We start from the raw sequence: 111,183 nt of genomic DNA on the forward strand, positions 1-111,183 counted from the left end.
TCCGGAAAACTCCACATGGGACACGTCCGCAACTACACGATCACCGACGCGTACGCGCGATACCGTCGGATGCGTGGCGACGACGTGCTCCACCCCATGGGGTGGGACGCCTTCGGCTTGCCCGCCGAGAACGCGGCCAAAGAGCGCGACACGAACCCACGGGAGTGGACGAGAGACTGCATCGACACCATGCGCGAGCAGATGCGGTCGATGGGGTTCGGCTACGACTGGGAGCGCGAGATCGCCACCTGTACGCCCGAGTACTACCGCTGGAATCAGTGGCTGTTCAGCCAGTTTCACGAGGCGGGGCTCGTCGACCGGCACGAAGCCGAGGTGAACTGGTGTCCCTCCTGTGAGACCGTGCTCGCGGACGAGCAGGTCGAAGGCGACGACGAGCTGTGTTGGCGGTGTGACACGCCGGTCGAGGCCCGCGAACTCGACCAGTGGTTCCTCGAGATCACCGCGTACGCCGACGAGCTGTTGACCGCCATCGACGACCTCGACGGGTGGCCCGCCTCGGTTCGACAGATGCAGCGGAACTGGATCGGCCGCCAACACGGGACCACACTGGAGTTCGAGGTGGCGGGCCACGGCACCGTCGAGGCGTTCACCACCCGGGTCGACACGATCTACGGCGCGACCTGTTTCGCGCTCGCACCCGACCACCCGATCAGCGAAGCGCTGGCCGCCGAAGACGACGCAGTCCGTCGGTTCATCGAGGAGGAGGCCGACCCGGAGGGCGACGAGCCGAACGGCGTCGAGACCGGACTCACCGCGACGAATCCCGCCACGGGCGCTGAGATCCCCGTCTTCGTCGCCGACTTCGTCCTCTCGGACGTGGGGACGGGCGCGTTGATGGCTGTCCCCGCTCACGACGACCGCGACCACGCGTTCGCGACGAAGATGGGCGTCGACATCGAGCCCGTGGTCGCGCCCGAGCCCGACGACTGGGACGGGTCGACCGCCGGATCCGGAGACGATACGCTTCCGGAGGCTCCGGACGTGAGCGAGACGGCGTTCACGGACGACGGCGTCGTGATCGACTCCGGCGCGTACAGCGGGCTCGACAGCGAGACCGCACGCGAGCGGCTGACCGCGGACCTCAAGCGCGCCGCGGCGAGCACCCAGTACCAGCTGCGCGACTGGGGTATCTCCCGCCAGCGCTACTGGGGGACCCCGATCCCGGTCGTTCACTGTGACGACTGCGGACCGGTGCTCGTGCCCAATGACGAGCTCCCCGTCGAGCTGCCGGCGTTCGTCAACACGACCGGCAACCCGCTCGACGCGGCCGACGAGTGGAAACGGACGACGTGTCCGTCCTGTGGCGAGCCGGCCACCCGCGAGACGGACACGATGGACACGTTCGTCGACTCCTCGTGGTACTTCCTGCGATACGTCTCACCCGGGCTCGAGGACGCCCCCTTCGACCTCGAGCGCGCGAACGACTGGATGCCGGTCGACCAGTACGTCGGCGGGATCGAACACGCGGTGATGCACCTGTTGTACTCGCGGTTTTTCACCAAGGTGTTGGCCGACGAGGAAGGGCTCGACCACCGCGAGCCGTTCACGAACCTGCTCGCACAGGGGATGGTTCAGCTCGACGGCGAGAAGATGTCGAAATCGAAGGGGAACGTCGTCTCGCCCCAGCGGATAGTCGAGGAGTACGGCGCGGACACGGCGCGGCTGTTCATGATGCAGGCGGCCCAGCCCGAGCGCGACTTCGACTGGTCCGAAGAGGGGGTGCGGTCGACCCACCGATTCCTCACGCGCCTGCGTGAGGCCGTCGAGCGGTACGCAGCAGCGAAGCGGGGCGGCGAGGGGGGCGGCACCCCGGCCGACGACCGCGACTCGGCCGACGACCGCGACCCGGCCGCCGACCGCGATCCGACCGACGAGTACGTCGCCGCCGAGATCGACGCGGCCGTCGCCATCGCAGGCGCGGAGTACGACGACCTGACGTTCAACGTCGCTCTCCGAGAGGCACAGGACCTCGTCGGGACGCTCCGCGGGTACCGCGAGTACGTCGACCCGCACCCGACGGTGTACGAGCGCGGCCTCGACGCCGCAGTTCGGCTGCTCGCGCCGGTCGCTCCGCACCTCGCCGAGGAGCTGTGGGAGCGGCTCGGTCGCGACGGCTTCGTCGTCGACGCCGACTGGCCGACTGCATCCGTCGACCGCGAGACCGTCGACCGTCGCCGTCGGTTGGTAGAAAAGACCCGTGAGGACGTCCGCGACATCGTCGACGTCGCCGGCATCGACGACCCGGAACGAATCGACGTCGTCGTCGCACCGGACTGGAAGTACGACGCCCTCGAACTCGCGATCGAGAGCGACGCCGACAACCTGATCGGCGAGCTGATGGGGGAGGCACACATCCGCGAGCAGGGCGACGCGGCCGCCGCCTACGGACAGGACCTCCAGGCGACCCGCGAGGCGCTCCAGTACACGCTTACCGGCGACGAAGAGTACGCCGCGCTACAGTCCGCGGGGTGGCTCATCGAGCGCGAGTTCGACGCCGCGGTCGTCGTCGCGCGGGCCGACGACGCAGCGGACAACGTTGCGCGGAAGGCGGAGCCGGGACGGCCCGCGATCGACATCACGGAGTAGCGACCCCCGGAAGGATTTACGCCCCGCCCTCGTCGGCTGTGGTATGAGCGACCGAGAACCCGGGGCGCACGACGCGGCACACGCCGACGAGATCGACGCCGAAGACGCCTGCGCTGGCGACGAAGACGATCCGTACGCGGCCGCGACGGCGGCGATGGCGCGGGGTGAGTTTACCGAGGATCCGGTCCGGGTGGCCGCCCGGTTGGACGCCGCCGACCCACTCGCCGAACTGGCCGATCGGTTCGTCGTTCCCGACGACCGGCTCTACATGGACGGCAACTCGCTCGGGCCCGCGAGCGACGCCGCACTGGCGAGTCTCGAGCGTGTGGTCGACGAGTGGCGCGACCTGCTCATCGGTGGGTGGACCGACGCCGACCCGCCGTGGTTCGACGTCGGCGAACGACTCGGCACGGCGCTCGCACCGCTGGTCGGCGCCCGCCCCGAGGAGGTGGTGGTCGGCAACTCGATCACGGTGAACATCCACACCCTCGTCGGGACGTTCCTCGACGCCCTGCTGGCCGGGGACGGACCGAGCCGGGCCGGTCACCCCGCGGCCGACGGGACGTGGGACACAGCCGTCGACCCGGCCGTGGTGGTCAACGAACTCGACTTCCCCTCGGACCACTACGCGATCCGCGCCCAGCTCCGCCAGCGCGGGATCGACCCCGAAGCGAAGCTCCGCGTCGTCGAGAGCCGAGACGGACGAACGATCGACCCGCGAGACGTCGAGGCAACGCTCGAGGCACACGACGACGTCGGGATCGTATTCATGCCGACGGCGCTGTATCGGTCGGGGCAGTTGTTCGACGTCGACCGAATCGCGACCGCGGCACACGCTGCCGGCGCGTACGCCGGCTTCGACGCCGCCCACTCGGTCGGGGCAGTACCGCACGCCTTCGACGACGCCGGCGTCGACTTCGCGATGTGGTGTACGTACAAGTACCTCAACGCGGGGCCCGGCGCCGTCGGCGCGCTGTTCGTCGCAGAGCGACACCACGGACGCACGCCCGCGCTCGCCGGGTGGTGGGGCCACGAGAAGGCGACTCAGTTCGAGATGAACGCGCAGTTCACGCCCGCCGGGACTGCCGGGGCGTGGCAGATCGGCACCCCGCCGCTGCTCGCGGCTGCCCCGCTCGAGGGCGCCGTCGAGATCCTGCGAGAGGCGGGCATCGACCGACTCCGTACGAAGTCGCTCGCACTCACCGACTTCCTCATCGCGCTGGTCGACGACCGGCTCTCCGAGGTTTCGATCGGAACGCCGCGCGACCACGACGCCCGCGGGGGCCACGTCGCGCTGGAGCACCCAGACGCGAGACGACTGAGCGAGGCGCTGACCGACCGCGGCGTCGTCGTCGACTTCCGGCCACCGAACGTGGTGCGGGTGTGTCCGGCCGCGCCGTACACCGGTTTCGCGGACGTCCTCGAGGTGGTTGACCGCATCGAGGCGATACTCGAAACGGGTGCCCACGAGGCGTACGCCGCGAGTGGCGGTGGCGTGACGTGACCGAGACGTGAACGTGACGTGACCGAGACGTGAGCACGGGCGACGCGAGGCGTGTGCAGACCGGGCGACGGGCTTAATCCGCGGAACGCCCAATGATCGGCGATGGCTGAACCGGCAGGGATGGGCGCGTTCACCCACCTCGGGTCCGACGTTCGAGGCGCACTCTCCGACCGGGGGTTCACCACCCCGACGGAGCCACAGCGCGAGGCGATCCCCCCGCTCGCGGCCGGCGAGAACGTCCTCGTGTTGGCGCCGACCGGAACCGGAAAGACAGAGACGGCGATGCTTCCGGTGTTGGACGCGATCCACGAGGCACGGGACGCGCCCGGCGACGAGCCACGCGAGGGGATATCGGCGCTGTACATCACCCCGTTGCGGGCGCTCAACCGCGACATGATGGACCGGCTTGCGTGGTGGGGCGATCGGCTCGACGTCGAGGTCGCGGTGCGTCACGGCGACACCTCACAGTACGAGCGGTCGACGCAGGCAGACGACCCCCCGGACGTGCTCATCACGACACCAGAGAGCCTCCAGGCGATCCTGACCGGGTCGAAGATGCGGGTCGCGCTCGAAGCCGTCGCCCACGTCGTGATCGACGAGGTACACGAGTTGGCCTCGGCCAAACGCGGCGCACAGCTCACCGTCGGGCTCGAGCGCCTCCGGCGGGTCGCCGGTCCGTTCCAGCGGATTGGACTCAGTGCGACGGTGGGCTCACCCGACGCGGTCGGTCGGTTCCTCGTCGGGTGTGGTCGGCGCGATCCGGACCGACCTGGCGACCGCGCGTTCGAGACGGTCGAAGTCGCTGCCGGCAGTCGGACCGACGTGCGAGTCTGTGACCCGCCGATAACCGATCGGGATTCCCAACTCGCTGGTGAGCTCGCGATCGACGAGACCACCGCGAGTCACGTCCGGACGATCCGTGAGACGGTCCGCGAGCACGCCTCCACGCTCGTCTTCGTCAACACGCGACAGACTGCGGAGGCGCTCGGGTCGCGGTTCAAGACGCTCGAAGAGCGCGATCGGGCGGCCGGCGAGGACCCGCCGACGATCGAGATCCACCACGGGTCGCTCTCGAAAGACGTCCGGATCGACGTCGAAGACCGATTCAAATCCGGTGCGGTCGACGGGCTCGTCTGTACGTCCTCGATGGAACTCGGCATCGACGTGGGCCGTGTCGACCACGTGGTCCAGTACGGGAGCCCCCGCGAGGTCGCCCGGCTGCTCCAGCGCGTCGGGCGGGCGGGACACCGTCGCGACCGTGTCTCGCGCGGGACGGTCGTCGCGCAGGGCGGTGACGACACCCTCGAAGCGATGGCGATAACCCGGCGGGCCGAGGCGGGCCTCGTCGAGCCGGCGTCAATTCACCACGGCAGCCTCGATACGGTGGCCAATCAGATCGTCGGCGTCGTCATGGATGAAGGCGACATTCACGCCCGGACGGTGTACGAGACGATCACGAACGCCTACCCGTTTGCCGACCTTACCGAGGCGACATTTCAGGAGGTCGTCCGCGAGCTCTCGGGGAACCGATTGCTGTGGCTCGATGAGGAGTCGGATACCCTCTCGACGTCCGGCGGAACCTGGCAGTACTTTTATGCGAACCTCTCGATGATCCCCGACGAGTCGACCTACGAAGTGTACGACCTGTCGTCGAGACGCGGCATCGGCACGCTCGACGAGCGGTTCGTCGTCAACTTTGCTGGACCAGGCGAGACGTTCATTCAGCGCGGCGAGATGTGGCGGATCACGGAAATCGACGAGGAGGAAGAACGGGTCGAGGTGACGCCGATCGACGACCCGACCGGTGAGGTGCCGTCGTGGATCGGCCAGGAGATCCCGGTTCCCGAGCCAGTTGCCGCCGAAGTCGGGCAGATCCGTCGTGCGGTCGCCGACGCGCTCGCAGCCGGGTCGACACCAGAAGCAGTCGCGAGCGACCTCGCCGAGCGCTATCCAGTCGACGAGCGAACCGTCGCCGCGGCGATCGAATCGATCGTTGACCACGTCGAGGCGGGACACCCGGTCCCGACCGACGAGCAGGTCGTGATCGAAGCGAGCGCGCGCACCGTCGCGGTCAACGCCACGGTCGGTCACGCGGTCAACGAGACGCTTGCGCGACTACTCGCCGCACTCGTTGGGCAACGAACCGGGTCGTCGGTGGGGATGGACGTCGGTCCCTATCGGGTCGAGTTCGAGGTGCCGGGCGGGGTCGGACCGAGCGCGTTCCGGGCGGTCCTCGAGACGACGGATCCGGACGGGCTCGCCGCGTACCTCGAGATAGCCCTCGGCAACGCCGACGCCCTGAAGTTCACCCTCGCGCAGGTGGCCGCGAAGTTCGGCGCGGTCAAGCGGTACCGCGAGGGGCGGGGGCGCTTCGGCGGCGATCGACTGCTCGCCGCCTTAGAGGACACGCCCGTCTACGAGGAGGCACTCCGAGAGGTGTTTCACGCCGACCTCGCCGTCGAGGAGACGGCGGATCTGCTCGCGGCGATCCAAGCCGGGGACCACGGTCTCGCGACTGCCCGCGAGCGAACGCCGATCGGCACGGCGGGGCGGTCGGCGGGAACGGAATTCCTCGTGCCCGAGAACGCCGACGCAGACGTGATCGAGACGGTCCGCGAGCGCATCCAGAACGACCGGGTGATCCTGTGTTGTTGTCACTGTCACGAGTGGGATCGAACGACGAAGGTGCGGCGCGTTCGCGAGCAGCCCGAGTGTCCCGCGTGCGGATCGACGCGGATCGCCGCGTTGAACCCGTGGGACGACGAGACCGTCGCGGCGATCCGTGCCGAACGAAAAGACGACGAACAAGAGCGGCGCACGAAGCGCGCACACCGCGCCGCGAGCCTGGTGCAGACGCACGGAAAACAGGCGGTGATCGCGATGGCAGCCCGTGGCGTCGGCCCGCACAACGCCGCCCGTATCATCAATCGACTGCGCGAAGACGAGACCGAGTTCTACCGCGACGTGTTGCGCCAGGAGCGGGAGTACGCCCGGACGAAGTCGTTTTGGGACTGATCGGACGATCGCACGCCGCCTCGATCGCGTCACCGGTGGACGAACGTCCAGTAATCGTGTGCTGTCCGGAGATGTACGTCAGTAACGATTGTTATAGAACGAGGATCGTCGGGAATGGACACGACCCTTCGACACTCTTGGACGGCGCGTGCGGAATGTGCCACGATCCGGTAGCGGCTGACATATTAGCTGACTGATCCACATGTTTATGTACTTGCTGACGAAAGCTGACTTCGTTCCATGGCTAGTTCAGACCCGGAGATGGACCGACGAGCGTTTTTGAAGGCGACCACGGCCGGCAGCGCGGTCGGCATGACCGCACTGGCGGGCTGTACCGGCGGCGGTGGTGAAGGCGGTGAGGGCGGCGACGGCGAGAGTGGCGACGGCGGCAGCGGTGGCGAAAGCGAGGGCGACGGTGAGAGCGTCGAGAGCAACCTGCCGACGTACACCTACACGAACAACGCACAGGCATACAATCCCCCACGACACGACGCGATCAACCTAATCGCGACCCAGTTCGACGAGGAACTCGGCTTGGACGTCGAAGTCGACGTCCTGGAGTGGGGAACGCTGTACAGCCGGGTGACCGAAGAGTACGACTACAGCTTCTCGACGTGGCACACGTTCTTCGTCTCCGAGCCGGTGACGGAGCTGAACAACCTACTCAACTCGGGGAACACCGACCCCGGACAGGGCAACTACTCGGGGTACGCCAACAGCGAGGTCGACGACCTCATGACCAGCTATCTCGGTGAGCCCGACGCCGACACCCGCGTCGAGCAGGCCCACCAGATCCAGCAGATCCTGATGGACGAGGTGCCGATGATGCCCATCGCACAGATGCCACAGGCGGCCATCTTCAACAACAACCAGGTGAGCAACTGGCAGGCGGACCTCGCGAACGGGTTCAACTCCTACTGGACGATGATCAACCTGGAGATGGAAGGCGACGAAACCGTCCTGAAGGGATACTGGCCCGAGACGCTCTCGACGATGAACGTGCTCGGTCACAACGACGAGAGCAAACACGTCTACCAGTTCAACATGATGTACGACTACCTGGTCCAGCTCAACAACAACGCCGAGCCGGACCCGGAGGTCAGCCTCGCGACGGACTGGAACCGGGTCGACGAGACCACGATGGAGTACACCATCCGGACGGACCACTCGTGGCACGACGGCGAGGACCTCACCGCCGAGGACGTCGCGTTCTCGTACAACTACATCAACGAGAACGAGGTGCCGCTGTACTCCACGCAGTCACAGTACCTCGAGAGCGCGGAAGTCGTCGACGAGGAGACGGTCCGAGTCAACATGGCCGAGCCGCTGGGGCCGTTCAACCTCGCGGTCGCCAACCTGCTGCCCATCATCCCCGAGCACAAGTGGGCCGACCGCGAGAACCCCAGCCAACAGAACATCCAAGAGCCGGTCGGCAGCGGCCCGATGATGTTCGACTACTGGGAGCAGGGCAGCGAGTTCGGGATGGTTCGGTTCGACGACCACTTCGCGCCCGTCGACTTCGAGCGCCGGTTCTGGCGGGTCATCCCCGAGGCGTCGACCGTGTGGGAGAATCTCATCAGCGGCGACCTCAACTACGAGCCGTTCGGGCGCATCGACCGGCAGCTCGACCAGAACCAGTCCAACGAGAACATCGGGACCCAGTTCAACGTCGCGCCGACGTTCTGGCACTTCACGCCGAACGAGCGCCAGACGGGACTGGACGACCCCGAGATGCGGAAGGCGCTCGCAGAGACCATCCCGCGGACGGCCATCGTCGACCAGCTCCTCTTCGGCTTCCCGGACCCCGGATTCAACGTCGTCTCCCCTGCGTTCGGACCGCTCCACACCGAGGACGTCACCGAGTACGAAGAGAGCGTCGAGGCCGCCCGCACCCGCCTCCAAGAGGCCGGCTACAGCTACGCCGACGACGGCACGCTCATCGCCCCGAGCGAGTAACCACCCACACCACCAGTTCGCCACACCCGACACCCACACCACCAGCCGTGATCAACCACCATGGGAAAAGCTAGTTTCGTCCTCAGACGTACGCTCCAGCTCGTCGTGACGCTGTGGGCGGTCGGAACAGTCCTCTTCGGGCTGTTCCGGCTCATGCCCGGCGACCCGACCTCGTACGTCGTCTCCTCACAGATGACCCAGGAGGCCCGCCAGCGGCTCATCGAGAGCTACGGCCTCAACGACCCGCTCCACGTGCAGTACATCCGGTTCCTCGAGAACCTCCTCGCGTTGAACTTCGGGCAGTCGTTCCACTCGAACCAGCCGGTCACCGACGTGATCGCGACGTACCTCCCGAACACCCTGGTGTTGATGCTGACCGCGTTCGTGATCGCGTACGTGCTCGGGATCACCCTCGGCGTGCTGTCCGGGTGGTACCGTGGCTCGCGGTTCGAACGGACGACGGTCGTCACCGCGCTGACCGCCCGGAGTGTACCCACCTTCTACGTCGGGCTGATCGTGTTGTGGATCTTCGGGGCGACGTTCAACGTGATCCCGATGAGCGGGATGACGAGTCTCGGCACGGGCGGGCAGAACACCGGCTTTTTCGACATGGTGTTCACCGCCGACTTCCTCAAACACCTCGCCGCGCCCGCGTCGGTGTTGGCGTTCTACTACATGGGCTACCCGCTGTTGATCATGCGGTCGAGCATGCTCGAGGTGCTCTCGGAGGACTTTATCGACGTCTGCCGGGCGAAAGGCCTCACCGAGCGGACGATCATGTTCAAACACGCAGCACGCAACGCCCTCCTCCCCATCGTCACGGCGGCAGCGATCGCGTTGGGCTACGCCGTCGGCGGGAGCGTCCTCATCGAGACCGTGTTCGCGTGGCCGGGAATCGGCCGTGAGATGGTCAGAGCGGTGCTCAGACGCGACTTCCCCGTCGCACAGGGGACGTTCATCGTGCTCGCGTCGACGATCATCTTCCTCAACTTCGTCGCGGACCTGGCGTACGGCTACCTTGACCCGCGCGTGACGTACGACTAACAATGGCACAAGAAGAACAATCGGGCCGGTCGATATACACCGACCTCGACGAGACGACGGGCGGCGAAGAGATCGACAAGTGGCGGCGGACGCTCCGCCTCTGGCGGGAGACGCTGAACGAACACTGGGGGTTGTTGACCGACGAGCTGTCGGTCAGGCTCTCGATGCTCACCGTCGCCGGGTTCGTGCTCATCGCGATATTCGCTCCGTTCATCGCGACCCACCAGCCGCTCCAGCGGCAGTACCAGGGCGAGGCGGGCATCATCATCGACAAGTGGGCCGAGCCGTCGCTTCTCGGTGCCGACAGCGGCTACCTGCTCGGGACGACCGCCGAGGGGTTCGACATATTCAGCCAGCTCGTCTACGGGACACGCGCGGCACTCCTGGTCGGGCTCATCGCGGCGGTGTTCACCGCGGGTATCGGCACGCTCGTCGGGCTCGTCGCCGGCTACTACGGCGGGCGGGTCGACGACGCGCTGATGCGGATCGTCGACTTCCTGTACGGGATGCCGCTGTTGCCGACGGTCATCGTCCTCGTCGCGGTGTTGGGACCGAACCTCTGGAACATCATCCTCGCGCTCATCATCCTGCAGTGGCGCTCTACGGCGCGGGTCATTCGGTCCCAGTCGCTCTCGCTCCGCGAGCGGCCGTTCGTAAAGGCCGCCGAAGTCGCCGGCGCGGGCGACTGGCACATCATCAGTCGGCACCTCGCGCCCAACGTGCTCCCGATGACGTTCCTCTACGGTTCCTTCGGGATCGCGTGGGCGATCCTCGCCGAGGCGGGCGTCTCGTTCATCGGCCTCGGCGACCCGAACACGGTGTCGTGGGGAACGATGCTGCAGGCCTCGCGTGCGTACTCGGCGCTCTCGTTCGGCGCCTGGTGGTGGTTCGTTCCGCCTGGAATCTGTATCGGGCTGCTCGTCATCAGCGGCTTCCTCATCGGCCGTGGCTACGAAGAGATCACCAACCCTAAGTTACAATGAGTCAACTCGAAGTCGAAGACCTCGAAGTCTACTACGAGACCGAAGACGGGCCGGCCCAGGCGGTCGACGGCGTCTCGTTCACGCTCGAAGAGGGCGAGAACCTCGGTATCGTCGGCGAGTCGGGCTGTGGAAAGACCACGCTCGCGAAGTCGATCATCGGCATCCTCCCGGACGCGGGGTACGTCAACGACGGGAGCATCCGGTTCAAAGGCGAGGACCTGACGACGCTTTCTGAGCCGGAGCGACGCCGCCTCAAGTGGGAAGAGATCTCCATGATCGCCCAGTCGGCGATGAACTCGCTCGACCCGGTGTACACGATCCGCGAGCAGATCGTCGAGGCGATAGAGACGCACCGACCGGGCACCGGCCGGGTAGAGTCGACCGAGATCGTCACCGAGATGTTCGAACTCGTCGGGTTAGACCCCGAGCGCGCAGACGACTACCCCCACCAGTTCTCCGGCGGGATGCGTCAGCGGGCGATGATCGCGATGGCGCTGGCGCTCGAGCCCTCGCTGATCTTGGCCGACGAGCCGACCACCGCGCTCGACGTGATCATGCAAGACCAGATCCTGAAACGGATCGGCACGATCCAAGACGAGGTCAACTCCTCGATGCTCGTGATCACCCACGACGTGAGCGTCGTCGCCGAGACGTGCGACCGCGTCATCGTGATGTACGCGGGCAAGATCGCCGAGGAGGGACCCGTCGAGGAGATATTCGGCCAGCCGTACCACCCGTACACGATCGGGTTGAAGCGGGCGTTTCCGAACATCCGCGAGTCGAGCCAGGACCTGCTCTCTATCGCCGGCTACCCGCCGGAGCTCGTCGACCCGCCCGAGGGGTGTCGGTTCGCCGAGCGGTGTCCGATGGCGACCGAGAAGTGTCGCACCGAGGAGCCGGACGCACAGTACCACGAGGGGCTCCGCTCGTACTGCCACTACGCCGACCAAATCGACGCGGAGCTGCGCCCGTACGCCGACGACCCGACGACGTGGAAACAGACGGCCGCGGCGACGGACGGTGGGGTGGAAGAATGAGCGGGCGCGACGTCCTGTTGGAGGTCGAAAACCTCGAGAAACACTTCAAAGTCAACCAGGGGTGGATCGCGAGCATCCTCGAGTCGATCGGCGGCGGCGAGCCGGAGTACGTCCACGCGGTCGACGGCGTGAGCTTCGAGCTGCGCGAGGGCGAGACGCTCGGGTTGGCCGGCGAGTCCGGGTGTGGAAAGACCACGACGGGCATGTCGCTGGTGAAGCTCCACGAACCGACCGGCGGGGACATCGTCTACGACGACACGCGGCTGTCGGAGGCGACGGACGCGGAGGTCACCCGGTTCAGACAGAACGCACAGATGATCTTCCAAGACCCCTTCGAGAGTCTGAACCCACGGATGACGGTGTACGACACCGTCGCCGAGCCGTTGCGGATCCACGACGTCCGCAACGAGACGGCCCGGGTCGAGCGCGCGCTCGAATTCGCCGAGTTACAGCCCGCAGAGCACTACTTCGACCAGTATCCCCACGAGCTCTCCGGTGGGCAACGACAGCGGGTCGCTATCGCCCGGGCGCTCGTGTTGGACCCCGACTTCATCGTCGCCGACGAGCCCGTCTCGATGCTCGACGTCAGCCTGCGCGCCGGCGTGCTCTCGCTTCTCGACCGGATGACAGACGAGTTCGGGCTCTCCGTGGTGTACATCAGCCACGACCTATCGCTTCTCAGACACATGTGCGACCGGCTGGCGATCATGTACATGGGGAAGATCGTCGAGAAGGGGCCGACCGATCAGGTGATCGAGGACCCACAACACCCGTACACGCGGGCGCTCATCGACGCGGTACCCGTCCCGGACCCAGACGTGGGCCGCGAGCGAGTCGAGTTGCAAGGAGAGGTCGGCGACGTCATCGACGTGCCGAGCGGCTGTCGGTTCAAAGACCGCTGTCCGTCGTACATCGGCGACGTCTGTGACCAGGTGGTGCCGCCGCTCGAAGCAAAACGCGAGTTCGAGCAGGCGGTCGCGTGTCACCTCTACGAGAGCGCCGAAGGGTACGACCCGTACGCCGAGATGGATGGCCCGCGTGCGTCGGGAACAGCGGACAGCGCCGAGTCGACACCAGCCGACGACTAACGCGAGGCCGAAAGCGGCGCGGAGAGCCGTACGCCGGGGGCCGTCACCGCGAACGGCAGCCGAGATTTGTGTTTCTCACAGACGCCCGTGACCGTCTCGCGAGTGACGCCGATGTGCGAGAGACTCGCGAGGACGCTCGGATCGTACTCGAGGGCGAGAGTCTCGAGCCGGCCGGCCGGCGTTCCGTCGACGAGCCGGTATCCCTCGGCGATCGGGAACGACGCGGTGCCGCGGTCGGGGCGGTCGGTGGTCATCTCGTCGATGTCTTTCGCGTAGAGGACGCTCGCCGGAAAGACGCCGGCGCGCTGCACTCGCTCGAACTCGTCGCGGAGCCACGGGGTACCGAACCGTTCCACGTAGACGTCGGCACCGTCACGGAGGGTCGTCGCGTCCGCGTCGCCGGGGGCCACCTCGAGGTGACGGGCGTGGATGCGCGGGGGCTCGGTGAAGCCGAGGCTGGGAACGCTGTGGCCCGCCGGCTCCGTCTCGTGGTCTGCCGCAGCGGTCGTGTTGTGGAGCAGCCGACGGACCGTGCCGTCCGCGACGAGCGTCACGGGTGTAGTCGGTCGCACCTCGGCGTCGTACGCTCGCGCGGCCCACGAGCCGGCACGGACGGTGTCGTCGATCCGAAGCGCCGGGGGGCCGATCTCGTCGCCGACGGCGTACGGGCTCAGCCCCATGTAGCGGGCGTCGGCCTCGAGCGCGTGTGCGACGAGGTGAAAGAGCTGTCCGGCAGCGCGAGGACTCAACGCGACGGTCGACTCACCGGAGACGAGCGACCCGTCCGCGTCGACCGACGCGCGGTCGGCGTCGACGAGCCGCTCGAGGTCGTCGGCCGCCGCCGCGATGCGGTCGGGGATCGTCTCGAGGAACGCCGCGCCCGCCGTCGAGCCGGCGTGTCGGCGAACCTTCGGGCCGTCGACGGGAGTGAGGCTGAACGCCAGCTGCGCACGGTCGAGCGTGGTCTGCACGACGCTCCCGGTGGTCGTTCCCATCGCCTCTTCGATGTGAGCGTCGGTGTAGTCGACCCAGCGCCGCTCGAGTGCGAGGCCCTCGGTGTGAGCGAGGCCCGCATCGATCGCGTCGACGACGTCGTCGACGTCGACCGTGTCGAGACCGGTCTCGGCCCAGCCGCCGTGGGTCGCGCGGTGTCTCGTGTACGCGTCGAACCGCCCGGGCTCGGACTGAGCGAGCACCTCGCCGCTGCGGATCGCCCGGTCGGCCACGTCTCGAAGGCTCTCGTCGTCGAGCGAGGTCGTGTAGCGGTAGTCGGCGGCACCGTTCGCGAAGACCCGCAGCCACACGCCCGTCTCGGTGAACGCGGTGCGGTTTCGGGGACCGTCGCCGGTGACGACGAGGTCGGTCTTCTCCTGGTAGACGCCGCCGACCTCCGCGTACGCCACCGCGTCGTCGTCCTCGAACTCCTCGAGCAGGCGGTCCATCGCGTCCAGCGCGGCCTCGCGGTCGTCGCTCATCCTGAGACGCTACGCCGGTCCCGTACATGAAGCCGGTGGAGACCGGCGGGCCTCGATCAGCGGTCGTGGCCGTCGGACTGTGCCTCCGCTTCGGCCTCGTATCGCTCGGCGAGACGCTTCTCGCGGCGTTTCTTCCGGTACTCCCAGTAGCCGGCGACGAGGACGAGAACAGCGAGTGCCCCGCCGCGAAGCGGCGCACCGGTGAGCGCGAAGTAGCCGAACGCGGCGACGGCGAACGCGAGCGAGAGTCCGAGCGTCGCTTTCGCCCACCGCTGGCTGGGAATACGGAGACGGCGCACGGCCAGGAACGTGTTAGCTCGCGTCGCCGTACGTCTCTTCGAGGTACGCGACGATGTCCGTGCTCTCTGGCATCCCCTCGACCCCGTTCGCCTCGTCGACGAGGACGGGAACGCCGGTCTGGCCGCTCACCGCCTCGACTTCTGTTCGCTCGTCGTGGGCTCTCGGGACGCTCACCGACTCGTACTCAAGATCGAGCTCGGCGAGCGTCTCTCGCACCGTCGCACAGTACGGGCAGCCGGACAGCTCGTACAGCGTCAGGTCTGTCATCGAACCGTCGTAGATCCTACGAGGATAAAGAAGTCCGTGATCGGTGCGCGGAGCGCGCACGACCGCGGGGCGCGTCCACGTGCGTGTCCGGTTAGAGGATGAGCCCGCGGGTCTGGAGCACGTAGTAGCCGGCCAGGAGGACCGCGATGACGTACTGGCCGAGGCGGACCTCGTCGTACTCGCCAACGGCGATCTTGATGAGCGGGTACGCGATGATCCCAGCAGCGAGGCCGTCGGCGATGGAGTAGGCGAACGGCATGACCGTGACGGTGAGCCCCGCAGAGACGGTCCAGGCGGGGTCCGACCAGTCGACCTCGGTGACGCCGCGGAGCATCATGACGCCGACGACGATGACGGCGATGAACGAGGCGTACGCGGGGATCGCGGCGACGACCGGAATGGCGACGAGCGAGACGAGGAAGCCGATGGCGACGACGAGCGCGGTGAGGCCGGTTCGGCCGCCCTCTTCGACGCCCGTCGACGACTCGATGTACGTCGTCACCGTCGAGGTGCCGACCATCGCGCCGACGGTTGTCCCCACCGCGTCGGCCATCAACGGCCGGTCCATCTCCGGGAGGTCGCCGTCGTCGTCGAGGAAGTCACCGAACTGTGAGACGCCGATGAGCGTTCCGGCGGTGTCGAAGAAGTCGACGAAGAAGAACGTGAAGACGACGAGGGTGAAGGTGAGCGGCTCGATGTTGGCGAGCCCGTCGACGAACGCGCCCGCGAGGGGCGTGATGTCGTACTGAGCGGCCGGCAGCGACTCGGGGGTGACGACGCCACGTTCGAAGACACCGCCGAGCGTGAGCGCCCAGCCGGCGAGCGCGGTCGTGAGAATGCCGATGATGACGGCACCGGTCACGCCGCGGGCCCAGAGGCCGAACGTGAGCGCCAGGCCGAGGACGCCGAGGATCGACCACGGACTCCCGAATATTCCGCCGAGCGTGACGAGTGTTGCCTCGTCGGGCACCACGAGTTGGAGCTCCTGGAGGCCAATGAACAACAAAAAGAGCCCGATGCCCGCCCCGACGGCGCGTTTGACCGGTTCGGGAAAGAGCCGGATGACGTACTTACGGGCGCCGACGACGGTCAACAAGATGAAGAGGATCCCCTCGACGAAGACCGCGGCGAGCGCCGTCTGCCACGGAACGCCGAGGCCGAGCACGACGCTGAACGCGAAGAAGGCGTTGAGCCCCATCCCGGGTGCGAGCCCGAAGGGACGGTTGGCGTACAGCGCCATCACGAGCGTCGCGGCTGCCGAGGCGAGGATCGTCGCGATGGCGATCATCTGGACGACCTCGATGAACTCGTACCCCGGTATCTGGACCGCCTCGGCGAGAATGAACGGGTTTACCACGATGATGTACGACATCGCGAGGAACGTCGTGATCCCGGCGACGACCTCGGTCCGGAGGTCGGAGCCGTGCTGTTCTACGTCGAACCGCGCTGTCACGGAATCTGCGAGCCCCATTGGGTAATCGTGTATACTTAGCCGTCTAAATATAATGCTTTCTACCTCAAATAGCCAGGTGTACGCATATGTGAATATTTGTACAGATGGCGCGGCTCGTATGGGTGATAAATTGGTCGAACGTGGATACCGAGACGGGCGTCGTGGCCGACCTCCCGGTCAGGTACGCGCCACTCGGGAAGGCACCCGCCGGCCGGTCACTCGAACGTCGTGAGCGCGCCGACCGGTGCGTCGGTGATCTCACGGGCGCGCGAGAGTCCCTCATCGCCGACCGCGATCAGCGTGAACACGCCAGCGATGTCGGCGTCGGCCTGCAACGCGATGTCCAACAAGAGTTCTTGTGTCTCACCAGAGCGGATCAGGTCGTCGACGACGAGGACGACGTCTCCCGAATTGATGGCGCGCGCAGGAAGGTAGTATGTGAGTTCGATGCCGGAGGCGAGCCGCTGTCGCGACTCGATGAACTCCTCGACGGCGGTTTCTTTCGACTTCTTGGCGTACGCGAGGCGGGCGTCGAAGAACGACGCCATCGCCGCGCCGAGTGAGATCCCGTCGGTGGCGGCGGTCAACACGACGTCCGGCGTGGTGAACGCGAACGACTCGGCCGCGACCGGAGCGACGAGGTCGAGAAACGACTGGTCGAAGACGACACCGGAGTTGTCGACGTAGCCCTCGTCGTCGACGGCGACGCGCGCGACGAGTTCGTCGGCGAGGGCTTCGCGACCCACGTCTGCGACGATGGTTCGAGCGCGCCCCGCACCCGGGAGCACGTGGCCGTTCACGTACCGGTTGAGGTCACCCGGCGGGAGCCCGGTGAGCGACGAGAGCTGCTCGTAGGTCCGCGTCTGCTTTAGCGTCCGCAACACGGCGACCGCCCGCAGCTGGAGGGCCGCCTTCTCTGCGCGGTTCATACCGATGATCGTGATCACACAACTATGAATACAGCGATGTGTCCTGGCGGGTCAGGTCCCCACGGGTGTGGGTTCAGCGCTCGCGGACGACCACGAACTCGGCCAGGTCGCGCAGGTACGCGAGCGCCTCCGTCTCCGGCGGGTCGGCCTGTTCGAGGGCGGCCAGCGCGAGTTCGGACTGTTCGCGCGCCCGCTCGTCGACTTCGGCGGGCGTGAGCGAGGTGACCTGCACGACGCTCGGTCGGTCCATCTCCGCGTCCTGACCGGTTGGCTTGCCGAGGTCTGCGGCGTCCGCGGTCGCGTCCAACACGTCGTCGCGCATCTGGAAGGCGACGCCGACCCGCTCTGCGTACTCGCCGAACGCGTCGATGGCCGCCGGCTCTGCGCCCCCGGCGAGGGCGCCGAGTTCGGCCGCGGCGCGGAACAGCGCGCCGGTCTTTCGGCGGGCCAGCCGCATGTACTCCGCCTCGGTGGACGGACGGGCGGCGAGTTCGGTCGCCTCACCCTCGCCGAGCTCGACCATCGCCTCCGCGACGGTGCGCATCGCGCGGTCGTGACTCGAAAAGAGCGCGAACGCCTCGCCGAGCAGCCCGTCGCTCGTGAGTATCGCCGGACCGTACCCGAACTCGGCCCACGCCGACGGGGTGCCACGCCTGACGTCGGAGCGGTCGATGATGTCGTCTATCACGAGTGAGGCGTTGTGCACGAACTCGATCCCGGCGGCAAAGTCGACGGCGTCGTCGGGGTCGCCGTCGAACGCCTCACAGGCGAGGATCGTCACTGCCGGTCGGACGCGCTTGCCACCGGCGAGGACGACGTGGGCGAGCTCGTCCGACAGCTCGTCGGGCTCGACGTCTCCGATCACCGACTCGAGCTCGTCTTCGACCAGCGCGACCCGGCGCTCCAGGTACTCCATCTACCGTTCTGAAGGGCCGACCGCGCAAAGGCCTGACGGAACGTGACCGCTCGCGAGGGACACGACGAGCTACCGGAACCGTACCCCGAGGTCGCCGACGCCTTCGGTGTTGCTCGCGATGTTGATCATGAGTGGTGTGAGCCCCTCGATCTCGGTCGCGTTCGCGAGTCCGCCGGCGTCGAGGGCGCGAAGCCCATCGATCTCCTCGGCGAGCTCGGCGACGGTGCGTTTGGCCGACTCGTCGTCGCCGACGACGAGCGTGTCGATCCCCAACTCGGCGTCGAGGTCCGCGAGCCGACCGGCCGCGAGGCTGTGGAACGCACCAACGACCGGGACGCCGTCCGGCACCGCGCCGGCGGCGATCTGCGTGACCGAACCCGCACTCGGCTGGTGGTAGTGAACGCCGTCTTCGTCGCGCTTCATCCCGGTGGCCGGCGAGATCACGATGTCGCCCGGGTCTAAGGCATCGGCGACGGACTCCACGGTGTCGCCGACGTGGTACGGCGGGACGGCGAGCACGGCGATCTCGGCACGTGCCGCTGCCGCTGTGTTCTCCATCCCGACGACCGTTCGATCGACGCCGATCGACGCGAGCGTCTCCGTGTACGCCGTCGCACTCGCCGCTGCCTTCGACGCGTCTCGCGAGCCCACGATCACGTCGTGGGCGGTGTCGGCGGCGAATCGGAGCGCGAGTCCCTCACCGATGTCACCCGTACCGCCAAGGAGCGCGATGTCCATACCGGTCGTCGACGTGGAACGGCCTTATCGGTTCCGCGACCGGAGAACCTCGCCGCCCGTACTCGCCCGTCGAAGCGACCGCCTCACTCGAGACGGACCGTCGAGGCGTCCGCGTCGACCACCCGTCGGAGTCGGTCCCACGAGAGCGACGCCCTGGCGGTCACCGTCTCCGCGGCGATCGCTCCACACGCGTTGGCGACGACGAGCGGCGTCCGATAGGCGTCGGGGTCGGCCGGGACCGCCCGGGCTTCGCTCGCCGGATCACCGAGCGTCGCGGCGAGGAACCCGGCGGCGAACGCGTCGCCCGCCCCGGCCGTGTCGACCGCCTCGGCCGGAAATCCCTGGTGGTGGACGGCACCCTCGGGGGTGTGGACCGTCGCCCCGCCGCCACCGTGAGTGATCACGACGACGTGGTCCGTCGGCGCTCGTGGGTCGACGTCGGTCCCAGCCGCGACCGCGTCCGCCTCGCGGTCGTTGACGAAGAGGAGGTCGACGGCAGCGATCGCGTCGTCGTACGCCCGGTCGCCCACGCGCCGACCAGGGTCGAAGCTCCGAGGCGTACCGTGGTCACCCGCCGTCGTCGCCAGCGACGCCGCGGTCTCCGGTCGTTGACCGGTCAGGTGGAGGTGGTCGGCGTCCGCGAGCACCGCGTCGTCGAGGCCGGCCGCAGCGAACGACTCGTTTGCCCCCTCGTTGGCGAGCAGCGACACCGCACCGGCGGCGTCGACGATGACGTACGTGACGGAGGTCTGTGCGTCGGGGTCGACGAGGACGTGACCGGGGTTCACACCCGCGCCTGCGAGCTCACGGAGCGCGACCGCGCCGGACTCGTCGCCGCCGACGCTGCCGAAGACGACCGCATCTCCGCCGAGGCCGACGAGCCCCACGGCGACGTTCGCCGCGCTCCCTCCGCCGGACTGCTCGAGCCGTTCGATCTGCGTCTCGCCGTCGCCCGTCGGCAGCTCGTCGACGTGGATCGTCACGTCCCAGTTCAGGTGACCGGCGGCGACGACCGTCGGTGGGTCGGTAGACAGCGCGCGCTCCAGCCGATCGACCGCGTGCTCACGCATCGTACCGACCGAAGCGCGGCGTCCGCGGTGAGCGCCCGGGGGCCGGACCCACGTCGTGAGTCGACAAGCAGCCGACGAGAGACGATATCATACCGACGGGTCGACCCGACGACACTTAAACGTGGGTCGACGACACCGGGCGCGTCCCGACCCGCCAGCGGCCGCGATGGTACCACACGGCCCTCCGGACCCGACAGCATATATACGACGACGGATCCAGTCGGTCCGTGCGCTGACCATCGACCCGGTCCGGGCGAGGCGGGCGTCCGGCGACCCGGCCGGGAGCACCGCGGCGTCGCCGGCTGTTCGCCACCGTCACTCGGCTCACTGTTCGTTCATCGCCTCGCTGGCGATGTTGCGACCGCGTGCGTTGAGTGACACCTCCTGACGGGTGCGAACGAGTTCGACGATCTCGAGGTCGACGAGCCGGGTGAACGTCTCTTCGACGTCGTCGACCTCGGTCCCGAGGAACGCGGGGATCTCGAACGGCGAGACACCAGAGTACAGCGCCATCAACACCTCCCGGTCGCGACTCGAGAGCTCGACGTTCGCCTCGCTCCTAGCGGTCCCCTTGCGGAGCCACGCCTCGACGAACCGCATCTGTCGTGCGTCTCCGCCGAGATGCGTCTCGACGCTGGTGCCGTCGTCGTCGGTGTGGGCCACCTCGAGTACCGGTCGTTTGCGGTCGGCGACCGTCCGCTCCGTCGCTTCGAGCCCGCTGACGTCGTTGAGGTCGAACCGGACGAAGGCACCGCTCTCGAGCGCAGCGCTCAACCCGTCCTCACTGAGGCCGAGCCGTGCCCGCTCCCAGTCTGCGTCGCTCACCACCCCACCGACGACCGCGGGATGACGGACGAGCGGCGTCGAACCGTCGAGCAGCGCGCGGTAGACGTCGCGCTCGAACGCCTCGTGGTCGGCCGCAGCGACCAACAACACCCGCTCGTCGAGCTCGAAGCTCACGTAGTTCGAGACGCGGGCGATCGTCTGGTTGGCGTCGTGACGGCCGCCGAGCCCGTCGACCCGCGAGAGCGGCACCGTCTGCCGTCCGTCGTTGCCGGCGAGCACGAGTCGCCGGTTGGACAACAACACGCGTCCAGGGGTCCACGCGACGTCGGTCACCGCCCGACCCTCGCGGACGGCGACGGCGAACCGCGCGCGGGTGTCTGCGAGCTTGTACTCGCGGTCCGTGCCCGACATCTACACGCCCCCCGACCGGAGCGCCGTCACCGCCGAGAACGCTCGTTTGCGGACCGCCGGGCTCTCGTCGTCGGTCAGCGCCTCGATCCGTTCGAGCGTCTCACGGCCACCAATTCGCCCAAGAACGAACACCGCGTTCGCCCGCACCGACGCCGGGTACTCGGGATCGAGTCGGTCGAGTAGCCGGTCTTCGACGACTGGGCCGCCGAGCGCGGCGAGACTCGTCGTCGCGAACCGGGCCGTCTGTGCGTCGTCGTCACCGAGCGCCGCAACCAGCGCTTCGACGGCTGCGCTCGCGCGCGGATCGGCTATTCGGCCGAGTATCCACGCCGCGTTTCGACGCTGGCGCGTCTCCTGGCCCGCATCGAGAATCTCGACGAGCGGGTCGACGACGCCGTCGTCGTCTACGTCACGGAGCGTCTCGACGACTTGATCTCTGATCGCGTGGCTCCGTTCCGTCGGCGCGTTCGAGAGTAGTCCGAGCAGCGAGTACACCGCCGCCTCACGCACGACCGGGCTCGGGTCACCGAGTGCGGCCGCGAGCGGCTCGACCGGACGAGCGGTGCTCGCACCACCGAGCGCACCGGCCGCCGTCCGACGGATCGACTCGTCGGCGTCGTCGAGGAGGTCGACGAGGGGGTCGAGCGCGGCGTCGGTCCCGATGCTCCCGAGCGCGTTGGCAGCCGCGCCTCGGACCGGAGGAACGTCCGTGAGCCGGTCGACCAACGCGGGCACGGCGCGGGGGTCGGCGATGGTCCCACACGCTCTACAGGCGCGTCGTCGTACTCGCGCGTCTGGATCGGAAAGCGCACCCGTGACGGCGGACACGACACTCGGGTCGTCGAGTCCGGCGAGCGCGTGCACCGCCGCGATCCGGAGCTCTGGTCTGTCGGCGTCGAGCGCTGCGGCGAGCCGACGCGCGGTGACCCACTCGGCACCCGCGTCGTCGTGTCCAGTGAACGCCGCGAGGAGCTGTTCGACCGCCGCCTCACCGACCGCCGCGAGCGCGTCGACGGCGACCGCACGCGTCGCCTCGTCTGCGTCGTCGGTCGCCACGCGAAGCAGCGCGTCGATGGACGCCTGATCGGTCGCCTCGACGAGTTCCCCGAGGTGCTCGGCCGCACGGCGCCGAACGACCGCACGCTCACTCGCGAGCGCGTCTCTAAGCCGCTCGACGTCGCCCTCGCGGGCGTACTGGTACAGTGACATTAGCGTCTCCGAAACACGCGTCGACGTTTGTCGATCGGGTCGTACTCGTGGGCCAGCTCCGGCGGGACGCTCTCTGTCATCCCGATCGCGAGCACCCCGTCCGGGGCTATCGACGCGCCGAGCGTGTCGAAGAGCGCCGGCTTGTGCTCGGTCGCGATGTAGATGAGCAGGTTCCGACACAGCACGAGGTCGAAGGGCCCGCGTGCCCCCTCACGGATCAGGTCGTGCGTGTCGAACTCGACGAGTCGGCGCGGAGCGCGTCGCACCCGGAAGGCGTCGCCGTCCTGCTCGACGAGTCGGGACGGGTTCGAGAGCGGCGCGAGTTCGGCGGCGACGTCGGTCGTCCGGGTCGTGTGATAGACGCCCTCTCGGGCGACTGCGAGGGCGTCCTCGCTGATGTCCGAGCCGAGGACGGTCACGGCCTGTTCGTCGATCTGTGAGTCGTCACACGCGAGCATGGCGAGCGAGTACGCCTCCCGACCGTCTGCACACGGTGCCGACCAGACGCGGACTCGGCGCTGCTCGGCGGTGAGTTCTCGGAGCACTCTGCGTAGCGCGGTCCAGAGTTCGGGATCACGGAAGAACGCCGTGACGTTGATCGTGAGTGCGTCTAACAGCGCCTCCCGTTCGGTGGCCTCCTCGCGGAGCAGCCGCTCGTACTCTCGGTGTGAGTCGGTGCCGCGTCGCCGCATTCGGGCGGTGATACGGCGGTCGAGGTACGACTCGTTGTAGTACCCCGGCTCGAACGGCACCGAGTCGTCGATCTCTTCTAACACGCCCTCGAAGGCAGATCGGGCAGTCATAGGCTCACCACGTCGAGGATACCCACGACGTTTCCGTCCCCGAGCACGGCGGTCCCGCCGAGTCCCGCGGTTCCAGAGAGCGGCCCGTCGAGCGGCTTCACGACCACCTCTTCTTGATCTAAGACGGCGTCACAGTGAAGTGCGACCCGGCGCGTGTCCGAGCGAATCCGAACGAGCATCCCGTCGGTGTGCACGGCGTCGGCCTCGCCCGACGAGTCGTGCTCGCGTTCGTCGTCGACGCCGCCGTCGGGTGCGGCCGGAGCCGTCGCCGTGTGCAGTGGCCGACCCGCGCTCTCAACTCGGCCATTGGCCGTCTCGAGCCGCTCGGCGAGGCGGACGACCGGGTAGAGGTCGTCGTCGTGTCTGACGACCTCGTCGCCGTGGACGGTCTCGACGCCGTCGGCGGCCGACACCTCCGCTATCGACTTGATCGGGATGCCGTACTCGGTGCCGGCGACGTCGACGAACATCACGGTCACGATGGCGACGGTCACGGGGAGCCGAAAGCGAATCGTGGTGCCGGCGCCAGGCTGGCTCTCGACCGAGACGGAGCCGTCGAGGTCTCGGACGGTGGTGCGGACGACGTCCATGCCGACGCCCCGTCCGGAGACGTCGGTGACGGCGTCGGCCGTCGAGAGCCCCGGGTGGAACACCAAGTCGTACGCCTCCTCGTCGGGCATCGACGCGGCCGTCTCCGCCGAGACGATCCCCTCGTCGACGGCAGTCGTTCGAAGGTGGTCGGCGTCGAGTCCGCCGCCGTCGTCTGCGACCTCGATGACGACGTGGTCGCGCTCACGGTCGGCGGTGAGTCGGATCGATCCGGTCCGGTCTTTACCGGCTGCTGCACGCGCGTCCGGCGGCTCGATGCCGTGGTCGACCGCGTTTCGAAGCACGTGGACGAGCGGGTCGCGCATCTCGGTGAGGATCGTCCGGTCGAGTTCGACGTCGGCCCCCTGGAGCTCGAACGAGACGCGCTTGTCGAGGTCGCGAGCGACGTCACGGACGAGTCGTGGGAACGTGTCCGCGACCTGCGAGAAGGGGATGAGCCGCATGTTCATCGCCGTGTCCTGGAGACTCGCGGCGAGCTTGTCGAGCTCCGCGAGCGCCTCCGCGTCGGCGTCGACGGCCTCGAGTTCTCGATGAAGCTTGATCCGGCTCGTCACGAGCTGTTCGACCAGTCCGTACAGCTCGTCGACCTGGTCGACGCCAACTCGGATGGACGTGATCTCGTCGGGGTCCGGGGCTGCCGGGGTCTCGGCGGGCGCGTCGTCCTCGCTTTCGCTCCCTCCGGCGGCGTCGACGGACGGGCCGTCGCTCGGCGTGGTCGGCCCTCCGGAGACGCTTGGATCCTCAGGGACGCCAGCGTCGTCGACTGCCGCGACCTGTGGAAGCGTCTCGAGTTCGGCGGCGATCCGGCTCGCGTCGGCATCGGCGACGAAGACGTCGAAGCCGTCGTCGTACTCGCCGTCTTCGAGGGCCGAGGGCGCCGGATCCGTCGCGTACGCGTCAGAGGCGTCGGCGAGCGCGCGAAGCACGAGCGACGCGTCGACGCCCGGCATCGAGGACGTCGCGGTCCTCACCGTGAGGCAGGCCGGCTCGTCGAGTCCGGCCGAAACGAGGCCGTCCGCGTCGCCGTCGACGAGATCGGTGGATGCGAGCGTATCGCCGGAGACGTCGACGGTCGCCTCGTCGCCGGGAGCGTCCGTGGTCTCCTCGTCGTCGGGCGGATCCGCGGTCGCCTCGTCGCCGGAAACGTCGGCGGTCGCCTCGTCGTCTGTCGACCGTGCGCGTCGCAACCGTGCGGCGATCGGCGTCGGGTCGGTCGTCACCGCGCCGTCGTCACGGATCTCTCCGAGCAACGCCTCGACCGCGTCGACGCCCTCGAACAGTAGGTCCATGAGCTCGGGTGTCACCGCCCGCTCGCCGGCACGCACGGCGTCGAGGAGGTCCTCGAGGGCGTGGCCGAGCGACGAAACGTCGTCGTAGCCCATGGCGGCCGCGTTCCCCTTGAGCGTGTGTGCGACGCGGAAGACGTCGTCCATCGCGGCCGCATCCGTCGGGTCCGACTCGAGTGCCAAGAGCGCGTTGTTGAGCGCCGTGATGCCGTCGTCGGCCTCGGCGAGGAAGGCGTCGCGGTGGGGGTCCATCAGGCGACACCTCCGAAGATGGCGTCGGCGACGTCGTCGAGGTCGCGGACGTCGTCGACGGCACCGGTCTCGACGGCACGCTTCGGCATCCCGTACACGACGCAGCTGTCCCGACTCTGTGCGATCGTGTGGGCCCCGGCGGCCGCCATCGCCCGAATTCCGGCGGCGCCGTCGTCACCCATCCCGGTGAGAACGACCCCGACGAGCGGGTCGTCGACCGCGGCGGCGGCCGTCCGCATCGTGACGTCGACCGCCGGCGTGACCCCCGTGTCGGCCGGCTCACGAAGTCGCACGCGGAGGCGTCCGGCCCGGTAGCTGTCGACGACGAGGTGTGCGCTCCCGGGCGCGACGAGCGCCTCACCAGCCCCGATGCGGTCGCCGTCGCCTGCCTCGTGCACCTCGTAGGCACAGGCCTCGTCGAGCCGCGTCGCGAACCGGGCGGTGAAGCCGGCCGGCATGTGCTGGACGACGAGCACCCGGCAGTCGGCCGCGGGGAGCGCGGCGAGCACCCGCTCGACGGCCTTCGGGCCGCCGGTCGACGCGCCGACGACGACGGTCAGGGGCGCGTCGAGGTCCTCGGGAGACGAGCCGGGCTTCGTCGAGGGCGGCCGAGGTGTCGAGTCGTCGGTGGCGTCTGCAGCCGGCGGCCGAGACGCCGTCGACATCGCGTCGAGGTCGGCCGTCGCGACGGACCGAACCGCGGCCGCCAGCCGGTCGGCGTCCCGTGAGACGCCCGCAGAGACCTCACCGCCGGGCTTCGTGAAGACGTCGACGGCACCGCGTTCGAGCGCCTCGAACGTCGCGTCCGTCCCGTCTGCGGTGTGTGCAGACAACATCAGGATCGGCGTCGGGACCGTCGCCATCACGCGTTCGACCGCTTCGATACCACCTACTCCGGGCATCTCGACGTCCATCGTAACCACGTCGGGTCGGGTCGTCTCGATCACGGAGAGCGCCGCGGCTCCGTCGCCGGCCTCGCCGACGACGGCGACCCCGGCGTCGGTGAGGATGTCGCCGATCAGCTGACGCATGAACGGCGAGTCGTCGACGACGACGACGCGCGGTGCGTCAGCGGACGTGGAGCGCCGGTCCGTCGATCTGCTCATAGACGGTGTCGCGCCGGGGCCGGGCATAAACCCACGCCCACGAGAATCAGGCGTGATAATTCGGGAGGCACCGTTATGTGGTGGGTCGACGCGAACGGAGGTATGGACGCTACAGACGACGTCGACGAGGAGCCGACGAAGGTGCTCGAGTTCGCGCTCGGCGACGAGACCTACTGTTTAGACATCGGCGTCATCGACGAGATCGTCGACGCCGGCGACCTGACTCGCGTCCCGAACGCGCCGCCACACGTGGAGGGGGTGATGGACCTTCGAGGCCGAACGACGACCATCGTCGACCCGAAGACGCTGTTTTCGATCGACGCGACGGGGACACGGGAGCGCATCGTCGTCTTCGACGACGAGCAGGTACGAGCGGGCGGCACCGTGGGCTGGATCGTCGACGAGGTGTTCCAGGTCAGAGACGTCGAGCCAGCAGCCGTCGACGACGGGACCGCGGCCGACGATCCTGGCGTCCACGGGATCGTCACTGCCGACGACCGATTCGTCGTCTGGGTCACACCGAGCGTCACCGCCGAGACGACCGACGTGGCGACGCCGACGTGAGCGTGGCCGTCACCGTCGAGGCCGCCACCGCGGTGCCGGCGGCGCTGCCCGCGGTGCCGATCGTCGGGCGTGCCGCGACGGTTCGACCATGCCCCGGGGCGGCACGCGTCGACGCCCACGTCGGAGCGACGAGCGGTCTCGGAACGGTTTTACCCGGGACGCCTGAAGTGTAACCCATGGATACGGTTCCCGACGCTGTCGCCGCGGCCGACAGCGTGCTCGTCAGCGGGCCACCGATGAGCGGGAAGTACGACCTGTGCGTTCGACTGCTGGCCCGGTGGGCCGACGCGCCGATCCTCGTCTCGACCGGACGCACCGCAGAGACGGTTCGAGACGACTACGAGCGACTGACCGGGCGGTCGCCGGACGACCTCGTCGTCGTCGACTGTCAGAGCAGCCAACAAGGTACTGACGGCGACGACACCGCGACGACGAAGTACGTGAAGAACCCGGGCGATCTCACCGCCATCGGTGTCAAGTTCACCGACGTCGTCGAGTCCTCCGCGGGCACCGACCGTGCGGTCGGCGTCTACTCGCTCTCCGAACTCCTCCAGTACTGGGACCCGGACCGGATCTACCAGTTCACCCGCGTGTTGGCCTCACAGGCCTCCGGGCAGGGATGGCCGTTCGTCGGCGTCGTCGGCTCGACGGCGCACGACGAACGGGTCGTCCACACGCTGTACGAGCCGTTCGAGACCGTCGTCGAGACGCGCGTCGACGACGACCGCGAGTTTCGCGTCCGCGACCGACTCGGGGAGCCATCGCCGTGGACGCCACTTTGAGCCGGAGTGAGCACCGTTCGCTCACCCGATAAGATCGAACTCGACGGCAACGGACGGTGACGCCGGGAGTCCCCAGTAGACGAACCGGTGTGACCCGGGCCCCAGCGGCGGACAGACGTCGACGGCCTCGCCGGGGCTGGCGGCCGCGATGCCCGCTTCGGTGAGCTCGAACGACCAGCTGTACGTGTCGCCCCCCGCGAGCGTCTGGGGGTCACCGGCGAGGTCAGGGGCCGTCTCGGCCGTCGTGCCGCGCACGTCGCGCCACCCGGCCGCGGTCTCGCGCTGTATTGCGTACGCGTGTTCGCCACGGGTGGTCGCCGGCTGGTCGCCGGCGTTTCGGAGCACGAGCCGGAGCGACTGGCCGTACGTCTCTGCGGTCCCCTCCGTGGCGAGTTCGAGGCTCGTCGACGACGTCTCCACCGTGCGCGTCACGATCGAGTCGCCGACCGGCGGCGAGAGCCGGACGAAGTCGTCGTCGGCACACGACAGCGTCGCCGGCGTGCCCGTCGGGCCCTGTGGACCGTCTCCGGCGGCGGTGTCGAGACAGCCTGCAACGCCGCCGAGCACGGCCGTCGAGAGGGTCACGCCGACCGTAGACAGGAGCTCGCGTCGGTGTCGAGTCACACGTACCGTACGACGTGGACCGGCTTGAACCCGACGAGTGTACGGCGACCGTCGACCGGAGCCGACACCGAGGCGAGTCGTTCGGAACCGATTTCCCGTCCGGCAGCACATGCTCGCGTATGGAGCTGTTCGGATCCAGCGGCATTCGCGGGGTCGCGCTCCGGTACCTGACGCCGGAGCTCGTCCTCGACATCGCGAAGGCGGCCGGGTCGGTGTGGGGAGCCGACCGCGTGGCCGTCGCCCGCGACACCCGCACCACGGGGGAGCTGTTCGCGAACGCGGCCGCGAGCGGCCTCGCGGCCGTCGGCTGTGATGTCGACCGGCTCGGCGTGGTCCCGACCCCTGCTGTCGGGCAGTACTGTGAGGCAACGGCGCGCCCCTGTGTTCTCGTGACGGCCTCACACAACCCGCCGCAGTTCAACGGCGTGAAACTCGTGGGGGCCGACGGCGTCGAGCTCTCCGTCGACGTCTTAGAGCGCGTCGAACGGCGGGTGCTCGACGACGACTACGCCACGGCGGAGTGGGAGGCCGCCGGGAGCGAGCGCCACGTCGACGGGGTGAAAGACGGCTACGTCGACCAGCTCGTTGACGCGGTCGACGGTGATGCGATCGCCGACGCGGCCCTCTCCGTGGTCGTGGACCCCGGTCACGGCGCGGCCTCGGCGACCTCGCCGCGGGTCTACCGCGAACTCGGGTGTGCAGTACGAACGGTGAACGCGACCCCAGACGGGCACTTTCCGGGGCGGGAGTCGGAGCCAGTTCCAGCCAACCTCACCGCGCTCTCGCGGCTGGTGGCGACCACCGACGCCGATGTCGGGATCGCCCACGACGGAGACGCCGACCGAGCCGTCTTCGTCGACGAGACTGGTGCGGTCGTCGACGGGGACACCTCGTTCGCGGCGCTCGCCGACGACACGCTCACGCCCGGCGACGCCGTCGTCAGCGCGGTCAACGTCTCACAGCGGCTGGTCGACGTCTGTACGGCCAACGACGCCGACCTCGAGTTGACACCGATCGGTGCGACGAACATCATCACGCGTACGCGTGAACTCGACGATCAAGACGTGCACGTTCCCATCGCCGGCGAGGGAAACGGCGGGGTGTTCTTTCCTCCGTACCGGCTCTCACGAGACGGCGCCTACATCGGGGCGCGCTTCCTCGAGCTGCTCGCCGGGGCCGGTGGCGCCAGCGTCAGCGAGGTGCTCGCTCCGTACACCGACTACCACTTCGTCCGGGTCAACGTGTCGTACGACGACGCCGCCGAGCGCGACGAGATGCTCGCGGCCGCCCGGGCCTTCGTCGAGGCCGCGGACGCGACGCCGAACACCACGGATGGATACCGGCTCGACTACGGCGACGCTTGGGTCCTCGTGCGACCCTCCGGGACCGAGCCGAAGATCCGGATCTACGCGGAGTCGAGCGACGCCGACCGCGCCGAGACGCTCGCTGCGGAGATGGAACGCGCGGTCGAGAGTGGTCGAGCGTGATCGTCGGAGCCTGACGTATCCGTGCGAACTCGTCTCAGCGGTCGAGCGCCGCGAGCGTCTCTGCTGCTTCTCTCGCCGCAGCGAGCCGCTCGCGGGCCCGCCGAGGGTCGTCGGTTTCGGCCGCAGCCTGGGCGAACCGCGTCAGCGTCTCGACGACGGCGTCGCGGGCGGCCGTCACGTCGCCGACGTCCGCGCTCGCCCGTCGAGCCCCGGCACCGCTGGCCGGTGGTGTGACGGCCGCGTCGGATTCGGGTGGGGTGGACTCCGGTTCTGCTTCCGCGACGTGTGATGTGGGAGCCGTCGGCTCGCCTGTGGCGGCGCCGTCTTCCGTGGCCTCGGAGACGGCACCGGAGACTGGAGACTCGGCGTCGGCCGGGGTAGTGACGTCCGCGTCTCTCGTCGTCGTCGCGCTCCCGGTTGCGTCGTTTTCGGCGGTCCCCGCCGCGTCGGTGGTACTCTCGCCTGCGTCGCTCTCGGCGGTGCCCGTCGCGTCGTCGTCTGCGGCCGCCGGCGTCTCGACGGGGACCTCGTAGCCGTCCTCGGTCGCGTGACACGTCGGACAGAACTCGTGGCCCTCGTGACGGAAGATCGGGTCACCGCACGTCTCACAGTGGCGATTGGTCATCGTGGCGCCCTGCAGGAGTAGCTCGGAGAGCCGCTGGGTGTGTTCGCGTTTTCGTTCGTCCTCGGCGAACTTCTTCCGGAGCTTCTCGCGTTCGGCCTCCTTGTCGAACTCGTCGCTCATGAGCGACCGGACGGGGCTCACGAGCAAAAGCTCGGCGGGGTCGGCCGACCGGCGCTCACTCCTCGGTGATGGTTCGTTCGGCGTCGGGGTCGAGTTCGCCCGCGTGGATCTTCGCGCCGTCTTGGGCCACCTGTCGGCCGAGCACGGCACACTTGATCCGCATCGGGGAGACGTCGACTCCGAGCAGATCGGTGACGTCGTCGGTGTCGAGCCCGTCCAACTCGTCGGTCGTCATCCCGTGCAGCTCCTCAGAGAGCATACTCGCGGCTGCCATCGAGATCGCACAGCCGTCGCCGGTGAACCGGACCGCCGCTATCGTCTCGCCGTCGTCTGCGAGGTCGACCTCCATCTGGATCGTGTCGCCACAGGAGGGGTTCTCGCCGACGTGGGTGAAGTCTGGGTCCTCGAGTTCTCCGTAGTTTCGGGGGTTCTTGTAGTGGTCGAGGATCTGCTGCCGGTACATGTCCGAGCCAAGTCCCATTGCTGTCCGAGCTAGGCCTGTCGCCGGCAAAAGCGTTCCGTCGAGTGAGAGTCGACCGCGTCAGCGACTCACGCGAAGAGGTCGCGAGCCGCGGTGACCGCCTCGACGAGCGCGTCGACCTCCTCGACGGTGTTGTAGACGTAAAACGAGGCGCGCACGGAGGCGGCCACGCCGAGTTTGTCGTGCAGCGGCTGGGTACAGTGGTCGCCCGCGCGGACGGCGACGCCGTAGTCGTTGAGGATACTCGAGAGGTCGTGCGCGTGGACCCCGTCGACGTTGAACGCGACGAGCCCGCCGCGCTCGTCGCCGCCGGGACCGTAGATCTCGACGCCGTCGAGGTCGCTCAGTTGTTCGTGTGCGTACTCAGCGAGCAGCTCCTCGTGCGCTTCGATTCGCTCGAGACCGATCGACTCGAGGTAGTCGATCGCAGCTGCGAGGCCGATCCCTTGGGCGATCGAGGGCGTCCCAGCCTCGAACTTCCACGGCAGGTCCTCCCACGTCGACTCCTCGAAGGTCACCTTCCGGATCATCTCGCCGCCGTAGAGGTACGGCTGCATCGACTCGAGCAGCGCCTGTCGACCGTAGAGCACGCCGATGCCGGTGGGGCCACACATCTTGTGCCCCGAGAACGCGAAGAAGTCGACGTCGAGGTCGACGACGTCGACCGGGCGATTCGGCACCGACTGCGCGCCGTCAGCGAAGATGAGTCCGTCGTGTGCGTGGGTCATCGACGCGAGCTCGCGGATCGGGTTCACCGTCCCGAGCGTGTTCGAGATGTGGACGACGGACACCATGGCGGTGTCGTCGTCGATCTTCGCCGCCGCGTCGTCCATGTCGAGGGTGCCGTCGGCTTCGACCTCGATGTAGCGGACGTCCGCGCCGGTGCGCGCGCCTATCTGCTGCCAGGTGACGAGCGAGGCGTGGTGTTCCATCTCGGTGAGCACCACGTTGTCCTCGGGTCCGAGCGTCTCGAGTCCCCACGCGTACGCGACGAGGTTCATCGCCTCGGTCGTGTTCTTCGTGAATATCACCTCTTCGCGGCCCGCAGCGCCGATGAAGTCGGCGACGGTGTCGTGGGCATCCTCGTAGGCCACCGACGCCTCTTGGCTCAGCTGGTGGATGCCGCGGTGAACGTTGCTGTTGTAGGTGCGGTAGTAGTCCGCGATCGTTTCGACGACCGGATCGGGCGTATGCGAGGTCGCCGCGTTGTCGAGGTAGACGAGGTCGACGTCGTCGTCGGGCCCCTCGCCCGGAGTCGTCGGGTCACCCCCGACCGATCGCTCGAGGATCGGAAAATCCGCGCGGAGGGCTGCCACGTCGAACGGATACTGTTCGGGTGCTTCCATTGTCGACATAACGGGCTCTACCACTAACACACCTTCGGTCCGGACGGTGAGCGCGACGGCGCGGGAACTGGTGCGTTTTTGAACGCCGAGCGTCTCCGTGGAGGTATGACCGAAACGCTCACGCTCGCGACCCGGGGCTCTGCGCTCGCGCTCCGGCAGGCCGCGACCGTTCGCGACGCGCTTTCGACCCGCCGTCGCGACGTCGAGATCCGCCGGGTCGAAACCCGCGGCGACCAGATCCCAGACGAGCTGATCCATCAGCTCGGGCGGATCGGGGCGTTCGTCCACGCCCTCGACGAGGAGGTGCGCGCCGGCGACGCCGACCTCGCTGTCCACTCGATGAAAGACGTCCCGACGGAGGGGCTCGACGAGCTCGTCGTCGCCGGCGTCCCCGAACGAGCGGCCGCTGGCGACGTCCTCGTCCACCCAGACGGGGCCGCACTCGCCGACCTCCCAGCGGGCGCGGTGGTCGGGACGGGGTCGCTCAGGCGCACCGCACAGATCGAAGCCGCTCGGCCCGACCTCACGGTCGAGCCGATCCGCGGAAACGTCGACACCCGTCTCGAGAAGCTACTTGCGCCCGGGCTGCAGGCCGAACACGAGCGACGACTGATCGCCGCCGGCACGCTTGAGGAAGCCCCCGAAACTGACGGGGACGGCACCGACGACTCCTCAGACGAGGTGTCCTTCGAGCAGACCGTCGACGAGTGGTTCGACGCGCGCTCCGAGCTGGAGCGCGCGGCGATGGAGCGGCGCGTCGAGACCGCGTACGACGCGCTCGTGCTGGCAGAGGCCGGCCTTCGCCGGGCCGACCTCTACGACGCGGACCGAACGACTCGACTCCCGCGAGACGAGTTCGTTCCGGCGGCCGGGCAGGGGACGATCGCGGTGACCGCGACGGACCCAGACGTGATCGAGGCGGTTCGGTCGGCGGTCGACCACCCACGGACGCGCGTCTCGACGACGGTTGAGCGGACGATCCTCGCCGAACTCAACGGCGGGTGTATCGCGCCGATCGGCGTCTCGGCGCGGGTGCAAGGCGAACGCGTCCACACCCGCGTACGAGTGCTCTCGACCGACGGCACCGAGGAGGTGGCGGAAACGCGTGAGCTACCGATCCAGTCGCACGCGAGCGCAGCCGCGGCCTTCGCGGCCGACCTCGCCGATCGCGGCGCGAGCGACCTGATCGCGGCTGCACGCGCCGCGGCCGACGCGGAGCCCGCGAAAGGAGAGACGGCAGACGGCGAGCAGCACGACGACGGTGGGAGCCGACCCGAGGAGAGTGCCGATGTCTGAGCCGGCGTCGGCCACCGAGACGGCCGAGGAGGGAGTCGTGTACCTCGTCGGGTCGGGCCCGGGCGATCCCGACCTACTCACCGTGAAGGCGGCGCGGCTGATCGAGACGGCCGACGTCGTCCTCCACGACAAGCTGCCGGGGCCGGCGATCCTCGAGCGCATCCCCGAGGCGAGACGCGAGGACGTCGGCAAGCGCGCCGGCGGCGAGTGGACGCCACAGGAGTACACGAACCGGCGGCTCGTCGAGCTGGCGCGCGAGAAACAACGCGTCGTGCGGCTGAAAGGCGGCGACCCGTTCGTCTTCGGCCGCGGCGGCGAGGAGGCCGAGCACCTCGCCGACGCCGGGATCCCATTCGAGATCGTTCCGGGGGTCACCTCCGCGATCGCCGGCCCCGCGGTCGCCGGCATCCCCGTCACCCACCGCGAGTACACCTCGTCGGTCTCGTTCGTCACCGGCCACGAGGACCCGACGAAAGACGAGTCGGCCGTCGACTGGGAGGCGCTCGCGGCCACCGGCGGGACGATCGTCGTGTTGATGGGCGTCGGCAAGCTCCCGGCGTACGTGGCCGAACTACGGAACGCCGGGCTCGCTGCCGACACCCCGGTCGCCCTCGTCGAGCGCGCGACCTGGCCCGGGATGGCCGTCGCGACGGGGACGCTCGAGACGATCGTCGACGTGCGCGATACGGCCGGGATCGAGCCGCCGGCGATCACCGTGATCGGCGCGGTCGCCGCGACCCGCGACCGCGTCGTCGACTTCCTCCAGAACCGATACGACACGGACTCGACGGGAGACGACGCAGGAACGTCGAGCAGCGAACCGACCGGCGGCGACGGTGAGCCGTCGTGAGCGACGACGCCTCCCCGGTGGTCGCCGTGTTCCGACCCGCAGACGAACGCATCGACCGAGCCGCCGACTTCCTCGAGTCGCTCGGAGCGACGCCCCTTCCGGACCCGATGCTCGCCGTCGACCCGACGGGCGCGACACCCGCGGACGCTCCCATCGTCGTCTTCACGAGCAAGACGGGCGTCGAACTCGCCGCGGAAGCCGGATGGAACCCGGGCGGGCGGACCCTCGTCGCTATCGGCCCGGCGACCGCCGCGGCGGCGCGTGCGGCCGGGTGGTCGGTCGACGTCGTGCCCGAGGAGTACACCTCTGCGGGTCTCGTGTCGGCGCTTCGGGGACGCGTCGAGGGCGAACACGTGAGCGTGGCTCGCTCGGATCACGGAAGTGCGGTCCTCCTCGAAGGGCTCGCCGACGCGGGCGCTCGGGTGACGGAGACGGTTTTGTACCGGCTTCAGCGCCCGGCAGCCGCCGGCGAGTCGGCCGAACTGGCCGCCGCCGGCGACCTCGACGGGCTGGCGTTCACCTCCTCGCTCACCGTCGAGCACTTTCTCGCGGCCGCCACGGACCGGGGCGTGCGCGAGGAGGCGGTGGCAGGGGCGACCGACGCCGTCGTCGGCGCGATCGGCCCGCCGACGGCAGCGACGGCGGCCGACTGTGGCCTCACGGCCGACGTCGTTCCCGAGGCCGCCGACTTCGAGGCGCTCGCGACACGGGTCGTCGAGGCCGCAACCGAGCGGGCGGCCGGACCGGACGGGGGCTGACTCGGACGGAACGATCGTCAGAGTAGTTCCATTCGCAGGCGGTGAAGAACCGGTCGCGTCTCGCCGTGCGGTCGCGACTGGGAAGCCACTCGTTGCTGGTATTGCAGCGATGGTCGACCGCCGAATCGACTCTCTTCGGCTGTACGACGGCATCTCGTCAGGGACCCAGGACTGAACTGTACGAGGGCCGGGGTGTTTTGCCCTCCGAAAGTCCTAATCGACCCCGGAGATAGAAGCGTGACGTGACCCTCGTTCAGGAACTCATCGGCGACCAGTCGCTCGCCGTGTGGATCGTGTTGGGTACGATTGGGTTCCTGTTGACCTGGGGAGGCGCAAACATCGTCGAGTCGACGACCTCAAAGATCAGCGACCACTTCGGCGTCTCTCAAGCCATCCAGGGTGGACTCATCGTCGCGGCCGCGACGTCGTTCCCTGAGCTTGCGATTATCATCATCTCGGTGCTTGTGCTCGGCGATTTTGGCGTCGGTGCCGGCGCACTCATCGGGACGGCGGTGTTCAATATTCTCGTCATTCCGAGTGCCGTCACGATCACGAGCGGCGACACGACGACGACACAGGGGATCGTCTACCGCGACGCCATCTTCTACACGGTCGCCGTTCTCGGCCTGTTCGGCGTGATCGCGCTCGGTGTCCTCGGAACTGACGGACAACAACGCGCGCAGATCACCCCACAGATGGGTGTCGGCCTGCTCGTGTTGTACGGCGTGTACGTCGTCTTACTGGTCGGCGGCAAAAGCGGCACGTCAGACCGGAAGCGGACGGCGTCGACGAACGTTCCAAAACAGGTGGGACTGTTCGCGGCCGGGTTACTCATCGTGCTCGCCGGCGTCGAGTCGATGGTCGGGATGACGGTGCAGATCGCAGACGCGCTCAGCGCGCCCCCGTTCCTGATATCCGTGACCGTGCTGTCAGCGATGAGCTCGTTTCCCGACCTGCTCGTCGGCGTGAAGATGGGCGAGGCCGGCGACCAGCGGGCGGCGGTCGCGAACGTCTTCGGAACGAACACGTTCAATCTCGTCGCGGCACTCCCTATCGGCGTCATCCTCGCCGGCGGCGTCTCCATCGGCTTTCTCACGTCCGTGCCGTTGCTGTTGTTTTTGTTCTACACCACGCTCGTCGTCGTGGTCTTAGCTGCGACGGACTTCGAACTCACCACCGAAGAGGGCTACGTCTTCCTCGCGATGTACGTCGCGTTTCTCGGGTGGATGACGACCGAGGCACTCGGAGTTACCACGCTGTTGACTGAGGAGACGCTCCGGACGATCGTCGAGTGACGGAGTTGCGCGGCGTGTGCCGTACCCGACGATCCATGCTATCGTCGACGGCGACCGACGGCTATTCGTCGACGGCGGCCCCAGCGACGACATGCTCAGGTACGTGACGACGAACGCCGGGAAGGTCCGTGAGGCGGAGACGTACCTCGCGGACGGGACGGTGCGCCAGCTCGATTTCGACTACACGGAGATACAGGCCGACTCGCTCGCGCCGATCGCGGCACGTGGGGCCCGAGAGGCGTACCGCGAGGCGGGCGGTCCCGTCCTCGTCGACGACGCGGGACTCTTTATCGAGGCGCTCGACGGCTTCCCCGGTCCCTACTCGTCGTACATCGAGAACACGCTCGGGATCGACCGGGTGTGGGAGGTCGCCCGCGATCTCGAGAACCGACGCGCCGCGTTTCGGTGTACGCTCGCGTACTGTGATGGGGACGACTTCGCCGCCACGCCGGACCCGATAGACCGCGGCGACCGAAGCGCGGCCGCGGCTGCCGGGCCGACGCGGGACACGGACGGGACGTCGGCGGCGGGGTCAACCGAGCCCGCGCCGGCGACTGACGGTCTGCCGGTCAAACTGTTCCAGGGTGCCGTTCCGGGCCGGATCGTCGCCCCGCGCGGCGACGGGGGGTTCGGCTACGACCCGATCTTCGAACACGACGGTGAGACGCTCGCAGAGATGTCGACGGCCGCGAAAAACGCCGTCTCACACCGCGGCCGCGCACTCGAAACGTTCGCCGAGTGGTACGCGGATCGATGAGGCGGTGGGCTGGCAGGCCGAGACCTGTGGTCCGGCTCGCACAGCTCACCACGAACGGGGATCCCGGTCTGGACCCGAGTACGAGCCGTCGGCGACCTCGGGGTAGAGCCGTGCGGGCGAGAACACCGTCTCGAACGCGCGTGGCTCACGAACGCTCACCGGCAGACGGTCACGGAGGCCGGCGGCTGCGTGCGGGCCGGTGAGGGCAGCGTCGAGCGAGATAACCTGCATCGCGCCGCCGCGGTACGCCGACGACAGCGCGGGGTGGTCCCCGGGGGGGTGTGAGACGGGCGTCCGCCAGCGGTCGACCTGCGCCCGCCAGTCGCGTGCGAGCCCTGGGTCGGCGAGGGCCGCGACGACCACTTCGAGGTCGTCTACCAGCGGGTCGCTGGCGACGAGCGTCGTCCACGAGTGGCTCCGGAGCAGGTCGAGCGCGGCCCGCGCGTGGCCGTCGACGAAGAGGTCCGCCGCCAGCACGTCGGCGTCGGCGACGACCCGCGCGGGGCTCGGGTCGCCGTCGAACTGGTCGTACTGCGTGGCGTCGGCCGTGTCTGGCGCGTCCGGACGGGACGGGTCGGTCCGTTCCTCGGCGAGGGTTCGGCGGATCGCCTCGGTGTCGACGGCCGGATAGTCGGCTACTGCTCGCGTAAAGAGGTCCGCGAAACTCACGTGCGGTAGTTCACGGCCACACATATCGGCGTTCCGGCGCGCGAACGATCGAGCGTCGGGACACGAACGGCCGAGCGTCGGCACGCGAACCGACGGGCGCCGGCGCGAGAGCCGGTCGCGCGCGGCGCGCGCACGTCTGACGCGAGTATAAGTCGACGTGGAGCGTCTATCGCTGTAGGCGCGTCGCTCGGGTCGACACCGGAGCGGGGTGCCGATTCCCCCGGTATTTCTGCGGGCGTCCGGTCGACACGTCGTGGGTCGGCGGCCAAAGGTCGATGTGTGTCGAGCGTCTACACGACACATGGCAGGGTCACAGCAGGCGCCTACGACGGCGGGTCGAGCCGGGGCGCTCGGTCGGACACACTGGATCGGTATCGTCGCGGCCCTCGTGAGCGCGCTCGTCCACCTCATGTTGGGTGGGCAGTTTCTCCTCTCGGGGCTCGAGACCGGGGCGACGGTGTCGCTGGTGATGGGGGCGTCGTTTCTCGTCGCGGCCGCCGGGTTCGTCGGCGGGGTGTGGCTCGTCGTGGTCGACCGGTTTCGACCGACGGTGTACCTCCTCGGGATCCCGTTCACTGCCGGCCAGATCGCGTTGTGGTACGCGCTCAACAGTCCTGGACTCCCCGCCCCGCCAGCAGTGACGCCGACCTCGGGAGTCGACAAACTCGCACAGGTCGTGTTGATCGGTGCACTCGCCGTGTTGTACCGTCGCGAGTCGTAGCGGCGCTCCGTGAGTCGTGACCGCGGACCTCGTGACCGGATCACAGCCGGCCACTCACGACCAGCCAGTCGCGCGCGAACGACGCGGTGACCAGGACCGTGAGGACGGCCGTGAGGAGACGGCTCGTCTCAGTGCTGACCACCGGTGACACCGCGATCCACGTCGCGACCATCGTCACGGCTCCGACCGGCCGGCGAAGTCGGCTCGGCCGGAGGTCGTGGGTTGGACGTCCACGTCGCCGGCGGCGGCGACGCGCCCACGAGAAGAGTGGCCGAGCGAGGCCGACGGCGAGGAACGGCGTGATGGCAGTCCCGGCGGCGACCGCGACGGTCGCGCCGACGAGGACGGTCGCTCCGTCGACTTCGGCGTCGAGCGAGCCACCGAGCGCGGTGACCGCATCACGGGCTCGGGCGACCGCGCCGTCGACCGCGTCGCCGGCGGCGGCCACCGCGAACGTCGCCCCGGCGAACCACGGGTGGAGGCCAGCGGACGGGCCGGCGACGAGCGACGCACCCAGCAGCGCGAGGGCCGAGGCGCGAGCGACCGTCAGCGCCGTCGCAGCCGTCAGCGGCTCCGAACCGACGCGGGACTCCGCGTCGACGAGGGCGGCGCGGATGGCCGCGAGGGCGACGACGCAACCGGCGGCGACCCCGATGAGTACGCCACGAGCGCCGCTCTGTGCCGTGATCGTTGCGGCGCCGGCGACCGTCGGAATCGCCCAGAGGACGACGAGGGGGCCCCACCGGGCGTCGACGCGTGCGGCGGTGCCGGCGGGCTCTGTCGAGGCCATCGATCGGTGTGTGTAGCCGAGGTGAAAACCCCTTTCGACGGAGCCGCGTCCGCACGGACGGCTCGCCGGCGAGGGACACGCTTTTGATCGCGCGGGCCAAGCCGGAGCCGTGTACACGGTTCGCGTCTCGCGCCGGTTCGTCGCACAGCACTACCTGACCGTCCCCGACTGCGGGCCCGAAAACGAGCTCCACTCACACCGGTTCGAGGTGTCGGTCGAGCTCGCCGGCTCGACGCTGTCAGATCACGACTACCTGGTCGACATCGACGACCTCACCGCCCGGGTCGACGAGCTCGTGGCGACGTACACTGACGTCACGCTCAACGACCAGCCGGAGTTCGCGGGGCACAATCCGAGCGTCGAGCGCTTCGCGCGGGTGTTCTGTGACCGGTTGCTCGAGGGCGTCGAGACGGCCCGGATCGAGCAGGCGACGGTCTGTCTGCGCGAAGACGAGACCGCCCGGGCCTGCTACGAGACGGCACTCAGTAGGTGAACAGGACGCCGACGGCCTCGTTCGGCGACGACTCGAGCAGCTCGTACGCCTCGCCGGCCGCCGAGAGGTCGACCCGGTGGGTGAGCAGCGGCTCGAGGTCGAGTCGCTCGAGCCACTCCCAGGCGACGTCGAGCCGACGGCTCGGTGACCAGCGCCCACGAAGCGCGGGGTCGATCGTCGACACTTGGCTGCTCGAGACATCGATCCGGTCGCGGTGGAACGTCCCGCCGAGGTCGAGTTCGACCGGCTTCGTCCCGTACCACGACCCGACGACCACCCGGCCGTCGTAGCCGGTCGCGGCGATGGCGTCGTCGAGCGCGGCCGGGGCCCCGCTCAGCTCGTAGGTGAGGTCGCGGCCGGCCGGGTCGCCCGCGCGGAGCCGGTCGACCGCCTCCTCGCCGGACTCGATCGACGCGTCGGCGCCGAGCCGCTCGGAGAGCGTCCGGCGGGCGGCACAGGCGTCGACCGTGACGAGCTCTCCGAGCGGTGAGGCGGCGAGCAGGGCAGTCGTGGCGAGTCCGACCATCCCTTGGCCGAAGACCCCGACCCGCTCGCCGACGCGGGGGTGCCCATCGAGCAGGAACGTAACCGCGGTCTCGACGGTCGGGAGGAGTGTCGCCTGGGCGTCCGAGACGGCGGGTGGAACCGGTTCGAGTGCCGACGGGTCGGCCGTGAACGCGCTCGTGTGCGGCTCGAAGGCGAACACCCGCCGGCCGAGCCACTCTGGGTCGACGTCCTCGCCGACCGCATCGACCTCGCCGACCGCGGCGTAGCCGTACGCGAGCGGAAACGAGAGGTCGCCGTCCATCGACTCGAGCGCCGGGTCCGCCGGCAGGTCGTCCGGGGCTTCCCCGCGGTACACCAACCGCTCGGTGCCGGAGCTGATCGCGGAGCGGGTCGTCTCGACGCGGACCTCCTCCGGTCCCGGCGTCGGATCGGGGATCCGTTCGACGTCGACCGTCCGCGGGGCGGTGAACCGGAGCCGACGCGCCGTCATCGCGAGTCGACGCGGGGACGGTCGGCACCGAGCGCGTCGGTCGGTTCGGCCGGTCGGTCGAGGAACGTTCGTAGCGGTCGCATACCGGTATCGGGGGCGTTTCGAGTATAAACGTTGGGCGTCGGAGCGCGACGCGACCAGTCGGACGCGCCGCCAGACAGCCGAGCCGCGCGGTGGCGCGCGCCCCGTGAGCGCGCCGGAGGCGGGCTCGCGGGCGCGTGCGAGGGATGAGCGAGTCGCCCGTGGGCGACGAGCGAATCGGCTGGGGAGGGCGTGGCGGTAACTAGTGCCCGGCGGTCGCGCGGTCGTCTCAGTCATACAGCCATCACAATGTACAGGATCGCCCCGGGAGGGTGTGGCGGTACCTGGTGCCCGGCTGCCGTGCGGTCGTGCTCGACGCACGCGTACCGACACCGTATCGCCGCGAGTCACAGAAGTGCTCGACGTACGGGACCGATACTCATGCCCTCCCCCGATTGCTCCGATCGCTCCGATCGCACACGCCGGGCGAGCACGGACGCTCTCGAGACTCCCTGTCACACGGACGTCTTAGCCACGCCCTCCCCAGCCGACTCACTCGGTGGCTTCGCCACCTCGCTCGTCCCTTGCACGCGCCCGCGAGTCCGCCTGCGGCGACCTCGCGGGGCGCGCGCCACCGCCCAATTCGGCTGTCTGGTGGTCGGGACTGGTCGAATCGGCGTCGGACATCGAGACGCCAGCGCGATCGTCCTCGCGCCCGTCACGGAGACTCACCACGAGAACCTACCGCGAGTATCCGTCCGAGGCGTTCGTCGAAGCAGACGCATCACCGCTTGGGACGGACTCGTCAATTCGGCTCGACCAGATTTGCACCGTCTCGGTTCCGGAACAGATTCACCCGGTTGTCGGTTCACTCAACGGACCCACGACGGCTGTGTCGACGAGGCGGTACCACTGAGTCTCCACCTCGATTGCGCTACCGACTCTCTCGTTGCTCTACTTTGTTCAATTCGATCAACAGCCGGAAGATGGCTTTCACGAGGTTCGCGTCGACGTCGAACTGCTCGGCGTTGGCGCCGGCGCGGTCCATCACGCGCGTCTCTTGTGACTCGTCGGTCGTCGGCAGGTCGCGCTTCGCTTTCACCTCGGCGACGGTGTCGGCGACGTACGTTCGGCGGGCGATCAGTTCGACGATCTCGCGGTCGATGGCCTCGATCTCCTCGCGCAACTCGTCGAGCGTCATCTCCTCCGGGGTGGGTGTCTCTGAGCTCATGGGGTGTCGTCGATGGTGGCACCGTCGGTTCGTGTCGTCGTTCGTCGCAGTGTGCCGGGGCGATCGCCCCAGCGCTCGGCGACCGCGTCGAGGTCGGCGGTCGGGTCCGCCTCCGCGGCAACCGCGACCACGCTCGGTCCGGTGCCCGACAGCGAGACGCCGGACGCGTGGGGCATCGCCTCGACCGTGGGGTCGGCGTCGAAGCCGAGCGCGGCCGAGAAGGCGAGTCCGTTGACCGTCATCGCCTCGGTGTAGCGGCCGGCCGCGGCGAGGTCGGCGACGAGGTCGGCCATCGGCGCGACCGCCGCACACCGACCGACGTCGGCGTCGGCACTGAACGCGCGCGTCGGAGGCGTCCACACGAGGGCGTCCCAGTCGACCGTCTCCCGCGACCGAAGCTCATCGGCGTCGTTGTCGGTGAGACAGACGCCACCGAGCATCGAGGCGGTCGCATCGTCGAACGCGCCGGTGACCGTCACGCCCGTCTCGCGGGCCGCGCGCACACCGAGCCGACAGGCCGCGAGTCGGGTGACGTCGACGGCCGGGTCGTCTGGGTCGTCGCCGATAGTCAGTCCGAGCGCGGCACCGGTCGCGAGGACGGTCGCGTTGGCGGCCGCACTCGAACTCTTGAGGCCAGCAGCGAGTGGCACGTCGCTCTCGGTCCGCACGTGTCCGCCCTCGCCGTCACCCCACCGTTCGGTCGCGAGGGCGACACAGCGCTCTATCAGGGTGGTGTCGCCGTTCGGCTCCTCGGCGATGGTGCCGGTGACCGCGTCCGTGGTGGCGTCGAGTTCGACCGTCGCGCTGGTCTCGACGTCGAGCGCGAACGACGAGCCCGTCCCCGTCGCGAGCGCGTTCAACACGGTCCCCGCGCCGAGTGCGGTCGCCCGTCCATCCATGTCGCCACTCGCGGCGAGCGGACCTAAAGCGTTAGCGGTTGCCGCGAACGACCCGCCCGCGGCGAACGAGGGCCTTTTGCCCGTCGCACCCGCATCCGACGGCATGTCTGCGTCCACACGCAGCGACGTGCCCCCGACCTCCATCGGCATCGACCTCGTCGACGCGGGAGTCGTCGTCGAGTACCTCGACGGTCGGACGACGTTGTATCGTGGCGTTCCAGAGTCGGTCGAGGGGACGGTGACGGCCGGCCCCGGCAAGGAGACCCACGTGCTCGTGACCGACCCGACCGAGACCGAAGGCGTGGTGACGTACGTCAACGACTACAGCACCGACGAGTCGATCCTCCGCGACTCCGGTGTGGGTCGCGTCGTGGTCGCCGACGGCGAGACCGACGAGGTGTTCCCAGGCGTCATCGTCGGTCGCGAGGGGCAGCGCAACCGCGTGACGGCCGATCCCGATGTTGCGGGCGGACGGGTCTTCGTCTTCGTCGAAGACGGCTGGAGCGAACAGAGCTACGAGATCGTCGACGGACCCGACGCGGGACTCGACGCACACCGGTAGCGTGGGCGTCGTCCCGACCCGATCGTGTACACCTGCCGCAGTAGGTCGACGCGTCGCTACCGATCTGGATCCGTGCTCACGCCTCGTCGCCGGCGACCTCGATGATCGCGCGTTCGACGTCGCGGCGCACCGCATCGATCCGACGGCCGACAGCAGCGACCGCGGCCAACACCGGATACGTGACCGGAAGGTCCTGGTAGAGGTACGTCTGGACGTCATCGGTCTCTCCGTCGAAGTGCATCGACTGCTCGACGGCGACTCGCTCTCGTTGGCGCGTCGTCGCGACCTCGTCACACCGACGCTCGAGCACCTCGAGGCGTGCTCGGTGAGCGTCGAGCCCGCCGAAATCGAGCCGATCGACCGCCGTCTCGCCGAGTGATGCGACCGAGTCGTCCAGCGAGCGGAGCTCCTCGCTTGCGGCCCGCACCGACGCCTGTTCTCGTTCGAGCACGGTCTCGAACTCGTCGCGGGTTTCGATCGCTGCGGTGGTCTGATCGAGGACCGATCGCCGAACGTGCTCGTGGAGGGCCGACTCGCGGGTGAGCGCGGCCGCGAGTTCCGGGCCGAACTCGGCGGCAAGACTCGCCGCGTAGGTGTCGTTGTACTCCTCCTCGTAGTGCGGTACCGACATGACCGTCGACTGGTAGGCGTCTCGAACGGCCAGCAGCTCGGTTCCCATTCGTGGCGTCTCGTAGCCGATCGGCTGTGGCCCGTCGAACCGCCGGTCTGCCGTTACGCCCGCCGCCGTCGTCGCGGGAATTGCGTCGAGCCGAGACCGGAACGACGCGAAGGCCGCCCGTTCGTCGGCCGTGCGTCGCCGCTCCACGCGGACGGTCTCGCGTGCCCCCTCGAGCACCGACGTGGGGTCCGCCACGGGATCTGCGCCGGGGTCGTCGTCGGAGTCGGTCGGCATCACACCCATCACTTTCCGGTCGGCGGTATAGCTAATTATATGAGCCGTTCGTGGACATCTTGTCGTCAGGGTACCGCTATATACTCTTTCTCCGGGTTGTACGCGACGTGGTGCGCGTCGGCAGCCTGGCGCGCTCAAAAGATATATAGAAATATATACCGCTACCGCTCACTACATCCCGTAGTATATGTCTCATAGCATCGTATTTACTCTCCCTTTCCCGAGCGTGCGGTGATGGCATCAAGCCAGCCCCTGACCGCAGACGGGATCACTCGACGCCGATCACTCGCAGCCCTCGCGGGTGCCGGTGCACTCGCGCTCGCCGGCTGTACCGAGACCGAGGGCGGTGACTCGGGTAGCTCGAGCGGCGATGGCTCGAGCGACGCCGGCTCCGACGACGCGAGCGAGAGCGCCGACGCGGGGCTCTCCGGGTCGATCAACATCGCCGGGTCGAGTACCGTCTTCCCGCTGATGACGGCCGTCGCGGAGGACTTCTCCGAAGCGAATCCGGACGTCTCGATCGACATCAGTTCGACCGGGTCGGGCGGCGGCTTCGCGAACTTCTTCTGTGTCGGTGAGACCGACTTCAACAACGCGAGTCGGCCGATCAAAGCCGAAGAAAAGGAGCTGTGTGCCGAAAACGGCGTAGAGTACGTCGAACTCGTCGCCGCGACGGACGCACTCACCGTCGTGGTCAACCCCGAGGCCGACTTCATCGACTCGCTCACCGTCGAGGAGCTCGCGACCATCTGGGAGTCCGACGCCGTCGAGACGTGGGACCAGGTCCGTGAGGAGTTCCCGAACGAGGAGATCGAGCGGTACGGTGCCGCCGACACCTCCGGGACGTACGACTACTTTATCGAGGCGATTCTCGGCGAGCGCGGCCACACCGACGACTACCAGGCGACCGAGCAGGACAACACGATCGCACAGGGCGTCGCCGGCAGTGAGTACGCCATCGGGTACTTCGGGTTCGCGTACTACTTCCAGAACCCCGACCAGCTCAAGGCGCTCGGGATCGACGACGGCGACGGCCCGGTCGAGCCAAGCCTCGAGACGGCGTCGAACGGCGAGTACACGCCGCTCTCGCGGCCGCTCTTCACCTACCCGTCGGTCTCCTCGCTCGGTGAGGAACACGTCGCCGCGTTCGCCCGCTACTTCGTCGAGCAGACCACAAACGAGGATCTCGTCGCCGGCGACGTCGGCTACGTGCCCGCTACCGAAGCGACCCAAGAAGAGCAGATGAGCACCCTCGAGGACGCGATCGAACAGGCGCAGGGCTGATCGCCGCGATGAACCGGTGTATTGATTTACGACAGCGTTCCATACCCCCACACCTGTGACAGAGCGCACAGCGGGTCCGGACCTCACGAGACGGAGCGGGCTCACACGACTGAAAGAAGGGACGTACGGCGGGTTCTTCGCCGCGTGCGCGGCGCTCACGCTGCTCACGACGGTCGCTATCTTCGCGACCCTGCTGTCGGACGCCCTCGTGTTCTTCGCCGAGGTACCGATACTGGAGTATCTCGGGGGTACCGACTGGAGCCCGAACCCGCGCGGTGGCGGCCAGACGTTCGGCATCGTGCCGCTTTTGATCGGAACGCTCGTCGTCACCGTGACCGCGGCGTTCATCGCGCTTCCGGTCGGCACGCTGACCGCGATTTACCTCAGCGAGTACGCGTCGTCGAACGCACGCGCGATTCTCAAGCCGCTCCTTGAGGTGCTCGCCGGCATCCCGACCGTCGTGTACGGCTACTTCGCGCTGGTGTACGTCACCCCGGCGCTGAAAGCGACGCTGTTTCCGGAAATGAGCACGTTCAACGCCCTGTCGGCGTCGCTCATGGTCGGGATCATGACGATACCGATGGTGTCGTCGATATCCGAAGACGCGATGAGTGCGGTCCCGGATTCGCTCCGACAGGCCGGGTACGGCCTCGGCGCGACGAAGTTCGAGGTGTCGACGGCGATCGTCGTTCCGGCGTCCATCTCCGGTATCGCCTCCTCGTACATCCTCGCGGTCTCACGTGCCATCGGCGAGACGATGATCGTCGTCGTCGCGATGGGCGCACAGGCGCGTATGCCGGCGGTCAGCGAACTCGCCTTCGGCATCCCGCTCGTCAATCCGGCCGACGTCCTGCTCGATTCGGGGATGACGATCACCGTCGCGATGGTCCAGATCGCCGGCGGCGACCTCGTCGGCGGGACGCTCCCGTACGACGCGATGTTCGCGCTCGGCCTGACGTTGTTCGTGGTCACCCTGCTGATGAACGTACTCAGTGACATCATCGCGGAACGATACAGAGAGGAGTACTGATGGCGACTGACACGCGCGACGTCGAGGTCTTCGGCCAGGTGAGCCGGGTGCGCGGCGTCGTCTTCGAGTACCTGTCGCTTGCGGCGTCCGTGTTCGGAATCCTCGCGCTCGCGGTGTTGTTGGTGTACGTCACGATCGACGCGTTCGACCTGACGAGTGCGAGTCCGGGCTGGTTGTTGACGTATTTCGTGACGCTCATTGGTCCTTACCTCGCGTTTTGTCTGTACAGCGCGGCCGACCGCGAATTGACACGACGCGTGCTCGGCGTGCTCGGCGGTGGGCTCGTCGTCGTCGCTGCCGGCTTCACCGCCGTCGAGGCGCTCGTCAGACCGATACCCCGGCTCTCGTGGCAGCTCGCGTACCTCTTCGCCGTCGGTGTTCCGGTGACCGGCTACGTGACCTACGTCGGTGCCCGCGGTCACGCTGGCCAGGTCGGCTTCGGCCTCGTCGGGCGACTGCTCGGCGGCGCGGCGATCGGACTCGCACTCGGGGTGCTGTTTCTGGTGTTCGACCCGCGGTTGTGGTTTCTCGCGTACACCCTCGGTGTCGTGCCGGCCGCCCTGTCGTACGCGTACGGCACGGCTCGGTCGACTCCGCGGGCGGTGACGGCCGCGGCCCCGCTGCTCGTCGTCGGCGTCGTCGGCGCCGTGCTGCTCCGAGACGTCGTCCGAACGTATCCGACGACCCCGTACATCTACCTCTGGACGCTCGCCGTTCCGATCGCGGCCGTCGGCGGCTGGCTCGTCGCCTCACGCTCGAGTAGACGATCTGGGCTCGTCGCCGGGGGTGTCCCACTGCTTGTCGCCGCCATCGGCGGACTCATGGGTCCGACGGGCCCAGTGTCGATCCTGGTACTCACGCTCGTCGGCGTGCCGTGTGCCGTCTACCTCCACCGCGTGATCGAACAGGGCCGAGGACTCACCGGACTGACGCTCCCGGTCGTTGTCGTCGGTGGCGCGCTCGTGGGAGCGCTGGTCGTCGAGACGTTCGGACTGGGGGCGCCCACCCCATGGCTGGACGGCGCGTTCCTCACCGAAGCACCCTCGAGAAACGCCGTCGAAGCGGGCTTGTATCCCGCTATCGTCGGCTCCGTGATCATCATCGCGCTCGTCGCCGTGTTGTCGTTCGTGCTCGGCGTGGGCACCTCGGTGTTCTTAGAGGAGTACACCGCCGGCGGCGGACTCGTCGGGTCGCTGACACGACTCGTCCAGATCAACATCGCGAACCTGGCGGCGATCCCGTCGGTCGTGTACGGCCTGCTCGGGCTCGGGCTGTTCGCGAACCTGCTCGGGTTCGGATTCGGGACCGCGGTGACCGCATCGCTGACGCTGTCGCTGCTCATCTTACCGATCACGATCATCTCCGCACAGGAGGCGATCCGTTCGGTTCCAGACGATCTGCGGCAGGGCTCGGACGCGATGGGTGCGACGCGGTGGCAGACGACGAAGAACGTCGTCCTTCCGGAGGCGCTCCCCGGGATTCTGACCGGCACGATCCTGGCGCTCGGTCGGGCGATCGGCGAGACGGCCCCGCTCATCATGATCGGGGCGGCGACGACCGTGTTCAACGCTCCCGACAGTCTGTTCAGCAAGTTCAGCGCGATGCCAATGCAGATCTACGCCTGGGCGGGATTCCCGCAGGCCGAGTTCCGCTACGGCGTCGTCGCGGCGGGGGTCATTACCCTGCTCGTGATCCTGATCGGCATGAACGGCACGGCGATACTGCTGCGCAACCGCGCAGAGCGAGGCGAGTAACCATGAGCAACGCACGAGAAGACGTCGACGACCGCACCGACCGAGAACGAACCGACCGCAACGCCAGCGACTCGCTCATCACGACGGAGGTTCAGACCGACGCGACCGTGAACGGTAGTCCGGCACCCACCGCGGTCGCCGCACACGACCTCGACGTCTACTACGGCGACGAGCAGGCGATAGACGACGTCTCGATGGAGATTCCCGAAAAGCGCGTGACCGCACTCATCGGTCCCTCGGGCTGTGGCAAGTCGACGTTCCTCCGGTGTATCAACCGGATGAACGATATGATAGACGTCTGTCGCGTCGAGGGCGACGTCACCTTCGGTGGGAAGAACGTGTACGACGACGACGTCGACCCCGTCGCCCTCCGCCGGAAGATCGGGATGGTGTTTCAAAAGCCGAACCCGTTCCCGAAGTCGATCCGCGACAACGTCGCGTACGGCCTCGAGATCCAGGGATACAGCGGCGATATCGACGCCCGCGTCGAAGAGGCGCTCAAGGGAGCGGCGCTGTGGGACGAGGTGAACGACCAGCTCGACTCCTCTGGACTCGACCTCTCTGGCGGGCAACAACAGCGGCTGTGTATCGCCAGGGCGATAGCACCAGACCCAGAGGTCATTCTGATGGACGAGCCGACATCAGCACTTGACCCGGTCGCAGCCTCGAAGATCGAGGATCTGATCGACGACCTCGCCGAGGAGTACACGGTCATCATCGTCACGCACAACATGCAGCAGGCGGCTCGGATCTCCGACCGGACGGCGGTGTTCCTCACCGGCGGTGAACTCGTCGAGTACGACGACACGACGACCATCTTCGAGGACCCCGAACACGACCGCGTCGAAGATTACATCACCGGCAAGTTCGGGTAGGTGCCCCGCAACCACCCCCGCGCCGACTCGGGACACACTGTGAGGCCGTCCTCGAGACGAGCGCGCTCGCGTGTGACCGACCACCCGCGATGAGACCTGCCGAGCGCGTCGTCAACGTGCTCGATAGACCGTCTCCCGCCGAGACCGACCGCGCGGTCGACTCGCTAGACGACCCCAAGCACGCGATCGAAGACGCCGAGCCGCCCTCCTGAGTGCGGCGCTCGTCACCGTCTCGTGTGTACCACCTGCGTGCCGGCGGCCACGTCGCCGAGTCGTCTGTCGCCGTCGGTGAGCACGGCGATGGCGGCGCCGACCAGGTAGAAGGCGGCTCCGTCGACGGCTCTGAGCACCGTCCTGATGGCTGCCGCCCGAAGCGTGCATCGCGACCCGTCGCGTCCGAGCACCATCAGTCCGAACAGCCGCTTCCCGGGCGTCTGCCCCGTCGTTCCCTCGAAGAGGACGTAGTATCCGAGAAACCACACGGGCCCGAGAACCCAGAGCCCGACGAGCGGGTTGGTGAGCAGCATGAAAATCGGAGAGCCGACGGGTCCGATGAACACGGCACTGAGCGGTCCGCCAAAGAGCCCGACGATTCGGTCGCCGACGAATCCGAGTGCGAGTACGGTGACGACGACCAGTATCGAGAGGAGCAGTCCATCGACGATGAGCGCACCACATCGTCGCAATAACAGATTCGTGTCTGTACTCGCGTCCGCCGGTGTCGTGGTCGATCGCATGCGCGGACTGGCGCGGATTGTATTAAAAGCTGATCGTCGATCGCATCGCACCCCTCACACGGGTGAGCCGGCCCGTATATACTACGTGAATCTGATACGTACCCGTCCGTACCGCTACGATATCTAGGTGGGCGGAATGGTTGTAGAGCGACGGTACAGCCCTTCTAAATCGAGTATTCGATATTCTACATCACAACGTATTAGTCCGTCAGGCGCGTGCAACTGGTGATGAGTAACTCACTCGGGAGTCGGCACAGTCGGCGTGCTGTCCTCACCACGGCGGGTGCAGGTATCGCCGGATTGGCGGGATGCACCGGCGGCGAGACGCAGGGTGCGACGACCGGCGACGTCGACCCGTCCGCGCCGTTTCGAAACAAGACGCTGCGATTTTCCACGTGGAGCGGCACGAACGCGACCGTCTTTGAAGAGGAAATCAAGCCGGCGTACGAGGAGAAGACCGGCGGCACACTCGAGATCGTTCCCGGTTGGGCCGAGATCCTCGCCAAGATTCGCGCGGCTCCCGCAGACGATCCCCCGTACGACCTGACGGTTACCGGCAAGAGCCAACACTACATCGGTGTTCAAGAGGGGCTCTGGGAACCGCTTGACGTGAACGCCCTCGAGAATGCAGACCGTCTCAAACCCGCCCTCCTTCGAGACGACCCGATCTCCGTACCGGTGGCCTACGGCGTCATGTGCTACGCGTACGACGAGCAGGCTATTGACTGGCAGCCGGAGTCGTGGGCAGATCTCCAAGAGAAGGCGACAGACGCCGTTCTTCCCGGGTCATTCTGGCCGAACGCACTGCAGATGGCCGCGATCGTCTCCGAACGGATGCCGTTCGACGAGGAGCTGTACAGTCCAACGGGTCACGACGCAATCTACGAGACGCTTCAGTCCATCGACACGGCGAAGTACTACACCGGCGCACAAGACCTGTGGACTGCTCTCGACCAAGGGATCGGGACGGTCGGACAGTACTTCTTCGCCTACTCGAAGCAGAAACAGGAGACGACGGAGACCATGGACATCGGATACCACGTCCCGACGGAGACGGTCGGGTACATCGACGACTACCACGCCGTTCGCGGCACCGACCGCTTAGAGATGGCGGCTGATTTCATGGACTTCCTGTTGAGCCCTGAAATGCAGTCGACGTACGCGTCTGCGTTCAACATGGGGATGGCGACCGAAGACGTCGACTATCCAACCGCGACGACGGAGAACGTGCCGCTGACCAACGAAGCGCTACAGAACGTCTCGTTCCTCGAGTGGGCGGACATCGCAGAGTACTCCGAAACCCTAACAGAGCGGTTCAACGGACTGAAATCCAGTACATGACGCTGCTTGAGGTCGAGGCGATATCGAAGCGATACGGCAACGTCATCGCTATCGACGGCGTCTCATTCTCCGTCGAGCGTGGTGAGCTGTTGTGTCTGCTCGGCCCGTCCGGCTGTGGAAAGTCGACGACGCTGCGAACGATCGCCGGATTCGAGACCCCCGACACGGGACGCATCCGGCTCGCGAACGACGGGTCACTCGTCGACGTCACAGACGCACCGCCGAACGAGCGTGACACGTCCTTGGTGTTTCAAGACTGGGCACTGTTTCCGAACAAGACGGTTCGTGAAAACGTCGCCTTCGGCCTGAAGATGGCTGGCATGTCGAAGTCGCTTCGAAACGAGCGCGCCGACGAGATGCTGTCGCTCGTCGAGATGACGGTGCACGCCGAGGCAGACCCGACACAGCTTTCGGGTGGACAAAAACAGCGCGTCGCGCTCGCCCGCTCGTTGTCGGTCGATCCGACGCTGTTGTTACTCGACGAGCCGCTCAGCAACCTGGATAGACAGCTTCGAGAGAGTATGCAGCTCGAGTTGAAGACGATTCACGAGCGACTCGAGACGGCGATGGTGTACGTCACCCACGACCAAGACGAGGCGTTCACACTCGCCGACCGCATCGCCATCGTCAACAACGGGCAGATCGAGCAGATTGGCGATCCGACGACGGTGTACACCGATCCGGAGACGCTGTTCGTCGAGTCGTTCCTCGGAACGACGAACCTCGTCGACTGCACCGTTCAGCGGGCACCCGGCGAGACGGACGTGGCCGACGTCTCCCAGCGCGTGACCGACGGCGGCCGTGTCCCGCTCTCAACGCCGTTCGACCAACGGCTCTTCGCCCCGGTCGGTGACGGCCGCGTCTCGACGAACGACCACGTCACCGCCTCGATACGGCCCGAACGCCTGACCGTCTCTCCAACTGACCGTGACGCCGCGGAAGCGGAGGTATCGGCCGGCGTTGACGCGATTGGGACTGTCGACGCGCGGTTACACCGAGGTTCACAGATTCGCTACGAAATCGGCGTCGGTGAGGCGACGCTGGCGACGGAGCGACGACTCGCGGACGCACTCGGCGTCACGGCGGGTGAATCCGTCCGCGTCTCGTGTCCCGCAGATGCAATAAACTTCTTCGACGCCGACGGGGTGCGTCTCCGGTGACTCCGGCTCTCACAGCCAGCCCGATCGTCGGTGACTCCCGCACGCCAGAACGCTCATGCTGACCGCTTACACGACCCGCGTCCAACGCCGCCTCGGCGTCCGACCTGCTATCGCGTTGGTGTTCCCGCTTCTACTCTTCGACCTGCTCGTCTTCGTCGTCCCGTTCGGCTACCTCCTGCGCATGAGCCTCCACGCGCGCCAGACGACCCGGGCGTACGCGACGGGAACGTGGTCGCTGAGTGGCTATCGATACCTGCTTGAGCCGTCGAACACCGTCGCCGAGACGTTCGTTTTTACACTCGGCTTTGCGACCGTCGTCACGACGCTCTCGGTCGTGGTCGCGACGCTGTACGCCTACGCCATGTGGCGAACAGCTGGTGTCGTTCGCGTCGGATTGACGGCCGGCGCACTCACGTCGATGTTCACCGCGATCGTCGTGAAGCTGTTCGCTGCGGTCCTCATCTACGCGCCGAACGGTGTCGTGAACACGGCACTACTGTCGACCGGCGTCCTCGCCGAGCCACTCACCCTCGTGAACAACGGTGTCGGTGCGGTGATCGGACAGCTCTACATCGTCGTTCCGTACAGCATCTTCGCGGTCTACGCCGTGCTTTCGACGATCGACGAGTCACTCGTTGAGGCGGCACGCGACCTCGGTGCGAACAGCCCCCGGGCGTTCCGCGAGGTCGCCGTGCCGCACGCGGTCCCAGGCGTGATCGTCGCTGGCGTCATCAGCTTCACCTGGAGCCTCGGAGCGTACGCGGCGCCACTACTTCTGGGGTCTGGGAGCGAGCGTACCGCTGGTATCCTCCTGTCTGACCTCCTCTTGCGGGATTTCGACTGGAGTGCCGCAGCTGCACTCGGCGTCGTGATCACGATGACGGTGTTGACGGCGATAGCTACCACGCAGGCGGTCTTGCGCCGACGAAGCGGTGACGACACATGACTGCATGGTCTGCCCGGGCTTGGAACCTCCTCTTCGGCTTGGGGACGGCATGCCTGTTTGCGTTCCTCGTTGCGCCGGTGGTCGTCGTCGCCGGCACGTCGCTGTCGGCCACGACCGGGGTCACGTTTCCACCGAGTGGCCTCTCGACTCGCTGGTACATCGCGCTCGTAAACGCACCCGCGTGGATCGACGCCGTCGAAAACAGCGTACTGATCGCGACCGGCACAACCGTCTTGTCGACGACACTTGGGGTGACGGCTGCGCTCGGCATCCGCCGAGTTGACGGGCGACTCGCTGACGTCGTAACTGGCCTCGCAGTCGTTCCACTGCTGGTTCCGGGAGTCGTATTGGGTGTCACGCTGCTCGTCTTCTTCAGCGCGTTTGGACTCCAACAGCGGGCGGTGACAGTCGTGCTTGCGCACTCGCTGTGGGCGACACCGCTTACATTCTCGATCATGCGTGCGACGTTTTCGCGGTTCGACTGGCGTGTCCGTGACGCGGCGCTCGATCTCGGAGCGACTCGCCTTCGGGCGTTTCGTGAGGTGGTCGCACCGAACGTCACCGCCGGACTGGCTGCTGCGGCACTGATCGCGTTCGTGGTGAGCCTCCAGGAGTTCGTGTTGACGCTGTTTCTCGCCGGCCGCGGGAGCCGCACGGTACCGGTGAAAGCGTGGAACTCGCTGCGAAACTCACTCGACCCGCTCGTGAGCGTCACCTCGACGCTACTCGTCGTCGCGGTACTCGTCGTCCTCGTCGCGGTCGGCGCTGCGGTCGGGCTCGACCGGGTCGCACGCGACACGCAGTGAGCTCACGCGTGAGCGTCGCCCGTGACGCGTCGTCGGCCGACGCACCGACCGTCGTCGCCTACGGCTATCACGAAGCCACACGCGCGGTAGAACGGCTCGACGTCGGAATCAAAGCCAGCTGTCACCCACGACACGGCCTCGTCGGCCGCCCCGGCGGCGACGATCCGCCCGACGAGCGCCGACCCGATACCGTTCTCACGACGGGCGCGACGCACCGCGAGCGCGTCGATGTGAAGGGTCTCGTCGTCTCGTCGCCTCGTCACCACCGCGCCGATGACAGCACCCGTCCGGTCGAACCGGGCGCACTCGACGGCTCCGTCTGTGATCCGCGCGGTGAGGTCATCGAGGTCGGTTTGCAGCATCGCCGCGTCGAGCACGCGCACGACATCGAGCGTATCGTCCGGCGTCGCCGTCTCGATCGTCACTCCTGCAGGAAGATCGGCGCTGGCGTCTGTCTGCTCGTCGCTCACGGCCACCACCCCGGGCAACTCAGCGTCTCTGTTGGGTGCATCGATTCGTCGTCGAGCCGTGACAGTCACCCGCCCTGAATCAGTCGAAGCAATCGAACGCGGTCGGTGTCGACCGTGGCGTCGCCGGGAACGGGCGTCCCGCCGACGAGGATCGTCGCTTCCTGCGGATGATATCCCGCCGTGCGGATCAGGTCGGCGTACGTGGCGTCGTCGTCGACGGCACACGTCTGCGTCTCGCCGCCGACCACCTCGACGGTTACCGGCATCGACTCATCCGTCGAGCCGCTCACGGAGGAGTCCGTTCACCTGGCCGGGATCGGCGCTTCCGCCGGTCGCCTGCATCACCTGTCCGACGAGGAAGTTGATCGCGCCCTCGTCGCCGTCATGGTAGTCTGTGACCGCCTCTGGGTTCTCGTCGATCGCGGCGTCGACGGCGGACTCGACCTCGCCCGCGCCGGCTTTCCCCAATCCCTCGCGTTCGATCACGGCGTCGGGGTCGTCGCCGGCGTCGAGCATCTCGCGGAGGACGACCTCCTCGGCGTTCTTGACCGTCACCTCGCCGGCGTCGACGAGCGCGATCAGCCGCGTGAACTCGTCGAGTCGCCCCTCGACGTCGGTTATCCGCAACTCCCGGTAGTTGAGCTCACCGAGGAGGTTGTCTGCGACCCACGTCGCGGCGAGCTCCGGGTCGAACTCGGCGGCGACGTCCTCGAAGAAGTCCGCCACCGCCTTACTCGAGGTCAGCTTCGAGGCCGACTCGCGGTCGAGGCCGTACGCCTCACGGAATCGCTCGCGCCGGGCGTCCGGGAGCTCTGGAATCGCGATCGACTCGCGCCAGTCGGCCACCTCGAGCGCCGGGAGGTCTGCCTCGCGGAAGTACCGGTAGTCCTTTTCTGCCTCCTTCGAGCGCATCGAGACGGTCACGCCACGCCCCTCGTCCCAGTGGCGGGTCTCCTGGTCGATCTCGCGGCCACGCCGGAGCACGTTTCGCTGTCGGGTGACCTCGTACGCGAGCGCCTTCGCTGCGCCCTTGTGACTCGAGATGTTCTTCACCTCGGCGCGGTTCGTCGATTCGAGCACCGACGAGGGCACGGATCCGTCTGCGGCGACCGCGTCGGCGTCGACGAGCGAGACGTTCGCGTCGACACGAAGACTCCCGTCGCGGCTCGGGTCGAAGACGCCGAGATACTCGAGCACCTCCTCTAACTTCGCGAGGAACGCGCGCGTCTCTGCGGGCGAACGGAAGTCCGGCTCCGTGACGATCTCCATGAGCGGGGTCCCCGCCCGGTTGTAGTTCACGAGCGTGTGGGTGGCCGACTCGATCGAGCCGCCGACGTGTTGGAGGCTCCCGGGATCCTCTTCGATGTGTGCGCGAGTGATCCCGATGGTGCGCCGCTCGCCGTCGACGGCGACCTCGAGTTCGCCGTCCGCACAGATCGGGGCGTCGTACTGGGTGAGCTGGAAGTTCTTCGGGAGGTCGGGGTAGTAGTAGTTCTTCCGGTGAAACGTCGTCGTCTCGGGGATGTCGGCGTCGATCGCCTTCCCGACCTTCACCGCCGCCTCGACGGCGGCCTCGTTGATCACCGGGAGCGCCCCCGGGAGCCCGAGGCAGGTGGGGCAGGTCCGGGTGTTCGGCGCCTCGTCGTCGGCCGGCTCGGTCGAACAACCACAGAAGATCTTGGTGTCGGTCTCGAGCTGGACGTGGACCTCCAGCCCGATGACGACCGCCGTCTCCTCGCTCACGGCCTGCGTACTCATTGCCGATCGGTTGTGAGCGGGCCACCTAAATCGTGTCGGCACACCCGCGGAGACGACCCGCGTCCGCAAGCGCTTATGTGAGTGGGCTCGACGCGTACGGTATGAGCGACCTCCCGGACGACTTCGACTGCACGCTGACGAACTGGGAGTACATCTACGGGCTCTGTCGCGTCGTCTCGAACGAGGTAAAACGCGACGCGTTCGAGCCGGACGTCGTCGTCGCACTCGCGCGCGGTGGCTGGTTCGCGGGACGATGTATCTGTGATTTCCTCGGCCTCGACGACCTCACGAGCCTCAAGATGGAACACTACGTCGGCACGGCGGAGAAGGCCGACGAGGCACAGATCCGGTACCCCATGCCGGAGGGATCGGTGGCTGGCAAAGACGTCCTCGTCATCGACGACATCGCCGACACCGGTGGCTCGATTCGGCGCGCCGCGGAGTACGTCGACGAACGCGATGCGGACACGATCCGGACCGCAACGCTCCAGCTGCTCGCCACCTCCTCGTTCGAGCCCGACTTCGTGGGCGAGCACCTCGAACAGTGGACGTGGGTCGTCTATCCGTGGAACTTCATCGAAGACATGATCGACATCATCGCGGGCGCCATGGCGCGTGCGGACGCCGAGTCGTTCGACCGCGAGGCGATCCGCCACCACCTCGAAGCGGATCACGGCGTCGGCCGCATCGAGATGGAGGTGGCCCAGCCTGGTCGACTCGACGAGGTGCTCGCCGAGATGGAGCGCCGCGGGGTCGTCGAGGCGGCGGACCCCGAGACGTGGACCCTCGCCGACTGATTCGAGATGCGTGAGGACGTGGACCCGAGCGACGCGGGCGATGCAGCCGACCAGACCGACGCAGCCGACCCGACCGGTCCGGTCGACTCCGCCGTCGACGCAGTGTGCGCGGCCTACGAGCTGAAAGACGAGCGACGAACCGGCTGGCAGCTCCGCGGCGTCGACGACCCCGAGTCGGTCGCGGCGCACTCGTGGGGCGTCGCGTACCTCGTGGTGGCGTTCGGCGACCGGTTTCGCGACGAGCTGCCCGGCGTCGACCTCGACCGGGCGCTCCGGCTCGCGGTCGTCCACGACGTCGCCGAGGCGCTGACCGGCGACGTGGCGACGCGGGCGGACGAAACGGCCAACGCTATCGACCGCAAGGTGAAGGCCGCCGCGGAGCGCGAGGCGATGGCAACGCTCGCCGACCCGCTCCCCGCGCGGATCGCCGACGCCTTCGCGACGTACGAGGCGCGTGAGACGCCGGAAGCGGTGTTGGTGAAAGAGTGTGACCTCCTCGACACCTGTGTGCAGGCGGTGGTCTACGAGCGCGAGGATCGGTACGACCCCGCCGCGGGCGATCCGACCGCGTTCACGGAGTACGACGCGCTCGACGAATTCTTCGCGACGACCGAGCAGCGACTCCAGACCGACGCGGGACGGGTCCTCTTCGATCGGCTCCGTGCACGCTACCGACACCATCGAGCGGCCACGAACGACGAGGCCGGCTCAACCGGGCGCTGACGAGACGCTGCCGCTCGTCGGAGTCGAACGACACGCGTAAGCCGCCCCCGGCGTGAGCACACGTGTATGGCCGAGGGGACGCGACGCGGGGCGACCGACGAGGATCGCGCGGACGTCCAGACCGCTCGCGACGAGCGTGCGGACGACCACGATGTCGGTGGACGGCCGCCGGCCTCCTCGCCGATCACCCGTCGCTGGTGCGCCCTCGACCGCGGGTGGCAGGCGCTGGCGCTCGGACTCGTGATCGTCGCCGGGAGCGCCGTGGTGTTCTGATGTCGATCGCGACCGACGCCCGACCGTACGTCGCCGGCGTCGGGCTCCTCACGATCGGTGCCATCGTCGCCTGGCTGGTCGGCCGAGCCGTCCCCGGACTCCAGCCGCTCGTCGTCGCGGTCGTCGTCGGCGCAGCCGTCGGCAACACTGTCGGCGTCCCGACGACGGCCGAGCCGGGCGTCGGCGTCCACAAGCTGGCACTGGAGACGGGGATCGTCCTGCTCGGCGCGGCCGTCGCGGTGGACGAACTGGTCGCCGCAGGACCAACCGTGCTCGGGCTCGTGGTCTGTACGGTCGGCTTCGGACTGGCGTTGTCCGAGGCCGTCGCGCGCCTGTGGTTTCGACTCGACGGCGTCGCCCCGTCGTTGTTGGCCGCGGGCGCGAGCGTCTGTGGCGTGTCCGCGGTCGTCGCCATCGGTCGCGTCCTCGACGCCCGCGGGGCGACGCTCACCGTTGCGGCCGCGACGGTCCTGCTGTTCGATGCGATCACGCTCGTGGCCTTCCCGATCGCGGGCGAGTGGCTCGGGCTCAGTGGCCGCACCTTCGGCGTCTGGGCCGGATTGAGCATGTTCTCGACCGGTCCGGTCGCGGCCGCCGGGTTCGCGCACTCGCCGGAGGCGGGGCAGTGGGCGACGGTGACGAAGCTCGCGAGAAACGCGCTCCTCGGTGGCGTCGCCATCGGCTACTCGACGTTGTACGCCGCCCGGTCGGCGACCGACCCCGAGGCCCGTCGTCTGTGGGCGGAGTTCCCGAAGTTCCTGATCGGCTTCCTGCTCGTCGCCGCCGTCGCCAACGCCGGCGTCCTCTCGCCGGCCGCGCTCGCCGCGATCGGCACCGCCTCGGACGGACTCTTCCTCGTCGCGTTCGTCGGGCTCGGCCTCTCGATACGGCTTCGGGAGCTCGAGACGGTCGGTCTCGCCCCCGTGGGCGTCGTCCTCGTCCACCTGCTCGTGGTGAGCGGGCTGACGCTCGCGGCCGTCCGACTCCTGTTGTGAGTGGGTGCGGCCGCACACACCTAAGTGGCGAGCGCACCGAAGACGCGTATGAGCACCATCGGCTTCATCGGTGGCAGCGGTATCTACGAGGCGCTGCCGCTGTCCGACGTCCGTGAGGTCACCTACGAGACCCCCTACGGCGAACCGAGCGACGCGGTCACCATCGGCGAGTTCGCCGACACCGGCCGCGAGGTCGCGTTTCTCCCTCGACACGGGAGCGACCACGGCGCCTCGCCGACTGACCTCCCGTACCGTGCGAACATGTACGCGCTCAAGCTCGCGGGCGTGACCCACGTCTTCGCATCGAACGCGGTCGGGAGCCTTCGCGAGGATCTCTCACCCGGTACCCTCGTCGTCCCCGACCAGATATACGACCGGACGAAGCGACGCCCGCTCTCGTTTTACGGGGACGGCATCGTCGTCCACCAGCCTTTCGCCGAACCGTACAGCCCGTCGCTCGTCGACCACCTGACCACCGCCGCGCGATCGGCGACCGACGCCGACGTGGTCCGCGGCGGGACGTACGTCTGTATCGAGGGGCCACAGTACTCGACGCGAGCCGAGTCGGCGTTCTACCGCGATCACGGGTGGGACCTCGTCGGCATGACCGCGATCCCCGAAGCGAAGCTCGCGCGGGAGGCGGAGATCGCGTACGCCACCATCGCGGGCGTCACCGACTACGACGTCTGGAAGACCGACAGCGAGGTGACGCTCCACGAGGTGCTCGAGAACGCCGAGGCGAACCAGGCGGCGATCGAGGCGGCGGTTGAGGAGGCGGTCCGCACCCTCCCTGCGGATCACGAGTGTGCCGCACACACTGCGCTCAAGGGGACGATAAACACCCCGACGGAGGCGATCCCGGAAGCGACCCGCGACCGTGTCGAACCGCTCGTTGGGACGTACCTGTAGTCGTCAGGCGCTGTCGGTGGCGACCCGCTGGTCAATCCGCGACGGCCTCCGACTCGCCGGTCGCCGCCGCGGGATCGCGGATCCAGAGGTCGCCGAACAGCTCGTCCTGTCGGAGGACGACGCTCCCGCGGTGTGCCATGAACAACAGCCCGAGGAAGGTCATGAACGGCCGTCCGCCGGCGTCAGCCACTTCGGCGAATAAGACCTCCGCGCGGCCGGCGTCGAAGTGCGGCCGCACGGCCGTTTCGACGTCGTCGATGACCGTCTCGATCGCTTCGTCGTGGGTGCGGTCGGTCGCCTCTTCGGCGGTCGGCTCGCCCTCGCGACGGAACTCGTCGCCCGCGTGGTAATCGAGCGTCTGTGTCCCGCGGTCGGAGCCGCTCGGTGAGGCAGTGGTGTCGTACTCGCGTGAGGACTTCCACCAGGAGTCGCGCTCGGCGTCGCGTAGGTCACGGACCAACTCGTCGAGCGTCTCCGGGGTGCCGCGTGCGCGCTTGCGCTCTAATCGCCGGTCCATCTCCGATTCGAGCGCGTCGATCGGGTCGTAGCCCGGGTCGGACGGGTCCTCGACGCCGCCTTCCATCGCGACCTCCCACGGCTCCGGCTCCGGTTCCTCGTCCGCGTCGTCGACGAGCAGCTCGTCGCTCTTCATCCGGAGGAGGACGCTCGCATAAAACAGCGCCCGGCCGGTCGTCCGGAGGTCGACCTCGTCGAGTCTCGTCAAGAACGCATCCGTCACGCGGACGATGTCGATGTCCCACGGCTCGATCGCCCCCTCCTCGGCGAGCTGGACCAAGATCTCGACGGGCTCGACCTCCTCGTCGGCCGCCGCGTCGTCCCCACCGGTCGCTGCGTCGTCCCCACCGGCCGCTGCGTCGTCCCCACCGGCCGCTGCGTCGTCCCCACCGGCCGCTGCGTCGTCCTCACCGGCCGCCGCGTCGTTCTCCTCGGTCGTCGGTTCCTTCTCGCGGTCGGCTGCCGTCTTCGAGTTCCCATCGTCGCCGCGCCCCGATTCGCCCACCGAACCCATATCCGGCGTGTCGCCGTCACGCTTCGTCGTCAGGTCCAGCGACGGCACGCCGTCGTCGGGGTCAGTCATCCGCGCTCGCCTCCTCACCGAACTGCATGCCGGTCACCGCAGAGCGATTGTCGCCCTGCATCGTGACACCGATCGCCCTGTCGGCTCGCTCTAACAGCGCTGAGCGATGCCCGACCACGACGAACTGCGCGTCGGTGGCCAGCTCCTCTATCATCTCACCGACCCGCTCGGCGTTCACCGCATCGAGGAACGCGTCGACCTCGTCGAGTGCGTAAAACGGGGCCGGATTGTGCCGCTGGACTGCAAAGATGAACGAGAGCGCCGTGAGCGACTTCTCTCCGCCGCTCATCGCCTCCAGCCGCTGGACCGGCTTGTCCGCAGGTTGTGCCCGCATCGTGAGCCCCTCCTCGAACGGGTCGTCCGGGTTCTCTAAGAGGAGCTCGCCGGTCCCCGCAGAGAGCCGCGAGAAGATGTCTTCGAAGTGGCCGTTGATCGACTCGAACGTCTCCACGAACGCGTCCTCCTTCGCCGCCTCGTACCCTTCGATGCGCGACTCGATGCCGTCACGCTCTTCGACGAGCACGTCACGACGCTCCTCGAGCTGTTCGAGTTCAGCGGCCGCCTCGTCGTACTCGTCTATCGCGAGCATGTTCACCGGTTCGAGCGCCTCCATCTCCGACTCGAGCGACTCGATCTTCGACTCGACGACGTCGAGGTCGGGGACCGCGTCTGGATCGTACTCGCCGACTTGCGCCTCGAGCTCGTCGACCTCCCACTCGAGCCGGTCGCGCCGATCGGTCAGCTCTTCGAGCGTCGACTCGGTCTCCGTAACGAGCGACTGCTGCTCGTCGCGGCGCTGCTTTGCAGCCCGAATCTCTTCTCGCAGTGACTCACGCTCCGTCTTGAGCTCTTCGAGCTCGTCTTCGAGATCGGCGATGGCCTCGCGTTTCGTCTCGAGGGTCGCCTCCGTCTCCTCGATCGCCGCCTCGTGGGCTTCGATCGCCGCCTCGGCTTCGGCCTTCGCGTTCTGTGCCTCCTCGACGGTCTCGTGGAGGTCGTCGACGGCGTCTTCGGCGTACGACTGTTCGAGCTCTACCTCGGTGAGTCGCCCGTCGAGTTCGGTGGTCCGCGCTTCGAGCGCTGTGATCTCCTCGCGGAGCTCGTCGGCTCGCGCCGACAATGTTGGGATCTTCGAATCTTCGAGCGCGGCCTCCAGCTCCTCGACGTCGGCTTCACGGCCGGCTATGGTCTCGTCGAGCGACGAGAGCCGCTCGTCGAGTTCGGTCATCTCGGATTCGACGTCCTCGCGTGCGGCTGCCAGTGATTCGAGGTCTTCCTCCAGCTCTTCGATCCGGTCCGTGGTCTCTTCGAGGTCACGCTCTGCGCGGTCGACGTCGGCTTCGAGCGACCGGACCCGTTCTGCGGCCTCGGCCTTCCGCTCGCGGGCGTCGTCGATGTCGGCGTCGAGTTCGTCGATCGTCGCCTGGAGCGTCTGTCGTTCGTCTTCGAGCGCCGCGATCTCGGTCGCGAGCCGTTCGAGTCGCCCGCCGCCGGTGCTCGTGAACGCGTATCGTGAGCCCCCTCCGGACCCACCGGTCATCGCGCCCGACTTCTCGACGAGGTCGCCGTCGAGCGTCACCATCCGGTAGTCGCCCATCAGATCGCGGGCAGTGGCCATGTCCTCGACGACGAGCGTCGACCCCAACACGTACGAGAAGATCGGGTCGTACGTCGACTCGTACGTCACGAGGTTCCGCGCGAAGTCGACGACGCCCGGCGCCGAGGGGGTCCGCGGCAGCCCGCGGTCGTCCATCTCCGTGATCGGCAAGAACGTGGCGCGGCCGGCGTTCCGCCGCTTGAGGTAGTCGATACACGTCGAGCCGACGCCGTCGTCGTCGACGACGACGTTGGCGAGCCGCCCGCCTGCGGCCGTCTCACACGCCTCGGCGTACTGCCCGTCGACGGAGCCGAGCTCGCCGACCGCCCCGTGGACACCGTCTATCCCGCCGGTTTTTACTTCGGTCACCGCCCGCGGCCACGAGCTGTCTCCCCGCTCGTCTGCGGCCGCCTCCAGGGTCGCGTACTCGTTCTGTTTCTCGCGAATTTCTGCTTCGAGCGTCTCGAGTCGCTCGCGCGCTTCGGCCTTCTCCGCGAACAGCTCGGAGAGCGCCTCCTCGATGGTCGCGTGATTTTTTTCGGCCTTGTCGAGTTCGCCGTGGAGCTCCGAGAGACGCGCCCGCAGGTCCGGGATCGACTCCTCGGCGTCGGCGAGTTCCTCGCGCGTCTCTTCGACCGCGTTCGACCGTCTCCGCGCCTCGTCGAGGAGGCGATCCTTCTCGCGTTGGGTCTCGTGTTTCTTCTCGCGCAGCGACTCGAGCGCCGCTTTCGTCTCGGTGAGTTCGGTCTTCAGGTCGTCGAACTCGGTGTCTGCGCCGTCGATCTCGGCTTCGACGTCGGAGAGCTCGGCGCGTTTGGTCGCGATCTCCGAGACGACCGAGGCCTTCTCGACTTTCACCTCGCGGATCTCGGCTTCGAGCTCCTCGAGCGTCTCCTGTTTGCGGTCGATCTTGACGAACGCGTTGCGGCGCTCGGTCTCTGCCGTCTCGATGCGCTCGCGAGCGGTCTCGATCTGTGCTTCGAGTTGCGACCGCTCGCCCCGAAGCGACTCGATCTCCGAGCGGATCGCGATCTGTTCGTCCTCGCCTTTGGTCTCGATCTCGTGGGTGAGGTCTTCGAGGTCCTCTTCGAGCCGCGTGAGCGTCCCCTGTCTGGTGTCGAGTTCGGTCTGACGCGATTCGAGCGTCTCCCGTGCCGACTCCATCTCCTCGTCGACGGCTGCGAGCGCCTCGCGCTTCTCCTCAAGCTCGGAGGCCTTGCGGTACCCGCGGTACTCCTCGACGTCCTCTCGAAGCGACTGGTACTCGAGGGCGGTCTCCCGTTCGGCTTCGAGCTGGTCGAGCCGACCGCGCTTCTCCTCGATGCGAAGGTCGGCCTCGCCGATCCGGTCTTCGACCGTGTCGAGCTCGTCGAAGGCGGCCTCCTTCTTCTCGTCGAACTCGGCGACGCCCGCTATCTCGTCGACGATCCCTCGCCGCTGGTACGGCGTCATGGTGATTATCTCGGTCACGTCACCCTGCATGACGACGTTGTACCCCTCTGGGGTCACCCCGGCCGCAGCGAGGAGGTCGCGGATGTCCGAGAGGTTCACCGAGCGCCCGTTGAGGTAGTAGTACGAGTAGTAGTTCTCGTCCGTCTCTTTGACCCGGCGTTTGATCGTGATCTCGGAGACGTCACCGACGTCCTCCGAGCCGGCCGCAGAGACGACGTGTGACCGGTCGAGGGTCCCGTCCTCGTTCGACAACACGACGGTGACCGTAGCCTCGCTCGGTCCGCGTCCGTCGACGTCGTCGTCGTGACCGGGGTTGTAGATGAGGTCGGTGAGCTTCTGTGCGCGGATCCCTCTGGTCCGTGCCAGCCCGAGCGCGAACAACACCCCGTCGATGATGTTCGACTTTCCGGACCCGTTCGGCCCGGTGACGACGGTGAAGTCCTCGTAGAAGGGTATCCGCGTCGTCTGCCCGAAGCTCTTGAACCCGTCGAGGACGACTTCGCTGATGTACATGACGGGGGTGACGTCTTACGCGACGATGATGTCGCTGCTCGATGTGTCTGACTCCGACCCGCGGTCGTCGTCACCGGCGTCTGTGCGCCCGTTCGAGCCGTCTCCGTCGGCCGACGCCGACTCGGGACCGACGCCGTCGACACCCGCGACGATGACGTCGTCGCCGTCGGTGACCTGTGCGTCGTCGCTCGCCGGGTGTGCTGTGGCGGCGTCTTCCACCGGGGGCTCGTCTGCGTCTTCCGCCGGAGTCTCGTCGGCGTCCGGTTGTCGTTCGACAACTTCGGCGTGGGCGTCCGACGCGGCCTGGCGCTCTGCTGTGGTCGCCGGCGCCGTGCGGTCGGCTTCGAGCTGACGGACACGCTCTTTGGTCTCGACGAGCTCCTCGGTGAGTCCGTTCACCGCAGCCTGCAGCTCCGTGACCTGTCGTTCGAGGTCCTCGACTCGGTTGCTCATATACACTCGTATGCCCGCGCGGGAGGTATAAATCTGCGTCAGACAGACGTGTGACCACACTGCATGGAGGCGGTGGACCGAGCGAAACTACTTATATTATCGGCTGTAATCTGACGCTTGATGAGCAAGATCACCTTCCGGGCCGACGACGACCTCGTCGAGCGTCTGGAAGCGTGTGACGCCTCGAAGAGCGAGGTGATGCGCGAGGCCCTCCGAGCGCACCTCGCGGACGCCCCCGCGGACGACGCGGGCGCGAGCTCGCTCGAGACCGCACTCGTCGACCGCGTCGACGACCTGATCGAAGACCGCCTCGACGCGGCGCTGGCGGCCCGCGGCGTCGCTCGACCGTCGGACACCGCCAGCTCACACGCCCCCGGCGAGGTGACGGTAAACGTCACGCTCGACGCCCCAGGAGCGGATATCGACGACGCGCGGGTGACCCGAGCGGACGATCCAGCCGAGGATCCGTCGGCGCGTAAGACACGCACGCAGGACGCGGGTCAAGGCGCGTCGTCCGACGGTCGACGCGCCTGCGTCGGCTGTGGCGAGCACGTGCCAGACGGCGACGTCTACTGCCCGAACTGTGGGGAGAAACAGTCACACCGGGCGTTCTGTGAGTGCGGAGACGAGGTACGGACGGATTGGGCGTTCTGCCCCGGCTGCGGTCGGCGGACGCCCGCCGCAGACGTGTTACACGACCGGTGAGCGGCCCCGAACCGGACACGTACGGGCCGATGGCGTCATACATTCGCCGGTAGATTTATATCATTAGGTTCAGATGTCCTCGCTGTGTAAGACGACCGTCTTACAGCTGGCGACGGATCCGGGGATGTCCCCGGTGAAGGCGTCACGCCGTGTAAGACACGCGGCCCGTCGTCTTACCGGGGGAATACAACATATGGAGCGTGTGACACTGCGCATTCCGAAACAGCAGATAGACGAGGTGGAACAGATGGTCGAGACGGGAGAGTTCCCAAACCGGAGCGAGGCGATCCGGTCGGCCGTTCGTGAGATGCTGAGCGAACAAGACACAGAACGCGACGACCACGGCCGCGCACACGGCTGGGCGAAGGTGTAACCCATGCAAGATCTCGTCCAAGACGCCCTCGAAAACGCGGAGGCCGAAAAGCGCGAGCTCGACACCGACGCGGACGACGACGAGTTCGGGGACCCTCGAATCGTCATCGTCGGCGCCGGCGGCGCCGGGAACAACACCGTCAACCGCCTGTACAACATCGGCGTCGACGGCGCGGACACGGTCGCGATCAACACGGACAAACAACACCTCAAGATGGTGGAAGCCGACACCAAGATCCTCGTGGGTAAGTCGCTCACACAGGGACTCGGTGCCGGTGGCGACCCGAAGATGGGCGAGCGGGCGACCGAGATGGCCCAAGGTACGGTCAAGGAGGTCCTTGGCGACGCCGACCTCGTCTTCGTCACCGCGGGGATGGGCGGCGGCACCGGTACTGGCGCGGCACCCGTCGTCTCGAAGATCGCCAAAGAACAGGGCGCCATCGTCGTCGGAATGGTCTCGACCCCGTTCAACGTCGAGCGCGCCCGCACGGTGAAAGCCGAAGAGGGCCTGGAGTCGCTGCGGAACGAGGCCGACTCGATCATCGTGCTCGACAACAACCGCCTGCTCGATTACGTGCCGAACCTCCCGATCGGGAAGGCGTTCTCGGTGATGGACCAGATCATCGCCGAGACGGTGAAGGGGATCTCCGAGACGATCACCCAGCCCAGTCTGATCAACCTCGACTACGCCGACATGTCGACGATCATGAACCAGGGCGGCGTGGCGGTCATGCTCGTCGGCGAGACCCAGGACAAAAACAAGACCCAGGAGGTGGTCAACGACGCGATGAACCACCCGCTCCTCGACGTCGACTACCGTGGTGCCTCCGGCGGTCTCGTCCACATCACCGGCGGCCCGGACCTGACGCTGAAAGAGGCCGAAGGGATCGCGAACAACATCACGGACCGGCTCGAAGCCAGCGCCAACGTGATCTGGGGCGCCAGAATTCAGGACGAGTACAAGGGGAAAGTCCGCGTGATGGCGATCATGACGGGCGTCCAGAGCGCACAGGTGCTCGGCCCGTCGACCCAGAAGCAGGCGGACCGGTCGCGAGCGAGCATCAACGGCGACCCCGGCGACGTGGGCTCTCGTGCGGCCGAGGCGAACGGGAGCACCGACCGCGCCGCCTGGGAAGACGGCGGCACCGATCCCGTCGAGACCAACAACGGACTCGACGTCATTCGCTGAGACGGCCCGCGAATCACACCGTCGCCGACCGCATTTTCGCCGACCGTCCACTCCCGTGAGTCACGACTCTCGCGGACGACCGTTACCGGATGAGCCGACGGTTTCGTTCTCTGTTCTGGTTTCAGAACCATGAAACGAAGTTTATGCTGCCCGCGGGAGCCATCACGGGTGGACGAGGTCGACGTGACTCCCGGACCAACCCTACGGATCGGCGGCGGCAGCGACGACGAGGAGGCGACCGTTCCGGCACCCGTCCCGCCGGCCGACCCGGACGCCTGGTACGCGCCCGACGTTCGCGCACAGTACGAGTCGGCACCCGGCGTCGTGGCGACGATTCGGTCGCTCGAGACCGGCGGCTTCACCTACGACGTCCGAGAGCCGCACCTCTCGCCGGCGGACGAGCGTGCCCTCGATGCGGTCCGTGCACACTTCGCGTCGACGCGCGGCCGCCGTCCCCTCACCCGTGCCGGTGCGATCGAGCTCGCCGTCACCGGCTTCGAGCCAAAGTACGCCCGGGTGCTCGACCGGCTCCTCGCGGTGAGCGACGCGGCGCGACGACGACTCGATTACCACGCGCTCCGCGCGCTCCGGCTGTTCGGTGACCTCACGCCGATCGCGTTAGACGACCGGATCGCGGTCGCCGACGTCGGTGACGACGAGGAACTCATCGTGCACACCGACGCGTTCGCCCCGCTCGAGACCGGCGTCGGCGCGGACGCGCCCTTCATCGAACGAGTCGCCGGCGAGCGCCTGGCCCGATACACCGTCGCGTTCGCGGGCTTCAGCGTCGACGTCGTCGTGTACCGGGAGCGGCTGCTCGGCTCCGACGCGTTCGAGACCAAGTACGCCGCACTCGAGCCCGACCTGCTCCCGGGCGACGAGTCGCTGATACGCGAGTGTAAACGACGCATCTGGGAGACGCCCGTCGACCACGTGATCGACGACCACGGCCGATTCGTGGCCGACCACGCTCGGCGGTACCTCTCGCGACGGCTCACGGAACGTCATCCCCGGGGGCTGCTCGACCGCGCGGCGAGTCGGCTCCGCCGTCTGGTGCCGGGCCGACGCCCGCGACCGCCGACGCGTGGTCCACCCGCCCCCGCCGACCGGATCGACGACCTCGTGTACTACGTCGTGCGCGACTTCGTCGGCGAGGGGGTCCTCACCGTTCCGATTCGCGATCCCCATCTTGAAGACATCGAGGCAAACCGGGTGGGCGAGCGCGTGAAGGTCGTCCCGCGCCCGGCGCTCTTAGACGCCGACGAGGGGCAGTCGCCGCGTGCTACCGGCGTCGACCCGCTCGGCGGTGCCGGTCGGGTCCCGACCAACCTCCGGTTCGACGACGAGGCGTCGTTCGTCAACGTCGTCACCCGCCTGGCGGCTCGCGACGGGGTCGAACTCACCCCCGCGGTCCCCTCGGCGAAGGTGAACCTCGAGCTCGACGCCGTTCCAGAGACGGTCCGTTGTGCGGTCGCACTACCCGCCATCTCCGCAGACGGCCCGCACGTCTCGATCCGCAAGCAGGCGGCCGATCCGTTGACACCGGTCGATCTCGTCCGCCAGAACGCGCTGTCCACTTCGCTCGTCACCCTGCTGTGGATGCTGTACGAACACCACGGCGTGGTCCTCTTTGCGGGGCCGACCGGGGCCGGCAAGACGACGCTGATGAACGCGTGTATGCCGTTCATCCCCTTCGACGACCGGCCCATCTCCATCGACGAGGGGTCCCGTGAGGTTCGACTGCCCCACGAGACCGGCGTCGCGCTCACGACGCGCGACCACGAACACGAGTACAAGTCGGTGCACATGGCCGCGCTGATGACGGAGGCGAACTACCTCAACCCGGACGTCGAGGTCATCGCGGAAATAAACACCCCGGCTAGCTTCGAAACCTTCGCCGAGACGGTAAACGCAGGCCACGGGGTGGTCGGTACCACACACGCGACGGACGTCGACACGCTCGTCAACCGCGCCATCGAGCGAGGACTCCCGCCGTACCTCTTTTGTGAGGTCGACCTCGTCGTCTTCTTGCGACAGGTCGGTAGCGACCGATACGTCACGCAGGCCGTCGAGCCGCTCGCTCCGGCGGAGTACGAGGCGCTCGATCCGGCCGCCCGAACGAGCCGAACCGGAAATCCAAAACACGGCGGTGCCGGCGTCGTCGAGCGACCCGGCGTGACGGTCCACTACAACACGGTCGCGTGGCGGGATCCGGACGGCGCGGTCCAGACGACGGGGCTGCCGACCGACGAGTCGTCGGGCACCGACGCGGGGCGGGGGGTACGCGCGCTCGCTCGGCTGGCGGACCGAACCGACCGGGACGTCGCCGCAGTCGAGACCGAGTTTCACACCAAACACCGTTACGTGCGGTACCTCGTCCGCGACGGCGTCGACGACTTCACCGAGCTGTTCGAGTTCCTCGCGGATCTCAGGGCCGACGAGGCCGCGACGGTCGAGCGCGTCGCGCGCTCGCTTCGCAGCGACCGCGCCGCGGCGGGCGAGGATCCCGGTGCGGTGACCACGGCGCGCCCCGAGACGAGTCCACGACCGGACGCAGCCGATCGGCCCACCGAGTCCGGCGACGACACCCCGGGAGGGAGCCCGTGAACGAGACCGTCCCGACCGCCGCGGACGACGCGCCCGGTCACGGCGACCCGGCGGTGGACGCCGCCGGCTCCGCGGTCCACCAGACGCGCGCTGGCCTCACAGAGCCTATCGGGGCACCCGATCGATCGTCTCGGCCAGGACCGCTCGGTCGTCTCGACGAGGCGGCGTACGCGCTGTTCGCTCGGCACGCCGACGACCGTCGACACGACGGCGACCGAGTCCGGTATCGCGGGGCGCCCGCGTCCACCTCGTTCGGCACCTTCGTCGCGCGGCTGTACGCGCTCTCGTGGGTCGCGTGTCTGCTCGCTCTCCCGCCGGCGTTCGTCTTCGCCTCGACGGTAGCGCCGACGATCGCGGGTCGGGTCACCCGGACGTTCGCCCGCCACGCGGCGTTCGCGCCGCTCGTCCTCTCGCCGTCGTCGATCGTCGTCGCGTTGACCGTCGTCGCGGGCGCGACGACTAAACGCGCCACCGTTGCGCTCGGCAGGCACTACCTGCGCTGGCTCGTCGCCGCGCGGCGCACGCGCATCGAGCGGACGCTCCCGGGCGCGGTTCGGTACCTCGACGTCCTCGCCGCGGGCAGTGACGACGCGCGGACGATGATCGCACGAGTCGCCGGCAACGAGGCGTACGGCGGGACGGCGGTCTCGTTTCGAAAGGCGCTCAACGCGGCACGGCTCACGGGGAGCCTCGACGCGGGGCTCAGACGAGTCGCGCGCGACACGCCCTCGCGCGACCTGCTCGCGCCGTTTCTCCTGAAGTTTCGCCACCACCTCTCACAGGGCGACGACGCGCTGGCGAGGTTCCTCCGGACGGAGAGCCGTCTCCTCTCACACCGACAAGAGCACGCACAGACGCGGGCTCGGCGGTACCTGCAACCCGTCGCCGAGCTCTTCGTGTTCGTCTTGGTCGTGCCCGCGCTGCTCGTCGTCGCGGTGACCGTCGCCAGCGCGTTCGTCCCGGCGCTCTCGCGCCCGGTGGAGACGCCGGTCGGGACCGTCTCGCCGCGCGCGGTGGCGGTGTACCTCTCCGTCTGCGTCCTCCTCGCCGTCGGCATCGCAGGCGTCGCGGCGACGAGCGCGCTCAGACCGACCGGGTCACACCCGAGCTACCGCCGTCCCTCCGGGACCCGTGGGTCGGTGACGACCGCGCTCTCGAACCCCGCGAGCACGACGGTCGTGGCGGCCCCGGCTGCGACGCTCGTCGGTGGCTGGCTCGCGTACGCCGGGTATCCGCTGGTGACGGTTGCGCTGCTCTCGTACGTCGCGTTCGCACTGCCGGTCGGACTCGTCGCGGCGCGCCGCCGTCGGCTCGATGACGCGAAGGACCGCCGGCTCACCGACTTCGTCTACGCGGTCGCACGACAGACGTCGATCGGTCGGCCGTTCCCCGCGGCGGTGACCGCGGCGGCACGCGAGGTCGACCTCGGTGTGCTCTCTGCTGACGTCGCGTCGCTCGCGTTCGCGCTGTCGATGAGCACGACCGGTGACACCGGGGGAGTCGATGCGTCGGGTCCGCGGGTCCCAGCCGCCGGAGACGTTCGCACGTCTGCACTCGACCGGTTCGTCGACCGGATCGACACGCCGCTCGCCGACCGGACGGTCGGGCTCGTCGCCGGTGCGCTCCACGCGGGTGCGGCGATCGACGCCGTCTTCGAGACGCTACAGATCGAGGTCGACCGCCTCACCCACGAGACGCGCGCGCTCCGGGAAGCGATGCGACGGTACGTCGTCGGCGGCTGGGCGGCGGCGCTGTCGGTCGCGGGACTCGTCGCCCTAATCAACGTCGCGGTGATGGACGCCGGTCGGCTCGCGTCGATCGCGGCCGTACTCGGCGAGCCGTTCGACGCCGTCTCCGTGGTGCCGGCCTTGGAGCGGTTTCGGCTGTACGTCGTCGCGCAGGCGACCTTGCTCGCTTCGGGGTGGTTCGCCGGCGCCGCCGCGGGCGGGCGGTACGGGGCCCTGCTCCACTCGGGACTGTTGGTCGGTGCCTGCTACGTCGGGTTCGTCGGACTCGGCGTCGTGTGAGCCCGGCCAGCGGACGCTCCGGCTACCCGGACGGCGTTCAGGGTTCGAGCGAGCGCTCGATCCGCCCCGTGAGTTCGTCCGGGTCGAGCCGGTAGAACGCGAACGAGACGTCCGCGGTCGGCTCGCCGAAGATGTCGACGATCGGTATCCGGCCGGTTCGCTCGAGGCCGGCGATCGTGTCGTCGGCGACCGCCTCGTCGGTCGTCGAGACGAGTCGCCCGGTGGCGACGACGCTCCGCCACCGGTCGTCCGGATCCCCGTAGGTGACGAACGTGACGGGGCGGTCGTCGAGGGTGCCCTTCGCCCGCGTCGGACCCACGGCGAGCCGGAAGTAGAACACCGCCTCGACCGGGTCGTAGCCGTACGAGACCGGCACGCCGTGTGGGGGGTCGTCGTCGTCCGTCGCGAGGGCGATCACGCCGGTTCCCGCCCGTTCGAGGAACGCGTCGCGCTCGTCGTCGTCCATGTGAACCGCGTCGGGCTCGACCATGCCAGATTGTTCGCTCCCGCGACATATATGTGGTCGGCCACCCGACCGCAAAGTATATTGTTCGATACGGACAATATCGCGATATGAGCGACGTCGACGACACAGACGCGAGCGACGAGGCCGCCCGCGACGAGCGCGAACGGATCCGCGAACGAAAGCGCCGCCGACTCCGCGAGCGGCTCGAAGGCGGAGACGCACGGGACGGTACAGCCGGCAGCGACGCGAACGGCGGTGGAGACGCCGGTGTGACCGAGGCACCGACAGAACCGGTCGACGTATCCGGACCGGAGGCGCTACAGACGCTCGTCGACGACCACGACGTCGTGTTGGTCGACTGCTACGCCGACTGGTGTGGGCCCTGTCAGATGATGGAGCCGACCGTCGAGGCGCTGGCGAGCGAGACCGACGCGGTCGTCGCGAAGGTCGACGTCGACGCCAACCAGGGGCTCGCCCAACAGCTCGGCGCGCGTGGCGTCCCGACGTTCGTCCTCTACGCCGACGGCCAACCCGTCGACCGGTTCGTCGGTGCCCAGGACCGAACCACGCTCGAAGGCGCGATCACGAACGCGGCCGCCTGACGGGTGCCGTCCGCCGGCGCTCTGCACCCCCCTGCCGATTCTCCGACCGATCGGCTTATGTCGGCGGCCGCGCGAGAGCCGCCCATGACGACGGCGATGGAGCGCGACCGGTGTTCGACGGGCGTCCCCAACGCCGACCAAGTGTTCGACGGCGGACTTCTGGCCGAGTCTGCGACCCTCCTCAGGGGTGCTCCCGGGGCCGGCAAGACCATCTTCGGCCTCCACGTTCTCACGGCCGACCCAGCCGACACCGGGCTGTACATCAACCTCGGCGAGCCGACTGCCTACCTCCGTGAGACGGCCGCGCGGTTCGACCGGCCGACCGACGGCCTCGAGTTCCTCGACCTCTCGCCGTCTGGCGACGCGTTCCACGGCGACAGCGCGTACGACCTGTTTCACGCCGACGAGGTCGAGCGGTCGCCGATCACCGAATCGATCCGCGAGCGCGTCGACGACGTCGATCCGGACCGCGTCCTCGTCGACCCGATCACGGAGCTCCGGTACCTCGCCCCGGACGAGCGGCAGTTTCGGACGCAGGTGCTCGGACTCGTCGACTTCCTGAAGGCGCGCGGTGCCACGGTCGTCTTGACCTCACAGGCGGCGCATTCGGTCCCGGACGACGACCTCCAGTTTCTCGTCGACGCCGTGGTCACACTCGACGTCGACGAGCGCCGCCGGACGCTCTCGGTGCCGAAGTTTCGCGGGTCGGCGGCCCGTCGTGGCCCGCACACGGTGACGATCGACGACGCGGGGATGCACGTGTGGCCGCGACTCGACCCCGAGCGTCACCACCGTGACCGGTCGCTCGGCGAACTCGCCTCGGGCGTCGCGGGCCTCGACGGCCTCCTCGACGGCGGCATCACCACCGGTGCGCTCACGTTTCTCAGCGGCCCGACGGGCGTCGGTAAGACGACGACGGCACTGCAGTTCATGACACAGGCCGCACGCCGCGGCGAGGAGTCCGTGCTCTACAGCTTCGAGGAGAGCCCCCAAACGATGGTCGTACGCGCCGAGTCGATCGGGATCCCCCTCCGTCGGCTGCGTGCGGCTGGTACCGTGGCGATCGAGTCTGTCGGCCCCGACGAGATGACCGTCGACGAGTTCACCGCCCGACTCCAACAGCGGGTTGAGGAGGGCGCTACCCTCGTCACGATCGACGGCGTCGCGGGGTTCGAACGGGCGTTCGCCGCGGACGCCGAAGACCCGATCGACGCCCTCGTCGCCGTCGCACGCTACCTGCGAAACGTCGGCGTCACCGGGCTGTTCACCAACGAGGTACACCGGATCACCGGCGACTTCTACGCGACCGAACAGCGCGTGAGCCATCTCGCAGACGACATCGTCGTGTTCCGCCACGTCGAGTACCGCGGCGAGCTCCAGAAGGTCGTCGGGGTGCTCAAACGACGGACCAGCGCGGTCGACACCGGCCTTCGGCTCTTCGAGATCACGGGTGACGGCATCGTCGTCGGCGAACCTCGCTCCGAGCTCCGTGGCATCCTGACGGGAACACCGGATTGGCACGACGATGGCTGAGGACACGGACATGCCGCTCGGGGAGGGTACCTTCGACGTGCCGTCTACCGCGGAACCACCGCGCATCTACCCGCTCGTCGCCGACGACGGGAACCGGCGCGTGCTGTGCGAGTGGCTCGCGGACCACGACGCGTACGCGGTCGCGGACACCGACGAGCCGCTGACGGCTGCCGCCTTCGACCTCTGTATCGTCGACCAGGGCGGGCTGCGCCGATACGCCGACGCGATCGAGGCGGTCAAGTCGACGGCGGCACCCGCGCTGGTGCCGGTGTTGCTGCTCGTCTCTGAGGTGACGCCCGACCTCCTCGAGACCGACCGCGGCGAGCTCGCCGACAACGCCTTCGCGACGACGGTCGACGAGCTGATCTCGTTGCCGATCCGACAGGCGGAGCTCGCGTGGCGGATCCGGGCGCTGTTGCGGCTCCGCGACCAGTCGCTCGAGCTGCGCTCGCGGGCGAAGGCGCTCCGTCGGTTTCGGGAGGCGGTCGAGGCGTCGGGGCACGCGATCTGGATCGGCGACGCAGACGGCACGATCGAGTACGTCAACCCCGCGTTCGAGTCGACGACCGGGTACGCCGCCGACGCGGCGGTCGGCGAACACGCGTCGATGCTGCGGGCGTCGTCTGACGGCGGCCGCGACGAGCGTGTCTGGGAGACGGTCGAGGCGGGCGACACGTGGCGCGGTGAGGTGATCCACCGGCGGGCCGACGGCGAGCGGGCCGTCGTCGACCAGACGGTCGCGCCGATCGTCGACGACGACGCGGTCACCGCGACGGTCGCCGTCCTGGTCGACGTCACCGACGAGCGGGCGCTCGAGGACCGGCTCAAGCGACACCGCGACATCGTCCAGCGGCTCGACGACCCGATCATGTTACAAGACCGCTCCGGCGCGTTCGTCCTGTTCAACGAGGCGCTCGTCGACTTCGCCGGGCTCTCGGGATCGGCGCTCGTCGGCGCCGACGAACACGCGTTCATGGACGACGAGACCGCGACGCGGATCGAACGACAGAAGCGAGCGGTGCTCCGGACCGAGTCACCGGCTCACTACGCCATCTCTCCGACGTTCGAACACAGCGGCAAGGAGGCGTTCTTCAGCACGAGCCGCTACCCGTACTACGACGAGGACGACGAGCTCGCCGGCACCCTCGCTATCTGCCGAGACGTCACCGACCTCGAAGAGCGGACTCGACAGCTTCGGGTGATGGACAACGTGTTGCGCCACAACATCCGCAACGACATGAACGTGATTCGCGGTACCGCAGTCGACATCCGCGAGCAGACGACCGGCGAGTCGGCGGCGGCCGCGGCCACCATCGTCTCGCACGCCGACGACCTCCTCTCGACGAGCGAGAAGTCGCGGGCGATCACGGCCGTGCTCAGCGAGGATGCGACCCGTCGGCCGATAGACGTCGCCGAGACGGCGCGGCAGGTCGCCGCCGACCTCGACGACGACCACCCGGCGGCGACCGTCTCCGTCGACGCGCCAACCGAGACGCGCGCGCTCGTGACCGACGAGATCCAGACGGCGGTCACGGAGCTAACCGTGAACGCGATCACACACCACGATCGGGAGTCGCCACGCGTTGACGTCCGCGTCGCCGACCGTCCGGCCGAGGACGCCGTGACCGTCACCGTCGCCGACGACGGACCCGGAATGCCGGATCTCGACCGCGAGGTGCTCGTCTCTGGCCGCGCGATCGAGTCGCTCTCACACGGGAGCGGTCTCGGGCTCTGGTTAGTCTACTGGATCGTCCACCGGTCTGCGGGGTCGATCGCGGTCGCCGACCGCGACCCACGCGGCACGCGCGTCACCCTGTCGCTGCCGCGAGCCGACGACTGACCGGCACGTGGCCGCTCCTGCCCGCGAATCACGGCTCGCAGGCGGTCCAGATCGGACCCGTTAACCGGCCGTCTCCCCACCCATTCGCATGGACGACGACCTCCCGGCGCGAGACCGGGCTATCCGCGAACTGGGCCACTCGCAGTACGACGTGGCCGCCGACGCCTACGTCACCGCCGCCAGAGCTGGCCTCGCCGGTCACGGGCCGACCGGACACAGCGCGTACGAGTCGACTGAACGCTCCCGGGCGGGGAGCGCGCTCGCCGCCTTCGCCACCGCGGCGGTGTGTCGTCGGATCGCCGGCGCGGCGGGACGGGCTCGTGCACACGCCGCAGCGGGCATCGTCGTCGCCGGCGAACTCCGCGAGCACGTGCTTCAGACGCCAGTGGAGCGAGCAGCGTGTCACGAGTTCGTTGGCGACCTCCGTGCGACCATCGGTGACACGGAGCGCGCGGGCGAGGCGTACGACCGGGCAGCCGACGCGTACGACGACATCGATCTCGACTCGCCGGCCGCCGAGACCGGTCGTCCCTTCCTCCAGGCCGGCACGGAGCTCGTGGCGCACCTCTCGCGACCGGACGACCTCTCGTGGGACGACCTCCACGGCAGCGGCGACGACGCACTCGACCGCCGCGTTCGGCTCAAACGGTCCCGAACCGCGACCATCGTCGAGGCTCGGATCTCGGACGGAAAACTCCACGCGCCGCGCGGGTCGACCGAGTACAACACGGGACGCTTCCGCTGTCCGGACTGCGGGTCGGACGACGTCAACTACGTCGCCGACACGACGCTCTGTCTGCGGTGTTCGACGCCGACCGACGCGGTGTGACACAGAGCGCGACGCCTCCTCGCTGCCACGCGAGGTCAATCACAACCCAATACCCACGCGGCTCGCCTCACGAATCCTCGCGCAGCGCGCTCGTGAAGTAGTCGTCGCCACCGAGTCGGTCCGTGATCTCTTCGAGGTGGCCGCGGTCGCAGACGTCACATCGCTCCGCCGATGCCGGTGGCGACGGCCGCGCGAACACCGTTGCACAGCGGTCACAGGTGACGAATCTGAGCCCCGTCATCCGAGGTAGTCGAAGGCGACGGCGAGGTCGTTCGCGCCCCAGAAGACGAACCGGTACCGCCCCGGCTGTAGCGACGGACACACCCGCGCGCTCGACTGCGGATGGTCGGCGACGACGCCGGACTCGGTCAGTTCGATCGACCACTCGAATCCCGCTCCCGGGGGGAGCCGGACCAGCTCGTCGGTGTACTCGAACACGCCGTCGTCGTCGCCGCGCACGTCGACCCAGCCGTCTGCCGTTTGTACCTCGAACGCGTACTTGTGTCGATTCCCCACGCCGATGGGGCGCGCCGAGACGTTCGTCAGCTGGACCCGAACCGTCTCACCCCGCTCGAACCGCATCGCCGCACGCCCATCGTCGTCGGTCGGGCCCTCGCCACTCCCGTCGGGCCTGCGTACCCGGAGTGCCAGCCCGGCGTCGGTCGTCACCCCACCGCCCGCTCCCAAGTTCACCGGCGGCTCGTATCCGCCGCCGGCGCGCTCGAACGCGTCGTCCGGACAGGTCAACGCCTTCGGGACAGCTGGTGGGTCACCGCTCGGCTCGACGACGCCCTCGAGTGCGGCGGGGTCGCGGACCCCGTCAGCCTCGGTCAGGGTGGCCGTCGTGCCGAATCCATCGGTGATGGTAACGCGCGTCGTCGACGGCGCCGGCGCGACTGTCACCCGACAGAACGCCCCCACGTACGTGATCGCTTGTCCGCAGATCGCTCCTTCCTCGCCCGTCTCCACGGCGGTCGCGGTCGCCGTCAGCCGGTCCTCGGCGATCGAGACGTCCTCGACCGCGACCCGTCCGTAACAGGTGTTGGGCCCGACCGACTCCACGTAGAGGACCACTGCCGCGTCGAAGTCCGTCTCGTCGACGAAGGCGGTCGTCTCGGCGTCGGCGTCGCGAAGGAGCCACGCCGCGTCGTCGCGCGCTTCGATCAGCGTACAGAACCCCGGTCGCTCGTCTCGTCGCCAGGCGGGACCCGAGAGCGCCCGCCCGACCTGGTGGACGGTCACGTCGCTGACCGCAGCCGGCGGGTCGTCGGTGCCGGCGTCGGTCTCGTCGGCGTCGGTCTCGTCGGCGGTCGACCTGTCGCTGCCGTCGTCGACGCACCCGGCGAGCGCCGTGAGCCCGGCGAGCGTCCCGACGCCCGACAGCGCCGATCGTCTGGAGATCTGAACCATGCGCCGACGTACGTCGCCGTCGGGTAAGTGCCTCGGGGCGCGGCCGACGGGGCCGTGTCGCGTTCAGGGGCGTACGAAGAGCTCGCCGAGCGACTCCCGCGGGACGTCGGCCGCCAGCCCGAGTGCTAGACCGACCCGAGCCTTCGCCGCCGGTAGATCGTCGGCGAAGACGACGCCGTGTTCGGCTAACGTGACCGCGCCGCCGGGCGTGCCGTACACCGGTTCGGTCGGCCCTGCCGGCCGCCCAGCGACGACGACTGGTACCCGCGGTACGGCCTCGGCGACAGCGTCACCGATGGCACCGGTCGCGTTGCCGAGGCCGGTCCCTTCGACGACGATCCCGCCGACGCCGGCGTTGAGGGCGCGCTCGATTCCGGCCCCCGAGACGCCCGTTCCCGAGTGAATCACCGGGACCGCTGGCACCAACTCCTCGGCCGCCTCGGGGTCCGACGCGTCGATCGGTCCGTCGGGCACACACAGTGGGTCGCTCGCGACGCTGCGACGCGGCTCGCGGAGCACCCGCGTCGTCGACCGCGTGACCGTCGCGACGGGGGCCGACGCCGGCGACGCCATCGTCGAGAGCGCGTTGCTGTGGGTCTTCACCGCGTCGCGGCCCGCGTGGACCTCGTCGTCGAACGCGACGTGGACGCCGGGCTCGAACCGCTCGTCTGCAGCCGTCCGCACCGCGAGCGTCAGGTTCGCCGGCACGTCACTCGACGGTTCGTCGAGTCGTCGCTGCGCCCCTGTCACGACCACCGGAACGGAGAGGTCGGTCAGCAGGTCGAGCGCGTAGGCAGTGTCGGTTAGCGTGTCGGTCCCGTGGGTCACGACGATCCCGTCTGCGCCCTCGGCGACGGCCGCTCGTGCGGCGGCGACGACGGCGAAGAGGTCCCGCCAGCGGACGTCGAACCCGGGCTGTGCACACGCCTCGCGCGTCGAGACGGCCGCGTAGTCGGTCACGCCTGGCACCGCGTCGATCAGGTCTGATCCGTCTTTCGCCGGTGCCGCGCCGTCCGCGTCCGGCTCCGAGGCGATGGTGCCGCCGCAGGCGACGACACACACGTGTGCGCCCGGCTCGTCGGTGTCGTGGTCCATGCTCGTGCTGCTCGGGCGATAGGCAAATGGCTTCGCCCCTCGGCAGTCGTCGTGTGGCTGCCGGCACAACACCGATATCGAAACTGGCGGCTCTCAGGCGTTTGTAAAACGTCTACGCTTGTCTCGTCGACTCGTGAACGGTTTCGAAACCGGCGTGAAATCCGTGAATCTCGTCGAACGCTCTGTGGGCTATATGTGCGTACCGGTCGTGCGTCCAGTCGTCAGATGTCCACTCGCGTCTCCCTCCCGGCACTCGCTCACCGCGTCCCCCTCGCCGCTCGGCTCACGCACACCGTCCGTGCAGCCGCGTTCTGGACGGCCGTCGTCTCGCCTATCGGCTACCCGATACTGCTCTCTGCGGGTCTCGAGGGCACGACCGGGCTGGCGTTTCTCGGCTTGCTCTGTCTTAACGCGCTCGCGTTGGCCGTCGGCCACGACTACGACCCGAGCGAGGACGACGAGACGACCGCTCACGGCACCACCGATCCGCCGGGCGCTCGAGACGACGCCGGCTAGCCGACACCGCCGGCGCCTGCCGACCGACCAGTCCACGCGGCGGCGGGCCTCCGGTCTCGAAGCGCTTACCGGGTCTCGGCCCGAGCGAATCGTATGACCGACGCGACGCGGGTCGAGTGGCGGCCGTGGGGGGCCGAGGCGTTTCGTGAGGCGGACGAGCGCGATTGTCCCGTGCTGCTCTCGCTTTCTGCCACCTGGTGTGCGGGCTGTCACGAGATGGACGCGACGACGTACGCCGAGCCCAGGGTCGCCGCGAACGTCAACGAGTGGTTCGTGCCGGTCCGTGTCGACGTCGACCGCCGACCGCGCGTTCGTGAGCGGTACAACATGGGCGGCTTCCCGACCACGGCGTTTCTCACCCCCGACGGCGAACTCCTCACCGGTGCGGGGTACCTCGGCGTCGCCGGCATGCGTCAGGTGCTCGAGTCCGTCGGGGAGCGCTGGCGCGAGGAGGGTCGCGACGCCGGCCGCGTTCCACGGGCGCTGGCCGACGACCGGCCGCCGGCCGGGGACCTCTCGGGGGCCGTCGAGCGTCACCTCGTCGGCCAACTCGAGTCGGCGTACGACGAGCGCCACGCCGGGTGGGGCACCGACGCGAAGTTCCCGCTCCCCCGTACGGTCGAGTTCGCGCTCACCCGCGATCGCGACCGTGCGCTCCGCACCCTCGATGCGGTCCGCGATCACCTCGCCGATGACGTCGCCGGCGGCTTTTTTCGGTTCGCCGGCGCGCGCGACTGGAGCGACGTCGCCTACGAGAAGACCGCCGACACGAACGCCGCGGTCGCCCGCGCGTTCGCTCACGCGTACCTCTACACCGGCGCGGCCGCGTATCGCGAGCCCGCCGCGGCCGCAGCAGGCTTCCTCACCGACGAGTTATGGACCGGCTACGGGGTCGGCGGGAGTCTCGGCCCCGGACTCGGCCGCGCGTACTACGCGGCCTCCGCCGACGACCGCGCCGACCTCGACGCACCGCGCCGGGACCTCACCGTCTTCGCCGGGGCGAACGCGCTCGCGGCGGACGCGCTCCTCACGCTCGCGGCGTACACGGACGATACCGAGTCTCGGGAGTACGCCGACCGGATCCTCGACGGGCTCACGCGTGACCTCGTCGACACGGAGACCGGACGGGTACGCCACGTCCGGCCAGCCGACGACGAGACCGTCCCCGCCGACCTCCTCGAAGACGCCTCTCGCGTCGTGAGCGCCTTCGTTCGAGCCGCCGGCGTGCTCGGATCCGGCGTCGACGTCGCCCGGGCAGTCGCCGACCGCGCGATCGACCGACTTCGCGTCGACGGCTCGTTCGTCGACGGGCCGCGGTCCGGGCCGGCCCTGCTCGACCGACCGTTCCGGCCGCTCGACGGCAACGTCGAGATGGCACTGGGGCTGTGTGATCTCGCAGCGCTCACCGGCGAGGACCGGTACCGGACGGTCGCCCGCGAGACGGCTGCGGCGTTCGCCGGTGCGACCGACCGGCTCGGCGTCCAAGTCGCCGCGTACGGCAGTCTCGTCGGTCGGCTCCAGCGAGGAACGACGACGATCGTCGTCGGCGACGAGCCGGGGAGCGATCTCCACCGCGCCGCCTGGCGGGTCGCAGACCACGAGAAAGTAGTCGTTCCGAACGCCCATCGCGAGGGGGCGCCGACACCGCGCCGCGTGGCGCCCGGATCGGCGATCGTGGTCGTCGACGACGACGTCTCCGAGCCGGCGACGACGCCCGACGAGCTGCTGACGCAGGTCGCAGCCGTCGCAGAGTCGTGGGCGTAGCCGACGCGCCGACTCGGCTCACCGCTCGAGCTCGCCTCTGAGGTCGCCCATGGTGACCTCCCGCTCGGCGTGGGCGTTGTGCTGGTGGATCGACTCGTCGTTCGATTGTTTCATGTGGATCACGGCGTCGTCGTTTAGGTGCCCGAACTCGGCCAACGTCCCCTCGGCGAGCGCGCGCACACAGTCTTCGACGAACTTCGCGTCCGCGTGTGCCCGATACGTCATGTGGTCCTCGTCGGGACGTTTCGCCATGTTGTAGATTCGCGCGCTCATCGAGTCGCGGGCGACGTCGATCACGTCACGAAGGTCAACTTCTGGATTCCCGTCGGTCGTGATCGTGAGCGTCGCGTGGCCGCGCTGGGAGTGGCCCGGCTGCGGGACGGCCTCGAGGAACGCCTCCGTGGTCTCTTCGTCGACGCCGAGCCGGTCGAGTTCCTCCCGGGCGCGTGATTCGGACATCCCCTGCGAGCACGGACAGACGGTCATCCCCGTGACCTCCGCGCCGATCTCCGCGCGGGTCCCCTCGTCCGTCGCGGTCGCGCTGGCGATTATCGTCGCCGTGCTCTGGGTCTCGAGTCCAGAGGCGGGCGTCTCCTCGCGCGTGACGAGCTCCGCCGTCATCGACACCTCGGCGGTGGTCGTGTAGTCGTGTTTCTCGAGCAGTCGCTCTGCGGCGTCGCCACAGACGTCCTCGACGCGGTACGCCTTCTCGCGGGTGATCTCCTCTAAGATCTCGTCGATCGTGGCGAGGTTCCGCGACATGTCGATGCCTTTCCGGCCGCTCGGGAGATCGACGAACACCTCGAACTCCGCCATGAGAACGATCGGGCGCTCGTCTCTGCGCGCGAGCTTGACGAGTTTCTCTACGCCGGTGACGCCGACCTGCGAGAGCCCGACCGTCACGTCGGGAGCCGACGCCTGTACGTCCGGCAGCTGATGACTCATTACGCGTACTCCACGGCAGCGACGTGATTAGTGCTTTCGATACCACGACACGTCGGCCGACCGACGGATCACCAGGCGTCGCCGGACGCGCTCAACGGCCGTCGTGCCGCCTGCTCCCGCTCGCGCCGCGTAACGCACGATTTATACCCCCGGCAGCGGAACTGCGTGTCAACGACCATGCCGAGTTCCAATGGCCCCCAGAAGGCGACCCGAAACAAGCTGTCGAACGACCCGCGAGACCGGGGAACCTCGCCGCCACAGCGAGCGATCCAGGAGTTCGAACCCGGCGAGACCGTCCACCTCAAGATCGACCCGAGCGTGCAGGACGGGCGGTACCACCCGCGGTTCGACGGCCGCACCGGCACCGTCACCGGGAAACAGGGCGCCGCGTTCACCGTCGAGATCACGGACGGCGGGACGACGAAGACGCTCATCGTCCGTGCCGCGCACATGCGTTCACAGCAGTAAGATGACGATCTTCAAGGAGAAAGTCGACGAGGAGTACCTCACTACCGCCGAGGCGAAAGCCATCCTCGCCGAGATCGAAGCCGACCGCGCGGCCGACGAGGATCGCGAGCTTCGGTACGAACTCGCTCGCGCGATCGAACACGTGAATCGGTTCGGCCACCTCGACGCCGAGGAGTCCCGCGAGCTCGTCGAGGCGCTCGTCGAACTCGACCCGATCGACGTCTCGACCGCGGTGAAGATCACCGACCTCCTCCCCGAAGACCGCACCGAACTCCGATCGGTGTTCGCCCAGGAGCGCTACTCGCTCGACGGCGAGGAGCTCGACGAGGTCCTCGCGGTCGTCGCCAAGTACGCGTGACGGGGCCGACGGGTTTCGCCGTCGCGGAACACGTCTGAACGTCGCTGAGACGCTCGGGATTCCCTGGTATCGCTGTCGACACTCTTCTCCCGGCAAACGCTGGGTTTAGGCCGGCCGACGGACTACGACTGCCCATGACTGATCGATCGACGAGACCCACGCCCGCGTACGGGTCGCGCGATCCGGACGCCCTCGCGCGTCGCGCCGGCGCGCAGGCGAACCCCGACCGCGATCAACACTTCCTCGTCGACGATCGCGTGCTCGACCGACTCCCGGCGTACCTCCCGGAGGCCGCCGACACGAGTCACCTGCTCGAGATCGGCGGCGGCGCCGGCGCCCTCACCGACCGACTGCTCGCACACGCGAGTGACGGGACGGACGACCCGGCGACGGAGTCGCCGTCTGGACGGGTCACGGTCGTCGAGCGAGATCCGGCGTTCGCGTCGTTCCTGCGCACGGAGTTCTCGACGGCCGTCGAGACGGGGGCGCTCGAGGTCGTCGAGGGAGACGCGCTCGACGTGTCGCTGCCGTCGTTTTCGGCCTGTGTCGCGAACCTGCCGTACGGCGTTTCCTCTGCGATCGCCTTCAGACTCCTGCCGACCGGCCGGCCGCTCGTGTTGACGTTTCAAGCCGAGTTTGCCGACCGGATGGTCGCGTCGGCCGGCGAGTCCGCGTACGGTCGACTCTCCGTCTCTGCACAACACTACGCCGACGTCGAGATCGTCGAGCGCGTGCCAAAGGAGGCGTTCGACCCACAGCCCGCCGTCGAGAGCGCGGTCGTCCGCTGTGTGCCACGGGAGCCGGCGTACACGGTCGACGACGAGGCGTTCTTCTTGCGTTTCGTGAAGGCACTCTTCACCCAACGCCGGAAGACGGTTCGAAACGCCATCCGAAACACGGCCCATATCTCCGGGCTCGGCGCTCCCGAGGCGGTCGTCGAGGCGGCCGAGGAGTCGCGGCTCTCACAGCGACCGGGCGACCTCTCGCCGACGGCGTTCGCCGCGCTCGCACAGCTCGCGTCGACCCACGGTGTGCCGGAGGCGGACCCGTCGTAATGGTCGCTGCGGCCGGCGCTGGCAGCGCGTTTGCCGCGATCGAGCTGTCGGTCGTCCTACCCGACATGCCGGTCGCCACTGGCGTCGTCGGTCGACTCGATACCGCCACGCTTCGACGGGTCGCGGTCACGGTCGCCGTCGCCGCCGCCGTGCTCGCGACCCGTCTCGTCGTCGGCCGGGTGAAGCGTCGTGCCGACGCCCTCTCGACGACCCACCGGCTGCTGCTCTCGACGTCGGTCGCGGCCACCACCGCGGCCGGCGTGCTCGCGCTCCTCGTGGTGTGGGAGCGAAGCGGCGCGATCCTCGACGCCGTCCGGTCGGCGGCGATCGCAGACCAGCTGTCGAACGTCGTGCTCGCGGTGATCCTGCTCGCGAGCGCCTACGCGCTCACCGACTTCCTCGGCGGGGTGATCCGCGAGGTCGCCGCCGAGAGCACGGCGATATCCGACCATCAAGAGGAGGTGCTCCGCCGGGTGCTCCAGCTCTCCGTGTACACGGCGGTCGGGCTCGTGACCGTCGGACTCTTCACCGATAACGTCGGCGGCCTCCTCGTCGGGGCCGGCTTCTTGGGGATCGTCGTCGGGATGGCGGCCCGCCAGACGCTCGGCGCAGTCCTCGCGGGCTTCGTGCTGATGTTCTCGCGCCCGTTCGAGGTCGGCGACTGGGTGTCGGTCGCCGAGTACGAGGGCACGGTGACGGAGATATCGATCCTCAGTACGCGGCTGCGGTCGTTCGACGGCGAGACGGTCACCATTCCAAACGACGAGGTGCGGTCTGGCGCGATCGTCGACCGATCGCGGCGCGACCGACTCCGCATCGAAGTCGAGGTCGGCGTCGATTACGCGGCCGACCTCGAGCGGGCAACCGCGGTCGTCGAAGACGCCGTCGTCGACGTCGACGGGGTCGCCCGGATGCCACAGCCGAACGCCGTGACGAAGCAGTTCGCCGACTCGGCGGTGGTGCTCGGCGTCCGCTACTGGATCTCGAATCCGAGCATGCGAAAGCGATGGCGCACACAGACCGACGCGATGCACTCGATCAAGGCCGCGCTCGAGGCGGCAGGGATCACCATCCCGTTCCCACAACAGACGCTGTCGCGCCGGACCGACGCCGTCGATGCCGCCCTCGACGCCCGCGTCGGCGGCGAGGCGACGGACGCCGTTCAGACCGACGCGAACACAGAGGCCGATCCGACTCAGGCGGACGCACCGACCGATGCAAGTGCGTCCGCCGACACGGAGACGTCGACGACCAACACTGGGGAGTCCGACACGTGACCCGGCTCGATCGTGACCAACCGATGGTGTACCGTCCCGCAGAAGACTCGGGGCTGCTCGCCGAGGCAGCGGTCGCGGGAGCCCACGGCCGCGTCCTCGAGGTCGGCACCGGGTCCGGGTGGGTCGCAGAACAGATCGCGACCGAGCGCGGTCTCCACGTCGTCGGCAGCGACCGAAATCCGCACGCGGCCCGCGAGGCGCGCGACCGTGGCGTCGAGGCGGTCGTCGCCGACCTCCTCGAGCCGTTTCGTGCCGACGCCTTCGACACCGTGTGTTTCAACCCGCCGTACCTCCCGACGGATCCGGACAACGAGTGGGACGACTGGATGGAACGGGCGCTCTCCGGCGGTGAATCCGGCCGAGCGGTCATCGAGCCCTTCGTAGCCGACGTCGGTCGGGTGCTCGCGCCCGGCGGGGTCGTCTTCCTCCTCGTCTCGTCGCTCACCGAGTACGAGGCGGTGCTCGAGTTGGTCGAGGCCGCGGGCTTCTCACACACCGTCGCGAGCGAGGCGTCGTTCCCGTTCGAGACCCTCACCGTGTTGCGACTCGAGCCGGTAGATAATTCTGACGCATAAATACGGTTCGCAAATATTATACAGCGGCATACCGAACTCTCGGTGATGACCGAACGAGTCGCGGCTACGCCGGGGATCTATCCGCTCCCGGACTGGGCGAAAGAGACGTTGTCGGAGCTCAAAGGCCACCAGAAGGGTGACCTCTTGGGTGGCGACGAGGGCGGGGCGATAGCCGAGGCGTACGAGGAGGTACGCACCGAACACGTCGACGACCAACTCGAGGCGGGCCTCGATGTGATCGTCGAGGGACAAAGCCGGTGGGACGACATGCTCGCGCACCCGCTCACGCTCCACGACGCCGTCGAGACCGGCGGGATCGTCCGCTACTACGACAACAACAACTTCTACCGCGATCCGCGGGTCACCGGGGCGCTCGACGCGTCCGGCGACGTCGCGGCCGAACTCGAGGCGGCGGCCGCCGTCGCGCCGGACGAACCGCTCGCGGCGACGCTGCCCGGTCCCTACTCGCTCGCCGACCTCGCGACCGACGAGCACTACGGTGACGAGACGGCGTTCCAGGCCGCGATCGCCGACTACCTCGCCGACGAGGTCGCCGGGTTCCCCGCACACGAGACGTTGTTCCTCCTCGAGCCGTCGCTCGTCGAGAACCCGCCAGCCGACGGCACCGAGTCGCGCGCGACCGACGCGATCCGGACCGTCGCCGACGCCACCGACGCCGACGTGGTCGTCCACACCTACTGGGGCGCGCTCGGCGAGAAGCTCTACGCGCACCTCGTCGACGAGGCGGGCGCGGACGCGTTGGGGCTCGACCTCGTCGCTGGCGACCGCGGCGACACCGTGTACAACGTCCAGGAGTACGGTGCGACCGACTCCGTCGCCTTGGGGCTCGTCGACGGCCAGAACACGCTCGTCGAGGAGCCGGAGACGATAGCCGAGCGGGTCGAGTGGTTCGAGTCGAAGGCGCCGGCCCAGTCGTACGAGACGACGTACCTGCTCCCGAACACCGAGCTGTTCTACCTCCCGGAGAACAAGTATCGCGCGAAGCTCGCGGCGCTCGCGGCCGCCACGGAGGTGGTGGCGTAATGGTTCGCACTCCCGCCGCCAACCGCGCGCAGTTCCGTCCCGCAGACCACCCGAACGAGACGTTCCTGTTGACGACCGTCGTTGGCTCGTACCCCAAGCCGAAGTGGCTAAACCGCGTCGACGAGCTCGTCGAGGACCCCGACTCGAAGTTCGACGCGACGAACCTCACAGAGGCACACGACGACGCCTGCCGGCTCATCACTCACGAACACGAGCGCGCCGGGCTCGACACGGTCGTCGACGGTGAGATGCGTCGCACCGAGATGGTTGAGTTCTTTGCCGACCGCATCGACGGCTACGAGTTCAACGGACCGGTGAAGGTGTGGGGACACAACTACTTCGACAAGCCGAGCGTCGTCGAAGCGGTCACCTACGACGAGCCGTGGCTCGTCGACGAGTTCGACTTCACCTCGAACGTCGCCGAGCGGCCGGTCAAAGTCCCGATCACGGGGCCGTACACGCTCGGCTTCTGGGCGTTCAACGAGGCGTACCCGTCGACCGAAGAGCTCGTCTACGACCTCGCAGACCTCGTGAACGAGGAAGTCGAGCAGCTCGTCGATGCCGGCGCACGGTACGTCCAGATCGACGAGCCCGCGCTGGCGACGACGCCCGAAGACCACGCCATCGTCGGCGAGGCCCTCGACCGGATCGTCTCCGGCATCCCCGAGGAGGTCCGAATCGGCCTGCACGTCTGTTACGGCGACTACTCGCGGATCTACCCCGAGATCAACGACTACCCGATCGACGAGTTCGACGTCGAGCTGTGTAACGGCGACTACGAGCAGATCCCGACGTTCACCGACCCGACGTTCGAACCCGACCTCGCGTTGGGCGTCGTCGACGCTCACACCGCCGAGGTCGAGCCCGTCGAGGAGATCAAAGCGAACATCAGAGAGGGGCTGCGTGTCGTGCCCCCGGAGAAACTCACGATCTCACCCGACTGTGGGCTGAAGCTGCTGCCACGCGAGGTCGCGTACGGGAAGACCGAGAACATGGTCACGGCCGCCCGCGAGGTCGAAGCCGAGATCGACGCGGGCGAGATCGACCTCGACGCGCCGGCGACGAGCGACTGACCGCGGCCTCGTCGCGGTGGTCGCTCTCGACCGTCGGCGCAGTGGTCGCTCCTGATCGTCGGCGCGGTGGCCGCTCTTGCTCGCCGACCGTTCGACCGTACACCCGACGCGTGGGCGAGCAGTCGCGATTAAGTACACGCCGACCCGACGGCCCGGTATGGACATCGGTGTAACCGTCGGCGACGACCTCGAGCGACTGGCGTCGTCGCCGGCGGCGTTCGACTTCGTCGAGCTCGGTGTCGGCGCGGGTAGTCTCCCGCCGGCGGAGATCGATCCCGCTCGGCTCGAACGCGGGCTCGCCGACCGCGACCTCGTCGTCCACCTTCCGTACAGCCAGCTCCTCACGAGCTACGCGCCAGAAGTCAACGACGCCATCGTGGCGTACCAGCGCCGACTCCTCGAGTCGGTGGGCGCCCTCGGTGCGACGAAGGCCGTCCTCCACGCCACCTCTGCTGACCGCGACGACGTGGCGTTTCGCGAGACGGCCGTCGAGCAGGTTCGGCGCATCGTAGCGGCGGGTCGTGAGGCGGGCGTCGAGGTGGTCGTCGAGAACGTCGGCCACCAGCACCGCGGCATCCAGCTGTCGATCCTCGGCGACGTCGCCGACGAGACCGGCGCGTCGGTGTGTTTCGACGTGGGCCACGCCTACATGGAAGGCGGCAACGACGCGATCCGGCGGTTCCTCCGTCGTCACGGGGACCAAGTCTCACACCTGCACTGTCACGACGTCCGCCGGCGCGGTGACACGCACATGCCCGTGGGTGCCGGCGAGGTCGACTACGGCGTCGTAAGCGACGGCCTCGACAACTTCGACGGGACGGTCGCGCTCGAGGTGTTCACCGACGACGACGGCCTCCTCTGTGACTCGGCGGCGCGCGTCGCCGACCACCTCGACGTCGAGTGGTGAGCCGGTCGTCGCGGCGACCACGGACACCCGACTCGCTCAGGCGTCTCTCGACGACCCGTCGTCGCCCGACGTCGTCGCTCTTGCCCGCGTCGTCGCTCTCGCGCCCGACGTCGTCGCTCTCGCCCGCGTCGTCGCGAGACTCGACGGTCTCCTCCTCGTCGTGCTGGTTGGCGGCCTCCTGGTCGTCGCCTCCCTCGTCTTGCGGATCGTCGCCTCCCTCGTCGCCCACCTGTCGTTTGATCGATTCCAGCTCTGATTCGACGTCGACCGCCGGTCGGGCTGTCCCGCCGGGCGACTCGGTCGACTCGTCGTTCGCCGCGCCCTCGGTCTCGTGGGCGCGATCTTCGGACTCCCGGTCGTTCGCGTCTTCACCCGGCCCGGTGACGTCGATGTGGACCGTGTCGGGCGTCTCGGTGGACGTGCGATCCGACTTCGACTCGCGACGGTCCGTCTTCGACTTCGGCGACTCGGGTCTTCGGTTCGCGTCCGCGTCGGATTCGGCTCCCTCGATGGCGGCCTCTATTTCCGCGGAGAGGTCGCGTGCCTCCTCGAGGATCGTTCGTGAGACCGTCTCTTCGGGGAGGTTCGCCTCCTCGAGAGCGCGCTGCAGCTCCGAGAGCGACCGCGCGAGGCCGGTCGTCGCCCCGTCTCTGACGGCATCGAGCGCCGTGCCGGAGGTGCCGGCGTCGCGGGCCCGTCGTCGCTCGTCGCCGAGGCGTCCTTCGGGGTCGACGAGCCGCAGGGCGCCCCGAACCAGCTCGAGTGACGTGATCGTCGTCTCGAGGAGCGCGATCACAGTGGGGATGGTGTACTGCTCGGTGAACCGTAGCAGCTCGGTGAGCCGCGGGGGACGTGGTGGTGCCCGGCGGTCGCCCTCGCGAAGGTCCTCGCGGAGGTCGTCGAGGATCGCCGCGAGCTCGTCGAGCCGCGCCGCGATGTCGTCGTCTCGTGGGTCGTCGCGCTGGCTCATAACCCGTTGTTGGTCGTGACGGCGTAAAAACCCGTCAGGGGATCACTCGAACCGGCCGCGCCGATACTGCACGGGCCACTCGACATCGACACCGAGCTCGTGGGCAGCCTCAAGCGGCCAGTAGGGGTTTCGAAGCAGCTCGCGGCCGAGCGCGACGAGGTCGGCTCGACCGTTACGTACCAGCGCGTCCGCGTGAGCCGGTTCGGTCACCTTCCCGACGGCCGCGACCGGGACGTCGGTGGCCTCGCGGATCGTCTCGGCGTACGGCACCTGGTACCCCGGGCCAGTATTCGGGAGCTGCTGGTCGGGGTGGATGCCGCCCCCGGAGACGTCGATCAGGTCCGCGCCGGCGTCGGCGAGCAGCGGTACGAGTCGCACGGCGTCGTCGACGTCCCACGACTCGCGGTCGGGAAGCCAGTCCGTCGCAGAGATGCGCACGAACACCGGCCTGTCGTCGGGCCACACCGCTCGTACGGCTTCGACGACCGCACACACGAGCCGCGTCCGGTTCTCGAAGCTCCCGCCGTAGTCGTCGTCGCGGTCGTTCGTGACGGGTGAGAGGAACTGGTGGAGCAGGTAGCCGTGTGCGGCGTGCACCTCGGCCACCTCGAAACCCGCTTCGAGCGAGCGTGCCGCGGCGTCGACGAACGCCTCGACCACGGCCTCGACGTCGTCCGCGTCCATCCGGCTGGTTGCGGCCGTCTCCTCGCCCGGGTACGGTTCGTCGCTGGCCGAGATGGTCTCCCAGCCGTCTTCGTGGTCCGCCGGGAGCGCGTGTCCGCCTGCTGACGGCGGCGCGTGTGACCCTTTGCGACCGGCGTGTGCCAGCTGGACAGCCGGAACGGCACCCTGCGACTCGACGAACGAGACGATCGGTTCGAGGGCGGCGGCGTGTTCGTCCGACCAGATGCCGAGACAGGCGGGCGTGATCCGGCCGCGCGGCTCGACGGCTGTCGCCTCCGTCATCACGAGTCCAGCGCCGCCGACCGCGCGCGTGCCGAGGTGGACGCGGTGCCAGTCGGTCGCGACCCCTTCCTCGGCCGAGTACTGACACATCGGTGAGAGCGCGATCCGGTTCGGAATCGTCGTCTCTCGGAGCGTGAACGGATCGAACAGTGCGTCGGTCATCGACGGGAGGTCGGTGTCGGCGGGATAATGCCCTCCGGTCTCCGGCACGGATCGCCGGGTATCGCCCGCGCTCGGCTCAGTTTTAGGCCCACCGAAACCTATAACCCTCACCGACGCTGACCCGGTCGGTATGGAGCGCGGGAATCCGATCGAAGACGCATCCGATGAGTCAACAGCAGAGGTACCCGGTGAGTCGGTCGAAGGCGTACCCGACGAGTCGGTCGAGGATCGCCCGACCGTGGCGATGAGCTGTACGTCTCCCGATCGGACGGTGTTCACCGAAGAAGGGAACACCGACGCGTGGATCGCGACGGATATGACCGTCGAGCTAGATCGGTGACGTCAGAACACCCCCAGGATGAATCCACCGCCCATGAGGATGAGGATCGCCGCGGAGAAGGCTGGTAGATACGGTGTATACTTGGTGACGGTTTCTTCGTGACGCTGATAGCCGGCGACTAGTAGCATCGTTAGTCCGACGATGCCGACGATCACCGTGCTCGCGTATACACTCATCAACTCGAGACAGTAGCTCGACCCGGCACAGAGCGCGATGATCTCGAACTCCTCCTCGTGAGCGAATCCGAGCAAGAAAGCGAACCACGCGATTCCGAACAATCCCCGTTCTGCAATCTCACTGGAGCCACCATCCGTGTGTGAGTGTCCACCGACAAACGGCACGATCCGTCTCAGCCGAGACCCGATCTCCTCTCCGTCTTGTGCGTCCGGGTGGACGTGCACATCGTCGTGGCTGTCGCCGTGGTTGGCGTGACTCGTCGACTCGTGGTCGCGACGCTCGTGTGAGTGAGTATGGTCACCTTCGTGACTGCCGTGTGAGTGGTCGTGACGGTACTCTCGGACACCGAGACCGATTAACAGCACGCCCGCAACGACACTGACTGGGCCACCGATCTGAACCCCACTGAGGATCGTGAGTGGCTCGTTCACCTGGGTGAGACTGAAATAGGACTTCGCGTAGAAGAACACGCCCACCATCGTGAGACTGCTGACGAGGTGGCCAGTTCCAATGATGAGCCCCGCGATGAGGCCATAGAGCCACTTGTTCGTCTGATCCAACGCGTACGAGGCGGCGACGGGCCACCCGTGTCCAGGCTCGACTCCGTGGACTGCCCCGAGTGCGACCGCCCCGAGCAAGAGGCCGACCATGTCGCTGGGTATCATCGTCATACTCTGCACTCGACACGAATGCCGAATAACGGTTGTTAATACCCAATTGGGGGAATCATCATACTCGGGGCTCTTGTGTGTGGGTCCCGAGGGCGGGAGTATGCGAACGAGTTTCAATATCCCCGACGCAGTGGTCGACGAGTTCGATCAGGTCTGGCAGGACGAAGGGTTGGACAACCGATCCCGGGCCGTCCGCGAAGCGATGCAGGAGTACATCGAGTCGCATTCTCGGCTCGAAGACCTCTGCGGGGACGTTATCGCGCTCGTCGCCTTCGACTACCGTCATCACGAGGTGATCGAGGAACTCCACGGGGTCCAACACGAGTATCAAGACGTGATCCTCAACACGGGTCACACACACCAAGGGGAGTGGTGTCTCGAGTCGTTGTTCTGTCAGGGGGCCGGTGAACGCGTTCGAGAGCTGACCTATCGCCTTCGCGACTTCGACGGCGTGAATCGAGTGAAAATCATGGTGATTCGAGATAGTTGAGTGTGACGCTCCCGACCAGGTAGGGTCGTTGCCGTCGGTCGTGGAACGATAGCACGCGTACACCGCGTAGCCAGCACCGACGAGTGCAACAGGGAGACCGACACGACTGCGTGGGAACCAGACATCAGGTGTACTCCTCCCTCCCGGGCCGATTCTGTACGTTGTTGGTGACTGTGTGACCGAGACGATCTGCGACCGCGGGACATCACTTCGCCACACCCTCTCGGGCCGATTCTATACGTTGTTGGTGACTGTGTGACCGAGACGATCTGCGACCGCCGGACACCAGTTACCGCCACGCCCTCCCCAGCCGATTCGCTCGGTCGCTGCGCTCCCTCGCTCATCCCTCGCACGCGCTCGTGAGTCCGCCTGCGGCGACCTCACGAGGCGCGCGCCACCGCAGAAGCGTGTTCGCCCCGTTCCGTGGGACTGCCGGCCAGTGCTCACGCCCGCGTCGGTCCGTCGCGCTCGGTGGCCGGTGATACCACACGCGAGCGCTGTTGCTCGTCGGGTGAAAAAGCGTAGAATGCTGGACGCCGGGGTCGACCGACTACTCGAGCGACGCCTGGGTGACGAGCGTGTCGTCTTCGAGGTAGTGCTCGATGTGGTGGCCGTGTTCTTCGACGTCTTCGAGGACCTCGCGGAACACCTCTTCGGTGCCGTAATCGCCGAGGCTCCGCGCCAGCTGGACGTGCTCGCGGAGCATCTCGGTCACCTCGCCGAACAGCTCGAGGTCGTTCTCGAGCGACGGCCGGATGTCGTACGCGTCGGCGTCCTCGGGCGTCACCGGCGCGTGCTCCTCGTAGTTTGCGCCCCCCGAGAGCGGGACCCCGCCGATCGCCTGTGCTCGCTCGGCGAGCTCGTCGGCGTTCTCCTCGAGATCGTCGGCGACCTCCCCGAGGTACTCGTGTACACCGAGGAACTCGGCACCCTCGACGAGCCAGTGGTGTTTTTTGATCTGGTGGTACAACACGTAGGTGGCCGCGAGGTCGGTGTTCAGTGCGTCGACCAACTGCTCGGCCTTCTCCTCGGGAATCCGGAGCGCCTCGCTCTCGTGGACCTCACCGTACGGCTGGCGGGCCTGCTTTTGCGTGCTCATGACATCCCTACAGACGAGCGCCACCCACTTAGGTGTTTCTACTATGTGAACTCAGCTTTCGACAACTGAAACTTTTGTTTTCAGATACTCCCGGTTCGTTGCCGTCGGTGCCACCGTCGCGGCCGGCGGATTCGCGCGCGACGGGAAGGGAAACGGCTTAATGCGCGACGCGCGCACCCTACGGCTATATGAGCAACGGCGACGACGAGCCGGCCGACGATGCGGTTGCCGACGACGCGGCCGCCCCAGCGCTCCCCGACGACGCGACCGAAGAATCGCTAACCGAGTACCTCGCGGAGATCGAGGCGGTTCTCGAGGACGCCGAGACCGAACCCGCTCTTGACGACGTCGACGCCCTCCTCGACGACGCGGCCGACGCGGTTGCGAACGCCGATCTCCCCGAACCGGACGAAGACGACGAGGACGCCGACGATCCCCGTGACGAGCTCGAAACGGCGATCGAGTCGATCCGTACCGACGTCGAAGCCGTTCGCGGCCCCTACGCGGCCGACGTCGTCGCCTCGATCGACGCCGCGGTCGACACCCTCGAAGACACCGAGTGGACTGCGGCCGGTCGCACCGACGCGGCGGCGGCAGTCGAGACGTTCCTCGCCGACGCGACGGCGGCACTCGACACCGACGTCGCCGACGACGCGACAGCACCAGCCGACGCAGTGGTCACGGCTGACTCGGCAGACACAGACCCCGCCGAAGCGATCGCCGCGCTGACCACAGCCCTCGACACGGCCGCCGAGGCGGTCACAGACGCCGAACTCGACCCGGACGACGACGCGGCGACCATCGCGGCGCTCGTCGACGCGACAAACGACCTCGAGACGGCGCTCGACGACGCCGAAGAGTGGGACGACCTCGAGACGCACGAACAACTCCGCGCACAGGGCTACTACGACGTGCTCGGCCACTACAAGGACTTCCCGGTCGAGTGGGCCGCGCTGAAAGAACACGAGACCCGCGGCAACGTCGACATGATCCTCCTCGCGCTCGACGCGCTCGGCTCGGAGTTCATGGAGGACCACTGTCTCGAGTCGCTCGAGCGGATGGGAAAGCGTGGTAAGACGCTAGAGTCGGTAGACGAGCTACTCGGACGGGCTGGAAAGCGCGACGAGACGGCGATCCGTATCCTCGGCAAGATGGCGGCCACGGAAGCCGTCGAGACGCTCGTCGAGTACGTCGACGAGGACTCGAACCCGCAGCTGCAGAAGGCCACGTTCAGGGCGCTCGGTGAGATCGGTTCGACCGACGCCGTCGCCCCGCTCGCGGCCAAGCTTACCATGGACGACGACCACGTCCGCCCGTACGCAGCCCGTGCGCTCGGGATGATCGGCGACACCCGCGCCGTCGCCCCGCTCGCTGAGACGCTCGCGACGGATCCCGACGACGACGTCCGTGCCGCCGCCGGTTGGGCTCTCCGACAGATCGGGACCCGTGACGCCCTTGAGGCCGCAGCCGAGTACGCCGACGAGCACTCCTTCGTCGTCCAGACCGAGGCGGAAAAGGCGAAAGCGACGCTCGACGCGGCGGCACAGACGGCCTGAGAGCCGACGCCTCGAGCACCCGAGCGGGGTGGTTTTCCTTTGCGATTTGGCCTGTGACCCACACAGACCCCGACCCGAGCGTTTATATACGAACCCGCGGCCATCACCTGCGTGCCCCACTCGCCTCGCCTCCGCCTCGCGCTCACCGCGCTCCTCGTCGCCGGCCTCGTGCTCGCGACGGCCGTGCCGACCGTCGGCGCTACCGCGGTCGCCGACGCGCCGGCCTCCGAGCGAGCAGCTGACGAGCTCACCGACGTGTCCGACGACGGTGACGATCCGACAGCGGGTGCGACCGGCCCCGGCCCGCGCATCCTCGAGCTGTACCCGAACCCGGTCACACACGAGGACCGAGGCGAGTACCTGATCGTCCGACTTCCCACGCCGGGCAACTGGTCGCTCACTGACGGCTACTTCACCGCGGCGATACCGCCGACCGTCAGCGGGGTCGTCGCCATCTCCATGCACCCCGCCGACACGAGATCCCACCTCGCCGGTCGGGACGTTCCGGTGGTTCGGCCCGAATCGTACTTCCCGCTCGCCACGACGGACGAGCGGGTCGTGCTCCGGCGCGACGACGTCGTCGTGGACGTCGTCGCGTACGACCGTGCTCGCGAGGGATACCGCTGGCGTGCCGCGTGGGACGAGTGGCGACCGGACGGCTACGAGCCCCGCGATTCGAAGCGCACAGCCGGCGCTACCGTGACGCCGTTCGTGCTCCCGGACTCGCCGCACGTCCCGGTCGAGGTCCTCACGACCGCCTCGGACCGACTGTACCTCGCCGGGTACACCGTCGAGTCCGAACGCGTCGCCGACCGCCTCGTTGAGGTGGCGGCCCGTGGGGTCGACGTTCGCGTCCTCGTGGAGGGAACGCCAGTCGGCGGGTTTCCCGCCCGCGGCGCCCGCGTCGCCGACCGCCTCGTCGCGGCTGGCATACCGGTCCGCGTGTTCGACGGTACCCCGAGACGATTCCGTTTTCACCACGCGAAGTACGCCGTCGTCGACGACAGCGCGATCGTGCTCACGGAGAACTGGAAGCGTTCGGGCACCGGCGGGAACTCCAGCCGCGGGTGGGGAGTGGTGGTCGACGACCGACGCGTCGCCGCCGACCTCGCGGCGGTGTTCACCAACGACGCCGACGGCGCCGATACCCGGCGGTGGGCCTCGTTTCGGACGACGGCGTCTGTCCACGGCCCCGCACACCCAGCACCGCGCGACCAGGGCGGCATCCTCGCTGCCGACCAGCCGTATCCGGCACGATTCTCGCCGCCTCCAGCGACCACCGCAGACGTTGAGCTCCTCACCGCCCCCGACAACGCCGGTGACCGCATCGTCGCGCGGGTCGACGCGGCAGACGAGCGCGTCCTCGCCGTAATCCCCCGCACCGGTGGGCCGGACGGCCGAATCGTTCGGGCGCTCCGCAGGGCAGCCAGCCGAGGTGTGGACGTCCACCTGCTCCTCTCGAACGCCTGGTACGACCGCGACCGAAACCGGGCGCTCCTCGAGGCGTTGTCTGACGAGCCCATCGTCGTCGCCATCGCGGAGCCGCGGAGCCGGTACGAGAAGGTCCACGCCAAAGGCCTCGTGATCGACGACACCACAATCGTCGGGAGCCTCAACTGGAACGAGGGTGCCACGACACGAAACCGAGAGGTGCTTCTCGCAGTCGAAAACGCGGCCGTCGCAGACTTCTACGCCCGGACGTACGCAGCCGACTGGCGCGGCGGCGGCGTCCACCTTCCGGTCGGCCTGCTCGCCGGACTCTCGGCGACCTTCGGGGCCGCCGCCGTCGTTACGCGTCGGGAGGTCGCGTTCGCGTGAGCGACCGCCACCGACCACGTCGACGGCCGAGGCCTCGCCGGCCGCTCACTTCTCGGGGACCGCCGCCGCCGAGAGCGCCTCGTCGATCTCCGCGTTCGCCATCTTTCCGATAAGCGCGTCGATAACCGCCGACCGCCGCCCCTTCACGAACTTGATCGATCCAACGACGAGGTGGCCGCCACCGGAGACGCCCGCCTCGGGCAGCTCCTCGTCGAGCTCCGTCACCATCGTCGGAATATCGAGTCTGACGCCGTCAGAGCGGAGCACCGCGAAGTCCGGGCCGTACCCGATAGTGATCACCGGGTCTCCGGTCGATTCCACCTTCGCGTCGTGAAGCTCGCCGGTCGTCTTTCCGGGCGCAGGGTAGGTGAACCGGTGTGCGTACTCGTCGACGTCGATCCGGTAGAGGTGTGCGCCGGAGGCGAGCCGCTCGTGTTCGACGTGTTCGTCGATCGCCTCGAGCTGCCGTTCGACGTCGCGTTCGGACCGCTCGGCGAGGAACGCGACGAGCTCCTCGTGGCGCGCGTCGTCGTCACAGCCGACGTTGAGCGCGTCGTTGACCAGCGTCTTCCCCTCGGCGTACCGGAGCCAGTGGGCGGCGTAGTCGAGCGCTTCACCGACGTCGAGGAGGTCCTCGCGGTTGTAGCCGGCCTCCGCAGCCAGCTCCTCGTACGCACCCATCGCCTCGGCCCTCGACCGGTCGGAGAGGCCGGCGACGGCCGGAACGTGTCTGAGTTCGTTGGTGATCGAGGGGTCGACGAGCCGGGCGAGTTCGACGCACATCATTCCCGTGGTGATGCGGTAGTCCTCGCCGTGGAGGTAGGGGTTGACGTGGGCGTCGAGCAGCGGCGCGACCGCCTCCGGGTCGGGATGGTGGTGATCGACCACCGCGATCGGGATGTCGTAGTGAGCGAGGTTCTGATACGCCGGCACGTCCTCTTCGGTCGAGCCGTTGTCGAGCATGAGCAGCAGCGGCAGCTTCCGTCCGTGTCGCGAGCGCCCCTCGAGCGCGTAGGTGAGGTCGCGCGTGACGTCTTCCATTTCGTAGTACGGTGCCTTGCTCGGCAGTCGCTTGAACAGGTGTCTGGCGGCGTCGGGGTCCTCGTGTACGTCGCGAACGAACCGCTCAAGGGCAAGCTGGAGGGGGATCGCGGCGCACATTCCATCCCCATCGGCGTGGTGTCGCACGCGGATCGGCCGGCCGGCGAGCACCGCCCGACGGAGTCGCTCGGCGAGCTCGCGGAGGTCGTCGTGAATCGGCTCGAAGGCCTCCCACTCGACGAGCGGATCGACGGCTTCGGGCGCCGCCGCGTCGTTGAGTGCGGACTCGAATCGTTCGCGAGCCGCGTCGGCGCGGTCGCCCTCGAGCGCGGTCAGCGACTCGACCTCGAGTTGGAGTCCCCCGTCGCGAGTTTCGACGGTTCCGGTGACGTGAATCATGTCACCGACCGATACCGAGGGATACGCTCGCACGCCGGCCTCCTCGAAGGCGGCACACGAGACGACGCCAGAGGCGTCAGCCACGCCGAAGACGGTCGGGCCACCCGTCTGTTTCGCCTGGACGACTGCTCCCTCGACGGTCACCTGATCGCCGGCGACGAGTCCCCGTACCCGAGAGACGGTAGGCTCGTGTGCCACGGTCTCTGTGCGGTACGCCTCTGGATGTGCCTCGTCGAACGCGACGTCACCGTTCTCGCGCACGTCGGTCAGCCGGACGATCAGTCGGTCGCCCACGGTGTACTGCCCGTCGAGGTTCGATTCGTGGACCAGTCCCGAGACCCCGTCGGAGACGTCGACGAAGACGCCGTATTCGACGACTCCGTTGACGACGGCGTGATAGCGGGCCCCGGTCTCGACGTCTTCGAGCGTGCAGTCTGGGGCGAGGTCGTAGACGACCGGCCGGTCGTCCGCCGTCCCCTCCGCACCCGCTGCGTCGGGTTCGGGACTCGAATCGTCCCGCGTGCCGGAATCCCCGGCGATGTTGTCGCTCATACACGACGTTCGACAGCGCTCGGTGTTAACCTTGTTATCTCCGTCGCACCCACGTCGGGGCCTCGATGACGTGGACGTTCCGTCACGGTCGGCGACCCCGTCGTCCGACGGCCGCTGTCCCGACGCCGCTGTGGGGGGCAGCGGTCCGGAACCCATATGAGTCGACGGCGAGTTTCATCTCACATGCGACTCTTCCGGTCGGACGAACTCCTCGGGATCGCCCGGGAGACGATGGAGTTCGTCCTCGAGGCCGCCGCGGAATCCCATCCGGACGAGTACATGGGGTTCCTCCGTGCCGACGACGCTGAGACGGTCGGACTCGACCGGACGGGACAGGTGATCACGGACGTCCTCGTCATTCCCGGGACGGAGTCGACACCGCAAAGCGCGTCCGTTCGGACGCACATGAAGCCGAACGATCTTCGCGCCGTCGGCTCCGTCCACTCACACCCGAACGGCGTGCTCCGGCCGAGCGACGCCGATCTCGCGACGTTCGGGCAGGGATCGGTCCACCTCATTCTCGGCGCCCCGTACGGCTGGGGCGACTGGAAGGCGTTCGACGCCGAAGGGGCTCAACGACCGCTCGAGGTACTCGACGTCGAGATGGCCGACGAGCACTTCTTCGACTTTACACAGGCCGACATCGACCGCGAGCTCGACGACGAAACCGACCGCGGCGGCTTCCTCTCGTGGCTCCGATGACGCGGGTCGTCGCACAGGGCACGTTCGACCTGCTTCACCCCGGGCACGTCCACTACCTCGAAGACGCGACCACGTACGGCGACGAACTCCACGTCATCGTCGCCCGCCGCGAGAACGTCACACACAAGCCGAGTCCGATCCTCGCCGACCGCCAGCGGCGCGACATGGTCGCGTCACTCGCCGCCGTGGACCAGGCCCACCTCGGCCACCCCGACGACATCTTCGTTCCCATCGAGACGATCGATCCGGACGTCATCGTACTCGGCTTCGATCAACACCACGACGAGACGGCCATTGCCGCCGCCCTCGAAGCGAGAGGCCTCGAGTGCCGCGTCGAGCGCGCCTCCGCGAGGCCACCCGGCCACGACGACGAGCTTCTCTCCACCGGCGACATCATCGACCGCGTACTCGAGCGGCGCGGGTGAGCCACCGCTCTGTTCCGCCGCGCTTCCGTCGACCGATCTCGATTCTGTGAAGCGCGGGAAATATATGATCGCACACCCAACCCGCTCGTAGTGACGATTCCCGACCGCTACCCCGTGCTCCTCGGTGCGACGGCCATCGGCGTCTACCTCCTCGTCGTCGTGGGTGCGACGACGTCGCTGACGGACGCCGCAGCGGCCTGTCGTGGCTGGCCCGCCTGTGGCGGCGGGACGGCGCTTCCGGCCGGCGCGAGCGGCTGGATCGCGCTCGGCCATCGGGCGTTGGCGGTCGTCGTCGGCGTCGCGGTCCTCGTCGCCGCGGTGCTCGCGTGGCGCCGACGCGTGGACCGACGCGTTCGTGGGTCGATCCTCCTCGCGCTACTGCTCTTTCCGGCACAGGCTGGCCTCGGGGCGCTCGTCGCACTCGGGACGGAGTCGCTGTCGGTGTCGGGAGTGACGGTCTCCGTCGGGCTCGTTCACCTCGTTCTCGGACTCGCCATCTTCGGGGGCGTCCTCGCCGCGCTCGCGTGGTGGCTCGAGGCCGAGACGGGTGACCCGTCCGATGCACCGTCGACGTTCGAGCCCGGCCAGTCCGACCTCCCGCCGGCCGAGGCAGCCCCAGAGCCGTCGATTCCAGAGGCGGCGATCCCACGGCTTCGAGCGACCGCAGCCGCGTACTTCCGGCTGATGAAGCCACGGCTGATGTGGCTGCTCTGTCTCGTCGCCGCCGCGGGTATGGCGCTCGCTGGTGGCCCTGGCTTCACCCCGCGTATCGTTGCCGCGACCCTCGCCGGTGGTGCACTCTCTATCGGTGCCTCCGGCACGTTCAACCACGTACTCGAGCGCGACGTAGACAAGCGGATGCAGCGAACGAGCGACCGCCCGCTGGCGACCGACCTCGTCCCGGTTCCCCGTGCGCTCGCGTTCGGCAGCCTCCTGACGGTCGTCTCGCTCGGGCTGTTCTGGAGCGTGAACCCGCTCACGGCCGTACTCGGCCTGGTAGCGATCCTGTTCTACAGCGTCGTGTACACGCTGATCTTGAAGCCGAACACGGTGCAAAACACCGTACTCGGTGGGGCCGCCGGTGCGCTCCCCGCGATGATCGGCTGGGCAGCGGTCACCGGCGAGGTCGGCGGTGGCGGTCTGCTGCTCGCGACGGTGATCTTCCTCTGGACGCCGGCGCACTTTTACAACCTCGCGCTGGCGTACAAAGACGACTACGAGCGCGGGGGCTTCCCGATGATGCCGGTCGTTCACGGCGAGACGGCCACCCGTCGACACATCCTCTGGTACCTCGGCGCCACGTTCGTGGCCGCGGCGGTGCTCGCGCTCGTCGCCGAGCCACTCGGGGGCCTCTACGCACTCGTCGGCGTCGTCCTCGGCGCGGTGTTCCTCTGGGCCGTCGTTCGGCTCCACTACGAGCAGACCGAGTCGGCGGCGTTCCGGGCGTTCCACGCGTCGAACGCCTACCTCGGCCTCCTCTTGTTCGCCGTCGTCTTCGACGCACTCGTCGTCTGAGAGCGAACGGTTGAACTGGCTGGCGGGCCTCCCGTCTCCATGACTCGCGTCGAAGTCGAGTACTGTGTCCCGTGTGGGATGGCGAACAGAGCCGTGGACGTCTCGCATGCGATACTCACCCAGTTCGGCGAATCGATAGCCGAAGCCGCGCTCGTGACCGGCGACGACGGGATCTTCGTCGTGCGCGTCGACGGCACCGTCGTCTTCGATCTGAGCGAGGACGCCTACGACGTCGACGCGATCGTTCGCGCGGTGCGACCGCACGTCTCGTCGTAGGCGCTCGCCGACTCACTCTGCGTCGAACACCGCCCGCGAGGAGTTACTCACGACGAGGATACTGCTCGTTCCCATGGCGATCGCGGCGAGAAGCGGATTCAACACGCCCGTGATCGCCAGCGGGATGGCGACCGCGTTGTACGCGAACGCCCACCCGAGGTTCTCTCTGATCCGCCGGTTCGTTCCGCGCGTCACCGCGAACAGCTCGGGGATCGCGCTCAGGCGGTCTTCTAAGAGGACCGCGTCGGCGGCGTCGGCGGCGAGGTCGGTCCCGCTGGCGACGGAGACGCCGAGGTCTGCGGCCGCGAGCGCCGGCGCGTCGTTGCTCCCGTCGCCGACCATCGCGACCCGCTCGCGGCCGCCGAGTCGACGAACGGTCTCGGCTTTCGCCTCCGGCGGCACCTCGGCGAACACCTCGTCGACTGCGGGGTGCGCCTCGAATCGCCGCGCCGCGGCGCGCGAGTCGCCAGTGAGGACGACGACACGCTTTCCGCGGTCGTCGAGATCGGACACGAGGTCGTCCCAGCCGTCGCGGACCTCGTCGCCGACGACGAGCACGCCCCGCACTCGATCATCCCAGCCGACGTACACTGGGACGTTGCCGTCGGCTACGGCCGCCTCCCCGGCGTCGTGGAGTCGGTCGGGGAGCGTCCACGCCGCCCCGGCGAACAGCGACCGGTGCCCCACGACGACGCGCTCGTCGTCGATCGTTCCCTCGACGCCGCGGTCGGTGACGGTGACGGCCGCGGTGTCGACGCCGAAGTCGGGCGTCGCCGTGGGCGCTTCGCGGACGTGCCGGGGAGCGTCTCCGGCCGGCTCGGTCCCACCATCGGCGACGGCCGTGGGACCGCCTTCGTCGACGCCCCCGGGCCGATCCTCGCCTTCGTCGCCGACGCCGGCGGCCTCGACGATCGCCTCGGCTATCGGGTGTGCGGAGGCCCGCTCGAGTGCGGCCGCCCGGCCGACGATCGACTCGGCGGTGGTCTGGTCGTCGGTCTCCGTCTCGAGCAGCCGCATCTCCCCGTCGGTGAGCGTCCCCGTCTTGTCGAGGACGACCGCGTCGACGTCGGCGGCGGACTCGAACACGGCGTCCGAGACGATCACGATTCCGCGCCGGGCGGCGTCACGGATCCCGGCCGCGATGGCGAGTGGCGTCGCGAGTCCGAGCGCACACGGACACGAGACGATGAGGACGGTGAGTGCGACGAGCGCGGCCGTCGTCGGTGAGCCCCCAGTCGCGAGCGTCACCGCGCCCACCACAGTCGCAACGGTGATCACGAGCGGGACGAAGATCGTCGCGAGCCGGTCGACGAGCCGCTGGATCCCCGACCGCGAGCTCTGTATCTCCCACAACAGCCTGACGAGCGTGTCGAGCGTACTGGTCGCGTCCTCGCCGACCGCGACGACGACGGGCGCGTCGGTGACGACGGTGCCACCACGGACCGCGTCGTCGGGGCGTTTCGTCGCCGGGAGCGACTCGCCGGTCACGAGCGCCTCGTCGACCGCAGCCGTCCCCTCCACGACGGTTCCATCGAACGGGATGCGCTCGCCCGGCCGGACGAGCAGGTGGTCGCCGGGCTCGACGGCTTCGGTCGGGACGGTCTCTCCGGACGCCCGTCGCACCTCTGTTTCTGCGGCGGTGGTCAGCTCGGAGAGCATCCCGGTCGCGCGGCGCTTGATCTGTGACTCGTACTCGTTGCCGGCGGTGACGACGAGGATGACCGCGATCGTCACGTCGAAGTAAAGGTCGGTCCGGCCGAGCAGCATCGCGAGCGTGCTGTACGCGTACGAGCTCGTCGCCGCGAGCGAGACGAGCAGGTCCATGTTCGGTTGACCGGCCCTGAGGCTCACGTACGCGCCGCGCAGTATCGGGTAGCCGGTGTAAAACAACACGATAGAGGTGAACAACCAGACGTTCGCGAAGAGGTACAGTCCGCTCACACCCCCGAGATCCAGCAGTGGCTCGTAGCCGAAGTACGTCGGGTACAAAAAGAGGACGTACCACAGCATCGCCATCATCCCGAAGAAGCCACCGCCGATCAGGAAGCGGACGACGGCGACGTCGTCGCCCTCCGACTTTGGGTCGGCGCGGTCACTCGCGGTGTATCCCGCCACCGAGAGCGCGTCCGGAAGCGCCTCTGCGGTCACCGTGTCGGGGTCGTACTCGACGCGGATCGTGTCCGTGGCGTAGCTCGCCTCGGCCGCCTCGACGCCGGCCTGTTCGCCGGCCGTCAGCTCGAGGAACGACTCACACGTCGCACAGTGCATCCCGTCGACGTGAAGAAACGCGGTCTCGCCGTCGAACGAGTCGTCGGTCGCCGACCCGGGCGTCCGCGCCTCGAGGTCAGCGACGTCGTCGACGTCGTCGAGCGACCGGGCGACGGTGAGACACCCGCGACAGCAGTACTCGCCGTCGACGTCGGTCGCAGTGTGCGGGTCGGACCCCGTTGGGAGGTCACAGAGCGTGCAGGTAGCCATGCGTCCCTCCTACGGCCGGTCGATGCGGCACCCGCGGTGCCGACCGCCCGTGGGTACCGTCGTGGTCCATCTACGCGTGCTCACGTGTCCTGCGGCTCGGTCGCCTCCGGCGTGCTCGGCGTCGCCGGACCGATGCTCCCGCCGGTAGCGAGACGCAGGCTCACCCAGATGAGCAACACGTTCACCAGGGTTATCAACGCGACGTACTCGGCCCGCGTGAGGACGAACGCCACCGCTGGGATCAGCCCGCCGAGCACCAAGAGCACGGCCCGCTGCAGTGAGAAGTTCATACCGTTATCGTAGTTTCCTGCGAGCATATATCACCACCGGATTTTCAGGTTCTTAGAACGGATAGGTATTATATATCGGTATCCCTGTAACCTCCCGTATGAGTCGAACGGAGACGACACAGGCGCCTGTCGATGAGGCGGTCGACGACGAGGAGTTCGATCCCGTCGGCACGCTCGCGCTCATCGCGGTATACTTCGCCATCCTCGTGCTCGCGTGGGTGTACATCTACTACATCGAGTTCCTCGGCCGGGACCTGGTCGTGGTGGGGTGACACGCGATGCACATTCACGCCTACGAGAAGCTCTGGCTCGCGGCCGCGATTGCGCTTATCTTGCTGCTCATCGGCTCCGTCACCTACGGTGCCGTTGGCCCAGGGGTCGCGATGGTCACCGACAGCGAGAACCAGATCGACGCGGGTGGGCTGGACGAAGACGAGCGGTTCTCGGAGCCGCGCGTCGAGCAGGTCGGTGAGAACCACTACGAGGCGTACGTCGTCGCCTACCAGTTCGCGTTCGATCCGAGTCCGATCGTCGTCCCCGAAGACAGCCGGGTGACACTGTACGTCACCTCCCGTGACGTCGTCCACGGCTTCGAGGTCGTTGGAACGAACGCCAACACGATGGTCGTCCCCGGAGAGGTCGCACAGATCTCGTTCGAAGTCGACGAGCCGGGCGAGTACGGCGTCGTCTGTAACGAGTACTGTGGAGCCGCTCACCACACGATGGAGGGGAAACTGCACGTCGTCTCCCAGTCGGAGTTCGAGAACCGAGGTGAGAACGCGTGAGTGAGGCGTTGCGTGCCGAACAGACGTTCGCCGACAAGTTCCCAAACGAGGCGAAGGTCGTCCGTGCAGCGTTCCTCGGGTCGTTCTTCGCGCTCTTTTTGGGTGCCGTCTTCGGGATCGTCCAAACGCTCCACCGAACCGGCATCTTCCGCGGATTCATCGCCTCGACCGACTACTACACCGTCCTCACCGCCCACGGCGTGTTCATGGTGCTCAGCTTCACCATCTTCTTCCTCGTCGGACTGTTCACCTGGGCGGTGACCCGGAGTCTCGACCGGCCGCTCGTGAACATCAAGATCACGTGGACCTGGTACGGACTCATGGCCGCCGGCATGACGATGGCCGGCTTTTCTATCCTCGCCGGGTTCACCAACGCGATTCCGGTGAGCGCTGACGTACTCTACACGTTCTACGCGCCGCTGCAGGCGCACCCGCTCTACTACGCCGGGCTCACCGTCTTCGTCGTCGGCACGTGGCTCGCCGGCGCGGACTGGTTCCGCACGTACCTCGCGTGGAAGCGCGACAACCGCGGCGAGCGGATCCCGCTGCAGACGTTCATGGTGTTGACCACGATGATCATGTGGTACATCGCCACGACGGCTATCGCGGCGTCGATCCTGTTGTTCTTGCTCCCGTGGTCGCTCGGGCTGATCCCGTCGGTGAACCCCACCCTCACCCGGACGCTGTTCTGGTTCTTCGGTCACCCCGTCGTCTACTTCTGGTTGATGCCCGCGTACCTCCTCTGGTACACGGTGCTCCCGTCGATTGCCGGCGGCCGGCTGTTCAGCGACCCGCTCGCGCGCGTCGTCTTCGTGCTCTTCGTCTTGTTGTCGACGCCGGTCGGCATCCACCACCAGTACCTCGATCCCGGCATCGCGGAGGGGTTCAAGTTCATCTCGATGACCAACACGATGTTTCTGCTCCTGCCGAGCCTGCTCACGGCGTTCACGGTCGTCGCGAGCGTCGAGTACGGTGCCCGCCGCCGCGGCGGCACCGGCCTGTTCGGCTGGCTTCGCGCGCTGCCGTGGCGTGACCCCGCCTTCACCGGCATGATGCTCGCCGGATTGATGTTCGCCGCCGGCGGGTTCTCGGGGATGGTGAACGCCGGGATGAACATCAACTACATGATCCACAACACTCTGTGGGTCCCGGGCCACTTCCACCTCACCGTGGGGACCGCAGTCGGGCTCACGTTCATGGCTGCCACCTACTGGCTCTGGCCGCAGATCACGAACAAGCCGATCTACAGCCTCCAGATCGGGCTCTTCCAGGTCGTGCTCTGGTTCATCGGGATGGCGCTGATGTCGAACGCGATGCACGCACAGGGGATGCTCGGCGTCCCGCGCCGAACCGCAGAGCCGGAGTACTCGGGCTTCGACTACCCAGCCGCGTTCGGCGGCTTCGAGGAGCTCAACCTCCAGATCGCGATCGGCGGGACGCTGTTGTTCCTCTCGACGGTGTTGTTCCTCGGAAATATCGTGCTCACCATGGGGAACCCGAAGGTCTCTGGCATCGCCGAGTCGATCCGCCCCGCGCTCTCGGGACCGACCGACGCGCCGCAGGTGCTCGATAACCTTCGGGTGTGGGTGAGCATCGCGCTCGTCCTCGTCGTACTCGCGTACGCGCTGCCGCTCGCGGCGATAATCAGCGACGGCGGCCTCCTCGGGCCAGGCGTCGGCACCTACCCGGTCTGGCTCGACGGAACGGTCCACGCGCTCGCCGAGACGGCGACGACAGCAGGCTGGATGCTCGTCGACTCGCTGACCGTCCTCGGCGCACACGTCGCCGACACGCTCTCTGGGGTGGCGCCGTGAACCTCGACGTCAGCCGCGGTGGCCTCCTCGTTGGCCTCGCGGTGTTCGGAGTAATCGTATACGAACTCCGCACCGTCGTCGGATTCATCGGCATCGACCTCCCGATCGTGCCGTATCTGACCGGTGTGTTCGTGCTCGCCGGCGTCGCGATCTGGGTCCTCGTCGTCAACGGCGGGTGGCAGACCGACCCGGGCTCGAAGAAGTCGAGTTGATCGGCCCTCGAACACGCCAGTCGGATCGATGTCGGACACGCATATCACTGTGACCTGTACGAATTGTTCGTTCGAGACGACGTTCAGCCGGCTCTCGGCCGCCCGCGTCGCGCTCGCCGACCACGAACGAGCGACTGGCCACACGGCCAACTGGACGATCGACTCGCTCTCGCCGGGCATCGAGCGGGCGGGCGAGGAGGCTGGTGTGTGCGGGATTCCGGGGTCGAGTGCGGCCGACTCGCCTCTCGTTCGGTCCGAGAGCCGGGACGCTAGCGACGTCCGATCGACGGACGCCGAGTGATCGTCACATCGGGTGTATCATCCGCGTCGTCCCCGTGTCTTTCACAGGCTGGAACCGATTCTCGCACTTTCGAAACATTCCCATGAGAACCGTTAAGATGGTCGCTCCGGTACCGCGGAATATATGGGTGGAAACGAGATGCAGTTCCCCGAGCCGGCGGTCGAGGTCCCGCCGGTCGACCCAGAGACGGTCAAGCGGCGTCTCGACGAGACCGACCGGGTCGTCCTCCTCGACGTCCGCATGCCGGAGGCGTACCAGCGGTGGCACATCGAGGGCGACGTCGTCGAGTCGATCCACGTGCCGTACGACCGGTTCACCGGCGACACGGTCGAGGAGGCGGTGCTCGACCGGATTCCGGCCGACGAACGCGTCACGGTCGTCTGTGCCAAGGGACTCGCGAGCGAGTTCGTCGCCGGCGAACTCGCTGCTCGCGGGTACGACGTCGACCACATGGCCGAGGGAATGACCGGGTGGTCCCGGCTGTACGAGGCCCGCGAGGTGACCGACTACGACGGACCAGGTACCCTCACACAGTACCACCGTCCCTCCAGCGGGTGTCTCGCGTACCTGCTCGTCGCGGACGACGAGGCGGCGGTCGTCGACCCGCTTCGGGCGTTCACCGACCGGTACCTCGCCGACGCGGCCGATCACGGCGTCGAGCTTCGATACGCCTTCGACACACACATTCACGCCGACCACGTCTCGGGACTGCGCGAACTCGCCGCCGTCGGCGTGGAGGCGGTCCTCCCACAGCGAGCGGCCGACCGCGGCGTGACGTACGCCGACGCGGTGACGCTGGCCGCTGACGGCGACACCTTCGGCGTCGGTGATGCGACGATCGAGGCAGTAGCGACGCCCGGCCACACCACTGGGATGACCTCGTACCTGCTCGGTGGGTCGTTCCTCGCGACCGGCGACGGCCTGTTCGTCGAGAGCGTCGCTCGCCCCGACCTCGAGTCGGGAGACGCGGGTGCACCGGCGGCCGCGCGCACGCTGTACGACTCCCTACAGGACCGCGTGTTGACGTTCGACGACGACGTCCTCGTCGGCGGCGCACACGCCAGTGCGGCGGCCGAACCGGCACCAGATGGCACGTTCACCGCGACGATCGGCGAGCTGCGTGCGCACATGGACACGCTGTCGCTCGACCGGGACGCCTTCGTCGAGCGCATCCTCGCGAACATGCCGCCGCAGCCGGCCAACTACGAGACGATCATCGCGACGAATCTCGGCACACACGCGGCCGACGACGAGGAGGCGTTTACCCTCGAGCTCGGCCCGAACAACTGTGCGGCGAGCACCGATGCACTCACCAGTGGCGACTGAGTCCGTGAGGGACACACAGACTACGATGCGACTGGCGCCCCTCCATTCGACGACCGCACGCACG

General features: G+C 68.1%; 108 protein-coding genes (1 of these 108 only partly in view). 66 read left to right on the forward strand and 42 right to left on the reverse strand.

Going from position 1 to position 111,183, the window contains the following annotated elements; all coding sequences use genetic code 11:
- From leuS to ACNTAO_RS09065, 8 genes are all read left to right on the forward strand, one after another.
- On the forward strand, nucleotides 1-2,607 hold the 3' portion of the coding sequence (gene leuS, locus ACNTAO_RS09030; RefSeq protein WP_435161668.1) for a leucine--tRNA ligase. It extends 132 nt beyond the left edge of the window; only the last 2,607 of its 2,739 coding nucleotides appear in the window; its start codon lies off the left edge, out of view; its stop codon occupies nucleotides 2,605-2,607.
- A gap of 154 nt (nucleotides 2,608-2,761) precedes the next feature.
- Nucleotides 2,762-4,111, forward strand: a complete 1,350-nt coding sequence (kynU, locus tag ACNTAO_RS09035) for a kynureninase (RefSeq protein WP_435161807.1) — start codon at nucleotides 2,762-2,764, stop codon at nucleotides 4,109-4,111.
- Between the two features lie 102 nt (nucleotides 4,112-4,213).
- Nucleotides 4,214-7,126: a DEAD/DEAH box helicase gene (locus ACNTAO_RS09040; protein WP_435161669.1), complete on the forward strand. Its 2,913-nt coding sequence runs from the start codon at nucleotides 4,214-4,216 to the stop codon at nucleotides 7,124-7,126.
- A 240-nt stretch (nucleotides 7,127-7,366) separates the two neighbouring features.
- Nucleotides 7,367-9,082: an ABC transporter substrate-binding protein gene (locus tag ACNTAO_RS09045; RefSeq protein WP_435161670.1), complete on the forward strand. Its 1,716-nt coding sequence runs from the start codon at nucleotides 7,367-7,369 to the stop codon at nucleotides 9,080-9,082.
- Nucleotides 9,083-9,142: 60 nt separating this feature from the next.
- On the forward strand, nucleotides 9,143-10,126 hold the full coding sequence (locus ACNTAO_RS09050; protein WP_435161671.1) for an ABC transporter permease: 984 nt from the start codon (nucleotides 9,143-9,145) through the stop codon (nucleotides 10,124-10,126).
- Nucleotides 10,127-10,128: 2 nt separating this feature from the next.
- A complete protein-coding gene (locus ACNTAO_RS09055; protein ID WP_435161672.1) occupies nucleotides 10,129-11,109 on the forward strand; it encodes an ABC transporter permease in 981 nt (326 codons plus the stop codon).
- The gene (locus tag ACNTAO_RS09060; RefSeq protein ID WP_435161673.1) at nucleotides 11,106-12,146 is read left to right on the forward strand and encodes an ABC transporter ATP-binding protein; all 1,041 of its coding nucleotides are present in this window, start codon (nucleotides 11,106-11,108) and stop codon (nucleotides 12,144-12,146) included. The genes ACNTAO_RS09055 and ACNTAO_RS09060 overlap by 4 nt, the downstream gene beginning before the upstream one ends.
- The gene (locus ACNTAO_RS09065; protein ID WP_435161674.1) at nucleotides 12,143-13,234 is read left to right on the forward strand and encodes an ABC transporter ATP-binding protein; all 1,092 of its coding nucleotides are present in this window, start codon (nucleotides 12,143-12,145) and stop codon (nucleotides 13,232-13,234) included. Before ACNTAO_RS09060 ends, ACNTAO_RS09065 begins: the two co-directional genes overlap by 4 nt.
- On the opposite strand, the gene ACNTAO_RS09070 is transcribed toward ACNTAO_RS09065, so the two are convergent.
- The 13 genes from ACNTAO_RS09070 to cheB all read right to left on the reverse strand — a co-directional run bounded on the left by ACNTAO_RS09070 (nucleotide 13,231) and on the right by cheB (nucleotide 26,844).
- Nucleotides 13,231-14,709, reverse strand: coding sequence for a metallopeptidase TldD-related protein (locus tag ACNTAO_RS09070; protein ID WP_435161675.1), 1,479 nt, complete (start codon nucleotides 14,707-14,709; stop codon nucleotides 13,231-13,233). The two genes, ACNTAO_RS09065 and ACNTAO_RS09070, sit on opposite strands and share 4 nt — an antisense overlap.
- Before the next feature lie 56 nt (nucleotides 14,710-14,765).
- Nucleotides 14,766-15,008, reverse strand: a complete 243-nt coding sequence (locus ACNTAO_RS09075) for a hypothetical protein (protein ID WP_435161676.1) — start codon at nucleotides 15,006-15,008, stop codon at nucleotides 14,766-14,768.
- A gap of 13 nt (nucleotides 15,009-15,021) precedes the next feature.
- Nucleotides 15,022-15,276 (reverse strand): glutathione S-transferase N-terminal domain-containing protein, encoded by a 255-nt coding sequence (locus ACNTAO_RS09080; protein WP_435161677.1) that lies wholly within the window; start codon nucleotides 15,274-15,276, stop codon nucleotides 15,022-15,024.
- 91 nt (nucleotides 15,277-15,367) lie between these two features.
- Nucleotides 15,368-16,747, reverse strand: a complete 1,380-nt coding sequence (locus ACNTAO_RS09085) for an NCS2 family permease (RefSeq protein WP_435161678.1) — start codon at nucleotides 16,745-16,747, stop codon at nucleotides 15,368-15,370.
- Nucleotides 16,748-16,944: 197 nt separating this feature from the next.
- A complete protein-coding gene (locus ACNTAO_RS09090) occupies nucleotides 16,945-17,658 on the reverse strand; it encodes a phosphoribosyltransferase family protein (protein ID WP_435161679.1) in 714 nt (237 codons plus the stop codon).
- A 73-nt stretch (nucleotides 17,659-17,731) separates the two neighbouring features.
- On the reverse strand, nucleotides 17,732-18,574 hold the full coding sequence (locus tag ACNTAO_RS09095; RefSeq protein ID WP_435161680.1) for a polyprenyl synthetase family protein: 843 nt from the start codon (nucleotides 18,572-18,574) through the stop codon (nucleotides 17,732-17,734).
- Nucleotides 18,575-18,643: 69 nt separating this feature from the next.
- Complete coding sequence (gene npdG / locus ACNTAO_RS09100) at nucleotides 18,644-19,312, reverse strand: NADPH-dependent F420 reductase (protein WP_435161681.1); 669 nt, start codon at nucleotides 19,310-19,312, stop codon at nucleotides 18,644-18,646.
- 83 nt (nucleotides 19,313-19,395) lie between these two features.
- A complete protein-coding gene (locus ACNTAO_RS09105; RefSeq protein ID WP_435161682.1) occupies nucleotides 19,396-20,382 on the reverse strand; it encodes an ATP-dependent ribose-1-phosphate kinase in 987 nt (328 codons plus the stop codon).
- A gap of 324 nt (nucleotides 20,383-20,706) precedes the next feature.
- Entirely contained in the window at nucleotides 20,707-21,579 is an 873-nt protein-coding gene (locus ACNTAO_RS09110; RefSeq protein ID WP_435161683.1) for a CheF family chemotaxis protein, read from the reverse strand.
- A complete protein-coding gene (locus tag ACNTAO_RS09115) occupies nucleotides 21,580-22,788 on the reverse strand; it encodes a HEAT repeat domain-containing protein (RefSeq protein WP_435161684.1) in 1,209 nt (402 codons plus the stop codon).
- A complete protein-coding gene (locus tag ACNTAO_RS09120; protein ID WP_435161685.1) occupies nucleotides 22,788-23,591 on the reverse strand; it encodes a CheR family methyltransferase in 804 nt (267 codons plus the stop codon). Before ACNTAO_RS09120 ends, ACNTAO_RS09115 begins: the two co-directional genes overlap by 1 nt.
- A complete protein-coding gene (locus ACNTAO_RS09125) occupies nucleotides 23,588-25,738 on the reverse strand; it encodes an ATP-binding protein (RefSeq protein WP_435161686.1) in 2,151 nt (716 codons plus the stop codon). Before ACNTAO_RS09125 ends, ACNTAO_RS09120 begins: the two co-directional genes overlap by 4 nt.
- Nucleotides 25,738-26,844 (reverse strand): chemotaxis-specific protein-glutamate methyltransferase CheB, encoded by a 1,107-nt coding sequence (gene cheB, locus ACNTAO_RS09130; RefSeq protein ID WP_435161687.1) that lies wholly within the window; start codon nucleotides 26,842-26,844, stop codon nucleotides 25,738-25,740. Before cheB ends, ACNTAO_RS09125 begins: the two co-directional genes overlap by 1 nt.
- A gap of 102 nt (nucleotides 26,845-26,946) precedes the next feature.
- Here cheB and ACNTAO_RS09135 point away from each other — a divergent pair, with 102 nt between their 5' ends.
- Both ACNTAO_RS09135 and ACNTAO_RS09140 read left to right on the forward strand, forming a co-directional pair.
- Nucleotides 26,947-27,408, forward strand: a complete 462-nt coding sequence (locus ACNTAO_RS09135; protein WP_435161688.1) for a chemotaxis protein CheW — start codon at nucleotides 26,947-26,949, stop codon at nucleotides 27,406-27,408.
- A gap of 176 nt (nucleotides 27,409-27,584) precedes the next feature.
- Nucleotides 27,585-28,190 (forward strand): DUF7504 family protein, encoded by a 606-nt coding sequence (locus ACNTAO_RS09140; protein WP_435161689.1) that lies wholly within the window; start codon nucleotides 27,585-27,587, stop codon nucleotides 28,188-28,190.
- A gap of 21 nt (nucleotides 28,191-28,211) precedes the next feature.
- Here the strand turns inward: ACNTAO_RS09140 and ACNTAO_RS09145 are convergent, their stop codons facing one another.
- Nucleotides 28,212-28,814, reverse strand: coding sequence for a hypothetical protein (locus ACNTAO_RS09145; protein WP_435161690.1), 603 nt, complete (start codon nucleotides 28,812-28,814; stop codon nucleotides 28,212-28,214).
- Between the two features lie 119 nt (nucleotides 28,815-28,933).
- Between ACNTAO_RS09145 and glmM the strand changes: the two genes are divergently transcribed.
- Nucleotides 28,934-30,301 (forward strand): phosphoglucosamine mutase, encoded by a 1,368-nt coding sequence (gene glmM / locus ACNTAO_RS09150; protein ID WP_435161691.1) that lies wholly within the window; start codon nucleotides 28,934-28,936, stop codon nucleotides 30,299-30,301.
- A 34-nt stretch (nucleotides 30,302-30,335) separates the two neighbouring features.
- Here glmM and ACNTAO_RS09155 read toward each other — a convergent pair whose 3' ends face one another.
- The 3 genes from ACNTAO_RS09155 to ACNTAO_RS09165 all read right to left on the reverse strand — a co-directional run bounded on the left by ACNTAO_RS09155 (nucleotide 30,336) and on the right by ACNTAO_RS09165 (nucleotide 32,873).
- Nucleotides 30,336-31,046, reverse strand: coding sequence for an Sjogren's syndrome/scleroderma autoantigen 1 family protein (locus ACNTAO_RS09155; protein WP_435161692.1), 711 nt, complete (start codon nucleotides 31,044-31,046; stop codon nucleotides 30,336-30,338).
- A 55-nt stretch (nucleotides 31,047-31,101) separates the two neighbouring features.
- Nucleotides 31,102-31,527 carry an iron-sulfur cluster assembly scaffold protein gene (locus tag ACNTAO_RS09160; protein WP_435161693.1) on the reverse strand — a complete coding sequence of 142 codons (426 nt, stop codon included), beginning with the start codon at nucleotides 31,525-31,527 and terminating at the stop codon, nucleotides 31,102-31,104.
- 68 nt (nucleotides 31,528-31,595) lie between these two features.
- Complete coding sequence (locus ACNTAO_RS09165; protein ID WP_435161694.1) at nucleotides 31,596-32,873, reverse strand: aminotransferase class V-fold PLP-dependent enzyme; 1,278 nt, start codon at nucleotides 32,871-32,873, stop codon at nucleotides 31,596-31,598.
- 105 nt (nucleotides 32,874-32,978) lie between these two features.
- Between ACNTAO_RS09165 and hemC the strand changes: the two genes are divergently transcribed.
- The 5 genes from hemC (at nucleotide 32,979) to ACNTAO_RS09190 (ending at nucleotide 37,829) form a co-directional block, all read left to right on the forward strand.
- Entirely contained in the window at nucleotides 32,979-34,169 is a 1,191-nt protein-coding gene (gene hemC, locus ACNTAO_RS09170) for a hydroxymethylbilane synthase (RefSeq protein ID WP_435161695.1), read from the forward strand.
- Nucleotides 34,162-35,019, forward strand: coding sequence for a uroporphyrinogen-III C-methyltransferase (gene cobA, locus ACNTAO_RS09175; RefSeq protein WP_435161696.1), 858 nt, complete (start codon nucleotides 34,162-34,164; stop codon nucleotides 35,017-35,019). Before hemC ends, cobA begins: the two co-directional genes overlap by 8 nt.
- Nucleotides 35,016-35,777 (forward strand): uroporphyrinogen-III synthase, encoded by a 762-nt coding sequence (locus tag ACNTAO_RS09180; protein WP_435161697.1) that lies wholly within the window; start codon nucleotides 35,016-35,018, stop codon nucleotides 35,775-35,777. Before cobA ends, ACNTAO_RS09180 begins: the two co-directional genes overlap by 4 nt.
- A gap of 242 nt (nucleotides 35,778-36,019) precedes the next feature.
- A complete protein-coding gene (locus tag ACNTAO_RS09185; RefSeq protein ID WP_435161698.1) occupies nucleotides 36,020-37,072 on the forward strand; it encodes a sodium:calcium antiporter in 1,053 nt (350 codons plus the stop codon).
- A 91-nt stretch (nucleotides 37,073-37,163) separates the two neighbouring features.
- Nucleotides 37,164-37,829, forward strand: coding sequence for a non-canonical purine NTP pyrophosphatase (locus ACNTAO_RS09190; RefSeq protein ID WP_435161808.1), 666 nt, complete (start codon nucleotides 37,164-37,166; stop codon nucleotides 37,827-37,829).
- 45 nt (nucleotides 37,830-37,874) lie between these two features.
- Here ACNTAO_RS09190 and ACNTAO_RS09195 read toward each other — a convergent pair whose 3' ends face one another.
- On the reverse strand, nucleotides 37,875-38,498 hold the full coding sequence (locus ACNTAO_RS09195; RefSeq protein WP_435161699.1) for a DUF7384 family protein: 624 nt from the start codon (nucleotides 38,496-38,498) through the stop codon (nucleotides 37,875-37,877).
- Between the two features lie 301 nt (nucleotides 38,499-38,799).
- Here ACNTAO_RS09195 and ACNTAO_RS09200 point away from each other — a divergent pair, with 301 nt between their 5' ends.
- Nucleotides 38,800-39,219: a DUF7475 family protein gene (locus tag ACNTAO_RS09200; RefSeq protein ID WP_435161700.1), complete on the forward strand. Its 420-nt coding sequence runs from the start codon at nucleotides 38,800-38,802 to the stop codon at nucleotides 39,217-39,219.
- A gap of 40 nt (nucleotides 39,220-39,259) precedes the next feature.
- Here ACNTAO_RS09200 and ACNTAO_RS09205 read toward each other — a convergent pair whose 3' ends face one another.
- Nucleotides 39,260-40,009 carry a CDP-alcohol phosphatidyltransferase family protein gene (locus ACNTAO_RS09205; RefSeq protein ID WP_435161701.1) on the reverse strand — a complete coding sequence of 250 codons (750 nt, stop codon included), beginning with the start codon at nucleotides 40,007-40,009 and terminating at the stop codon, nucleotides 39,260-39,262.
- Nucleotides 40,010-40,118: 109 nt separating this feature from the next.
- Between ACNTAO_RS09205 and ACNTAO_RS09210 the strand changes: the two genes are divergently transcribed.
- On the forward strand, nucleotides 40,119-40,502 hold the full coding sequence (locus ACNTAO_RS09210) for a 6-pyruvoyl trahydropterin synthase family protein (protein WP_435161702.1): 384 nt from the start codon (nucleotides 40,119-40,121) through the stop codon (nucleotides 40,500-40,502).
- Here ACNTAO_RS09210 and ACNTAO_RS09215 read toward each other — a convergent pair.
- From ACNTAO_RS09215 to ACNTAO_RS09225, 3 genes are all read right to left on the reverse strand, one after another.
- Nucleotides 40,492-41,499 carry a zinc-dependent alcohol dehydrogenase gene (locus ACNTAO_RS09215; RefSeq protein ID WP_435161703.1) on the reverse strand — a complete coding sequence of 336 codons (1,008 nt, stop codon included), beginning with the start codon at nucleotides 41,497-41,499 and terminating at the stop codon, nucleotides 40,492-40,494. The two genes, ACNTAO_RS09210 and ACNTAO_RS09215, sit on opposite strands and share 11 nt — an antisense overlap.
- A gap of 955 nt (nucleotides 41,500-42,454) precedes the next feature.
- Nucleotides 42,455-42,751, reverse strand: a complete 297-nt coding sequence (locus ACNTAO_RS09220; RefSeq protein WP_435161704.1) for a chorismate mutase — start codon at nucleotides 42,749-42,751, stop codon at nucleotides 42,455-42,457.
- Nucleotides 42,748-43,650, reverse strand: coding sequence for a shikimate kinase (locus ACNTAO_RS09225; RefSeq protein WP_435161705.1), 903 nt, complete (start codon nucleotides 43,648-43,650; stop codon nucleotides 42,748-42,750). The genes ACNTAO_RS09220 and ACNTAO_RS09225 overlap by 4 nt, the downstream gene beginning before the upstream one ends.
- Nucleotides 43,651-43,753: 103 nt before the next feature.
- Here ACNTAO_RS09225 and ACNTAO_RS09230 point away from each other — a divergent pair, with 103 nt between their 5' ends.
- A complete protein-coding gene (locus tag ACNTAO_RS09230) occupies nucleotides 43,754-44,212 on the forward strand; it encodes a DUF5796 family protein (RefSeq protein WP_435161706.1) in 459 nt (152 codons plus the stop codon).
- 76 nt (nucleotides 44,213-44,288) lie between these two features.
- Here ACNTAO_RS09230 and ACNTAO_RS09235 read toward each other — a convergent pair whose 3' ends face one another.
- Nucleotides 44,289-45,125 carry a DUF7260 family protein gene (locus ACNTAO_RS09235; RefSeq protein ID WP_435161707.1) on the reverse strand — a complete coding sequence of 279 codons (837 nt, stop codon included), beginning with the start codon at nucleotides 45,123-45,125 and terminating at the stop codon, nucleotides 44,289-44,291.
- Between the two features lie 234 nt (nucleotides 45,126-45,359).
- Here ACNTAO_RS09235 and ACNTAO_RS09240 point away from each other — a divergent pair, with 234 nt between their 5' ends.
- The 5 genes from ACNTAO_RS09240 (at nucleotide 45,360) to ACNTAO_RS09260 (ending at nucleotide 50,280) form a co-directional block, all read left to right on the forward strand.
- Nucleotides 45,360-46,409, forward strand: coding sequence for a PstS family phosphate ABC transporter substrate-binding protein (locus ACNTAO_RS09240; RefSeq protein ID WP_435161708.1), 1,050 nt, complete (start codon nucleotides 45,360-45,362; stop codon nucleotides 46,407-46,409).
- 55 nt (nucleotides 46,410-46,464) lie between these two features.
- Complete coding sequence (pstC, locus tag ACNTAO_RS09245; protein WP_435161709.1) at nucleotides 46,465-47,439, forward strand: phosphate ABC transporter permease subunit PstC; 975 nt, start codon at nucleotides 46,465-46,467, stop codon at nucleotides 47,437-47,439.
- Nucleotides 47,439-49,193, forward strand: a complete 1,755-nt coding sequence (gene pstA, locus ACNTAO_RS09250; protein ID WP_435161710.1) for a phosphate ABC transporter permease PstA — start codon at nucleotides 47,439-47,441, stop codon at nucleotides 49,191-49,193. The genes pstC and pstA overlap by 1 nt, the downstream gene beginning before the upstream one ends.
- A 2-nt stretch (nucleotides 49,194-49,195) precedes the next feature.
- Nucleotides 49,196-50,068 carry a phosphate ABC transporter ATP-binding protein PstB gene (gene pstB, locus ACNTAO_RS09255; protein WP_435161711.1) on the forward strand — a complete coding sequence of 291 codons (873 nt, stop codon included), beginning with the start codon at nucleotides 49,196-49,198 and terminating at the stop codon, nucleotides 50,066-50,068.
- An 89-nt stretch (nucleotides 50,069-50,157) separates the two neighbouring features.
- Nucleotides 50,158-50,280, forward strand: coding sequence for a hypothetical protein (locus tag ACNTAO_RS09260; RefSeq protein ID WP_435161712.1), 123 nt, complete (start codon nucleotides 50,158-50,160; stop codon nucleotides 50,278-50,280).
- Nucleotides 50,281-50,292: 12 nt separating this feature from the next.
- On the opposite strand, the gene ACNTAO_RS09265 is transcribed toward ACNTAO_RS09260, so the two are convergent.
- On the reverse strand, nucleotides 50,293-50,805 hold the full coding sequence (locus ACNTAO_RS09265; protein WP_435161713.1) for an RDD family protein: 513 nt from the start codon (nucleotides 50,803-50,805) through the stop codon (nucleotides 50,293-50,295).
- Between the two features lie 228 nt (nucleotides 50,806-51,033).
- Here ACNTAO_RS09265 and ACNTAO_RS09270 point away from each other — a divergent pair, with 228 nt between their 5' ends.
- From ACNTAO_RS09270 to ACNTAO_RS09285, 4 genes are read left to right on the forward strand one after another with little or no spacing between them, the layout of a single operon-like run.
- A complete protein-coding gene (locus ACNTAO_RS09270) occupies nucleotides 51,034-52,146 on the forward strand; it encodes an ABC transporter substrate-binding protein (RefSeq protein ID WP_435161714.1) in 1,113 nt (370 codons plus the stop codon).
- Nucleotides 52,143-53,306, forward strand: a complete 1,164-nt coding sequence (locus ACNTAO_RS09275) for an ABC transporter ATP-binding protein (protein WP_435161715.1) — start codon at nucleotides 52,143-52,145, stop codon at nucleotides 53,304-53,306. The genes ACNTAO_RS09270 and ACNTAO_RS09275 overlap by 4 nt, the downstream gene beginning before the upstream one ends.
- Before the next feature lie 55 nt (nucleotides 53,307-53,361).
- Nucleotides 53,362-54,252: an ABC transporter permease gene (locus ACNTAO_RS09280; RefSeq protein WP_435161716.1), complete on the forward strand. Its 891-nt coding sequence runs from the start codon at nucleotides 53,362-53,364 to the stop codon at nucleotides 54,250-54,252.
- A complete protein-coding gene (locus ACNTAO_RS09285; RefSeq protein ID WP_435161717.1) occupies nucleotides 54,249-55,058 on the forward strand; it encodes an ABC transporter permease in 810 nt (269 codons plus the stop codon). Before ACNTAO_RS09280 ends, ACNTAO_RS09285 begins: the two co-directional genes overlap by 4 nt.
- Before the next feature lie 2 nt (nucleotides 55,059-55,060).
- Here ACNTAO_RS09285 and ACNTAO_RS09290 read toward each other — a convergent pair whose 3' ends face one another.
- The 3 genes from ACNTAO_RS09290 to gatB form a co-directional block, all read right to left on the reverse strand.
- The gene (locus tag ACNTAO_RS09290; protein ID WP_435161718.1) at nucleotides 55,061-55,528 is read right to left on the reverse strand and encodes a GNAT family N-acetyltransferase; all 468 of its coding nucleotides are present in this window, start codon (nucleotides 55,526-55,528) and stop codon (nucleotides 55,061-55,063) included.
- A gap of 65 nt (nucleotides 55,529-55,593) precedes the next feature.
- On the reverse strand, nucleotides 55,594-55,794 hold the full coding sequence (gene samp2 / locus ACNTAO_RS09295) for a ubiquitin-like small modifier protein SAMP2 (protein ID WP_435161719.1): 201 nt from the start codon (nucleotides 55,792-55,794) through the stop codon (nucleotides 55,594-55,596).
- Nucleotides 55,795-55,798: 4 nt separating this feature from the next.
- Nucleotides 55,799-57,286 carry an Asp-tRNA(Asn)/Glu-tRNA(Gln) amidotransferase subunit GatB gene (gatB, locus tag ACNTAO_RS09300; protein ID WP_435161720.1) on the reverse strand — a complete coding sequence of 496 codons (1,488 nt, stop codon included), beginning with the start codon at nucleotides 57,284-57,286 and terminating at the stop codon, nucleotides 55,799-55,801.
- A 101-nt stretch (nucleotides 57,287-57,387) separates the two neighbouring features.
- On the opposite strand from gatB, the gene ACNTAO_RS09305 reads away from it, so the two are divergent.
- The 5 genes from ACNTAO_RS09305 (at nucleotide 57,388) to mtnP (ending at nucleotide 60,983) form a co-directional block, all read left to right on the forward strand.
- Nucleotides 57,388-58,083 (forward strand): phosphoribosyltransferase, encoded by a 696-nt coding sequence (locus tag ACNTAO_RS09305; RefSeq protein WP_435161721.1) that lies wholly within the window; start codon nucleotides 57,388-57,390, stop codon nucleotides 58,081-58,083.
- Nucleotides 58,084-58,089: 6 nt separating this feature from the next.
- On the forward strand, nucleotides 58,090-58,806 hold the full coding sequence (locus ACNTAO_RS09310) for an HD domain-containing protein (RefSeq protein WP_435161722.1): 717 nt from the start codon (nucleotides 58,090-58,092) through the stop codon (nucleotides 58,804-58,806).
- 66 nt (nucleotides 58,807-58,872) lie between these two features.
- Complete coding sequence (locus ACNTAO_RS09315; RefSeq protein WP_435161723.1) at nucleotides 58,873-59,079, forward strand: hypothetical protein; 207 nt, start codon at nucleotides 58,873-58,875, stop codon at nucleotides 59,077-59,079.
- Nucleotides 59,079-60,074 (forward strand): YeiH family protein, encoded by a 996-nt coding sequence (locus ACNTAO_RS09320; RefSeq protein ID WP_435161724.1) that lies wholly within the window; start codon nucleotides 59,079-59,081, stop codon nucleotides 60,072-60,074. Before ACNTAO_RS09315 ends, ACNTAO_RS09320 begins: the two co-directional genes overlap by 1 nt.
- A 48-nt stretch (nucleotides 60,075-60,122) precedes the next feature.
- Nucleotides 60,123-60,983: an S-methyl-5'-thioadenosine phosphorylase gene (mtnP, locus tag ACNTAO_RS09325; protein ID WP_435161725.1), complete on the forward strand. Its 861-nt coding sequence runs from the start codon at nucleotides 60,123-60,125 to the stop codon at nucleotides 60,981-60,983.
- Between the two features lie 31 nt (nucleotides 60,984-61,014).
- Here the strand turns inward: mtnP and ACNTAO_RS09330 are convergent, their stop codons facing one another.
- The 3 genes from ACNTAO_RS09330 to ACNTAO_RS09340 are packed head-to-tail and all read right to left on the reverse strand — an operon-like array spanning nucleotide 61,015 to nucleotide 66,097.
- Entirely contained in the window at nucleotides 61,015-62,082 is a 1,068-nt protein-coding gene (locus ACNTAO_RS09330; RefSeq protein WP_435161726.1) for a segregation/condensation protein A, read from the reverse strand.
- Nucleotides 62,075-65,644, reverse strand: coding sequence for a chromosome segregation protein SMC (gene smc / locus ACNTAO_RS09335; protein ID WP_435161727.1), 3,570 nt, complete (start codon nucleotides 65,642-65,644; stop codon nucleotides 62,075-62,077). The genes ACNTAO_RS09330 and smc overlap by 8 nt, the downstream gene beginning before the upstream one ends.
- Before the next feature lie 15 nt (nucleotides 65,645-65,659).
- The gene (locus ACNTAO_RS09340; RefSeq protein WP_435161728.1) at nucleotides 65,660-66,097 is read right to left on the reverse strand and encodes a DUF7518 family protein; all 438 of its coding nucleotides are present in this window, start codon (nucleotides 66,095-66,097) and stop codon (nucleotides 65,660-65,662) included.
- Between the two features lie 120 nt (nucleotides 66,098-66,217).
- On the opposite strand from ACNTAO_RS09340, the gene ACNTAO_RS09345 reads away from it, so the two are divergent.
- From ACNTAO_RS09345 to ACNTAO_RS09365, 5 genes are all read left to right on the forward strand, one after another.
- Entirely contained in the window at nucleotides 66,218-66,802 is a 585-nt protein-coding gene (locus tag ACNTAO_RS09345) for a double zinc ribbon domain-containing protein (RefSeq protein ID WP_435161729.1), read from the forward strand.
- Between the two features lie 193 nt (nucleotides 66,803-66,995).
- Nucleotides 66,996-67,175: a transcriptional regulator CdrS gene (cdrS, locus tag ACNTAO_RS09350; protein ID WP_435161730.1), complete on the forward strand. Its 180-nt coding sequence runs from the start codon at nucleotides 66,996-66,998 to the stop codon at nucleotides 67,173-67,175.
- 3 nt (nucleotides 67,176-67,178) lie between these two features.
- The gene (gene ftsZ / locus ACNTAO_RS09355; protein ID WP_435161731.1) at nucleotides 67,179-68,363 is read left to right on the forward strand and encodes a cell division protein FtsZ; all 1,185 of its coding nucleotides are present in this window, start codon (nucleotides 67,179-67,181) and stop codon (nucleotides 68,361-68,363) included.
- Between the two features lie 183 nt (nucleotides 68,364-68,546).
- A complete protein-coding gene (locus ACNTAO_RS09360; RefSeq protein WP_435161809.1) occupies nucleotides 68,547-70,970 on the forward strand; it encodes a type II/IV secretion system ATPase subunit in 2,424 nt (807 codons plus the stop codon).
- The gene (locus tag ACNTAO_RS09365) at nucleotides 70,967-72,997 is read left to right on the forward strand and encodes a type II secretion system F family protein (protein ID WP_435161733.1); all 2,031 of its coding nucleotides are present in this window, start codon (nucleotides 70,967-70,969) and stop codon (nucleotides 72,995-72,997) included. Before ACNTAO_RS09360 ends, ACNTAO_RS09365 begins: the two co-directional genes overlap by 4 nt.
- Nucleotides 72,998-73,034: 37 nt before the next feature.
- Here ACNTAO_RS09365 and ACNTAO_RS09370 read toward each other — a convergent pair whose 3' ends face one another.
- Complete coding sequence (locus ACNTAO_RS09370; protein WP_435161734.1) at nucleotides 73,035-73,487, reverse strand: pyridoxamine 5'-phosphate oxidase family protein; 453 nt, start codon at nucleotides 73,485-73,487, stop codon at nucleotides 73,035-73,037.
- Between the two features lie 83 nt (nucleotides 73,488-73,570).
- On the opposite strand from ACNTAO_RS09370, the gene ACNTAO_RS09375 reads away from it, so the two are divergent.
- The 4 genes from ACNTAO_RS09375 (at nucleotide 73,571) to ACNTAO_RS09390 (ending at nucleotide 78,267) form a co-directional block, all read left to right on the forward strand.
- Nucleotides 73,571-74,065 carry a thioredoxin family protein gene (locus ACNTAO_RS09375; protein ID WP_435161735.1) on the forward strand — a complete coding sequence of 165 codons (495 nt, stop codon included), beginning with the start codon at nucleotides 73,571-73,573 and terminating at the stop codon, nucleotides 74,063-74,065.
- Nucleotides 74,066-74,149: 84 nt separating this feature from the next.
- Nucleotides 74,150-75,598, forward strand: a complete 1,449-nt coding sequence (locus ACNTAO_RS09380; protein ID WP_435161736.1) for an ATPase domain-containing protein — start codon at nucleotides 74,150-74,152, stop codon at nucleotides 75,596-75,598.
- On the forward strand, nucleotides 75,591-77,438 hold the full coding sequence (locus ACNTAO_RS09385; protein WP_435161737.1) for a PAS domain-containing protein: 1,848 nt from the start codon (nucleotides 75,591-75,593) through the stop codon (nucleotides 77,436-77,438). The genes ACNTAO_RS09380 and ACNTAO_RS09385 overlap by 8 nt, the downstream gene beginning before the upstream one ends.
- An 88-nt stretch (nucleotides 77,439-77,526) precedes the next feature.
- Nucleotides 77,527-78,267 carry a hypothetical protein gene (locus ACNTAO_RS09390; protein WP_435161738.1) on the forward strand — a complete coding sequence of 247 codons (741 nt, stop codon included), beginning with the start codon at nucleotides 77,527-77,529 and terminating at the stop codon, nucleotides 78,265-78,267.
- 67 nt (nucleotides 78,268-78,334) lie between these two features.
- On the opposite strand, the gene ACNTAO_RS09395 is transcribed toward ACNTAO_RS09390, so the two are convergent.
- From ACNTAO_RS09395 to ACNTAO_RS09405, 3 genes are all read right to left on the reverse strand, one after another.
- Nucleotides 78,335-78,508: a hypothetical protein gene (locus tag ACNTAO_RS09395; RefSeq protein ID WP_435161739.1), complete on the reverse strand. Its 174-nt coding sequence runs from the start codon at nucleotides 78,506-78,508 to the stop codon at nucleotides 78,335-78,337.
- Entirely contained in the window at nucleotides 78,505-79,677 is a 1,173-nt protein-coding gene (locus tag ACNTAO_RS09400; RefSeq protein ID WP_435161741.1) for a hypothetical protein, read from the reverse strand. Before ACNTAO_RS09400 ends, ACNTAO_RS09395 begins: the two co-directional genes overlap by 4 nt.
- A gap of 63 nt (nucleotides 79,678-79,740) precedes the next feature.
- Nucleotides 79,741-80,772, reverse strand: a complete 1,032-nt coding sequence (locus ACNTAO_RS09405; protein WP_435161742.1) for an asparaginase — start codon at nucleotides 80,770-80,772, stop codon at nucleotides 79,741-79,743.
- Between the two features lie 225 nt (nucleotides 80,773-80,997).
- Between ACNTAO_RS09405 and ACNTAO_RS09410 the strand changes: the two genes are divergently transcribed.
- Both ACNTAO_RS09410 and ACNTAO_RS09415 read left to right on the forward strand, forming a co-directional pair.
- Complete coding sequence (locus tag ACNTAO_RS09410) at nucleotides 80,998-81,288, forward strand: DUF8028 family protein (protein WP_435161743.1); 291 nt, start codon at nucleotides 80,998-81,000, stop codon at nucleotides 81,286-81,288.
- Nucleotides 81,289-81,381: 93 nt separating this feature from the next.
- Complete coding sequence (locus ACNTAO_RS09415; protein ID WP_435161744.1) at nucleotides 81,382-83,052, forward strand: DUF255 domain-containing protein; 1,671 nt, start codon at nucleotides 81,382-81,384, stop codon at nucleotides 83,050-83,052.
- 18 nt (nucleotides 83,053-83,070) lie between these two features.
- Here the strand turns inward: ACNTAO_RS09415 and mptA are convergent, their stop codons facing one another.
- The gene (gene mptA, locus ACNTAO_RS09420) at nucleotides 83,071-83,997 is read right to left on the reverse strand and encodes a GTP cyclohydrolase MptA (protein ID WP_435161745.1); all 927 of its coding nucleotides are present in this window, start codon (nucleotides 83,995-83,997) and stop codon (nucleotides 83,071-83,073) included.
- A 177-nt stretch (nucleotides 83,998-84,174) separates the two neighbouring features.
- Here mptA and ACNTAO_RS09425 point away from each other — a divergent pair, with 177 nt between their 5' ends.
- From ACNTAO_RS09425 to ACNTAO_RS09460, 8 genes are all read left to right on the forward strand, one after another.
- A complete protein-coding gene (locus ACNTAO_RS09425; protein WP_435161746.1) occupies nucleotides 84,175-84,465 on the forward strand; it encodes a 50S ribosomal protein L21e in 291 nt (96 codons plus the stop codon).
- Nucleotide 84,466: 1 nt separating this feature from the next.
- The gene (locus tag ACNTAO_RS09430; RefSeq protein ID WP_435161747.1) at nucleotides 84,467-84,823 is read left to right on the forward strand and encodes an RNA polymerase Rpb4 family protein; all 357 of its coding nucleotides are present in this window, start codon (nucleotides 84,467-84,469) and stop codon (nucleotides 84,821-84,823) included.
- A gap of 134 nt (nucleotides 84,824-84,957) precedes the next feature.
- Entirely contained in the window at nucleotides 84,958-85,878 is a 921-nt protein-coding gene (locus ACNTAO_RS09435; protein ID WP_435161748.1) for a 16S ribosomal RNA methyltransferase A, read from the forward strand.
- A gap of 65 nt (nucleotides 85,879-85,943) precedes the next feature.
- Entirely contained in the window at nucleotides 85,944-87,155 is a 1,212-nt protein-coding gene (locus ACNTAO_RS09440; RefSeq protein WP_435161810.1) for a mechanosensitive ion channel family protein, read from the forward strand.
- A 23-nt stretch (nucleotides 87,156-87,178) separates the two neighbouring features.
- Complete coding sequence (locus ACNTAO_RS09445) at nucleotides 87,179-87,730, forward strand: HemK2/MTQ2 family protein methyltransferase (protein ID WP_435161811.1); 552 nt, start codon at nucleotides 87,179-87,181, stop codon at nucleotides 87,728-87,730.
- A 45-nt stretch (nucleotides 87,731-87,775) separates the two neighbouring features.
- Nucleotides 87,776-88,774 (forward strand): 5-methyltetrahydropteroyltriglutamate--homocysteine methyltransferase, encoded by a 999-nt coding sequence (locus ACNTAO_RS09450; protein ID WP_435161749.1) that lies wholly within the window; start codon nucleotides 87,776-87,778, stop codon nucleotides 88,772-88,774.
- A complete protein-coding gene (locus tag ACNTAO_RS09455) occupies nucleotides 88,774-89,847 on the forward strand; it encodes a methionine synthase (RefSeq protein ID WP_435161750.1) in 1,074 nt (357 codons plus the stop codon). The genes ACNTAO_RS09450 and ACNTAO_RS09455 overlap by 1 nt, the downstream gene beginning before the upstream one ends.
- 157 nt (nucleotides 89,848-90,004) lie before the next feature.
- Nucleotides 90,005-90,754, forward strand: coding sequence for a sugar phosphate isomerase/epimerase family protein (locus ACNTAO_RS09460; RefSeq protein WP_435161751.1), 750 nt, complete (start codon nucleotides 90,005-90,007; stop codon nucleotides 90,752-90,754).
- On the opposite strand, the gene ACNTAO_RS09465 is transcribed toward ACNTAO_RS09460, so the two are convergent.
- Together ACNTAO_RS09465 and ACNTAO_RS09470 are read right to left on the reverse strand one after the other, a co-directional pair.
- On the reverse strand, nucleotides 90,684-91,724 hold the full coding sequence (locus tag ACNTAO_RS09465; RefSeq protein WP_435161752.1) for a DUF7547 family protein: 1,041 nt from the start codon (nucleotides 91,722-91,724) through the stop codon (nucleotides 90,684-90,686). The two genes, ACNTAO_RS09460 and ACNTAO_RS09465, sit on opposite strands and share 71 nt — an antisense overlap.
- Nucleotides 91,725-91,766: 42 nt before the next feature.
- The gene (locus tag ACNTAO_RS09470) at nucleotides 91,767-92,852 is read right to left on the reverse strand and encodes an NADH:flavin oxidoreductase/NADH oxidase (protein ID WP_435161753.1); all 1,086 of its coding nucleotides are present in this window, start codon (nucleotides 92,850-92,852) and stop codon (nucleotides 91,767-91,769) included.
- A 148-nt stretch (nucleotides 92,853-93,000) separates the two neighbouring features.
- Here ACNTAO_RS09470 and ACNTAO_RS09475 point away from each other — a divergent pair, with 148 nt between their 5' ends.
- Nucleotides 93,001-93,192: a hypothetical protein gene (locus tag ACNTAO_RS09475; RefSeq protein ID WP_435161812.1), complete on the forward strand. Its 192-nt coding sequence runs from the start codon at nucleotides 93,001-93,003 to the stop codon at nucleotides 93,190-93,192.
- A 2-nt stretch (nucleotides 93,193-93,194) separates the two neighbouring features.
- Here the strand turns inward: ACNTAO_RS09475 and ACNTAO_RS09480 are convergent, their stop codons facing one another.
- Nucleotides 93,195-94,034, reverse strand: coding sequence for a sulfite exporter TauE/SafE family protein (locus ACNTAO_RS09480; RefSeq protein WP_435161813.1), 840 nt, complete (start codon nucleotides 94,032-94,034; stop codon nucleotides 93,195-93,197).
- Between the two features lie 106 nt (nucleotides 94,035-94,140).
- Between ACNTAO_RS09480 and ACNTAO_RS09485 the strand changes: the two genes are divergently transcribed.
- Entirely contained in the window at nucleotides 94,141-94,530 is a 390-nt protein-coding gene (locus tag ACNTAO_RS09485; protein WP_435161754.1) for a CopG family ribbon-helix-helix protein, read from the forward strand.
- A 550-nt stretch (nucleotides 94,531-95,080) separates the two neighbouring features.
- On the opposite strand, the gene dpsA is transcribed toward ACNTAO_RS09485, so the two are convergent.
- On the reverse strand, nucleotides 95,081-95,629 hold the full coding sequence (gene dpsA, locus ACNTAO_RS09490) for a DNA starvation/stationary phase protection protein DpsA (RefSeq protein ID WP_435161755.1): 549 nt from the start codon (nucleotides 95,627-95,629) through the stop codon (nucleotides 95,081-95,083).
- A 188-nt stretch (nucleotides 95,630-95,817) separates the two neighbouring features.
- Here dpsA and ACNTAO_RS09495 point away from each other — a divergent pair, with 188 nt between their 5' ends.
- A complete protein-coding gene (locus ACNTAO_RS09495) occupies nucleotides 95,818-97,185 on the forward strand; it encodes a HEAT repeat domain-containing protein (protein WP_435161756.1) in 1,368 nt (455 codons plus the stop codon).
- A gap of 111 nt (nucleotides 97,186-97,296) precedes the next feature.
- Nucleotides 97,297-99,003 (forward strand): phospholipase D-like domain-containing protein, encoded by a 1,707-nt coding sequence (locus ACNTAO_RS09500; protein WP_435161757.1) that lies wholly within the window; start codon nucleotides 97,297-97,299, stop codon nucleotides 99,001-99,003.
- Nucleotides 99,004-99,048: 45 nt separating this feature from the next.
- On the opposite strand, the gene han is transcribed toward ACNTAO_RS09500, so the two are convergent.
- The gene (gene han / locus ACNTAO_RS09505) at nucleotides 99,049-100,995 is read right to left on the reverse strand and encodes a Hef-associated nuclease (RefSeq protein ID WP_435161758.1); all 1,947 of its coding nucleotides are present in this window, start codon (nucleotides 100,993-100,995) and stop codon (nucleotides 99,049-99,051) included.
- Nucleotides 100,996-101,178: 183 nt separating this feature from the next.
- Here han and ACNTAO_RS09510 point away from each other — a divergent pair, with 183 nt between their 5' ends.
- The 4 genes from ACNTAO_RS09510 (at nucleotide 101,179) to ACNTAO_RS09525 (ending at nucleotide 103,913) form a co-directional block, all read left to right on the forward strand.
- On the forward strand, nucleotides 101,179-101,697 hold the full coding sequence (locus tag ACNTAO_RS09510; RefSeq protein WP_435161759.1) for a Mov34/MPN/PAD-1 family protein: 519 nt from the start codon (nucleotides 101,179-101,181) through the stop codon (nucleotides 101,695-101,697).
- Complete coding sequence (locus ACNTAO_RS09515; protein ID WP_435161760.1) at nucleotides 101,694-102,122, forward strand: FAD synthase family protein; 429 nt, start codon at nucleotides 101,694-101,696, stop codon at nucleotides 102,120-102,122. The genes ACNTAO_RS09510 and ACNTAO_RS09515 overlap by 4 nt, the downstream gene beginning before the upstream one ends.
- 90 nt (nucleotides 102,123-102,212) lie before the next feature.
- On the forward strand, nucleotides 102,213-103,637 hold the full coding sequence (locus ACNTAO_RS09520) for a heme o synthase (protein ID WP_435161761.1): 1,425 nt from the start codon (nucleotides 102,213-102,215) through the stop codon (nucleotides 103,635-103,637).
- A gap of 39 nt (nucleotides 103,638-103,676) precedes the next feature.
- Nucleotides 103,677-103,913, forward strand: coding sequence for a SelT/SelW/SelH family protein (locus ACNTAO_RS09525; RefSeq protein WP_435161762.1), 237 nt, complete (start codon nucleotides 103,677-103,679; stop codon nucleotides 103,911-103,913).
- 12 nt (nucleotides 103,914-103,925) lie between these two features.
- Here ACNTAO_RS09525 and ACNTAO_RS09530 read toward each other — a convergent pair whose 3' ends face one another.
- Nucleotides 103,926-106,391, reverse strand: a complete 2,466-nt coding sequence (locus ACNTAO_RS09530) for a heavy metal translocating P-type ATPase (RefSeq protein WP_435161763.1) — start codon at nucleotides 106,389-106,391, stop codon at nucleotides 103,926-103,928.
- Between the two features lie 80 nt (nucleotides 106,392-106,471).
- A complete protein-coding gene (locus ACNTAO_RS09535) occupies nucleotides 106,472-106,681 on the reverse strand; it encodes a DUF8131 family protein (protein ID WP_435161764.1) in 210 nt (69 codons plus the stop codon).
- 98 nt (nucleotides 106,682-106,779) lie between these two features.
- Here ACNTAO_RS09535 and ACNTAO_RS09540 point away from each other — a divergent pair, with 98 nt between their 5' ends.
- From ACNTAO_RS09540 to ACNTAO_RS09565, 6 genes are all read left to right on the forward strand, one after another.
- Nucleotides 106,780-106,953: a hypothetical protein gene (locus ACNTAO_RS09540; RefSeq protein WP_435161765.1), complete on the forward strand. Its 174-nt coding sequence runs from the start codon at nucleotides 106,780-106,782 to the stop codon at nucleotides 106,951-106,953.
- A 6-nt stretch (nucleotides 106,954-106,959) separates the two neighbouring features.
- Entirely contained in the window at nucleotides 106,960-107,466 is a 507-nt protein-coding gene (locus ACNTAO_RS09545; protein WP_435161767.1) for a cytochrome c oxidase subunit II, read from the forward strand.
- Entirely contained in the window at nucleotides 107,463-109,280 is a 1,818-nt protein-coding gene (locus ACNTAO_RS09550; protein WP_435161768.1) for a b(o/a)3-type cytochrome-c oxidase subunit 1, read from the forward strand. Before ACNTAO_RS09545 ends, ACNTAO_RS09550 begins: the two co-directional genes overlap by 4 nt.
- A complete protein-coding gene (locus ACNTAO_RS09555; protein ID WP_435161769.1) occupies nucleotides 109,277-109,492 on the forward strand; it encodes a CbaC protein in 216 nt (71 codons plus the stop codon). Before ACNTAO_RS09550 ends, ACNTAO_RS09555 begins: the two co-directional genes overlap by 4 nt.
- Before the next feature lie 28 nt (nucleotides 109,493-109,520).
- Nucleotides 109,521-109,793 carry a DUF7542 family protein gene (locus tag ACNTAO_RS09560; protein WP_435161770.1) on the forward strand — a complete coding sequence of 91 codons (273 nt, stop codon included), beginning with the start codon at nucleotides 109,521-109,523 and terminating at the stop codon, nucleotides 109,791-109,793.
- Nucleotides 109,794-109,916: 123 nt separating this feature from the next.
- Complete coding sequence (locus ACNTAO_RS09565) at nucleotides 109,917-111,119, forward strand: MBL fold metallo-hydrolase (RefSeq protein WP_435161771.1); 1,203 nt, start codon at nucleotides 109,917-109,919, stop codon at nucleotides 111,117-111,119.
- Nucleotides 111,120-111,183 lie beyond the last annotated feature (64 nt).

This window comes from Halorubrum zhoui (assembly GCF_051194155.1).
GTDB lineage: Archaea > Halobacteriota > Halobacteria > Halobacteriales > Haloferacaceae > Halorubrum.

What these genes read in the sequence shown, in the direction of transcription:
- kynU (WP_435161807.1), top strand. Translation starts at nt 2,762, where the DNA reads ATGGCGCGGGGTGAGTTTACCGAGGATCCGGTCCGGGTGGCCGCCCGG.
- ACNTAO_RS09040 (WP_435161669.1), top strand. Translation starts at nt 4,214, where the DNA reads ATGGCTGAACCGGCAGGGATGGGCGCGTTCACCCACCTCGGGTCCGAC.
- ACNTAO_RS09045 (WP_435161670.1), top strand. Translation starts at nt 7,367, where the DNA reads ATGGCTAGTTCAGACCCGGAGATGGACCGACGAGCGTTTTTGAAGGCG.
- ACNTAO_RS09050 (WP_435161671.1), top strand. Translation starts at nt 9,143, where the DNA reads ATGGGAAAAGCTAGTTTCGTCCTCAGACGTACGCTCCAGCTCGTCGTG.
- ACNTAO_RS09055 (WP_435161672.1), top strand. Translation starts at nt 10,129, where the DNA reads ATGGCACAAGAAGAACAATCGGGCCGGTCGATATACACCGACCTCGAC.
- ACNTAO_RS09060 (WP_435161673.1), top strand. Translation starts at nt 11,106, where the DNA reads ATGAGTCAACTCGAAGTCGAAGACCTCGAAGTCTACTACGAGACCGAA.
- ACNTAO_RS09065 (WP_435161674.1), top strand. Translation starts at nt 12,143, where the DNA reads ATGAGCGGGCGCGACGTCCTGTTGGAGGTCGAAAACCTCGAGAAACAC.
- ACNTAO_RS09070 (WP_435161675.1), bottom strand. Translation starts at nt 14,709, where the DNA reads ATGAGCGACGACCGCGAGGCCGCGCTGGACGCGATGGACCGCCTGCTC.
- ACNTAO_RS09080 (WP_435161677.1), bottom strand. Translation starts at nt 15,276, where the DNA reads ATGACAGACCTGACGCTGTACGAGCTGTCCGGCTGCCCGTACTGTGCG.
- ACNTAO_RS09085 (WP_435161678.1), bottom strand. Translation starts at nt 16,747, where the DNA reads ATGGGGCTCGCAGATTCCGTGACAGCGCGGTTCGACGTAGAACAGCAC.
- ACNTAO_RS09090 (WP_435161679.1), bottom strand. Translation starts at nt 17,658, where the DNA reads ATGAACCGCGCAGAGAAGGCGGCCCTCCAGCTGCGGGCGGTCGCCGTG.
- ACNTAO_RS09095 (WP_435161680.1), bottom strand. Translation starts at nt 18,574, where the DNA reads ATGGAGTACCTGGAGCGCCGGGTCGCGCTGGTCGAAGACGAGCTCGAG.
- npdG (WP_435161681.1), bottom strand. Translation starts at nt 19,312, where the DNA reads ATGGACATCGCGCTCCTTGGCGGTACGGGTGACATCGGTGAGGGACTC.
- ACNTAO_RS09105 (WP_435161682.1), bottom strand. Translation starts at nt 20,382, where the DNA reads ATGCGTGAGCACGCGGTCGATCGGCTGGAGCGCGCGCTGTCTACCGAC.
- ACNTAO_RS09110 (WP_435161683.1), bottom strand. Translation starts at nt 21,579, where the DNA reads ATGTCGGGCACGGACCGCGAGTACAAGCTCGCAGACACCCGCGCGCGG.
- ACNTAO_RS09115 (WP_435161684.1), bottom strand. Translation starts at nt 22,788, where the DNA reads ATGTCACTGTACCAGTACGCCCGCGAGGGCGACGTCGAGCGGCTTAGA.
- ACNTAO_RS09120 (WP_435161685.1), bottom strand. Translation starts at nt 23,591, where the DNA reads ATGACTGCCCGATCTGCCTTCGAGGGCGTGTTAGAAGAGATCGACGAC.
- ACNTAO_RS09125 (WP_435161686.1), bottom strand. Translation starts at nt 25,738, where the DNA reads ATGGACCCCCACCGCGACGCCTTCCTCGCCGAGGCCGACGACGGCATC.
- cheB (WP_435161687.1), bottom strand. Translation starts at nt 26,844, where the DNA reads ATGAGCAGATCGACGGACCGGCGCTCCACGTCCGCTGACGCACCGCGC.
- ACNTAO_RS09135 (WP_435161688.1), top strand. Translation starts at nt 26,947, where the DNA reads ATGGACGCTACAGACGACGTCGACGAGGAGCCGACGAAGGTGCTCGAG.
- ACNTAO_RS09140 (WP_435161689.1), top strand. Translation starts at nt 27,585, where the DNA reads ATGGATACGGTTCCCGACGCTGTCGCCGCGGCCGACAGCGTGCTCGTC.
- glmM (WP_435161691.1), top strand. Translation starts at nt 28,934, where the DNA reads ATGGAGCTGTTCGGATCCAGCGGCATTCGCGGGGTCGCGCTCCGGTAC.
- ACNTAO_RS09155 (WP_435161692.1), bottom strand. Translation starts at nt 31,046, where the DNA reads ATGAGCGACGAGTTCGACAAGGAGGCCGAACGCGAGAAGCTCCGGAAG.
- ACNTAO_RS09160 (WP_435161693.1), bottom strand. Translation starts at nt 31,527, where the DNA reads ATGGGACTTGGCTCGGACATGTACCGGCAGCAGATCCTCGACCACTAC.
- ACNTAO_RS09165 (WP_435161694.1), bottom strand. Translation starts at nt 32,873, where the DNA reads ATGGAAGCACCCGAACAGTATCCGTTCGACGTGGCAGCCCTCCGCGCG.
- hemC (WP_435161695.1), top strand. Translation starts at nt 32,979, where the DNA reads ATGACCGAAACGCTCACGCTCGCGACCCGGGGCTCTGCGCTCGCGCTC.
- cobA (WP_435161696.1), top strand. Translation starts at nt 34,162, where the DNA reads ATGTCTGAGCCGGCGTCGGCCACCGAGACGGCCGAGGAGGGAGTCGTG.
- ACNTAO_RS09190 (WP_435161808.1), top strand. Translation starts at nt 37,164, where the DNA reads ATGCTCAGGTACGTGACGACGAACGCCGGGAAGGTCCGTGAGGCGGAG.
- ACNTAO_RS09200 (WP_435161700.1), top strand. Translation starts at nt 38,800, where the DNA reads ATGGCAGGGTCACAGCAGGCGCCTACGACGGCGGGTCGAGCCGGGGCG.
- ACNTAO_RS09205 (WP_435161701.1), bottom strand. Translation starts at nt 40,009, where the DNA reads ATGGCCTCGACAGAGCCCGCCGGCACCGCCGCACGCGTCGACGCCCGG.
- ACNTAO_RS09215 (WP_435161703.1), bottom strand. Translation starts at nt 41,499, where the DNA reads ATGACGGCGCGTCGGCTCCGGTTCACCGCCCCGCGGACGGTCGACGTC.
- ACNTAO_RS09220 (WP_435161704.1), bottom strand. Translation starts at nt 42,751, where the DNA reads ATGAGCTCAGAGACACCCACCCCGGAGGAGATGACGCTCGACGAGTTG.
- ACNTAO_RS09225 (WP_435161705.1), bottom strand. Translation starts at nt 43,650, where the DNA reads ATGGATGGACGGGCGACCGCACTCGGCGCGGGGACCGTGTTGAACGCG.
- ACNTAO_RS09230 (WP_435161706.1), top strand. Translation starts at nt 43,754, where the DNA reads ATGTCTGCGTCCACACGCAGCGACGTGCCCCCGACCTCCATCGGCATC.
- ACNTAO_RS09235 (WP_435161707.1), bottom strand. Translation starts at nt 45,125, where the DNA reads ATGCCGACCGACTCCGACGACGACCCCGGCGCAGATCCCGTGGCGGAC.
- ACNTAO_RS09240 (WP_435161708.1), top strand. Translation starts at nt 45,360, where the DNA reads ATGGCATCAAGCCAGCCCCTGACCGCAGACGGGATCACTCGACGCCGA.
- pstA (WP_435161710.1), top strand. Translation starts at nt 47,439, where the DNA reads ATGGCGACTGACACGCGCGACGTCGAGGTCTTCGGCCAGGTGAGCCGG.
- pstB (WP_435161711.1), top strand. Translation starts at nt 49,196, where the DNA reads ATGAGCAACGCACGAGAAGACGTCGACGACCGCACCGACCGAGAACGA.
- ACNTAO_RS09260 (WP_435161712.1), top strand. Translation starts at nt 50,158, where the DNA reads ATGAGACCTGCCGAGCGCGTCGTCAACGTGCTCGATAGACCGTCTCCC.
- ACNTAO_RS09265 (WP_435161713.1), bottom strand. Translation starts at nt 50,805, where the DNA reads ATGCGATCGACCACGACACCGGCGGACGCGAGTACAGACACGAATCTG.
- ACNTAO_RS09270 (WP_435161714.1), top strand. Translation starts at nt 51,034, where the DNA reads ATGAGTAACTCACTCGGGAGTCGGCACAGTCGGCGTGCTGTCCTCACC.
- ACNTAO_RS09275 (WP_435161715.1), top strand. Translation starts at nt 52,143, where the DNA reads ATGACGCTGCTTGAGGTCGAGGCGATATCGAAGCGATACGGCAACGTC.
- ACNTAO_RS09280 (WP_435161716.1), top strand. Translation starts at nt 53,362, where the DNA reads ATGCTGACCGCTTACACGACCCGCGTCCAACGCCGCCTCGGCGTCCGA.
- ACNTAO_RS09285 (WP_435161717.1), top strand. Translation starts at nt 54,249, where the DNA reads ATGACTGCATGGTCTGCCCGGGCTTGGAACCTCCTCTTCGGCTTGGGG.
- samp2 (WP_435161719.1), bottom strand. Translation starts at nt 55,794, where the DNA reads ATGCCGGTAACCGTCGAGGTGGTCGGCGGCGAGACGCAGACGTGTGCC.
- gatB (WP_435161720.1), bottom strand. Translation starts at nt 57,286, where the DNA reads ATGAGTACGCAGGCCGTGAGCGAGGAGACGGCGGTCGTCATCGGGCTG.
- ACNTAO_RS09305 (WP_435161721.1), top strand. Translation starts at nt 57,388, where the DNA reads ATGAGCGACCTCCCGGACGACTTCGACTGCACGCTGACGAACTGGGAG.
- ACNTAO_RS09310 (WP_435161722.1), top strand. Translation starts at nt 58,090, where the DNA reads ATGCGTGAGGACGTGGACCCGAGCGACGCGGGCGATGCAGCCGACCAG.
- ACNTAO_RS09315 (WP_435161723.1), top strand. Translation starts at nt 58,873, where the DNA reads ATGGCCGAGGGGACGCGACGCGGGGCGACCGACGAGGATCGCGCGGAC.
- ACNTAO_RS09320 (WP_435161724.1), top strand. Translation starts at nt 59,079, where the DNA reads ATGTCGATCGCGACCGACGCCCGACCGTACGTCGCCGGCGTCGGGCTC.
- mtnP (WP_435161725.1), top strand. Translation starts at nt 60,123, where the DNA reads ATGAGCACCATCGGCTTCATCGGTGGCAGCGGTATCTACGAGGCGCTG.
- ACNTAO_RS09330 (WP_435161726.1), bottom strand. Translation starts at nt 62,082, where the DNA reads ATGACTGACCCCGACGACGGCGTGCCGTCGCTGGACCTGACGACGAAG.
- smc (WP_435161727.1), bottom strand. Translation starts at nt 65,644, where the DNA reads ATGTACATCAGCGAAGTCGTCCTCGACGGGTTCAAGAGCTTCGGGCAG.
- ACNTAO_RS09340 (WP_435161728.1), bottom strand. Translation starts at nt 66,097, where the DNA reads ATGAGCAACCGAGTCGAGGACCTCGAACGACAGGTCACGGAGCTGCAG.
- ACNTAO_RS09345 (WP_435161729.1), top strand. Translation starts at nt 66,218, where the DNA reads ATGAGCAAGATCACCTTCCGGGCCGACGACGACCTCGTCGAGCGTCTG.
- cdrS (WP_435161730.1), top strand. Translation starts at nt 66,996, where the DNA reads ATGGAGCGTGTGACACTGCGCATTCCGAAACAGCAGATAGACGAGGTG.
- ftsZ (WP_435161731.1), top strand. Translation starts at nt 67,179, where the DNA reads ATGCAAGATCTCGTCCAAGACGCCCTCGAAAACGCGGAGGCCGAAAAG.
- ACNTAO_RS09370 (WP_435161734.1), bottom strand. Translation starts at nt 73,487, where the DNA reads ATGGTCGAGCCCGACGCGGTTCACATGGACGACGACGAGCGCGACGCG.
- ACNTAO_RS09375 (WP_435161735.1), top strand. Translation starts at nt 73,571, where the DNA reads ATGAGCGACGTCGACGACACAGACGCGAGCGACGAGGCCGCCCGCGAC.
- ACNTAO_RS09380 (WP_435161736.1), top strand. Translation starts at nt 74,150, where the DNA reads ATGACGACGGCGATGGAGCGCGACCGGTGTTCGACGGGCGTCCCCAAC.
- ACNTAO_RS09385 (WP_435161737.1), top strand. Translation starts at nt 75,591, where the DNA reads ATGGCTGAGGACACGGACATGCCGCTCGGGGAGGGTACCTTCGACGTG.
- ACNTAO_RS09390 (WP_435161738.1), top strand. Translation starts at nt 77,527, where the DNA reads ATGGACGACGACCTCCCGGCGCGAGACCGGGCTATCCGCGAACTGGGC.
- ACNTAO_RS09395 (WP_435161739.1), bottom strand. Translation starts at nt 78,508, where the DNA reads ATGACGGGGCTCAGATTCGTCACCTGTGACCGCTGTGCAACGGTGTTC.
- ACNTAO_RS09400 (WP_435161741.1), bottom strand. Translation starts at nt 79,677, where the DNA reads ATGGTTCAGATCTCCAGACGATCGGCGCTGTCGGGCGTCGGGACGCTC.
- ACNTAO_RS09405 (WP_435161742.1), bottom strand. Translation starts at nt 80,772, where the DNA reads ATGGACCACGACACCGACGAGCCGGGCGCACACGTGTGTGTCGTCGCC.
- ACNTAO_RS09410 (WP_435161743.1), top strand. Translation starts at nt 80,998, where the DNA reads ATGTCCACTCGCGTCTCCCTCCCGGCACTCGCTCACCGCGTCCCCCTC.
- ACNTAO_RS09415 (WP_435161744.1), top strand. Translation starts at nt 81,382, where the DNA reads ATGACCGACGCGACGCGGGTCGAGTGGCGGCCGTGGGGGGCCGAGGCG.
- mptA (WP_435161745.1), bottom strand. Translation starts at nt 83,997, where the DNA reads ATGAGTCATCAGCTGCCGGACGTACAGGCGTCGGCTCCCGACGTGACG.
- ACNTAO_RS09425 (WP_435161746.1), top strand. Translation starts at nt 84,175, where the DNA reads ATGCCGAGTTCCAATGGCCCCCAGAAGGCGACCCGAAACAAGCTGTCG.
- ACNTAO_RS09430 (WP_435161747.1), top strand. Translation starts at nt 84,467, where the DNA reads ATGACGATCTTCAAGGAGAAAGTCGACGAGGAGTACCTCACTACCGCC.
- ACNTAO_RS09435 (WP_435161748.1), top strand. Translation starts at nt 84,958, where the DNA reads ATGACTGATCGATCGACGAGACCCACGCCCGCGTACGGGTCGCGCGAT.
- ACNTAO_RS09440 (WP_435161810.1), top strand. Translation starts at nt 85,944, where the DNA reads ATGCCGGTCGCCACTGGCGTCGTCGGTCGACTCGATACCGCCACGCTT.
- ACNTAO_RS09445 (WP_435161811.1), top strand. Translation starts at nt 87,179, where the DNA reads ATGGTGTACCGTCCCGCAGAAGACTCGGGGCTGCTCGCCGAGGCAGCG.
- ACNTAO_RS09450 (WP_435161749.1), top strand. Translation starts at nt 87,776, where the DNA reads ATGACCGAACGAGTCGCGGCTACGCCGGGGATCTATCCGCTCCCGGAC.
- ACNTAO_RS09455 (WP_435161750.1), top strand. Translation starts at nt 88,774, where the DNA reads ATGGTTCGCACTCCCGCCGCCAACCGCGCGCAGTTCCGTCCCGCAGAC.
- ACNTAO_RS09460 (WP_435161751.1), top strand. Translation starts at nt 90,005, where the DNA reads ATGGACATCGGTGTAACCGTCGGCGACGACCTCGAGCGACTGGCGTCG.
- ACNTAO_RS09465 (WP_435161752.1), bottom strand. Translation starts at nt 91,724, where the DNA reads ATGAGCCAGCGCGACGACCCACGAGACGACGACATCGCGGCGCGGCTC.
- ACNTAO_RS09470 (WP_435161753.1), bottom strand. Translation starts at nt 92,852, where the DNA reads ATGACCGACGCACTGTTCGATCCGTTCACGCTCCGAGAGACGACGATT.
- ACNTAO_RS09480 (WP_435161813.1), bottom strand. Translation starts at nt 94,034, where the DNA reads ATGATACCCAGCGACATGGTCGGCCTCTTGCTCGGGGCGGTCGCACTC.
- ACNTAO_RS09485 (WP_435161754.1), top strand. Translation starts at nt 94,141, where the DNA reads ATGCGAACGAGTTTCAATATCCCCGACGCAGTGGTCGACGAGTTCGAT.
- dpsA (WP_435161755.1), bottom strand. Translation starts at nt 95,629, where the DNA reads ATGAGCACGCAAAAGCAGGCCCGCCAGCCGTACGGTGAGGTCCACGAG.
- ACNTAO_RS09495 (WP_435161756.1), top strand. Translation starts at nt 95,818, where the DNA reads ATGAGCAACGGCGACGACGAGCCGGCCGACGATGCGGTTGCCGACGAC.
- han (WP_435161758.1), bottom strand. Translation starts at nt 100,995, where the DNA reads ATGAGCGACAACATCGCCGGGGATTCCGGCACGCGGGACGATTCGAGT.
- ACNTAO_RS09510 (WP_435161759.1), top strand. Translation starts at nt 101,179, where the DNA reads ATGCGACTCTTCCGGTCGGACGAACTCCTCGGGATCGCCCGGGAGACG.
- ACNTAO_RS09515 (WP_435161760.1), top strand. Translation starts at nt 101,694, where the DNA reads ATGACGCGGGTCGTCGCACAGGGCACGTTCGACCTGCTTCACCCCGGG.
- ACNTAO_RS09525 (WP_435161762.1), top strand. Translation starts at nt 103,677, where the DNA reads ATGACTCGCGTCGAAGTCGAGTACTGTGTCCCGTGTGGGATGGCGAAC.
- ACNTAO_RS09530 (WP_435161763.1), bottom strand. Translation starts at nt 106,391, where the DNA reads ATGGCTACCTGCACGCTCTGTGACCTCCCAACGGGGTCCGACCCGCAC.
- ACNTAO_RS09535 (WP_435161764.1), bottom strand. Translation starts at nt 106,681, where the DNA reads ATGAACTTCTCACTGCAGCGGGCCGTGCTCTTGGTGCTCGGCGGGCTG.
- ACNTAO_RS09540 (WP_435161765.1), top strand. Translation starts at nt 106,780, where the DNA reads ATGAGTCGAACGGAGACGACACAGGCGCCTGTCGATGAGGCGGTCGAC.
- ACNTAO_RS09545 (WP_435161767.1), top strand. Translation starts at nt 106,960, where the DNA reads ATGCACATTCACGCCTACGAGAAGCTCTGGCTCGCGGCCGCGATTGCG.
- ACNTAO_RS09560 (WP_435161770.1), top strand. Translation starts at nt 109,521, where the DNA reads ATGTCGGACACGCATATCACTGTGACCTGTACGAATTGTTCGTTCGAG.
- ACNTAO_RS09565 (WP_435161771.1), top strand. Translation starts at nt 109,917, where the DNA reads ATGGGTGGAAACGAGATGCAGTTCCCCGAGCCGGCGGTCGAGGTCCCG.